Here is a 114832-nt window from a genome sequence, read left to right as displayed (position 1 = left end):
ACGTCAGCCGGCGCGCTTCAGAAGCGCTTGCAGGGGCTTCTTGCAATATGCAACCCAATGAGCTGGGTTGACGGTGGCGATCAGACAGCCGGCCAGCGGGGCAGCACGAACAATCCCGCACGGCGACTGCACCAACGCGATATCCGGCGCCATGGTTTTTGTCGGGACATATATTTCTTGGGCCATATAGCGGCGCAGTCACCGCGTTGGGCGGCCGGGTAGCCGGTCGCCGAGCGGTCTGCGGCGGTACAACGCCTGCCGTCTTTCGCGGGCCCGGATAGCCAGGCCCGTCGCGTGCGGCACTTGCATCTGCGTGGATCTGCATGGATCTGCGTGATCGCCTCGGCTCGTGGAAGGAGCAGGCGTGGCCGCGGACGACAGGACCGAGCCCGCGCAGATCATCGCCCGAGTGGGCAATTCGCGGAGTGCGAGCGTGCCATCGAGGTGTGGATGTACCTCGCCGACAAGGCTGGATGGCAGGTGAGCGCGTTCAGGACGGCTCGCTGGACACGCATGCCAGAAATTGCGGCGTCGTCGAGGTGGAAGGCTTGCGCTACCGGATCCGTCTCACGCCGCGAGTGCGGACGACGCTCGTCGACGACGCGGGAGGTTGGGTGTCGAAGCGCCCTGCCTTCTCGCACGCCGCGTGGGCCGAGCCCGTGCTGGAACCAGACGGCTTCGTCCCTTACCTCGGTGGCTGAGGCGTTGCCACCCGGGAAGGAGGGAGCGGCCGGCGGCCCGCTTGAGTGAGGACCCGTCAGCTGGTGGACTCCACCAGTTGCGCGTACTCCTTGCCGAGCTGCGACATGGCGTGCTCGAACTCCTTCTGAGAGACGGCCTCTTGCAGTGTTGTGAGGACCGCCCGGACGCCGCGGGCGGCTTCAGACTCGGACAGGCCGGTGCGCTCGCGAACTCTGCGGATCGACTCATTCGGCCCGAAGATCTCCATCTCTCCCCGCCCCCGGTTGAGCGAGTCACGCAGGGGCTCGGGAACCTCGAGGGCCAGATCGCGGGCTTCGCCGTCGCTCAGACGAAGTGCGAGCGTCTCGAGAGTGGCGCGGGTCAGATCGGCCGCTTCCTGCCGCGAGAGTCTCGAGCGATTCGCCACTGCCTGGAAGAACTCCTTCTCGTCCATGCGGGCCTCCTCATCGGAATTGAGGGATGGGCGAGGGAGGCTGACCTCACCCACCACCTTGCCACGCACACATCCGGCATGCGCGGCGCCACAGGCCGCTCCCCCCGGCACCGGGATCACTGGCTGAGGCGCTACGGCATAGCGCAGACGCCGATCGGCGCGCACCCGGAGGACATGCCGGCCCGACCGCGGGGACGGGAACGGCCCTCCCGCCCCCGCCCCGCCGTCGGCCACCCGCTGTACGTACGCGACCACCGGCTGCACCGGCTGCGGTCTGTTGACGACCTCCAGGCGCACACCGGGATTCCAGCACTGCCAGGTGTCCTTCGGTGGCCACGCCGACCAACCGAGACAGCCCCTGGACGCGCGGCGGCAGCGGATGGCCGAGGGCGTCATGCCGCCAGGGGGCGTTCCTTGGGGACGATGGGAGCCGGTAGCACGGTGGAGCCGGTCAGGTAGCGGTCCGTAGCCGCCGCGGCGGACCGTCCCTCCGCGATGGCCCACACCACAAGGGACTGGCCGCGCCCCGCGTCGCCCGCGACGAAGACCCCGTCCGTCCTGGTGCGAACTGTCGGCACGGCCTGCTCCGCCGTTTCGGCCGCGAAGGCGTCGTCCCGGGCGAAGTTTCCCCGGGCGTCCAGCGTGAGCCCGAGCTGGGTCATCAGACCGGTACCCCTTTCGGGGCCGGAGAAGCCAAGGGCGAGCAGGACCAGCTCAGCCGGGATCACCCGCTCGGTGTCCGGTCGCGGCTTTCTGGCCCGGGGCTCGACTTCCGTCAGGTGCAGCGCGCGCACATGGCCCGCCCAGTCCCCCTCGAATCGGAGGGTGGCGGAGGAGAAGACCCTCGGATCCGTGCCCTCCCGCCCCCGGGCCTCTTCATGGGCATGGGAGATCCGGTAGACCTTCGGATGGGTGATGGGCCAGGGCTCGGCCTCCGACCGGGCGTCGCCCGGTTCCGGGTTGATATCGAGCTGCACCACGCGGGCCGCGCCCTGACGCAGGGCGGTGCCCAGACAGTCCGAGGCGGTGTCCCCGCCGCCGATGATCACCACGTGCTTGCCCTCGGCGGTCACGGGGGATGCGGCGTAGTCGCCCTCCCTGACCCGGTTGGCGAGGGTCAGGTAGTCCATGGCCTGATGGATGCCGTACAGGTCGCGGCCGGGGACGGGGAGCTCCCGCCGTTCCATGGCTCCGACGGCGACGACCACCGCGTCATGACGCCTCCTGAGCTCGCCGGCGTCGAGATCGCTGCCGACGGCCGCACCCGTGCGGAACTTGGTGCCCTCTGCCCTCATCTGCTCGATGCGGCGGTCCAGGTGCCGCTTCTCCATCTTGAACTCCGGGATGCCGTAGCGCAGCAGCCCGCCGATTCGGTCGGCGCGCTCGTAGACGGCGACGGTGTGGCCGATACGGGTGAGCTGTTGCGCCGCTGCCAGTCCCGCGGGCCCGGAGCCGATGACGGCGACGGTCTTCCCGCTGAGGCGTTCCGGCGGTTTCGGCGACGCGTATCCGCGCTCCCAGATCTGGTCGGCGATGGCCTGCTCGACATTCTTGATCGTCACCGGATCGGCATTGATGGCCAGCACACAGGCGTCCTCGCACGGCGCCGGGCACAGTCGCCCGGTGAACTCGGGGAAGTTGTTGGTCGCGTGCAGCCGCTCGGCCGCCGCCCGCCAGTCGCCCCGGAACGCGTACGCATTCCACTCGGGGATGAGATTTCCGAGCGGGCAGCCGCTGTGGCAGAACGGTATGCCGCAGTCCATGCAGCGCCCCGCCTGTTCGGACACGAGTGGAAGCAGCGCCTGTCCGGCGTAGACCTCGTGCCAGTCGTTCAGCCGCTCCTCGACGGGGCGCGCAGGGACGGGCCGGCGGGGGGTCTTGAGGAAGCCGCGAGGGTCGGTCATTGCGCCGCCTCCAGCACTCGCTCGCGGTGCAATACGACGTCCCGGCCAGGGTACGCCCGCTTTGTTCCGATTTCATCGGTCGGTCGACCCAATCCGGCAGTCTGCGGTGCGGCGCAACCACGAGCGGCGAACGGTCCGCTCGCCACGCCGGACAGCCCCGCCGCGGTGCGTACCGCGCCGGTGGCTCTTGAGCGAAATCTGTGCCGCAGACGCGCTGGTTCCCCGCCCGCTCCCCCGCCGCTGGTCATCGCCGCTGCGGGGCCGGCACAGCGGATGCAGGACTGCACGACGGTGGTGACGAGCATGACGGCGCGCCGTACAGACGGGCGATTTGCTCGTACGGGTGCCGCCGGTTTTGGTTGTACAACTTCGGCCGGTGTGCTGGGGGCATGGAGCGCCCGGTGTCTTGGGTGGCCCCGCCTCGACGCCGAGCCAGACCTGGCCGTCGCGCACGAAGTAGGGGCTGTCGGGGTTGGCGGGGAGCGCGGCGTTGGCACCGCCGACGAGGACGTGTTCATCGTCGCTCGGTCACGCGCTGCCCGGTCGCCGTAGGGGAGGGAACCTCCATCCGGACCCCGTGCAGGGCGAGTTCAGCGCGTCACGATCCTGCACATCCACCGCCCTCGCCAGGCGGCACTGTGGTCAACGCCCCCGCCGCGGGCCAGCGTCGGTCGATGGCTTGCCGGTGATCCCGCCAACCTCACGCACGACCTACGGAGCGAGAACGGACGCGCCCCGACGACGTTCCCCGCGACCCGCCGGCCGGAGAGTCCTTACGCGTGCGCGTTCAGGTGGTCCGCGCGCCGGACAGCGCCTGGGCGAGCAGCACAGGTAGTCCCGCGCAGCTGTCGCGACGCGGGACTACGGGGGGACGCGGGACTACCGGGGGAGACCAACTGGCTTTGCCAGGCTGGTTCGCCGTCAACCTTCAAGCCTCAGCGGCGGTCGAAGCCGCGATCGAAGCCGCGGTCAAAGCCGCGGTCAAAGCCCCGATCGAAGCCCCGGTCGAAGCCGCGGTGGTGGTCGAAGAAGCAGACGTAGCCTATGCCCCAGTAGTAGTCGCAATAGTAGGGCGCAGACGAGTTGGACGAGTGGGACGTGCTGGTGGCACTGGCGACGCCAGCTCCGCCAAAGGCCAGGGCCACAACAGCGCACAGGCTGGCGAACAGCTGGAAAAACCTGGATGTCGTTACCCGCATGGTGCTTCCCTTTCCGGAGGCGTAGACGGGTCCGAGCCCTGCACGACGCGATGACACCAACACCAGTGAGACACTGATGCGTTCGCGAAAGGGTCCGGTACATCGGCCTTGAATATGGCAGGAATTGCCGTTCTCATGGCGGGACTATCACCATGACGGGAATCGCCATCGCCGACTCACACGCTGAATGCGCGGCATCGGGCCCACCGGGACTGCTGAGTGCAGCAAACCCCGCGGCGGGGCATCCGTCCGTCGGACAACCAACGACCAAGTGGTCGTCGATCGCGATGTTGAGATTTGTTCGTCTTCTTGTCGAGAATGAAGACGAATACTTCTTCTAATCCAAATCTAAAGTAGACATAAGCACACATGGAAGTCAAACGGGACACATCAATGCCAGGCCCGCAGGAGCCGACACGGCACCATGCGCAACTCTCGTTCGCCATTGCGCGATTGGCTCCTGCCCGGGCTCAGGTGTGTCGCGACGGGGCGCGCGGTGAGCAGTAGAATGCGCCTTCGGCTTTCGTCGCCACTATTACGAGAAGACAGCCGCCGACAGACGTCCCATACGGCCGCAAGAACGCCAGGGCCACCTCCGCAAACGCCCCCGGCTCGGCGCTGTGGATCAGGTGCCCGGCCGGAATGCTGACGACGCGCCCGCGAGGAACACGACGGGCCGGCTCAGCGACGCCCTCCTGTGACCCGTGACTGCGTGGACCGCCAGCCACAATGAGGGTCTCGGCAGTGATCTTGCTGAGGTGGTCCAACTGTTGTCCGCGGTGGTGCGCTGTCCGGCGTCGAGGTTGCGCACCGCCAGGGTGACCTCGGCGTTCGCGCCGGCAAGCGCGCGGGCGGTCTCGGTGCCTATACGGAGGCCGCGCCGGTCACGATGGCTCGGCGGCCGGTGAGGTCGACGCCGGCCACGACCCCGACGGCCGTCGATTGGGCGTCGAACGGGGTGCTGACGGGCGTTGACTCAGTCATGGGACTACCTCTCTCTTCCGCGCCTTGGCCCGCGGGCCAAGGGCGGATGCCCAGGCAGGGACTCCTTCAGCCAACCACCGGCAGCGCCTCCTCGGACCCGGTAAAGCGGCCCGCCCGCACCCGGGGTCGGGTCGGCCGGCGGCCTGGCGGTGCCCCTCACAGATGGTGCCCGCCACTCGGAAGCCGAGCTGGCCCCGCAGCCGGGCCAGCGCCGGGTGCCGGGACCGCGCCGGGAGGAGGTCGCCCAGCTCGCCGGGTGAGTGTCGACTACTACGTACGCCTGGAGCGCGGCCGCGCCGTGAACGCCTCCGAGGCCGTACTGGACGCCCTCGCCCGCGCCCTGCGTCTCAACGACACCGAGCGCGGCCTCCTCGCCGTGGCCGGGCCCACCCGGGGCGGGCGCCGCGCGATGCCTCCGCAGCGGGTCCGGCCCGGGCTGTACCGGGTACCGGAGAGGCTCACCGAGACCCGGCGATGGTCATTAGCCTCGGGCTTTCACGAGGCTAGTTGTCCGGTGGTGGGCCGTAAACGCGAGGACTGTCTCTGACCTGGGACGATAAACTTGTTTGGGACCCTGAAACGTCGTTTGGGGAGAAGCACTTCTCAGGTGAAGAAGCGTATCGGGTTGTACCCGTCTGCCCGTGCCGTGAGCGGGGATGAGCCGTGATCCTGACGCCGAGAGCGTCAGCGCCTACGTGCTGGTCAACGTGGCCGGGAACCGCGATGGAGAGCGCGTTGAAGCGCTCTCAGCTCGGCCGGAAGGTCAAGAGCGCGGGAGCTAGCGCGGGGGCTGTTCCACCATCAGCTTGCCGTTCGCGGTGATGGCTATGTCTGCTGCCCGGGCGGCGGTCCGGCGACCGCCGGGTCCAGATACGAGGGACCGGGAAGACCTTTGCGACGCATGGCGATCCCGGTCAGCGCCTCGAAGATGGCCCGCCGGGCGTTCATTGTGGTGGTGTAGCCGGGATCGAGGTGGGGTGCGACCTCGACGATATCCATGCCCACGACTGGCGTCTCGTGACAGATCCGGCGGATGGCAGGCAGCAGTTCGCGGTTGGTTAGGCCGGGTGGCTCGGGTGTGCCGGTCCCGGGCGCGAAGGCCGGGTCCAGCACGTCAATGTCCAGGGATACGAACAGATACTCCGGTCCGTCCAGCGCCTCGTCGATAGCTTGTTGGAGGACAACGTCGAAGCCGCGTCGGTCGATTTCGGCCACGAAGTGCGCCCGCAGTCCGTGCTCGCGCATCCAGTCGAACAGTTCATCGTCGGGCGCGATCGCGCTGCGCAGGCCGATCTGGATGAAGTTGCGTCCGGGGACATGTTCGTCCTCGATCAGGCGGCGGATCGGTGTGGCGTGCGAGGCGGGATGGCCGAGCAGGTCGTGGGAGCAGTCCGGATGGGCGTCGAAGTGGATCACGCCGATCTTGCCCGCCCCGTACACGTCGGCCACGGCCGCGGCGTCCGGCCACAGGATTGAGTGGTCCCCACCGAGCACGATCGGGATCGCGCCCGTTCCGGCGATCTCGCGAACCAGAGCGCGGATCGGTTCCATGGAGTTGTCGATACTGAAAGGGTCCACCGCGGCATCGCCGTAGTCGACTACCGTCAACTCCTCGAACGGCTTGATACGGGTGCTGGGATTGACCAGCATCTGCGGAGTGTGGGGCAAAATCCGCTCGTCTGCCCGGATCGCACGCGGCCCGTAGGCCGCCCCCCGGTGGCCGGCGGACATGTCCACCGGCGCTCCCAGTACGGCCACATCGACGTGGCCAGCACGCAGGTCGTCCGGATTGAGGCACAGCGGCAACCCGAACAGCGTGGCGATCCCGGCGTAAGCCGGTACGAACGCATACCGCTGCAGGTTGATCGGCCCGGGCTCGCGCCTCGGGTCGGACGTACGGTCGACTTCCCATTTCCAGGCATCCGGCGGTACACCTTCCATGAGCGGCTCCTTTCGATCTCGTCCGGACAGCCGCCTGGTACGGATGGCGCCGGGCCGGCCACACAGCCGCCACTCAACCCGACCTGTGGTGATTCGCCGCGCACCTTGGCGAGACAGACCGCAACAGTCAGTCGTTCGGACTGGTGATCAGGAGGTTGGCAGGTCACGACAGGGCATCCGGGGTTGCGCATGGGCTCCCGGCGATACTCTCCACACCCTCACTCCGGTGCGAGAGATTCAGGCGGACGACAGCTGGCGGCATGCATAGAGGTGGGAAAGGGCTGCGCTGTATGGGCTTGTTCTCCCTCTCCCGGCCCGACGAGCCCAGGAAAGCATCTGCCGTCGGACAGCTCCCGTTCTTACTCGCCTCGCGCGTTCGCGTGGCCGGGCGTCCGATGGGTGATCAGAAACGCGAAGAGTGCTCCTGACCTGCAACGATGAGACTTGTCTAGGGTCCAGGTCGTCGCATGAAAGAAACACTCCTCAGGTGAAGGAGAGTATCGGGTCCTACCCGCGTGTCCGTGTCGAGGGCGGTGGTCGCGGTGTGGTCTCGCAGGCCGGTGGTGTGCTGCTGGTCGAGACGGTCCGCAAGACCGGCCTGGACGGAGCGATATCTGCGGCGCTCGCGCCGTGGCGGCGTCCTCGGGCGGTGCACGATCCGGGGAAGATCCTGCTGGATATGGCGCTCGCGGTCGCGCTGGGCGGGGACTGCCTGGCCGACGTAGGCATGCTGCGGTCCGAGCCGGCTGTGTTCGGGCCGGTGGCCTCCGACCCGACCGTCTCCCGGCTCATCGACACCCTCGCCGCAGCCGGCCCGAAGACTCTGACCGCGATCCGGGCCGCTCGGGCCGAAGTACGCGAGCACGTCTGGAAGCTGGCCGGGAAGGCGGCGCCCGACGCCGCAGGTCAGGTGATTGTGGACCTGGACGGCGTGCTGGTCCTGGCCCACTCCGACAAGCAGGACGCGGCCGCGACCTGGAAGAAGACTTACGGACATCATCCACTGATGGGCTTCGTCGACCATGGACGCAGCGGCACCGGAGAGCCGGTGGCCGCGCTGTTGCGGCCCGGGAACGCGGGGAGCAACACCGCCGCCGATCACATCACCGCCACCCAACTGGCCCTGGCCCAGCTTCCCAAGCGATATCGACGAGGTCGCTCCACCTTGATCCGCACCGACTCCGGGGGCGGCACCCACGAGTTCGTGGCCTGGCTCGCGAAACGCGGGAGGTGGCTGTCGTACTCGGTCGGGATGACCATCACCGAAGCCATCCACCAGGCCGTCCTGAAGGTTCCCGCCTCCGCCTGGACGCCCGCCGTCGAACCGGGTGGCGAGATCCGCGAAGGCGCCTGGACCGCCGAACTCGACGGTGACGTCCTGAAGGGCTGGCCGAGGGGGATGCGGCTGATCGTCCGCAAGGAACGTCCCCACCCAGGCGCCCAGTTGCGTTTCACCGACGCCGACGGACTGCGGCTGACCTGCTTCGCCACCAACACCACCGACGCCCCGATCGCCGTACTCGAACTACGGCACCGCCAGCGAGCCCGGGCCGAGGACCGTATCCGCAATGCGCGCGCCACCGGCCTGCGCAACCTGCCCCTTCACGACGCCGCGCAGAACCGGATCTGGCTGGAGATCGTCCAGCTCGCCCTCGACCTGCTGGCCTGGCTGCCGATGCTCGCACTGACCGGCCAACCCCGGCTCTGGGAGCCCCGCCGCCTGCGGCTACGACTGTTCTCCGCCGCCGCCCAGCTCGTCACCACCGCCCGCCGCCGGCACCTGAGATTCGCCCGTCACTGGCCCTGGACCGACGTGATCACCAGCGCGATCCAGCGGCTCGAAGCCCTACCGAACCCCGGCTGACCAGTACAACGACCCATCTCGACGAACTTGAACCATCCCACCGGAACCGTGGAACCCGGCGCCCACCCCGATGCGACAGCCGGGCCACCGGCCTGCCCGTCACCGGCCCGACAAGCCGAAACGGCCCGCCGGAGAAACCGACGGACCGTCACGAAAGATCGAGGTTAGGCAGCCGTACGGACGTCCTGGCCGCCAACCCTCCGCCCCGGGCTCTGTTCACCGACTCCGACGCGGGGAACCCACCCCGGCGCAGACGGGGGCATCCCGCTGCTCGCAGTCGCCCGTAGCGGCTGCACCGCCGACGGAATCCTCGGCCTCGCCCCCGAGCACCCGCAGTCCGCGGAGGGCTTCGCCGCGCCCCGGATCCGCGACAGGGGTTGCGGTGGATCACCGCCGGCTCGTCCTCGATCGCCTCAAACGCGCGTCGTTGCCGGGCGCGCTCCGGCCGCGCAGCACCTGTCTGCTATCCGTGCATTTCTTCACGGGTGGTTCATGACAAACGCGACTGTCGCAGGCGCCGACGCCGTGAAAACGTCTCAACGACACCGGCCGAAGGAGTGCGATGAACAAGGGGTACGCCGTCTTCTGCGACGCGAACCGGCAGTTCTACGACGCTCCGCACCGGTCGCACGAGGAAGGCAGCGGTTCCGCCGCTCTCTACGAGGCCGTGCGGCGCGAGCTTCCGGACGGCTGGCAGCGCCACCGGTCGGGCGACTGGCTGGCGTTCCGACCGCTCGACAGTGCACTCCCCAGCCAGGGATGGAAGATCCACATCTCCGCCTGCCTGGACAACGCGGAGAAGGTGCTCGCACAGGTCTGGGACTACTGCGTCCCTCGATCCATCGCCTTCAAGTGCATGCCGAGCCGGTACCTGCTGCACACCCGCAACGCCAAATACGCCGACCGCGCCGCAAGCGGAAAGTTCCTCACCGTCTACCCCGCCGACGACGACCAGTGCCGCACCATCGCGGAAGACCTGGACCGTCTGCTCGCGGGCGAGCCCGGTCCGTACATACTCAGCGACTTACGCTGGGGCGCGGGGCCGGTCCATGTGCGCTACGGCAGCTTCACGGAGCGGCACTGCTATGACGACCAGGGTGAGCTGCGCCCCGCGGTCGAGGACGACAAGGGACGGCTTGTTCCCGACCGGAGGGAGCCGACGTTCCACCCCCCGGACTGGGTCACTCTCCCCGAGTTTCTGGAACCGCACCTGACCGCCCGCTCCGCCACCACGCTGACCGGCATCCCGTACCGGTTCGAGCGCGCGCTCCATTTCTCCAACGGCGGCGGCGTGTTCGTCGGCCGGGACCTGCGTACCGATGAGCAAGTGGTGTTGAAGGAGGCCCGGCCACACGCCGGCCTGGCCGCGGACGAGGCCGACGCGGTGACCCGGCTGGAGCGCGAGAGGGATGCGCTGCGGCGGCTTTCCGGCCTGCGCTGCACTCCCGAGGTGCGCGACTGGTTCACCCTGGGCGACCACTCCTTCCTCGTCATGGAGTTCATCGAGGGCCGCCCGCTCAACAGCATCTTCGCGCACCGGCACCCGCTGATCGAAGCGGACCCCAGCCCGGAGCGGCTCGCCGAGTACACCCAGTGGGCCATGCGGGTGCACCGCCTGGTGGAGGACGCCGTATCGGCGATCCACGCGCGGGGCGTAGCTTTCAACGATCTGCACCTTTTCAACATCATGCTGTCCGAGGACGAAAGCTCCGTGGTGCTGCTGGACTTCGAGGCGTCCGCGGTCGACGACGTGAACCGGCGTCAGGTGATTGCCAATCCGGGGTTCGTCGCACCTGCCGACCGCAGGGGCTTCGACGTCGACCGGTACGCCCTGGCGTGCCTGCGCATAGCCCTGTTCCTGCCCCTCACCAGTCTGTTCGCCGTAGACCGGGCGAAAGCCGCGCATCTGGCGGAGATCGCCGCCCAGCAGTTCCCGGTACCCCGCGACTTTCTCCAGGAAGCGGTCGACGAGATCCTGCGCGGCCATCGCTCCACGCGGATACCGGAGGGTCCGCCCCGAGGCGGGACGGACCCCTACCTACCCGTGGAGCTCGCCGACTGGCCGCGGAGCCGCGATTCGATGGTCCGGGCCATCCTGGCCTCCGCCTCTCCGGAGCGGGAGGACCGTCTCTTCCCCGGAGACATAGCCCAATTCGCTACGGCCGGCGGCGGCGCGAATTTCGCCTACGGAGCGGCCGGTGTCCTTTACGCCCTGGCCGAGACCGGCGCCGAACCGGCTCCGGAAGCAGAAGAATGGCTGTTGAGAGCCGCGAAGACCCCCGCTTCCGGCAGCCCACTCGGTTTCTACGACGGTCTGTCCGGCATCGCCTGGGTCCTCGACCGGCTCGGGCACCGCCAACGCGCCCTGGACCTCATCGACACGATCACCTCCCAGAACTGGCAGGACATAGCCCCCGATCTGCACAGTGGACTGGCCGGACTCGGCCTGGCCCTCGACTCCCTGGCCACCTCCACGGGCGAGAGCGCCCTGCGCGACAAAGCGCTCCAGTGCGCCGGGCTGGCAGCCGACAAGGCCGGCGCTCCCTCGTCCGGGACGGCCGGCGCCGGGGATCCACGGGCCGGACTCCTCCACGGAGCCACCGGAACGGCGCTGCTCCACCTGCGCCTGTACGAGGCGACCGGTGACCACGCCTTGCTGGACCTGGCCGCTGAGGCGCTGCGCCGCGACCTGGCCCGTTGTCTACGAGGCGTGGGCGGAGCCCTTCAGGTCGACGAGGGCTGGCGGACGATGCCCTACCTCGGCGCCGGCAGCGTCGGCATCGGCATGGTGCTCGACGACTACCTCGTCCACCGCGCCGACGAAGAGTTCGAGAAGGCCAGGGGCGAGATCGTGCAGGCGGCGCAGGCCAAGTTCTATGCCCAGCCCGGCCTGTTCCGCGGCGCCGCGGGCATGGTGCTGCACTTGAGCCGCACCACCACCGGAGGCCCGGGCACGCACGCCGCCGATCTGCGCCGTCAGATCGACTCACTCTCGTGGGGCGCGATCCCCTACCAGGGGCATCTCGCCTTCGCCGGCGAGCAGATGATGCGCCTGTCCATGGACCTCAGCACCGGCACAGCCGGCTGCCTGCTCGCGCTGGGCAGCGCGCTGCACGACAAGCCCGTGCACCTGCCCTTCCTCCCGCCGCCACGGCGGCCCTGAAACCGGTCCCCCCGTTCGGGGGGACCTGAGCAAGAAAATCCGTCCCCATGAAGGAGAGGAACAACACCATGACACTTCTCGACCTGCAGACGATGGAAACCCCCAAGACCGAGGCCACCGGCGAGCTCGCGACGGGCGGCAGCCGCGCCAGCCTGCTGCTCTGCGGCGACAGCAGCCTGAGCGTCACCACCTGTAACTGACCCGGGTTGCCACAGGACTTCGGCCCTGTGGTGACATCGGCGCCGCGGTCCCGAGCGACGACATCGCCCGGGACCGCGGTGCGCCTGCCCCGCATCTCTCCGACGGAGGCGAGGACTGCACCCGTATGGCCCCGACGCCCCGCCCCGGAACACTCCACAACGCCACGGAATTCGTACCCCTCGCCGGAGCTTCAGGCATCCTGGCCGGTGCGGTACGGCACAGTGCGGGCCACACATTCGCCGTCTTCCTGTTCAGCGCGGCATCTGCCGCCGCGGCCGTCGCCCTGCCTGCCGCGCTCGGGCACACGCTCGACCTGCTGCTGGAAGAAGCCGCGGGGGTGCGGCGAGCCGTCGTTCTGTGCGCTGCGCTGGTCGCCGCCGAGGTCCTTTTCGACGCCTTGGAGGCGCTGGCCGGCGGCGCGAACAGCGCCCGCAGCACCGCCTGGCTGCGCCGCCGCGGAGCCGACCACCTCCTCTCCCTCGCGCCGCACCGTGCCGCCGACCGCTTCAGCCCGGGTGACCTGGTGACCCGGCTGACCGGCAACGCCGCGGAGGCGGGCACCGCGCCCAGCACGGCGGCCATCGGTCTGGCCTCGCTCCTCGTCCCGGTCGGCGCTCTGGTCTACCTGGCCCTCATCGACCTCTGGCTGGCCCTTGTCTTCCTCGCGGGGATCCCCCTGCTGGCCCTGTTGTTGCGGGCCTTCGCCCAGGGCTCCTCCGACAGCATCTCCCAGTACCAACGCGTGCAGGCGAACATCGCCGGCCGCCTCCTCGAGGCCCTCGGTGGCGCACGTACCGTCGCCGCCGCGGGGAGCGCCGAGCGTGAACTCGCCCGCGTGCTGGCGCCGCTTCCCGAACTGGGTGCGCAGGGGCGGCGCATGTGGCAGGTCTACGGGCGCGCGTCGGTCGGCAGCGGGATTCTGGTGCCCCTGCTGACCACCGTCGTCCTCGCCGTCGGCGGGGTGCGGCTGGTCGGTGGAAGCCTGTCCGTGGGCGACCTGCTGGCAGCCGCCCGCTATGCCGCCCTCGCCGCCGGCCTGGGCGCGGTGGTCGGACAGCTCAACTCCCTGCTGCGCAGCCGCGCCGCGGCCCGCCGCATCGCCGAACTGCTCGGCCTTCCCGCCGTACGCCACGGGACGCGTCCTCTGCCCGCCGACGGTCCCGGGCGCGTCGAACTGCGGGCGGTCACCGTCAGCCGCGGCGGCGCTTCCGTGCTGCGCGGGGTCGATCTGGTCGTGCCCGGGGGCACGACGCTGGCCGTCGTCGGGCGCTCCGGCGCGGGCAAGTCCACTCTCGCCGCCGTCGCCGGACGGCTGGCCGACCCCGACGAGGGGGTGGTGCTGCTGGACGGCGTACCGCTGACCGAGGCCGATCCCTCGGAGCTGCGCCGGGAGGTCGGTTACGCCTTCGAACGGCCGGTGCTGTTCGGCGAAACGGTCGGCGCGGCCATCGCATTCGGACCGTACGAGCCCTCCGTCCGCGAGATCGCGGCCGCGGCCCGGGCGGCGGGGGCCGACACCTTCGTCCGGCTCCTGCCCGGCGGATACGAGGCGCCGCTGGCCGGTGCCCCCCTGTCGGGTGGAGAACTGCAACGCCTCGGACTGGCAAGGGCCTTCGCCCACGCCGGCCGATTGCTGGTCCTCGACGACGCCACCTCCAGCCTCGACAGCGTCACCGAACTCGACGTCGGCCGGGCACTCGTACACGACGTCCGGACGGGCACCCGGCTGCTGATCGCTCACCGTGTCTCCTCGGCGGCTCGTGCCGACCTGGTCGCATGGGTCGAGGACGGCCTCGTACGCGCGGTGGGCCCGCACGAACGCCTGTGGGAGGAGCCCGACTACCGGGCCGTGTTCGCGGACACCGGTCAGGACACCGGCGGGAGTTGATGACGATCACGGGCTCACCGCTCCTGCCGCAGGCCTTGCGCTTCCTCGGCCGCCGCAAACGCGTGCTGCTGAAGCTCAGTGGCTGGTCCCTGCTGGAATCGGCCCATACCTTCCTCGGCGGCTACGGCGTGGCGATGGCGCTGGACCGGGGCTTCCTCGTCGGCCGTACCGGCGCCGGCCTGGCGTGGCTGGCAGTGGCCGCGCTGGCCATCGTCATCGGCGGTCTGGCCACCGGCGGTGTCTTCCGAGGACTCGCCGACCTCGTGGAACCGCTGCGGGACGGCCTGGTACGCCGGGTGGTGACACGGTCGCTGGACCAGGCGCTGGCCGAACCGGCGCACGCCGCTGACAGCGCGGTGGTCTCCCGGCTGACCAACCAGACGGAGATCGCACGGGACAGCTTCGCGGGGCTGGTGCTCGTGGCCCGTTCCTTCGTCTTCACCTCGGTCGGGGCACTTTTCGGGCTTGCCGCGCTCGCTCCCGCACTGCTGGTCGTCGTGGCGCCACCGCTGCTGACGGGGCTGCTGCTCTTTCTGGCCACGCTGGCGCCGATGGCCGCCCGGCAACGCGACTTCCTCTGTGCCGACGAGGCCCTGTCGGCGCAGTTCGGCTCGATGGCCCAGGGTCTGCGCGACGTGGTGGCCTGCGGTGCGGGGACACCCGTCGCGGCGCAAGCGCACGCGCTGATCGAGCAGGAGGCCAAGTCGGCACGGTCCCTGGCCCGGTGGGCGAGTGCCCGCTCCCTGTCACTCGGCGTCGCCGGGCACCTCCCGGTGGTCCTGCTCCTGATCGGCGCACCCTGGCTGCTGCGCCAGGGCGTCACGGCGGGCGCCCTGCTCGGCGCGTTGACGTATCTGACCCAGGCCCTGCTGCCCGCTCTGCACAACCTGATGAACGCGCTGGGCGCGGCCGGCACCAGGCTGCTCGTGGTCCTCGGCCGGCTGTCCCCCGGACCCGACCCCAGCCCGACCGTCCCGGTGCCCGCGGGCACCCGCGAGCGGCCGGCGACGGCGGCGGGACACCCCGGGGCGCCGCGGGTCGAACTGCGTGCGGTGACGTTCGCCTACGGTCCGGCGGCGCAACCCGTGCTGCGCGGCCTCAACCTGACGATCGAGCCGGGTGAGCACCTCACGGTGGTGGGGCCCAGCGGAATCGGCAAGTCGACGCTGACCTGTCTGCTGGCCGGCCTGCTCGAACCGGACATGGGCGAGGTACGGCTCGACGACCGGCCGGCGCTCCTGCACGCCAATGACGACCCCTCCCGACTGCGCGTGCTCATCCCGCAGCAGGCCTATGTCTTCACCGGCAGTCTGTACGAGAACCTGCTCTACCTGTGCCCGGACGGAGCGTCGCGGTCGGCGGTGAACGCCTCGTCGGAAGCGGTCGGTCTCGGACCCCTGGTGGGCAGGCTCGGCGGGTTCGACGCGCAGGTCGATCCCGCGGCCCTGTCGCAGGGCGAAAGGCAGCTCATCGCGCTGGGCCGGGCGCATCTCTCCCCCGCGCCGCTCGTCATCCTGGACGAGGCGACCTGCCACCTCGATCCGGCGGCCGAGGCCCGGGCCGAACGGGCCTTCGCCCTGCGGCCCGGGACACTGATCGTGGTTGCCCACCGGATCAGTTCGGCTCGGCGCGCCGACCGGATCCTGGTGCTCGACGGCCTCAACGCCACCTGCGGGAATCATCAGGAACTGCTCGACCAGTCGCCGCTCTACCGTGACCTGGTGGGACAGTGGCACGCCGAGAGGATCTGAGACGGCCCGTCTACACCCAACCCGCCCCCTGCGAAATACGGATTGCGTCAGTCCAGTTACGGGCGTTGGTCTTGCGGATGATTGCGGACATGTAGTTCCGCACGGTCCCCTTGCTCAGTTGCAGAGTGCCGGCGGTCTCAGGGACGGTAGCGCCGTCCGAAGCGAGCGCCAGCACGCTCAATTCACGGGGAGTCAGTGACATGTCGGCCGCCTGGACAAGGTCCGGGGCGAGAGAGGCGTCGACGTATCGTTTCCCCGCTGCCACCAGCCTGATCGCGTTCAGCAACTGGGCGGGCGAAGCGTCCTTGTTCACGAAGCCCAGAGCCTTGGCCTGGGCGGCACGTCGCAGAACGCCGGGTCTGCACGAGGTGGCCAGGACGAGCAGCTCGCACTGCCCGGTGGGGTGGTCCGGTAATCGCGAGGACCCCGGACAGTCCGCGTCCACAACGCAAAGGTCGGGCAGTAGCGAGCGGGCCTGGGTCGGTGCCTTCTCCCAACACGCGGATGACGCCTCGATGTCGTCCGCAGGTTCCAACAGTGCAGTAAGGGCCGATCGCATCAGCCATATGTCGTGCACCAACAGCACCCGTATCACGTATGCCTCACTTCCTGAGAAGTACCGAAACTTGCGTCTCGCACGCCCCCGTCTACCCGGCTCGGACGGAGCGATGGCTCGGCTTTCGGCCAGCTGTGGGTTGCCCCGTACCCGAGCACCGGACCGGCCTCCCTGGGACGAGGTCGACTTCCCCTCCTGCCTGGGGCTTCCATCTCGTGGCCGGACTCGACTGACGGCTCACAGTGCAGGGCACCGCGTCCGGTCTCCGGCTGGTCCTCCCTGCGGCCGTCGACGGATCCAGGTGCTGCCACCAGCGATGACGTGTTCGGTGCCGAGCCGTACGTGAAGCAGCCGTCCGGTCGGTCGCCGTGGCCGATCCCCACCGGTGGACACCGCCCGAGCCGACGCGGTCATGCGCCGACGACGCACCCATCGCCGGAGACGGTCAGCGTGGCCGTCGAAGCCCGAACCCGACGGGCAGCGTGGCCAGTTGCGACCTCGATGCGACCCCGCCGACAGAGACCTCCGCAGCGAAACAGGCCGCTCGCTTGCCGCCGGACATCGAACACCTCGTCTGCGGCCGATGCGGGCCGTGCGCTCGTCCGCGGGGAGCCTGGAGGAGCAGGCGGCCCGTGGAGACTGCAGCAGGTGGCCACCGTGCATGACCCCGGTGCGGCGGTCAGCTCCCCGCTTCGTGGAGACGCAGGCCCGGAATCGTCAGATCACCGCCGGACTGACCTGCCTGGGAAACGGTCACCTCCTGGAAAGTGAGTGTCCGCATCGATGAGATCGGTGCTGCCGCGACCGGGTCGAAAAGCCACGGCGGGAGGCTGTCCGGTGTGAGCATGACGCTGCGGTCGCTCGGGAGGGGGCTGCCCTCCAGGCCCGTGATGATGCCGGTCAGCCTCTCCGTGTACATCGTCACCGTTTCGCCGGCAATGGTGGAGGTGGTGCCGGGCTCGGCCTGCAGATGCGAGGTCCCACTGCCCTGGTTCACCCTCACGTCGAGGTCATCGATGTCCACGGACCGGGCGGTGAACTTCAGCACCCGCTTGGGCCCGGCCACCGTCTCCACGGTCACCACCCCGCGGAAGACGCTGTTGCGCAGGACGAGCCTGCTGGAGTGCAGAGTCCAGGGGACGCCGGGCATCCGAGCCGCCGCCTCGTCCATCGGCGAGTGGAGACCGACGGGTCTGGCGAGGCCGCCGGCGCCCGGCGACGTGGTGGGAGCGCGGCGCTGGGGGGCCGTGCCTGTCACCACGGCAGCGGCTGACGGTGCCGAACTGCACGCAGCGGCTGGCGGGGTCCCGTTCGCGGGGTCGCAGGAAGCTTCCCAGCGCTCGCCGACGGAAATGGCCGGGGCTGCGAGGGTGACATATAGGGCCGCGCGATCGGCGGCCGACACCAATGCCGGAGAGACCGCCGCGGTCATGAGCAGCGCCGGCGGTAGGGCGGCCAGCGCCAGCACGCCGCCGACCGCCCGATACGACCGGTCGCGTATGCCTGCCTTCAGCAAGGAGTACGGGGTGCAGCCCGGGCGGATCGACTTCACGGTCGGCGTGCGCTCGGCTTGGCCCGTCCGGGTGTCGTCATTCGTCACTTCGTACGCCTTGCGGGAACCGCACTCTGTGCTGCCGCTTCCGGCACCGCAATCCCGTCGTCGGGGTCGGCCGCAACCGTCCGGGGCTCCGCAATGGCGCTCGGTGGAGCCCACGCGCAGGCCAGTGAGCCACCGATCAGCCCAGGCAGCAGACCGAGAAGGAAGCCACCGAAGTTGGCGACGGGGAGAGAGACCAGGGTGAGCAGGATCGCCGCGACCCCAGCGAAGATCCGCACCTGGTGCTGGAGCCAGAGCGTGACGCCCAGCACGATGAGCAGGGTCCCGATGAGCAGTGACCCTGCGCCGGCGGTGGTGGACAGCGCCAGGGTGAAGCCGCCGAAGCTGAGGTGGGTGTAGGGGAAGTAGATGATGGGGAGGCCGGCGGAGAGGGTCAGCAGACCGGCCCAGAAAGGGCGGGTGCCGCGCCAGGCCCGGAATCTCCTTCTCGCCGGGGCGATCGCGTCGCGTAGCCCGGACCGTGCGTACATGGTCGCGTTCACGTGGCAGCTCCCTGAGGGGTGAGCAGGTGGTGGAAGTCGATGGAGAGGATGGGCGCCCCCCGCCGGCGCGTGCCGGGCCGTCAGCGCCGGGCCGACGCCTGCGCTGTCGGCCGTTGCGGATCTGTGCGGCGTTCAGGAACCGAAGGGCGGATCAGAAGCACTCGTCCTTGCCCTTGTCGAGCGACAATTTCAGGCCGGGCACGTCGAAGGTGCCGGCCGAGGTCGCGACCGCGGTTAGCCGCAGGTCGGTCAGGGTGGCCGACCTGGCCTGCTGCGCGAAGCCGTTCGGGTCGAAGAACCGTGAGTCCCGGTCACCAGGGCTGACCTCGCCCACTGTGAGCGACCCGGCGGCGATCCCGATATCGATACGCCGGAAGTTCGCCTGGTCGGCCTCCAGCGTGGCCATGTCGATGAAGAGGTTTTTCGCGGTGGTCGGCCGGCGACCACCGGTGACGGTCAACGTGTAGGGACCAAGTACCGGGACCGGGACGACAACGGACTGACAGAGCCCTTGGATCGTTGCGGACTTGAACCCTGCTACCACGACCGGCACAGGGGTGCGTTTCCGCGTCACGTCCACCGTGCCGTACAGGCTGAATCCCTCTCCGGTCAGCGAGTCGGCGGAGATCTTGAACTCCTTCCCGGAGATAAAGAAGGACGCGGCGAGTGCTCCTTGGGCCAAGCCGATGGCCGTGGCCGCGGCGGCCGCGATGCTCGGCACCAGAAAGAAGGCGAATCGCTTCCAGCGGGTCCGACCGAATTGTTGGGACATGCCGATTCTCATTTCCTGGATGTACCGGCGACCCTTCGGCCTCGCCCGCGCAGGCCCGGCCGGGCAGGAGAGAGGGCAGCTACGTCTTCGAGACGCCTCAGCTGACACCCGAGTCGTCGATCCGCTTTCGGACAAACAAGTTGAGCAGGTCCCGGTGACTGCTCCCGTCGTCGGCAACTGCCTGCGATGGGTGTGCCGCCACCGAGGAATCATGCACCGGGATGCTGGACCCCGCTGCCCTCGAAGTGCCGGCACCGACCCGGCGCGAGGATTCCGCCTACCGACTTCCGACCGGCTGCCGGAGATCGGCAACCGACCGATTACGATCGATAATGCTGCGCACAGATGAACTTCGCAGACTTTCTGTCACCCATGTTGCTTCACGTCACTCAATCGGCCTACGCGGTCAGTTCAAGGGCAAACCAAATTCCCGGCTGATCCCACCCAGCCGCATTCGGACAGCAAGAGCGCCGCCGCTGCCGGACATGCGTCACCCTTCACCGTTTTCCCGCAAGAGGGTCTACGCCTCACGAACGGACTGGCCACTCCGCGCCCGGCGTGCCCCCACGACCTCCGGCACCGTCTCCGGTGAGAACGGTCCAGCGGTCGGTCGCCGCCGAACCGGCACGACCGCGAGCCATCCGACAGGCATAGCCACCGAGCAGTTCCCGGCCCATCAACCCCGCCCAGGACCAGAGCCGTTGATGTCCTCAGCTGACCTTCCCCCATCCGTTCGCGGAACGGCTGCGCGCCCTCATATCCCGGCCCTCAGGCCGTTGCGGAACTGCGGTGCTACTTCGGCATCGATCTGCCGCCAGGGGCCGTGTCTTTCACAGGTAGTCGTTCGAGCATCGTCGTCCGCTGCGCCGTCGGCCGACCGCCGTCGTTTTGACTCGCCCTGCACGCAACGCCGCGCGCCGACGACGACCCCCTCCACCGCGAGCCGGTGGCACTGCGGCAGGCCGCCGGGCTCCCCGAAACGGTCAGCGTGCTGCGGGTCTGTGACGTGGTGGCGTGGAAGCGGCATCGCACTGATCACCGGGGAACGGGCTGCGTCCGGCCGTGACCTTTGCCGAGGCGCTCCCGCCAGGGATGAGGGTGAGGGACTTTACCAACCGTTCTGTGTACGCAATGTTCGCGAGAACCAGGCTGCGGTCCGGGTCACGGCCCTGCTCATCGCCCACCCCAGCGCCGATCCGTGGCGGGATGCGACCGTCCGCGAACAGGCACGTGGCCTCCTTACGGAAATACCGTCGGGTGGACAACGCGGGCAGGATTCGTCAGCCCCGTCAGTCACTGCTCAGTTCGTCCGCCACCTGCCCCACCGCGTCCAGCGAACATGTGACTGCCTCCCGCGACGCGGCTCGGGCCTGCCGCAATCTCGCCCGCCCGTACGCTGCGAACGCCACCGCACCGACACCGTACGCAGCCGCCAATGCCCCCACCACGCGCTGCGCCGGCCACACGCGCTCCAGCGCGCGTACCGCCGACTCCTGTGCCGCCAGCAGCGCCAGCAACCCCAGCGCTCCGCCCGCGCCCAACGCTGCCGACCCCCGTCTGCCCTCGGTCACAGCAGCCACCAGCTCCGCCTTGACCTGGTCAACGTCCTCGCTTATCAACGCGATCACATCCTGTGAGAGTGCCTGCATGCTTCTCCGGTACCCCTGACGCGGCCGGGCACGCGCCGGACCTCGCTGGGAGGGGGCCCTGGGCCCGGCGAAGGTCCACCCCTCCGGCGCCTTTCCGGTGATCCCCCCGGCCCCGCCAACCACACCGAAACGGAACTTCGCGAGGGCTCCACGCCCATGCCGGATCCGGCTCGGGTACCGAGGGCGTGCTGCCGCACCGCCACCGGCTGCACCACCGCGACAGCTACAACTCCGATGCGGGCAACACGGTTTGACTTCTCCATTGGGAAGCCTCTGAGTATCCCAGTACTCCATAGCTCCCGGCATGGTCCGGTAAGCCCTGCCGAGGCCGGCGAACGACGCTCCCCAGCCCCTGCTGCCAGTCGCCCAGGGCCGCCCGGGTGACCTGCCGGGCACCACGGCAAGAGGAGCACAGGGGCCTGGCCCCCCGCTCCTATCGTGAAAGACACACCATCGGCGGGGTCGAGGCGGGAAAGACGTGACGGAACCGGAGATCGACTACGCGGCGGTGTTCCAGGCCTTTGCCGGGGCGGTGGCGCTGCTGACGCCGCAGCTGGTCTACGCGGACGCCAGGAGTTCTTGCGCATTCGGGGCAGCACCCGTGAGCAAGTCGTCGGCCACTACCTGCCCGACGACGTTCCCGACCCCAGTGCCCCCACCGCGGCCGCCCTGCGCAACATTCAGACGTCTCTACGCCGGGTAGCGGAAACCGGTGAGCCCGCCATGGCCCTGGAGCGCTACGACGTGGAGGAGTTCGCCCGACCAGAGGTATGGGACGAACGGTACTTGAGTCTGATCAACGTCCCCGTCTTCGGTTCGGACGGGCGGGTGGCGCTGCTGCTGCACCGGGTGGAGGATGTCACCGAACTCATCCGCGCCCGCGAAGTCGCGCTGAGCCTGCAAGAGGCGATGCTGCCCGCTCCTCGCCCGGTCGGGCGCCACGGGACGGCCGTACGCTACCGGCCCGCCGTCGACGCGCTGGAAGTGGGCGGTGACTGGTACGACCTGGTCGACCTGGGCGGTGACCGCATCGCGGTCGCCGTCGCCGTCGGCGACGTTGTCGGCCCCGGCCTGTCTGCGGCCGGCGTCATGGGACAACTGCGCAGCGCGCTCAGCGCCGCCTCCCGCGTCGTCGGCGGCCCCGCGGGGGCCTGGAAGTCCTCGAGCTGTACGCCCGCTCCATCGCCGGCGCTGAGAACACCACAGTGGCCAAGGCGTTCATCGACTGGGACACCCACACCATCACCTACAGCAGCGCCGGCCAACCGCCACCGGCCCTCCTGCAGATGGACGGCACCGTCGACTTCCTGGACCGGGCCACCGACCCCCCGCTCGGCGCCCGCCCTGAACACGCCCCCCGGCTCCAGGCCTCCGAGCCCTTCACCGAGGGCGCCGTCCTTGTGCTGTACACCGACGGCCTGATCGAACGCCGCCGCGAAGACATCGACACCGGCCTCGCGCGACTCGCCGGTTCTCTGGCCCGCCACCAGGCAGCCGACCTTGAAACCCAGGCCGACGCCCTGCTGGCCGACCTGCTCCCGCCCGGCGGTGCCACCGACGACACCGCCCTGGTCATCGTGCGCCTATGACCCTGCCCGCCACAGCAACCACCGAGAAGATTCTCGCCAAGTTCGACTGGGCCGGCCCAGTTTCAAGAATTGGGTGGCAGAGGCGCGAACTGACGGAACTGGAAAGCAAGGCGCTAGGCTCCGGCCATGGCGACGCGCACCCGGCTGTATCACAACGGCATCCTCGCCCTGGAGGACTTTCCCGCCGGTGACATCTCCGAGCACCTCGCCGACCCGGCGTCAGTGGTGTGGCTGGACCTGTGCCGACCTGGATCCGCTGAACTCGCCATGGTTGGCGAAGAATTCGACATCCACGACCTGGCTCTGGAGAATGCCGCACAGCATGGACAGCGGCCGAGTCTCGATCACTACCGCACCCACGAATTCCTCACCGCCTACGCCGTCACCGTCGGCCCGGACGGCGCGGAACTGTCCACCAGCGAGATCGCCGTATTCCTCACCGGCCAGGCAATGATCACCGTCCGCAAGGATGACGGATTCGACATTGAGGACGTCGTCACCCGCTGGGACGAGAGCCCGGACCTGGCCGGCCACGGCGTTGCATTCCTGCTGCACGGCTTGCTCGACCATCTCATCGACGGGCACTTCGCCGCGGTGCAGCAACTCGACGACAGCATCGAGGAATTGGAGGATCTGCTCTTCGCAGCAGGACGTCGCGAGATCGAAACCGTGCAACGCCGGGCGTTCGCACTACGCAAATCCCTCGTCCGGCTGCGCCGCGTCGTACTCCCGATGCGCGAGGTGGTCAACTCGCTCATGCGGCCCGGCCCGCCCGTGATCACCAACTCTCTTGTCCCCTATTACCAGGACGTCTACGACAACGTTCTCCGCGTCACCGAATGGACCGAATCGCTGCGAGACATGATGGCCTCGGTCATGGAGACGAATCTGTCGGTCCAGGCCAACCGCATGAATCTGATCATGAAGAAGGTGACGAGCTGGGCCGCGATCATCGCCGTTCCCACTGCGATCACCGGCTACTTCGGCCAGAATCTCCCCTATCCCGGCTTCGGCCACCAGTCTGGAAACATCGCCTCCACCGCCCTCATCGTGGTCGTGTCCGCTCTGCTCTATCTGATTTTCAAGCGCAGAGACTGGCTCTGACGAGCCGCTGCATCAGATGCCCGCGAGCCGAGGTCATCGTCACCGGAACGGACGGTGCCCGCCACCGACGCTCCGGCTATCTCGGGGCCGCCGGCAAGGTGCTGACGGCAGTTCACGTCGTGGTCGGCGCAGAGTGCGTCCAGGTCTGGTTTGACGCGCGCGAGGACCGGGACATCAGTTGTGGCGCGCGCGAACACGCCCCGCCCATAGAGGATCCGCTCGTCGGGCCGATGGTGGCGCAGGACCCAGCCGATGCGGCCGACCGGGCACGCGAGGTACGCCCGGGTCCGCGAGCACAACGCCGTTCTGCGCTCCAGCGCCATGGGCTTCCCCGCCTCCAATACGGCCGGACCGGAGCGGCGGCCCGCAGGCGGTCTACGACGACGGCCGCCTCAGGTAGTCGACGGCGGCGAGGTCGTCGTTGTCGTGGCCGGCTGCGACGGTTGCTTCCAGGCGGTCTCGGACAACCTGGAGCAGAGGGCTGGGGGCGGCGGCTGCCTCGGCCAGTTCGATGTCCTTCAGGGCGAGTTGCACCGCGAATCCGGGCGCGTAGGAGGAGTCGTCCATGAGGCCTACCTTCTGCAGCTCGTACGGCATGGCGAGCGGGCCCGCCTCAAGCACCCGGACGAACGTCGCGTGCTCGACGCCGAGAGCGTCGCACAGCGCGAGTACGTCGCTCATGGCGACCGTCGAGGCGGCCATCCAGGCGTTGACCGCAAGCTTGACGGCGCTGCCCTCGACCCCCGTCCCGACGTGGAGCACGGACGAGCCGAGATCGTCGAGCAGGGGACGCGCCCGCGCAATGACGTCCTCGGGGCCGGCAACCAGCCAGACAAGCTTGCCCTGCAGAGCGGGAGCGGTGCTTCCCGAGACCGGTGCGTCGAGGTACGCGACACCATGATCACGAGCCAGAGCGGCCAGGGCGCCGGCGCTCTGTGGCCCTACCGTGCTCGCCTGCACCCAGACGGCATCGTTGTCGAGCCGATCGATGGCATCCGACATGACGTCCGCGACCGCATCGCCGTCACGGAGCACAGTGAGGACGACGGACGCGCCGGAGACCGCATCGCCCACCTCCCCCACTGCCATGACCCCGGCAGCGTGCTCCGCCACCGCCCGGGCCCTCTCCTCCGTACGGTTCCACAGCCGTACCTCATGGCCGGTATCTCCGAGCCGCGTCGCCATCGCGGCGCCGAGTGCGCCTGCTCCGAGAACAGCGACGGTGGAAGCGTGAGACATGGAAAACCTCATTTCTGTTCCCCCGTGCCCATGCTCCACCGACAACCCGAGTCTTTCCTGGCAAAGGAACGCAGCGCCCCTCACGAGTAGCAAGTCGACGTCGGGGATGGGCAGTCGTCGGACCGACCCGGTACAGCTTCGAGCAGTCCCCCGCGGGACCTGTACACACCCGAGACACACCCGAGCTCGCGGTGCTCCCCCAAAATCGAACAGAGGTACTATTCTGTCGTGGCTGAAACGTACGACTTCCCCGACGACCTCCGTGCCGCGCAGCTCGACCTGCACCGGACGCGTGCCGAGTACGCGGCGCTGTGTCGGGCCCTGCCGTGGTCGGCGACCCCGGAGCCCGGCTGGGCGAGTGAGAAGCATGTACTGGGCGACCGGGTGGTGTCCTTTCCCGACAGTGCGGGCTACACCGCGGAGCAAGTAGCGGAGGTGGAGCGGCTGCGCCGACGGCTGCTCGACCTGTCGGTCACAGTGAGCACGCATCCGTACTGGGCGACCTTGACGGCGGACGTGGTCGACGCGCGGATGGCGCTCAAGCGCACCCATGGGCAGGACGAGGGCAAGGCGGCGTAGACCAGCGGCGTCGATATGCGCTTCAGCCACCACGCACCACAGCGCGCATGGGAATCACGCACCCTGAGCCGAAGTCAGCGCGGAACCCGGGTTTCAGCGACGGCACTGCGCCAGCCAGTCGGCGGGGGCGATAGCAGCCGCCTGCCGGATGGTTGAAACTGGCAGCTTCCCCGAGCCTGGAGCATATGAGGCGTGACGCATCACCCCCCGCGCCGCCCGAGGCAGGGTCCTCAGCCAGGACCGCCCACCCGCCTTTTACGTCGTCGGCAGGGCGGCTGATCGGTCTCGACCTGGCCCGCGGCCTGGCGATCTTGGGGATGTATGCCGCGCATGTCGGCCCCGAGCCGTCGGTGGGCGGCCCGCTCGGCTGGGCAATGGAGGCGGCCCGTGGGCGATCGGCCACCCTGTTCGCGCTGCTGGCCGGGTTCACCCTCGTCATTCTCACCGGCCGACCGGAGCCGCGAACCGGGCGCGCGGGGCGACAGGCCGTGGGCAGGGTACTGATCCGCTCCGCCATCCTGATCGCCCTGGGATACCTCCTCACCGCCCTGGACACCAGTGTCGATGTGATCCTCTCCGTCTACGGACTGCTCTTCATCCTCGCGCTTCCGCTGTACCGGCTGCGCGCGCCCACCCTGGCCGCCATCGCCGCATCTGCCGCGCTGGTCATGCCCCTGGTCTGGTACCTGCTCCTGGCCGCGGTCGAGCACGGAAGCTGGGCCGATGCCGTCATCGCCCACGATCCGCTCGCCCGGATCACCGACTCGGAGGGGCTCGTCGAGCTGTTCATCACCGGCGAGTACCCGGTCCTGACCTGGCTGCCCTTCATCATCGCCGGAATGGCGGTGGCCAAGCTCGACCTCAAGCGGCCCGGAGTACCCGCCAAGATCGCCCTGTCCGGCGGCGCGCTGGTCGTACTCGGATACGGAGGCTCATGGCTGGCGCTGCACCTCGTTCCCGGAGCACAAGCCGCGGTGAGTGCGGCCACAGATGGAGGGCCGGCCGCATCGGCCTGGTGGTCCGACGCCGTCAGCGAGGACCCCACCGTCGGCGTTCCGGCTTGGCTGCTGGTGGCCGCGCCTCACAGTCAGACGACATGGTCCATCCTGGGCAGCACCGGCGTCGCCCTGGTGGTCCTGGCCGCCTGCCTCATCGCCACTGCCCGGTCGGCGCGCCTGCGGTGGCTTGCCGCGCCCGTCATCGCGGTCGGCTCGATCGCCCTCACCGCTTACGTCGGCCACATCATCGCCATCAAGGCCCTGGGCGTCGACGAGTTGCCGGACTCCGCCGCCCTGCCGGTTCTCATCTGCTTCGCCGTGGCTGCCATGCTGCTGGCCCTCGCCTGGACCCGGGCCTTCCAGCGTGGGCCACTGGAGTACATGATGCATGCCGCCACCACGCCCGCCCTCCTGATCAAATGATCGGGCGGCGCACAACGAACCCTGCGCCCGGTGGTCGTGACGCCAGTGCTGGGCTACGGCCACTCCGGCGGGCTGACGCGGTCGTTCTTCGTCGAGCCGGCGCGCACCGCCGGTGCCGTGCCCCTCGCCGAGGCGTTCGCCCCGGCCCTGAACGCCCCGGCCGGTTCCGACTACGCCGGTCTCAGCGGCCGGCAGCTCCCGCTTGCGGACATCACCCGCACCCTCAGTCACGGCTGCCGGGTGCCCGGGCAGGATCGACTCGCTGACCCTCGATGAGGCTGTGCGGCGGATGGGCCCGATCGCCGAGGCGTTCGCCGCCCTCGACCAGCAGCTCACCGGCGCCCGGGCCCGCCGGGACCTCGGCCGGACACCCACCCGTCCCGACGCCCTGGCCGAACTCGCCCAGGGCTGAACCACCCGCCATCGGGAGGGCACGGCCAGGCAGGTGCGGCCCCGTGCGGGCCCCGTACAGCACTCCCTCGCCGCCCCCACCACGCCGCGCGTTCACACCCGGACGGACGCACGCACCGGACAACCGGACAGTGCCCGTTCAGCCAGTGCCCGTTCGGTTGGCGAACGTCCGGCGGGGCGCGGCAGGCTGACGAAGAGGAGCGCCTCGAGCCGGAAGGCGGTGCCGAATGTACGGCCTGGAAGTCACCGTAGTGATCCTCGCGGCAGTGGTGGCGATGACATGGCTGGCTCGCCGCCTGCGCTGGAACGAGCCGGTCCTGCTGGTGGCGGGCGGCTGCCTGATCGGCCTCACACTCGACTTCCGAACCCTTGTCCTGCCTCCCGAAGTTGTCCTGCTGCTGTTCCTGCCTCCCCTGCTCTACTGGGAGTCGCTGACCACCTCGCTCCGCGAGATCCGCACGAACGTGCGCGGCATCATGCTGCTCGGCACCGGCCTGGTGCTGGCCACCGCCGCCGCCGTGGCCGCTGTGGGGCACGCGCTGGGCCTCTCCTGGCCGCTCGCCTTCATCCTGGGCGCCGTCGTCGCCCCCACCGACGCCATCGCCGTGGCGGCGGTCGCCCGGGGCCTGCCCCGCCGGATCCGGACCATTCTCCGGGCGGAGAGCCTGATCAACGACGGCACCGCGCTCGCCCTCTACGCGGTGGTGGTCGCGGTCGTCGTGGAGGGGCAGGTCTTCAGCTGGTGGGGCACCGTCGCGCGCTTCCTGCTGGCCTACGCGGGCGGTGTCGCGATCGGCGCCGCCTGCGCCGCCGTCGTGGTGGCCCTGCGCCGGCGATTGAACGACCTCGCGGTGGAGAGCGCCCTGGGCGTGCTCACCCCATTCGCCACCTATCTGCCCGCCGAGGCCGTGGGCGTCTCCGGTGTCCTGGCGGTGGTCACCTGCGGTCTTGTCCTCAGCCAGGCGGGCCCCAAGGTGATCAACGCGGGCGCGAGAGTACAGATCACCGCCTTTTGGGAGGTGAGCACCTTCATCCTCAACAGCGCGCTGTTCGTCCTGGTCGGCATCCAGACACCCGCCATCGTGAGCGCGATCAGCTCCGTCTCCTTGTGGCACGCCGTGGTCACCGCCTTGCTGGTCAGCGGCGTGGTGATCGCCACGCGCCTGCTGTGGCTGTACTCGGTGCCCTACCTCATCCGCGCCGTCGACCATCGCCAGGTCCAGCGCAGGCTGCGCTCCGGCGCCCGGCAAAGGTTCCCCATCGCCTGGAGCGGGGTTCGCGGGGCCGTGTCGCTGGCAGCTGCCCTCGCCGTCCCGGCCACCACGGCCGCAGGCCTGCCGCTCGAGGGACACGGCCTGCTGGTCTTCACCGCCGTGACCGTCATCCTGGTCACGCTGGTCCTCCAAGGGACGACTCTGCCCGCGGTGATCCGCTGGGCCGGACTGCGCGGCGATCCCGACGAGACCGCCGAGGAACGCCGGGCCCATCGCCAGATCGCCGCCGCGGCACTGGAGGCCCTTGCCGACCACGCCGACCGCCTGGAAACACCGCCGGAGACCGCCGACGCCATCCTGAGCGAACTGCGCCAGTACGCCGCCGAAAACGCGGGGGCGCCCGACACCACCGGTCCCGGTATGCGGGCGGAGCTCGAACTGCGCCTCGCCCTGATCGGCGTCAAACGCAGCGCCCTCATCCGCCTGCGGGACGAGCGCAGCATCGACGACATCGTCCTTCGGCGACTGCAGACGGTCCTGGACAGCGAGGAAATCAGGATCGAGCTGGCCCTGCGCGCCATCACCGACCAGTCGCCTCCACCACCGGCCGACGGCACCACCGAACCTCGCGGCCGGGCCCCCGGTGAGTGAGCCACCGCGTCCGGGGAGGGACGGGGTGTCTCCCGGCCGGCCGGGAGACACGCGGCCATTCCCCTGGAAGAGGGACGGACCGCGTACGAAGTGATTCGCGCCCGGATTGACGGAATGATCAAAGTGTTGACTCTGAGGCAAGCCCTGGGTTGCGCCACGACACCCGAGAGAAGGCCCCCGTGCACCGCCAAGCTCTGGCCATCTACCTGAACGACCACCTCGCCGGCGCCACATCAGGAGTGGAGCTTTCCCGGCGGATCGCACGGGCGCACCGCTCGTCGGCCCGCGCCGGAGAGATGCAGCGCCTGGCCGAGGACATCGCCCAGGACCGCCAGGCCCTCCTCGAAGTGATGGATTCGCTCGAGATCCCCCCACGTCGATACAAGATCTACGCGGGCTGGACCGCGGAGAAAGTCGCACGACTCAAGCCCAACGGCCGCGTAGTCCGCCGCTCGGGACTGAGTTCACTCATCGAACTGGAAACCCTACGGTTGGGCATCCAGGGCAAACACCAACTGTGGCAGGCACTGACGCAGGTGGCGCGGGAATCGAACCGCCTCGACACATCACGGCTCCAAGACCTCATGGACCGGGCCACGAACCAGATGGCAACCGTGGACAGCCTGCACGACGCCGCGGCCAGAGCGGTCCTGAGCGGAGGCAACGGCTGACGCCCGCCGATCCTTCGGCCGCGACGCTTGGTGCGCACTCCCCCACCTCGGCCGCCTCGGAGCCGTCATCGACCGGATCTGCGCGACCCGCTCTCGTCCGACGAACCCGCGGCGACGGAAATCCGGGGGCGCCCCGAATCGGGGGAAGTCTGCCCGCTCGGCATCTGCCCCTCCGGCGCGGGAGGTGTGACGCGGTCGGCACTCCCCGCGCTGTTATGAAGAGACCCGACGCACAAGGTCGGGTGGTGCCCGCTCCCCCGTGCGGGCATCCACGCAAGGGGCAGGCAAGGGCCCCCGCCGCCTGCCTCTACGTGCGGTGTGGGCAGGGGCACGGGGCCGGCCACGCCGCCGGAAGCTCCCCTGTCGCATTGGGTGGCTGCGCCTGACCGGCGTCGCCGTGATCAGAGGGTGGGTGTGCGGGTGCTGGTGGCAGAGCGATATCGGCTGAACGAGCCGGTGGGACGCGGTGCCATGGGCGAGGTATGGCGCGCCACCGACCAGACGCTGGGCCGACCGGTGGCCGTGAAGCTGCTACGGGCCGACGATGGCGGGGCGGAGGCATCCGAGCAGTTCGGGATGGAGGCGCAGACCGCGGCCCGCCTCAACCACCCGCACGTGGTCAGTATGTACGATTTCGGCTGCCACGACGGTCAGTTCTACCTGGTGATGGAGCTGGTCGACGGCTGGAGCCTGGCCCAGGAACTGGCCGCGCACGGGCCCCTGGATCCGCAGGAGGCCGCCGCGATCGGCACGCAGATGGCGGCCGGCCTGTCCGCAGCGCACCTTCAAGGCGTGATCCACCGCGACATCAAGCCCGGCAACATCATGCTCACCGCCGACCGTATCGTGAAGATCACCGACTTCGGGATCGCGCGCTTCACCGATGACGCTTCACACACCCTCGCCGCCACCGGCAAGATCCTGGGCACCGGTGCCTATCTGGCACCCGAACGCGCCGTGGGGCGCCCCGCCATTCCCGCCTCAGATGTCTACGCACTGGGCTGCGTGCTGTACGAACTACTCACCGGGCGCCCCCCGTTCCTCGGCGAGAACACACCAGCCGTCGTCCTGCAGCACGTCAACGCCGCCCCCATCCCGCCCGACCAGTTGCGCCCGGAGATACCGGGGGCACTGTCCGACCATCTCCTGCTCCTGCTTGCCAAGGACCCGGCGCAACGCCCGACCGCCGAACAGGCAGCGGGTTGGCTTGCCACCGTGGAAGGGCACTTGGACCAGGCGCCGCCGACTGACACGGTCTCCCCGGCAGCCTGGCCGGTCCCCCCAGCCTCGGCACATCCGCCGCTGTCAATGCGTTCCCGCCGCGCCGCCGGCAGGCCGTCCCGAGCCGTGATCGGTATCGCCGGAGCCGTCGCGTTCGCCGTGGCGGCCGTCATTGGCGCCGCTGCGATTGCCGGTGATGACGATCCCTCCGCTCCCGGCAACACAGCACCTTCCACGTCTACGCCCCCCAGTGAGCCTCCCCTCTCGGACGCCCCGTCGGCCATGCCGTCTCCCGAGCTGTCGTCATCCGCCTCTGATGACGACGAGGACGAAGAAGATGAGCCCGGGAAGCAGCGGAAGAAGGGCAGAGGGAAGCGCGGGGACGACTGAGGCACACGGGTCGAGGGAACCACCAGCGATCTACTGCGTGTTCCTATGTACCTCCGGAAATGCGCATGGGCGGTCCAGGTCCTGGAGCGGATGAAGTTCTAGTCGGGCAACCGCCTTGCCGTCAACTGATTTCCCATTCAGGGCAGTTCACCGAAATGGCGACCAACGTTGCGTCTCACTGACCGATTTATCCTCCCAGGTGCGCGGAGTCCATGCGGCGGTGTATAACCACCCCGCCGTCGACTGGAATTCGACGCCAACCACCGCATGAAACCGAAGCGGAAATCCTTGCCGCCGCGGCAGGCGTCGTCGCTGGTACAACGAGCCACTGCCTCGGGTCCGTTCGGCCGGGCCGCCCGCACATGCGAATTGCCGTCTGCTGCCCAGTTCACGCTCGCTGATCAACCGCACACGAGGGATGGGGACATGAGTCCGAGAAAAGCACGCACGCGTACGCCGCTGCACCGCAGACGCACCACCTGGCTGGCGGCCGCGGCAGTCGCGCTCAGCGGCACCGGGGTGACAGCCATCGCGGTCACAGGGGGCGCCGAGGGGACCGACCGCGTCGACGGGGCGCGCCCGGCGAAGGCGCACACCCTGGCGCTGGACGGCAAGGACCCGAAGAAGCGCACGCTTCCGCGCACCGAGACGCAGTCGTTCTCGCTGGTCGGGGTGTCCTGGGAGGACGAGGCGGACGGCTTCGAGGGCACCGCCCAGATACGGACCCGTGATGCCAGTAGCGGCAACTGGGCCGATTGGCGGGACCTCGACTTCGACGTACGGGCACCGGAGTCCACCGAGGGCGACGCGACCGGCGTACGCGGCGCCTCCGAGCCACTGTGGGTCGGCACCTCCGACGCGGTCGAGGCGCGAGTGGTGGCCGACGGCGCGGAGACCGCGGTCCCCGAGGCACTGCGCCTCGACATGATCGACCCGGGCGAAACCAAGGCGAGAGGCAACGGCAAATCCTCGCCGAAGCCCAGGAGCACTGGCACCTCCGGCGAGACAGCCCCCTCCCCATCAGCCTCGACGAGTGACCCGGCACCGACGCAGGAGCCTACGCAGGACCCGACGGCGCCCCCGCCCCCGGTGCCGTCCGCGCCCCCGTCGCCGTCGCCGGACGTGTCGGACGTGCCCACGGCCGCCCCGAGCGGCCCCGCCCCGAGCGGCCCGGCCGCGAGCGAGGCCCCGGCTGAAGACCCCACCACCGGCCCCACGGATGAGCCGGCTCCCAGCGGGGACCCGGTCCCGGACCCCACCGTGGACCCCTCGGACGAGCCCACGGCCACCCCCAGTGACCCGGCTCCCAGCCAGGACCCGACAGAAGGCCCCACCACCGACCCGACCGCCGAGCCCACAGACGGGCCGACCCAGGCTCCGGACCCGACACAGCCCCCGGCTCCCACCGCGCCCGAGATCGTAAGCCGCGCCGACTGGGGCGCCGACGAGTCACTCGTACTGGACCCGCCCACGTATCTGAACAAGGTCGACGCGGTCTTCGTCCACCACACCGCCGGGACGAACGACTACGCCTGCGCCGACTCGCCCGCCATCATCCGCGCGATCCTCACCTACCACGTGAAGACGAACGGCTGGAACGACATCGGCTACAACTTCTTCGTCGACAAGTGCGGCACGGTCTTCGAAGGCCGCGCGGGCGGCGTCGACCGGCCCGTACTGGGTGCCCACACCTATGGCTTCAACAGCTACTCCTCGGGCGTCTCCGTCCTCGGTGACTACGAGAACGGCGGCACCCCGACGGCCGAGGCCAAGAAGGCCGTCGCCGAGATCACGGCCTGGAAGCTCGGCCTGCACGGCGTGAATCCGCAGGCAAAGGTCACGCTGACGGCCGCCGCCGACACCGGAGTCTGGAAGAAGGGCGACGCGGCCACGCTGAACACCATCTCCGGCCACCGCGACGGTTACGCCACCCTGTGCCCGGGAGCGAGCCTCTACTCCGTGCTCCCGGAGATCCGGACGGCCGCCGGCAGCTCGGTCTACGCCACGCACTGACAGTCGCCCGGCCGGGGCTCTCCCCTGTGAGAGGCCCCGGTCGTGGCGTACGGCTGTCGCAGCCCTGTCGCGCCGGATGCATCTGGCGGGGCAGGGCCGCGACAGCCGTACGGCTGTCGCCGAGATTCTGGGGTTTTGAGAGTGCCTCTCTCAGAAAGCGTTGACGCAATCTTCATCTCGCTGTGATCTGCGCCGTCTAGCGTCCGCCGCATGTCCAGAATTCGCCGCCTGCTGCCTTCGGCCGTGGCCATCCTCGCCCTCACCGGCACTGTCTCGTGCCAGGTGACGGGCGTGGAAGCCGCCGCGGCCGAGGATTCCGGCACGCCGCCTCAAGCCTCGACTTTCAGCCAGGCCGAGCCCGCTGCGGCCCAGTCGTCGCCGTCTGCCGCGCCCTCACCGATGGGCACCGATGAAACAGTGAACACGGCCTTGGACGCGTTGCCCGGCGGCTCCGGCAGTTACACGATCGCCGTCGAGGATCTTGATGGCCGGGACTCGGTCGTATACGGAGCGGACGCGGGCGACTACGACACCGCGAGCATCGTCAAAGTCGACATCCTTGCGGCCCTCCTGCTTCGGGCCCAGGATCGCGGAACGTCGCTCACCGCGCAGCAGAAGCGGCTGGCCTCCGCGATGATCCGCAGCAGCGACAACGCGGCCACGGACGCACTCTGGCAGACAATCGGGGGCGCCCAGGGCCTCGACGCCGCGAACGAACGCCTCGGCCTGACGGCGACCGTCGCAGGTAAGGCCGGACGGTGGGGCCTGACCCAGACCACCGCCACCGACCAGCTGCTCCTCCTGGAGGCGGTCTTCGGCGACAAGTACCCGCTGACCCCCGCCTCGCGCGCCTACGTGCAATCGCTGATGAGCGATGTCGTGGCGGGCCAGCGGTGGGGGATATCCGCCGCCGCCGGGGCCGGGAGCACCGTGGCCCTCAAGAACGGCTGGCTGCCGCGTACAGCGACGGGACTGTGGGACGTGAACAGCATCGGGCGTATCCACTACAAGGGCCACAGCCTGCTCGTCGCGGTCCTGTCCGACGGGCAGTCGTCTCAGGGGGCCGGCATCAACCTGGTGGAGCAGGTCGCGACCACCGCTGTGAAGGCCCTCGTCAACAGGGCCTAACACAATGCCGTTGCGTCAGATCCGGGCTTACGCTGCTGGCGGGTGGGGGTGCGGGTCATCGCCTACCGCCTGGACGGGGTCCCTGGCGCCGGTCGGGACCGTTATCGCCTGGTTGCCGACCTCCAGGCCACGGAAACCGGCCAGGTAGCCCCCGGGCCGGAAGCCGCTTCCGCCGCCCCCAACTCCTCGGCGGCCTCATCAGCGAATACCAACAGGCAGCCTGAACCTGCCCATGGAAACGATCTGGTCATCGGCCCGAACTGGGGTTTTCACGCGGGACACCACGAGCAGGTCCGGTCGAAAGCCGTAACGCAAACGGCATTGGGCCTACGCATGGGGACGGCCAGGAATGCGCTGCCGGACGCGGAATGCCCGTACCACCGCCAGGACCATCACTGCGAGCGCCACCGGCACCAGCAGGGCCAGCGGGAGCAGACCGAAGCCGAGCGTCATCTCGAGCGCCGGCGGCTTGTTGCTGCCGTCCACCGCCCACAGGGCGGAACGCAGCCACCCGGCGGACACCAGCACGGTGAGTGAGAGCAGCAGCCAGTAGGCGGCCGACGCGCCCGCCCATCTGCGTACCGCCGCCGTTGACCTGGCATGCAGCCGGCGGCGCAGTACGTGCAGGGTGATCGCGGTGATGAAAAGCGGCGTGATGAGGGAGAAGTGCCAGGTGGTGTCGAGGGCCCATTGATAGGACTCCCAGCCGGGGCTGGCCGGGGTCAGATCCGGGTCGGGACGGCGCAGCTGGGCGTCGACGGCATCACGGCCCATCGCCATCACGAGAAGTGGCATGAGCGCGACGAGACCGAGGAGCGGTTTGCCCAGCGGCCCGTGCGTCGCCCAGGCAGTGCCGGTGAGCGGCGGGGCGGGCCGGTGGCTCTGCGGGGAGAGCTGGTACGGCACCGGGGACCACTGGCCTTGGGGTATCGGCTGCCCGGCGTGCTGCCCCCCACGCTGCCGGCCGGCCGCGGCGGCCTGTCCGCCACCGCCCGGCGCGGGCACCCGGCCGTACGAGACGGGCGCCTCGCCGTGCCGCGTCGGCCGTGCTCCGAAGGGCGTCGGCGGCGGGCCGAACTCCTGGCGCGACTCCAGGCCCAGCACCCACGCGGTCTGGCGCGCCACCGACGCCGTCAGTGGCGCCGGCAGCCAGTCGGGTCCTGCGGCCGCGTGCGCCCCGGCCCGCGCGACGAGCTCCGCGAGAGACGGCCGCTGCGCCGGGTCCTTCGCGAAGCAATCGCCTATCGCCTCAGCAAAAGCCGTCGGCACAGCGGTCAGATCGGGCTCGTGGTGTACGACGCGGTAACCGAGTTCGGGCCCCGCGGCGGAGCCGAAGGGGTTACGCCCCGTGGCCGCGTACGCGAGGAGGACGCCGAGCGCGAAGACATCACTGCGCTCGTCCACCTCCTTGCCCTCGACCTGCTCGGGCGACATGAAGCCGGGCGAGCCGACGACCAGGCCCGTGCCGGTGAGACCGACGTCGTCGGCCGCGCGCGCAATGCCGAAGTCGATGAGACGGGGGCCGTCGAGCGCGAGCAGGACATTGGACGGCTTGAGGTCCCGGTGTACGAGACCCGCGCGGTGCACGTCGGTCAGCGCCTCGCCCAGGCCGCCGAGCAGCCGCCACAGCGTGGGCACGTCCAGCGGTCCGTGCTCGTGGACGGCTTCGGCGAGCGAGGGGCCCGGCACATACGCGGTGGCCAGCCACGGCACAGCGGCCTGCGGCTCGGCCGCCACCACAGGGGCGGTGCCTCGGCCGGACACCGACTGACAGGCGCGCACTTCACGAGCGAAACGCGCCCGGAACCCCGCGGCGCCCGCCATGCCCGCGCGCACCGTTTTCAGCGCCACTGTGCGACCGCCCGGCGACCTGGCCAGATACACGCGGCCCATACCGCCCTCGCCCAGCACGAACAACAGACGGAAGGCGCCCACCTCCCGCGGATCCTCAGGTGACAGGGGCTGCACTGCGACCCTCCAACGGCAGTTCGAGCGGCCACATCCTCGCATGCCGTCTCACCCGGCATGACACATCGGGGTGGCGGGCGCCTCTGTTGCGCCGGCGCGCGAGCTCTCTTCCGCTCCAGGGGTCGGATCGCAGTCATGTCCCCCTGCCGGGCCCGTGCAAGGGGACGGGGCAGGGGGCTTCGAGTTTCGTGAAGGACGTGTTACTAATCCGGTTTCAATGTCTGCGCCGCATGGTTGCTGATTCTTCACAGACTTGAAGGGCGGATGCATTCGGTCGGGCAAATCCGGTCAGAGGCGGCGTACCCGGGTGGCTATACCGTGTCCGATCAGCAGGTAGATCACGGCGGGCAAGCCGTAATTAAGGAGGACGCGGAGGCCATCCGTGTCCATTGTGAAAATGTCCTGTGACCACCAAGCCAGCCAGTCCGCCACGCCTTCCACGAACTCGACGAAAACGTTCGCCTGGTTTGCTTCGAGCAGGAAGAGCAGGATCCACAGGCCCAGGAACACTGCGGCGACGTCCGCGATCGTGTGGATGATCAGGGCTGCCCGACGTGCGGAGGAGCCGTCCCCGCCGCGTGAGTAGCGGTGGTCGCCGCCCGGGTTGGGGCCGTATTGATGGTTTTCCGGCAGGGGTTCGGTGTTACTCACTGGAGTCCCAATCTGACGCGTACGCCGCCTCGACGGTACGGAAGAGCGACCACTGCACGGCGTTACCTCCCCCACAGGAGTAATCCTGGCCGTGGCCACATTTACGGGGCGCTGCCCGCGCCCCTACGTGGAACTGCGTCGCAAGCGGATTACGCGTTACACAGCCACCGCGATACGTCCGATATCGACGGCTACGGGAATTCCTTACAGCACCGTCAACTCAGTACTCCGGCTGGTGCTCCGGTCAGTACACCGGTGGGAAAGTTTCCACGATGGGCTGGGTCCGCTCATGGCGTCGCACCCACTCAGCGCACCGGGATGATGTCGGGGGCGCCGAGCCGTACCGCGTCGGCGGTCTGGTCGTCCGGCTGCTGCTGGGCCTCGCGTTCTGCCGCCACCCGCTTCAGGTAGTGGTCGACTTCGCGGTCCTGTCGCGCTCGGTCCCACCCCAGTGGAGGTGCCATTAGTTCGGCGACGGTATGCGCCGCGTCCGCACCGCGGTCCCAGGACTCGATGGAGATGCGGGTACGCCGGGCGAGCACATCCTCCAGATGGCGGGCTCCCTCATGGGTCACCGCGTAGACGGCTTCGACGCGCAAATAGTCGTCGGAGCTCGGCAGCGGTTCGCCGAGCGAGGGGTCGGCCGTGACCATCTCGAGCAGTTCGTGCACCAGCGAGCCGTAGCGGTTCAGCAGGTGCTCGATACGGGCGACATGCAGCCCGGAGCGCCGGGCGAGTCTGTGCCGGGAGTTCCACAGCGCCGGATAGCCGTCGGCGCCGAGCAGTGGAACGCGGTGGGTGACGCACTCGGCCACCTTCTCGTCCAGACCGCGGGCCGCCTCGTCGACCGCGTCCTTGGCCATCACCCGGTAGGTGGTGTACTTGCCGCCGGCCACGACGACGAGCCCAGGGAGCGGATGCGCGACCAGGTGTTCCCGGGAGAGCTTGCTGGTCTCCGCGGCCTCGCCGGACAGGAGCGGGCGCAGACCGGCGTAGACGCCCTCGACGTCCTCCGCGGCCAGCGGCGTGACCAGCACGCGGTTGACGTGTTCCAGTAGGTAGCTGACGTCCCTGGAACTCAGCGCGGGATGGGCCTTGTCCAGCGTCCAGTCGGTGTCGGTCGTCCCGATGATCCAGTGCCGTCCCCAGGGGATGACGAACAGGACGCTCTTCTCGGTGCGCAGGATCAGCCCGGTGTGGGAGATGATCCGGTCACGCGGGACCAGCAGATGCACGCCCTTGGAGGCCCGCACGTGGAACTGGCCGCGGGTGCCGGCCATGGTCTGGGTGTCGTCGGTCCAGACGCCGGTCGCGTTGATGACCTGCTTGGCGAGCACCTCGGTCTCGTTGCCGGTCTCGAGGTCCGTGACCACGGCTCCCACTACGCGCTCGCCCTGGCGCAGGAAGCGGCTGACGCGGGTGCGATTGGCGGCCAGTGCCCCGTAGGCGGCTGCCGTGCGGGCGAGGAACATGGTGTGCCGGGCATCGTCGACCTGGGCGTCCCAGTACTGGATCGCGCCGACCAGGGCGTCGGAACGCAGCGCCGGCGCAGCGCGTAGCGCATGGCGCTTGAGCAGGTGGCGGTGGCGGGGCAGGCCGCTGGAGGTGCGGGAGGCCGAGGCCATGACGTCGTAGAGCGCTACGCCGGCACCGACGTACGGGCGCTCCCAGACCCGGTGTTGCAGGGGGTAGAGGAAGGGCACGGGTCGCACCAGATGCGGGGCCAGGACCTGGAGCAGAAGTCCCCTCTCCTTGAGGGCTTCGGCGACGAGCCGGAAGTCCAGCATCTCGAGGTAGCGCAGTCCGCCGTGAATCAGTTTGCTGGAGCGGCTGGAAGTGCCCGAGGCCCAGTCGCGGGCTTCGACCAGGCCCACTCGCAGGCCCCGGGAGGTTGCGTCCAGGGCTGCCCCGCAGCCCACGACACCGCCACCGACGACGAGGACGTCCAGCTCACCTGCACCCATCCGGGCGAGGGCCTTCGCGCGTGCCTCGGGCGAGAGAGCCACCGGATTCGCCATCGGTCTCTCCTCCTCGTGCTGTGGTCGTGCGCCGCCGCGGTCGTGCGCGGCGCACGTGGCCGGGGGCGCACGTGGGCGCCCCCGGCGTGGGCCTATTCGACCTTGGCCCAGTCGAGCGTGCGCTCCACCGCCTTCTTCCAGCCCGCATATCCTTCCGCGCGCTGCTCCTCGGACCACTCGGGTTCCCAGCGCTTGGACTCCTGCCAGTGGGTGCGCAGTTCGTCGGTGTCCTGCCAGAAGCCGGTGGCAAGACCGGCCGCGTAGGCGGCACCGAGCGCGGTGGTCTCGGCGACGACCGGGCGGCTGACCGGTACGCCGAGGACATCGGCCTGGATCTGCATGCACAGGTCGTTGGCCGTCACGCCGCCGTCGACCTTGAGCACGTCCAGGTGGACCCCCGAGTCCTGTTCCATGGCCTCCACCACGTCCCGGCTCTGGTAGCAGATGGCTTCCAGGGCGGCCCGTGCCAGGTGGCCGTTGTCGTTGTACCGGGCGAGGCCGACGATCGCGCCGCGGGCGTCGGAGCGCCAGTACGGGGCGAACAGGCCCGAGAAGGCGGGGACGAAGTAGATGCCTCCGTTGTCCTCGACCGTGCGGGCCAGGGTCTCGCTGTCGGCCGCGGTCTTGATGATCTTCAGCTGGTCACGCAGCCACTGCACCGCGGACCCGGTGACCGCGATGGAACCCTCCAGGGCATAGATCGCCGGACTGTCGCCGAACTGGTAGGCCACGGTGGTGAGAAGGCCGTGCTGCGAACGGACCAGTTCGGTGCCGGTGTTGAGCACCAGGAAGTTGCCGGTGCCGTAGGTGTTCTTGGCTTCGCCGGGCGCGTAGCAGACCTGTCCGACGGTTGCCGCCTGCTGGTCGCCGAGCACTCCGGTGATGGGGATGGCGGCGCGCAGTGGCCGGGACGTACGGGTTTCGCCGTACGCCTCCCGGTGGGAGGACGGTTTGATGGTGGGCAGCATCGACCGGGGGATGTCGAAGAAGCCCAGCAACTCGTCGTCCCAGTCGAGGGTTTCCAGGTTCATCAGCATGGTGCGGCTGGCGTTGGTCACGTCGGTGGCATGGATTCCGCCGTCGGGGCCGCCGGTGAGGTTCCACAGCACCCACGCGTCCGTGTTGCCGAAGATGGCATGGCCCTGGTCCGCCGCCTCGCGGACGCCGTCGACGTTCTCCAGAATCCACTTGATCTTGCCGCCGGAGAAGTAGGTGGCGGGCGGCAGGCCGGCCTTGCGACGGATGACGTCGCCCTGGCCCGAGCGTTCCAGGGCGGCCGCGATGGAGTCGGTGCGGGTGTCCTGCCAGACGATGGCGTTGTAGTAGGGACGGCCATTGCGGGGGTCCCAGACGACGGTCGTCTCGCGCTGGTTGGTGATGCCGATCGCCGCCAGGTCGGACGGGGACATGTCTCCGTGCCGGAGGGCGTTTTGGATCACCGAGTTGGTGCGTTCCCAGATCTCCACCGGGTCGTGCTCGACCCACCCCGAGCGCGGGAGGATCTGGGCGTGCTCCAGTTGGTACTTCGACACCTCGTTGCCGTCGTGGTCGAAGATCATGAAACGGGTGCTGGTGGTTCCCTGGTCCACCGCGCCGACGAAGTCCGGCATGGCTGCCGCCTCTCCTGTGGGATGAGCTGGGTTGCGGCCTCACGCAGGGCCGATCAGTCCTTGGGGGGCGGGACACGTCCGGGCGGCTCGGGCTCCGCGGTCGGCAGGAACCGGCCGACGAAGAACTTGTAGAGGAACGCTCCGACCACGCCGCCGATCAGCGGACCGATGATCGGCACCCAGAAGTAGAAGTTCCCGTACTGATCTCGCCACGCTCCGCCGTATCCGGTGATGAAGCTGGCCAGCCGGGGACCGAAGTCACGCGCGGGGTTGATCGCGTAACCCGCGTCGGTGCCCCACGCCATGCCGATTCCCACGACGACGAGTCCGATGATGAACGGGGCCATGTTGGCACCGGGGGGCGTGTTGAGGAGGTCCGTGATCGCCATGATCATCAGCAGCAGGATCGCGGTGCCGATGATCTGGTCTCGCAGCGCGCCCCATTCGGTGACCGGCAGATTCGGGTTGCCGTTGGCGGGCAGCGTGGAGAAGACGGTTTGCGTCTTGATGGTGTGACCGGGGTCCGCCTTCGCCAGCGCCTCGGTGTAGTTCCAGCGCACCAGCAGGGCTGCCACGAAGGCGCCGGCCGTCTGGGCAAGCGCGTAGGGCGCCACCTTGCTCCAGGGGAAGCCCCTGAATGTCGCCAGGGCCAAGGTCACCGCGGGATTGAGGTGGGCACCACTCAGTCTCGCTGCCACATAGACGCCGAGGGTGACGCCGAGACCCCATGCCCAGGCGATGCTGTCGTGGTCTCCGAGGCCGCCCGGTGGGTCCGTGAGGGCTCCACCGGCGACCACTTGGGCCACCACACCGCAACCGAAGAGGATGAGGATCATGGTGCCGGCGAATTCTGCTGAAAGCTCGCCAACCAGCCCTGATCGTTTAAGCCGCTCAGCCATGGGAGCTCGCTTCCCGCCGGCTTCAGGACCGGCCGTCCACCTGCCCGAGTCCCCCGAAAAGCATCATAGAACGATCAAGAGCCAGCCGCATGCGCGGTCAGCAGCCCTGCCAGGTGGCAGGCGGCACGCCGCCGCGCGGGCCGGTGCATCTCGGGCACGTACGCCAACCAGCGGCCCCCTTGGCATGCGTCATACAGACCGTTGGCGTGCGTCATACAGCACGAAGTGTTCTCCGGATACAGCACGAAGTTTCTCCCGGTCCGCATGCGCGGCCGAGGAGCCAGTCGCGGCGTGCATGCCTTCGTGGAGAGTGACCGGCTCATGCTGCGTCCGCGCTCCGATCCGGCGCCGACCCCTGTGCGTAGGTCGTATTGCGCCGGGTACTCGGCAGTTGCCGCCGGCGTGCGGCCTGTCCGCGAAGGACGGGCCCGGGCGGCCGCGGTTTCGGGCAGCGAGTGGCGTCGACGGGCAGGAGTTCAACAATCCACGCGACACGTTGGCTGAAGTGGGAACTGAGCGCCGTAGGCCGGACGATAGGTTCTGCGATGCGGCAGCCGGGTCCGGAACGTGACAGGGTGGCGCAGTCCCTCAAAGCTGCCGCAGCGGCGATCGCCGCTTGGGCGCTGACCGGGTGGTGGCTCCAGGCTCCGTTGGCTCTGATGGCGCCGTGGACTGCGATCGCGCTCGTCGAGAGCACCGTCTACCGGTCGTTGCGGGCAGGGTTTCAGCAGCTCGCGATCATCGTTGTGGGTACCTTGTGGGCGTCAGCCTCAATGACTGTCACCGCCAACAGCACCCTGTTCTCAATGCTCGTCACGCTGCCGTTCATGCTGCTGATCGGTAACTACCGCAGGCTCGGAAGCCAGGGCATCTACGGCGCCACCACGGCCCTGTTGATCATCACCTACGGCTCCTCGACTCTCCCCGACGTAGGTCACCGGCTCCTGGAAACGCTGATCGGCGCCGCGGTCGGCATCGCAGTCAACGCTTTCATTCTGCCGCCGGTGCACCTGCGCAGCGTGCGAGACAACCTTGAGCGTCTGGCCCGCGGCAGCGGCGCACTACTGGCCGACATTGCGGAGGGACTACGCGAGGAAGAGGCGCTGACCACCGCGGATGAGTGGCACGACCGCGCCTCGCGGCTCACCCAGAAAGTACGTGCTCTGGCTGATGCCCGGCAGTGGGCAAGAGAGAGCTACCGCTTCAACCCGGGCCGGCACCTGCGCCGCGCCGGACCACCACCGCCCTCCACTGACGAGGACGCGGTGTGGGAGCGTATAAGCAGCCGCCTCGTGGCAGTCACCCACACCCTGGCGGCTGCCGCAGACAGCAAGACGCAGCTGACCACCCCGTCCCCCGCCTACCTCCGCCGATATGCCGCAGTGCTGGAGCAGGTCGCGATCGCGTGTATCGCCAATGCCGAACTGTTCCAAGGCCTCGACCAGCCAGGGCCGGTGCGCGACCGGCGCGAGAAGGCTCTGAAAAGCGTGTGGGGCACCCTTGACAGCCTCACCAGGGATTTCGAGCAGGAGAGGGGCACAGCGGCAGCGGTGGGAGGGGAGCTTCTGGTCGAAGCTCAGCAGCTCCTGAGTGAGCTGGCACCCGAGACGGCGGCGGCCCGAACTGCGTAACTCGTGGCCAACGCCTGGCTCGCCGCAGAGGGTTTCGACGTGCCTGGTGAACCACACCGTGCTGCCGGAGTGGAGGGCTGGAGGTCGCCGGGGCGGCGTGAAGACAGGGACCACCGACAGGTGCCCCTCCCCGCGGCGAACGCCTCAGGCCGACGCAGCCAACGACACCAGCTGCTCCAGCTTGTCGAAGCTCTGGGTCCAGCCTTCCTCGTGCAGAGCTCGGCGCCGCTCAGTGGCGAAGTCGCCCTGGGTGAAAACCAGCTCGGTCGATGTACCGCCGGCATCGCGAAGGGACAGCGTCACCACGGTTTCCCGATCCTCGGGATCGGGATCCTCCCACCGGAACGTGTAGGACAGGCGTCCCGGAGGGTCGACCTCATGGAATTCCCCCACCAGGTAGAACAGATCGCCTTCCGGAGGCTGCATCGCGATCCGGTAACCACCTCCTGGCCGAAGGTCGCTTTCCACACTCGGGGTGGTAAACCCGTCAGGGCCCCACCACTTGGCCAGTTCCTGCGGTTCGGTCAACGCTCGGAATACGACCGGGCGCGGCGCGCGGAGGACACGCTGCATATGTAGTCTCAGCCCGCCATCGTGCGTCACCACGAACCTCCTCCAACCGAAGGCGTCGAGATTGACCACCACACTCATCCTATGTATCCCCGCCGTAGACCGCGATCTCGCAGGTCAGCAGCAGTGCGAGGACAGATTCGGCCACCGTTGACCACCATTCGGCATTCACTGGCGCACGGGAATTCCCACGGAAAGCTCTTGCGTTCTTGGTGACCGATCGACAACTTCTCCCGGGCCGCCGTAACTACTCGTTGCCGATTATTTGATGAGGCCGAAAATCATTACCCGGGTTCGCCGAATGGAATGGGCCGGCCCAGGTGATTCAGCGGGCAGGCCGACCCTGCCTGAAGAGCCCGTCCGGAACTCGCGCCGGGTCCGGATCCGGCCCAACCTGGAAGCAGCCCCTCGATGTACGAGGTCTCGTGTACGAAGGAGCTGACGGCCATGACGACGTCTCCGGCGACGTACGACCCGGTGAGAGTGGATGCAGCGCTGGAAGCGCCGCTGTCGCGCTGGTTGTGGCTGGTGAAATGGCTGCTCCTGATCCCCCACTACATTGTGCTGATCTTCCTGTGGATCGCCTTCCTACTGGTCAGCGTGGTCGCGTTCTTCGCCATTCTGATCACGGAGCGCTATCCCCGGCCGCTGTTCGACTTCAACGTCGGGGTACTGCGCTGGACCTGGCGGGTCTCCTTCTACGGGTACGGGGCGCTGGCCACCGACCGCTACCCGCCGTTCAGTCTCGGCGCCGAGCCCGACTACCCGGCCCGGCTGGACATCGCTTACCCGGAGCGGCTCTCCCGCGGCCTTGTCCTGGTGAAATGGTGGCTGCTCGCCATTCCGCACTACATCGTGATCGGCTTCCTCGTCGGCGGGTTCCGCGCCGACTGGTGCGGCGGCGGGCTTGTCCACGTGCTGGCCATCATCGCCGCCGTCATCCTCGCCTTCACGGAGAAGTACCCGTGGGACCTGTTCGACCTCGTCGTCGGGCTCAACCGCTGGGTGCTGCGGGTCGCTGCCTACGCGAGCTTGATGACCGACGCGTATCCGCCGTTCAGGCTGGACATGGGCGGTTCTGAGCCGGCTGCCCGGCTATGACGGCGGCACTGGTGGGCAAGTTTCCCGAGGACACGGTGGGCGCGCTGCCGGCCGAGGGCGCCCCGGCTTCGCCCTGGTGACCGCGGTCCGCGGCCGCGGCCGCGGCGACATCGCAGGTCCCTTGCTCGGGCACCTGTTCGGAGGGGTGTTCGCGGGTGTATGAAGGTGCCACTCCTTCCCAGTGCTCTCATTCGCAGTGCTCCCATACAGGGGCTTCAGCCCAACCACCCCAGTCTCGGCCCGTCCGAGAATGGGGACGTACGCACCCCGACGCCGCTGTCACCAGCCCACATCGGCTCCGTCGGTCGACTTGAAGGGGCGTCGGCCATGCCCGCGAAAACGAAGAAGAGATCAGCAACAGCCGCCTTCGCGATGCTGATAGCGGCATTCGCCCTCGCCATACCGGGGTGCCAGGGCGGCGAAGGTACGCAGCCGCCCGATCAGCACACCCCGTCCACCGGCGAATCCGCGCCCGGCTCCCACATCCTCGCGGTCAAAATCGACAATGTTGCGCCGGCCCGGCCCCAGACAGGGCTCGACAAGGCGGACATCGTCTACGTCGAGCAAGTCGAGGCGGGGCTCAGCCGAATACTGGCCGTCTACTCCACCAATCTGCCGCCCGTCGTCGGCCCGGTGCGCAGCGCCCGTGAAAGCGACCTGGAGCTGCTTCGGCAGTTCGACCGGCCCACCCTCGCCTTCTCAGGGGCACAGACCAAGCTCTTGCCAGTCATCGAGGCAGCCCCTGTGAACGCGATCCCGCCGGAGAAGGCACCGGACGCGTACTTCCGCAGCCGGGACCGAGCCGCCCCCCACAACCTCTATCTGCGGCCCCAGCGCGCCAATCACGACACACCTCGCATGAACGCCGCCGAGTACGCCGGCTTCGACTTCGGTCCCCCGCCGCCGGGCGGAAGACCGGTGACCGAGCGCAGCGTCCGATACCCAGCCGCACGCTTCGGCTTCACCTGGTCGCCAACCCGACAGCAGTGGCTCGTAGCCATGGACGGGACCCGTTCCCGCACACCGGCAGGGCAGCAGCTGGGTGCGGCCACCGTCGTCGTGCAGTACGTGACGGTGCGCCCGTCGCGCTTCCACGACCGAGGGGGAAACACATCTCCGTACACCGAGACCGTGGGCTCCGGCACCGCGCTCGTCCTGCGCAACGGCAAAGCACACGAGGCCAAGTGGGAGCGGGACACCGCCGCGTCCGGGACGGCCTTCACGACAGCTGACGGCAGGCCCATGGCGTTCGCCCCGGGACAGATCTGGATCGTTTACGCGCCTCGTTGACCCGGGTCCCGGTGGGAGGACCGGGCCGGTGTTCCGATCGCGCCCTCTGCGATGACCGGCAGGCCGGGGACGGACCTCCCGCCGACACTTGCCATCCTGTACACCCACAACCGGGGCGTGGCGCAGGGCGCCGAAAGGGCGGGAGGGGCAGATGGGCGGTGACATTGACCGGGGACGCGTGTTGGTGGTGGATGACGACCCGGCGATCCGGCGTTCGCTGGCGCGGGGACTGCGGTTGGCCGGATTCGCGGTGGCCCTGGCCGAGGGAGGGCAGCTCGCCCTCATCCACGCGCGCCGGGAGCCGACGGATGTCGTCGTGCTGGACATCTCCATGCCCGGCCTCAGCGGAATTCAGGTGTGCCGGGCGCTGCGCGACGACGGTAACGACGTACCTGTGCTGATGCTTTCGGCACTGGATGAGACGACGGACCGCATCGCCGGGCTGCAGGCCGGTGGCGACGACTATCTGGTCAAGCCGTTCGCATTGCAGGAGTTGGTGCTGCGGCTGGAAGCACTGTTGCGGCGGCGGCCGCCGAGGGCCACGGACGTGGTGCGTATCGGCCATCTGGTGCTGGATCCCGCCGCGCGCGAGGCGCGGCTGGGCGATGAGTTGCTGACGCTGACCCGGCGGGAGTTCGAGTTGTTGGAGGTCCTGGCACGCAATGCCGGGATCGTACTCACCCGGAGCCAGTTGCTGGAGCGGGTCTGGGGATACGACTTCGACGTACGCACGGATGCCGTCGACACCTTCGTCAGCTACTTGCGACGCAAGCTGGAGAGCGGCGGCAGGGCACGCTTGATCCATACAGTGCGGGGAGTCGGCTTCGTGCTGCGCTCTGACAGTGATCGCTCGGACAACGATTGTCCGCACAACGGCCGTCCGGACAACGGTCGCCCGGAAACGGGTCGTCCGGAAACGGGTCGTCCGGAAACGAGTCGTCCGGAGAGCGATCGCTCGAACAACGGGAGCCCGAGCACGTGAAGCTGTCCACCCGAATCGCTCTCGCCGTTGGCGTCACCGTGCCCGTCCTGGTGCTGGCAGCCGGATGGCTGCTGCTCCAGCTGGTCGCCCGTGATCTGCATGCCGAGCAGGACGCGCATCTGCGCGAGCGCGCGGTAGTCGTGGCCAAGGACGCCCGGCGGCTGCTGCGGGCCGCCGCCGCCGACCGTCCTACGGCGGTCGAGCAGGCGCGTGAGCGGCAGTTGTACGCCTCGGGCCTGGATGTCGGCATCCGGCTGACCGGACCGCAGGGCACCGTCTCGGGCGGACCGCAGCCCGGTGCTTCCGTGCCCCTCCCGGACAGCGCGCGCGGGCCGGTCACCGTCGAGGACGGGGCCAGAAGCTGGCGGGTGCTACTGGTCCGCGTACAGGGATCGCGCCCTGGTGTCGATGGCACGCTGTGGCTGTTCTCCCCCGATACCGCGAGCGATGACCAGTTGGCTCTCGTACGTCGGCGCGTGGTGACGGTGGCGCTGCTGGCCGCTCCGATTTCCGGCCTGCTGGCTCTGGCTGTCGCCTCACGGGCGAGCCGCCCGCTGCGCCGGCTGCAGCAACGCACGAACGGCCTTGACCCGAGGGCGGATACGACGCGGCTCGACCACGCACGGACCGGAGTGACCGAGGTCGACGATCTCGCCCGTACGCTGCAGACGGTGCTCGCACGCTATGACGAACAGGCCGACCGGACCACGGGCGCCCTGGCCACCGCCCGCTCGTTCGCGGCCGCCGCGGCGCATGAACTGCGCACCCCGCTGATGAGCATGCAGACCAACCTGGAGATCCTCACCGAGCACCCCGATCTCGGACCGGCGGACCGGACGGAGGTACTCGACGATCTCCGGGCCGAGCACTCCCGGCTCCTGGGCCTGCTGGTGATGCTGAGGCAACTCGGGCGGGGTGACCTGGTCGAGGCCGACGCGTTCGGCTCGGTGGACCTCGCGGAGGTGATCGAGGTGTCGGTCGCCGACGCCCGGCGCAGGCATCCCGCCTTGGAGATCACTGTGCCGGTCATGCCACGCCTGAGCGTGCATGGTTGGGAGCCGGGAGTGCGGACGATCGTCGACAACCTTCTGGCCAACGCGGTGGTTCACGGGCGAGGGACCGACGGACGGGCCCGGGTAGAGCTGGGCCTGCGAGCGGGCGGGCATCCCGCGGGCTCGGTCGCGGTGCTGACGGTGGACGACCGCGGGCCCGGCATTGCGCCGTCACGCCGTGATGCGGTGTTCCATCGCTTCGAGCGCAGGCCGGACAGCCCCGGCTCCGGGCTCGGCCTCACCCTCGTAGCGCAGCAGACCGCCCTGCACGCGGGCCGCGTGCAGGTCCAGGACCGGCCTGGCGGCTGTGGCACGCGGATCGAGGTCCGGCTCCCCGTGCGGGAGAGCAGGCAGACCGAGGTCCTCTTGCCGGCCCAGCGGGACTGGCTGATCGGAACCGCGGAGCACCCACAAGGTTTCCACAAGGACGGCTCCTAACTTCTGGGCACGCGCAGGCAATCGCGCCTCGCCCCGTTCGTTCCCGTTCCCGCTCCCGGAGGAGACACGGTCATGAAGATCGCAAGGACCGCAGCCCTGGCTCTGGCCAGCGCCACAGCACTGCTCACCACCGCGGCAGGCACAGCCACCGCCGGCGGTGGCACACCGTCGCCGCACAGCGCGCCCACCGGTGACGGCGCGCAGGCGCTGTGCAAGCGGGTACCAAAGATCGAGAAGCGCCTCGAGCGGGCATTGGACCGCCTCCAGGGGAATGCGACGCAGCACGGCTCCATCGCCCGGCTGGCGAAGCGGGCCGAGAACGCCAAGGCGGCCGGTCACACCGAGATCGAGACGTTCCTCAACGACAAGCTCACCTTCCGCCGCTCCCTCGTCCCCACCCTGGAGAAGCGCCAGAAGGACCTGATCGCCGTCAAGACCTGGTGCAAGGCGAACAAGAAGGGGAGCGAGAAGTGATGCCCCGCCGACGTACCGCTACAGCCGTCACGACCGCCCTTCTGCTCCTGACCGCCCTCACCGGCTGTGGCCAGGACAGCGCCGGGAAGGGCAGCGGAACGACGACCGACAGCACCGTGACCACAGGACCGTCGGACGTCACCGAGATGGAGAGCCTCGTGGACGCCGCCGAATCGGCCGCCGCCGCTGCGGAATCCGCGGCGACAGACGACGAGCAGAACTGACCCGGCGGGTGGTACGGGGCACGGCCCCGGTTTGCCGAACCGGCAACATTTCTCGCGACCGCCATGGCACACGCCGATGATCGTGGTGGAGGGCGCGGCGCAGGTCCCACCGGCCGGCGCGGCCACTCCGCCGCTCGCACGACGTCACCCAGGAGGTCCCATGTCGCAGCCCGCCCCTTCGGCTTCTGCCCCGGTGCCGGACGCAAAGCACCGATCGGTGGAGGTCCCCGGTGGTCGTATCCATCTGGTGGAGCAGGGCAGTGGCCCTCTGGTCCTCCTGGTCCATGGCTTTCCCGAGTCGTGGTACTCGTGGCGCAAACAGCTCCCGGCGCTCGCCGCGGCCGGCTTCCACGCGGTCGCCATCGACGTCCGCGGTTACGGCCGCTCATCGAAGCCTCACGAGGTGGACGCGTACCGGATGCTGGCCCATGTCGCCGACAACGTCGGAGTCGTGGGCGCGCTCGGCGCGGAGATGGCGGTGGTCGTGGGCCACGACTGGGGTTCACCGATCGCCGCCAACTCGGCGCTGCTAAGGCCCGACATCTTCACCGCCGTAGGGCTGCTGAGTGTTCCGTACGCACCGCGCGGCGGGGTCCGGCCCACCGATGCGTTCGCCCGGATCGGCGGAAGCGAAGAGTTCTACGTCAGCTACTTCCAGGAGCCCGGACGGGCCGAGGCGGAGATCGAGCCCAATGTCCGTGCCTGGCTGGCGGGGTTCTACGCCGGGCTCTCCGCCGACACGATGCCGCCGGCCGGCGAAGACCCCCTCTTCTTCGTCCCCGAAGGCGCGAAGCTCTCCGACCGCTTCGTCGGCGACACCCTCCCCTCCTGGCTCACAGAGGCTGATCTCGACTTCTACGCAGCCGAGTTCGAGCGGACCGGACTGACCGGGCCGCTCAACCGGTACCGCAACGTCGACCGGGACTGGGAGGATCTCGCCGTATGGGGCGGGTCACCGATCACCCAGCCCTCGCTGTTCATCGGCGGGGACCTCGACCCCTCAACCACCTGGATGGCCGACGCGATCAAGGCGTACCCCACGACCCTCCCCCGTCTGGTCTCCTCGCACACTCTTGAAGGCTGCGGACACTGGGTACAGCAGGAACGCAGCGATGAAGTCAACCGGCTACTGGTCGACTGGCTCCAGTCCCTGCCCGCCCACGCATCGTCCTGAGCCACCCAAGTCGCCGCCGCCGAAACGGGCGTCGGCAAGGTCGTACGGGCCCGGTCACGCGAGAGCGCGCGACCGGGCCCGTGACCTCACTCCACCCTGACGAACGGGATATCAGGGGGCGTTGATCAGCTCATGAGGAGGGACGGTCACCTTGCGGGCGCCCGCCGTGCCGCTCAGGACGACCTTACGGAGCGCGACGTTGTTGTTCAGGTTGCTCTCGTAGAGCCGCTTTTCGGGGTTGGCGATCACCTGGATGTAGTACGTGCCGTTCGGCAGATCGGTGACATCGAAGGACTGGCCGGGACGGTACTGCGTGTACGTGTCGCCGGAGCCGACGTCGAGCACTTCCCGCACGGAAAGCGAGCTCTGCAGGCCGCAGGCGGTGGACAAGTCGGTGTTGCCCGGGTGCCAGTTGGCGTTCTTCACCGTGTAGTCGATGGCGTCGGTGTTGGCGAGGCAGAAGGCTTCCTTGCCGCTGCGCACGATCTCCTTCTGGTCGGCGCCGAGGAGGCGGTAGCTGGCGAAGTCGGTGAAGTGCCAGTGCTCGTGGCCCACTCGCGGGTCCCACTCCATGGTGCCTGTGGGCGAGTAGCCGACCTGCTTCCCTGCGGCGTCGTAGAAGTACTGATAGGCGTCCATCAGGTCCTTGCCCGGGCTGCGGAAGCCGTCCACGACCAGCGGCGCGGGGCCCGCGTTCCACACATTGGCGCTGAAGACCATGTAGTCCTTGCCCGGGACGTCCCCATCCTCTCCGTCAGAGATGCCGATGTCCCAGGCGGGCAGCGAGCGGAGGTCGGGCTTGGGTACGTTCGGCACGCTCGCCCGGCCGGTGGGGCGCTTCGCGTTCGCCGACAGCGCGGGCGCGATCCGGGAGCCGTCGGTGTGCCCGGGCCCGTCGCCCGGATGCGCCATCGTGCGGCCGGCCTTGAGCGCGTACGGCAGTGCGGGCGGCGCGGGAGCGTCGGCACCGCGGCCCTCGTGGTAGGCGTGACCGGTCCCCCTCGCCGCCTGCCCGGGCGACCCTGCTCCGTGGCCGGAGTGTCCTGAGTGTCCGGACGTCATGGAATCGTGCGAGCCCGCCGCCGGTGCGCGCACGCCTCCGCCCTCGGGCTTGCGTTCGCGTACGGACACCTTGAGCGTCTTGGGCTCGTCCGGCAGATTGAACAGGTCCCGGTAGCGCTTCGTCACGGACACCTTGGCGGTGTACTCCCCGGTCGGCACGTCCACCGGGCTGGAGTAGTAGCCCGCATAGGTGTTGGACGCCCAGCCGTTCTCCACGCCCCACACCGAGCCCAGCGTGAACGGGTTGATGGGACAGCTTTCGGGATACTTCGAGTTGGCCGGGGCGTCGGGGCGGATCCGTCCGGACGCGTTGTTGGGACAGAAGGTCTCCGTCCGCTTCACCACTTCCTTGCCGCTCGCGTCGGTGAGGGTGACCTGGATGAAGTCCCGCAGGCCGGAGAAGTCCTTCACCAGACCCGCCGGAAGCGTCCTGGTCCGGGTCTTCTTCCCCTCGCGGATGACCTGCTTGGCGACGACGGGGTCCTTGTAGGACTTACGCGTCACGTTGAACTCAAGGGGACCGCCGTCGGCGGTGATGTACGTACCGAGGTCCAGGTACACCCCCGATTCGCCTTCCCACTTGTCGAGGGTCACCGAGGTGGACGCGGCGATCAGACGCAGCTTGGGTGCGGACTGTGCCGTTCCGCCGACGGGCGCGGCGCCTGTCACGCCGGCGACTACGGTGAATGCTGCGGAGGCCGCGAGCGCCGAACGCCATAAACGATTGCGGTGCTGTCTGGTAGTCATCAGTTCCTCGCTTGCGAGTGCCACTGGGACATGAGGCTGAACAGGCGGCGCACGGGCAGACCTTGGGCCGGGGAACGGTCCGACGGTTCTGAGGGGAATCGTGGGCCGGCCTGTGAGATCGGGTGAGACCTCTACGGGTTGCCTGCCGAGTCGCAAGTTCCTGATCGTTGTCCGGAAACGGATCGCGGATCGCGGATCAGGTCGTCCCGGCGCCATTTCCGCCCCGTGGAACCATGGTTGTGGTAGAGCACGGCCGCGTGTGAGGTGGTGGGAAACGACGGAAGGGACCCCGGTGACGTAGTGCTGCTGACCGTCCGCACCGGTTTCAGGTCTTGGCGGCCGGGCTCGATGTTGCGTCGGAATCCGCGTTGATGTCCTGGCTCTGGATCGTCGCAGCCGCACGCTGCAGTTCGGTCAGCACCGTGCGTACGGCCCTTCGCGCGGCGCGTTCGGGGCGATGGAGCACATCGATGTGACGTCGGGCGTGTACGCCGCTGAGTGGTTTGAGGACCAGCGCGGGATGCCGACGCGTGGTCCAGCGGGGCATCAGGGCCAAGCCTCCCCCGGCGGCGACCGCTTCGGCGACCACCGCGAATTCGTTGATGCGATGGACGATTTCGAGCCGTCGGTTCGCGGCGGTCGCGATGGCGTCGATGGTGGCCATCAACGGGAAGCCGTCGTGAACGGTGATCCACGGCTGATCCGCGACGTCTCGCGGGGTGAGGCGTCGTTTGGCGGCCAATGGGTGGTCGGCCGGCATGGCGATGTCGAGCGGTTCGCGCAGCAGCGTGGTGACGGTGACAGCGCGCGGCCACTGAGGCGCCTGGTTCAGATGGTGGGCGAGTACGAGGTCGTAGTCGCGGGTCAGCCGCGGGAAATGCGCGACGTCCTCGTCGAGCGAGAGCCGGGGGCGCCCGGGGCCGGCACGGCCACGCAGCAGAAGCGGGAAGAATGCCACGCCCGCGCTGTGGAAGGCCGCCACCGACACGCTTCCGTCCGGCTGGTCGACGAACTCGTCGATGGTGTGCCGCGCCCTGGCCAGCGCCGTCTCCACCTCGATCGCCGCGCCGGCCCGCTCGCTGGCCATCTCCGGCGCCGACTACGCCAGGCTCGCCCGGCCACGAGTCGAACCCATTGCCGGTCGGGGCTCGAACTGACTCGTCGCCGGCTATTTCACCGCGGTCAGCGTCGCGTAGACCACGATGTTGCCCCGGTAGCCGGTGCGCTTGGTGTAACCACCGCCGCAGGTGATCACCCGCAGTTCGGGCAGGTCGGAGCTGCCATAGACCTTATCGTCCGGGAATTCCTTCTTGTCGTAGACCTCCACGGCGTCGACGGCGAACACGGCCACGCGCCGGTCCTCCCGGCGGATCTCGATGGTCTCGCCCTTGGCCAGGGCACCGAGGCCGTGGAGGACACCGAGGCCGGTGGGTGTGTCCACGTGCCCTGTGGTGATCGCTGTGCCTACCGAGCCGGGGGCCGTGCCGTCGCCGTACCAGCCGGCAAGGCCGGGCTTGTCGGCGGGCGGGGGCCGTAGCTTCCCTCTCGCGTCGAGGTCCAGTCTTGTCATGGGGGCGTCCACGCCGATGGCCGGGATCCGAAGCCAGACCGGATCCGACGGGGGCAGCGGCCGGACGGCACGGCGCGCGGCTGCGGCGGTTCCGCTGTGAGCGGGGCGTGCGGAGGTGGAGAAGGCCTGGGCAGCCGAAGGCTGCGGTGGCTGCTCGTCGCGTGCCGCGCTCATCACCAGCACGACGCCGGCCATCAGTGCGCAGGTCAGAAACTTGGCTGAAGGGGTGGTCGACTGTGGAGAAGCGCTGGTCTTGCGCCCTGTTCCCATCGCGGTTGAGCCTCTGCTTCTCAGCGGGGTGGCGTGGGGCCCTCCCCGCCCCCGGACCCATGCGGGTCCGGGGGCCGGTGTGGTGGGAGTCGCGGTCAGTTTCGGATGCCGCTCAGGCGGCGGCGTCTCCTGACCACGCCCCCGGCGGCGGCTCCGGCGAGCAGTACACCGCCCAGGGCGAACTGCGCACCTCGGTCGGTGGCCGGCCCGAAGCCGGCATCGACCGCGCCGTTCGGCTCGTGGCCGTTGACCTCGTACGTATCGGTGACCTTGGTCCGCGGTGGGCACTTCAAGGTGACTGTGTCACTGCCGGGCTCGGTCCCTTCCGGGATCTCGAACTCGCCGGTGAGCTCACCTTCACGGTCGCCTTCGAACAGGTGGAACGCCCCTCCCGCCTTCGACTCGCCCTTGCCATAGGTCACGTCCGGGCCGCAGGCCGTCGTACTGACGGTGACCCTGGATCCCGGGGACGCGTCCCCCGGGTGGATGTCGATGTCCGAGCCCCCGGCGGCGACAGCGGCCGAGGCCGACAGACCAAGGGCACCGAGAGCCAGGCCGATACCTACACCAACACGTGTGTTACGCATGAGGATCCTCCAACGGAGCAGTGTCCGGCCTGTCTGCGCGGCACCTCTGCTGTGCTCCGCTCACGAGGCAACCGACAGTCCGTCAGCTCCGCAACATGACGCATCGACATATGTGTCACCCAGGCAGGCGTAATGGGCGCTCCTGTTTGATCGTTTACGCAGGTCACCGGAGCGGAGACCGTCACGGTGGATGAAAGACCCGCAGGACGGCGAACGGGCTATGAGCGTTCATTCGGATCACCGTGCAGCCGGGACGCGACCGCCGGCGAGACAGAGTCCAAGGACGTGGACCGTCACTGGCTTCTCGTAGCGTGTGGCGATGCCGCGCCATTGACTGAGGGTGGTTGACGCGCCGTTAGATGCTGAGGCGCTGTTGCAAGCGCTCGCGGTCGCAGATGGGCTGCCGCATCGGGCACATCACCGCTCGCCGTGTGTGTCCGCCCCCTTTTCCGCGCTTCGAGCCCGCCGGTCGCGCCGCCTTCCGGGTGGCGTGCAAATCGTCCGGAGTGTCGCTGCCGCCTCGACGGCGGAAGGCATTGCAGTCTTGGGGGGTGTGCGGGCAGGCCGCTTCGCGCTGGTCTGGCGTGCGCGGGGCCGGTGTCAGGCACGCGGACGACCTTGCCGGCGTTGAAGTTGACGCTCCCTCGGCGGCGTGCCGGTACACCACCCGCCGGGCGCCCAGCCCGGCAAGGGGAGAGCCTCCGAAGAACCGCGAGTGCGCCGATTTGTGCGTGAGGCTAGCCCGTGGCGAGGCCAGCCCTGTGCTTGGTCAAGGTGTCGGCGTCGGCCTTGACGACGTACACCTCCCAGGGTTCCCGGCCCGGGCCGTGGACCCAGACCTTGTCCTGGAGTGCGTAGCAACAGTTGGTGTCGTTCTCCTCGGCGGTGGCCAGTCCCGCGTCGCTCAGGCGGGTGGTGGCGGCGTGCACGGCCTCGGTGGTCTCGACCTCGACGCCGAGATGGTCCAGACGGGTGTCCTCGCCCGCGTTGCCTTCGACGAGGACGAGCTTGAGCGGGGGCTCTGCGATGGCGAAGTTGGCGTAGCCGTCGCGGAGTTTGGCGGGCCCGGTGCCGAAGAGCTTGGTGTAGAAGGCCACGGACGCGGCAAGGTCGGGGACGCGGAGGGCCAGCTGTACGCGGGACATGACGAGCCTCCTGCTGGGTTGGTGGGGTGAGGAGTCAGCAGCCGCCGGACGTGGCCGGGGCGCGGACGCCGATCTGAAGCGTGCTGGGTGCGGCGCAGCAGCCGCCGCCTGCGCCCTCCGTCTTGGTGGCGTCGGGTTCGTCGAACAGGCCCGCGCCGCCGCAGACTCCGGTATCCGGCAGGGTCAACTCGACGCGTTCCGCCGCCTCTTGGTCTCCGGCGAGGGCTGCGGCGACGGAGCGGACCTGCTCGTAGCCGGTCATGGCGAGGAAGGTGGGGGCGCGGCCGTAGCTCTTCATGCCGACGAGGTAGATGTCCTTCTCGGGGTGAGAGAGCTGGTTGACGCCGTGCGGGTAGACCGTGCCGCAGGAGTGGACGTTGGGATCGATCAGCGGGGCCAGTTCGACCGGAGCCTGGAGGCGCTCGTCGAGGCCGAGACGGAGCTCCGCGAGGAAGGACAGATCGGGTCTGAAGCCGGTGAGGACGATGGCCTCGTCGACGGGAGCGAGTCGGCGTCCGTCTTCGGCCACGAGCACCAGTTGGTGGCCGCTCTGCTCGACCGTTGTCGTGCGGAAACCGGTGACGGCATCGGCGTATCCGTCGTCCACGGCTGCCTTGGCCGCGAGGCCCAGTGCCCCGCGGGCGGGGAGCTGGTCGGCTTCACCGCCGCCGAAGGTGGAGCCGCCGATCCCGCGCCGCAGGACCCAGACGACGTGGGTGTTCGGGGAGTCCTTCGCCAGGTCGGCCAGGTGGGCGAGGGCGGTGAAGGCGGAGGCGCCGGAGCCGATGACGGCGGTGCGCTTGCTCTCGTAACGGGCGCGGACGGCAGGGTCCTTGAGGTCGGGGACGCGGTAGGAGATGCGGTCGGAAGCGGTGCGCTCGCCGAGGGCCGGGAGGCCGTCGCCGCCGATCGGGCTGGGCGTTGACCAGGTGCCGGATGCGTCGATGACGGCGCGGGCGGTGAGCCGTTCCTCGATGCCGTCGGCGTTCGTGACGTGCACGGTGAAGGGCTGGTCCTCGCGGCCGGCGTCCACGACCCGGTCGCGACCGAGGCGGGAGACGCCGGTGACGCGGGCGCCGAAGCGGACCTTGTCGCCCAGCGCGTCGGCGAGCGGCTGGAGGTACCTGGCGGCCCAGTCGCCACCCGTGGGGTACGTCGCTCCGTCCGGCGTGATCCAGCCGGTGGGGGCCAGCAGCTTCTCGGCGGCCGGGTCGACGAGCTCGGCCCAGGTGGAGAAAAGGCGTACGTGGCTCCACTCGCGCACGGCGCTGCCCGCACCCTCCCCGGCCTCCAGAACCAGCGGCTCGATGCCGCGCTCGACCAGGTGGGCGGCGGCGGCCAGGCCGATCGGTCCGGCTCCGATCACCACGGTGGGCAGGTCGGTGGTGGGCACCTCGGTAGTCGGCACAGTCACGATGACTCCCCAGTTATTTCGACATTCGTCGATGGCTCGTGCCGTCAGGATGACACTTGCTTCGATGGACGTCAACATAGACATACATCTAAACAGACCATAAATCTGGTGGACATCTCGATGCCGCGGTGATCAGCGGCGAACAGTCCGGCCGTGCCGCCGCACACGCCCTGCGGCAGGGCAGCAGAGGCCGAGGCTGGTAGCGCTTGAGTCTCGGAGCGGTCGGCCGACCCTTGGCGCCACAGCTGGCCGGCTCTTGATGGCACCACTACGACAGCCTCACAGCGTCCCCGGCCCGGTGCAGCCTTCAGCGGGGTCCGGAGCGGCACCCGCATCGCGATGAGATATCTCCCACGCCGCCCGCCCCGGCCCGGGCGTCGAGGATGACGAAGTCCAGGCCGCGGGCGGCGTCACTCACCCCGCCGGCTGCGCGGAACCGGCCCGCCCCTGCATGAAGATGAGCGCCACCAGGGCCAACCCCACCACTCCCCCGGCCAGTTGGGCAACGATGAAGCCCGGAACCGAGCCCGGCGCGATGCCGGCGAACGTGTCGGTGAAAGCGCGGCCGATCGTCACAGCCGGGTTGGCGAACGAGGTGGACGACGTGAACCAGTAGGCGGCGCCGATGTACGAGGCGACAGCGACCGGCGCGAAGCGCAGGCTGTCGGTACGCGCCAGGCCGAAGATCAGCAGAATCAGCCCGGCCGTAGCCACGACCTCCCCCAGCAGTAGGTGACCGGCCGAGCGGTCATGTGTGGACCACTTGACCAGCGGCTCACCGAACATCGCGTCGGCCAGCACCGCGCCCGCGATCGCCCCTGCGATTTGGGCGGGGACGTACACGGCCGCCTCGCCGGCAGTGACACCGGCACCCCCGCGGCGGGCGGTCCACCACTCGGCCAGCGTGACCGCCGGATTGAAGTGCGCGCCGGAGACCGGACCCAGCAGAACGATGAGAACACCCAGTCCGAAGACGGTGGCGATGGAGTTGGCGAGCAGTTGGAGGCCGACGTCCTGGGTCAGTTCGGTGGCCTGAATACCGGACCCGACCACCACCGCGACCAGCGCGGCGGTGCCGACCAATTCGGCGGCGGCCCGGGCGACCAGCGGCCTGCGGGGCGGCATGGCGCCCGGCGCGGGCCGGGGCTCGACGGCTATGACCGCTTCCGCCGTGGTCTCGGTTCCGGCGGCCCGGGTGGCGCTCAACAGGACTCCTTCGTACGGAAGTTAGGGGACAGCGTGATCACGAGCAGGAGCGCTTGAGGTTCGCCTCGGCTGTGGCGCGCGCGGTGTCGGCCAGGTCGGAGAACTGTCCGGCAAGCTGAACGATGACCTCGGGCCGCAGCTTGTAGTAGGTGAACCGGCCGCATGGCTCGGTCTCCACGACCCCCGCCTCGCGCAGCACCTTCAGGTGGTTGGAGAGGTTGGTCTGCCTGGCGCCGGTCTCCTCGACCAGGTGCGTGGTGCAGAGCGTCTCGCGGGCGAGCAGGGTCACGATCTGGAGCCTGAGCGGGTCGGCCAGCACTCGCATCAGGTCAGTGTCGACTGACGTCATCATGGACTGATACTCTCACATCATCTGAAGCTGACACCAGTCCGGACTGAGCTGTGGGCCCGCCGAAGGGGGTTCCCCTTGTCCGCCTCACCACTCCCCGCCCTGCCCGATGAGCGTCCGGCCGCCGACGCGTCCCGCGTCACGGCCCGTCCGTGGAGACCGTGCAGCAACTGCTCGCCGACTCGTACCGCCTGTTGGACCCCTTCACAAAGGAAGAACCTATGTCCTCAACCAATCTCCCGTCCGTGCTGTTCGTCTGCGTGCACAACGCCGGACGCTCGCAGATGGCCGCCGCCTGGCTGACCCACCTGGCTGGGGACCGCGTCGAGGTCCGCTCCGCGGGATCCAACCCCGGCAACGCCGTGAACCCGGCCGCGGTCGAGGCGATGAAGGAGGTCGGCATCGACATCTCCGCCGAGACACCCAAGATCCTCACGGTCGATGCGGTCCGCGAGTCCGACGTCTGCATCACGATGGGCTGCGGCGACACCTGCCCGGTCTTCCCGGGCAAGCGCTACCTGGACTGGAAGCTGGACGACCCCGCCGGGCAGGGCGTCGAGGCCGTACGCCCCATCCGCGACGAGATCAGGAAGCTCGTCGAAGGCCTGATCGAGGAGATCGCGCCGCAAGCCACCAGGTGACCGCGGGCAGCGAGCTGCGCGAGGCCATTCGTCACAGGATCCGGACCCGCCGGATTCACGGCTGCTCCGCACCCGGGCCGCGCCGAACACAAGTCCCCGGCCTTCGCCGGCGCTGTCTTCGTCGGCGGCTCGCTCACCACGACCACCAAGGTCGACGCCGGCTCGTGGCGAGCGAAGACGCCGGGCGCGCCGTAGATTGATCAGTGGCGGTCGGTGGGCTCGGAAGGACTGGCAGGGAGCCTGTGGCATCACCGGAGATCAACTACGCGGCCCTGTTCGCCGCGACCCCGAGCCCGTACCTGGTACTGGGCCCGGATCTGGTGATCGTGGACGTAAACGAGGCCTACCTTCAGGCGACCGAGAGGACCCGTAGCGAGCTGCTCGGGCAGTACATCTTCGACGCCTTCCCGGACAACCCCGCAGACCCTGACGCCGACGGCGTGCGGAATCTGAACGCCTCATTGCGCCGGGTGCTGGCCACGCGGAAACCCGACACGATGGCGTTGCAGAAATACGACATCCCCATCGTGCGCCGGGAAGGCGAGTTCGAGGAACGATGGTGGTCCCCGATCAACACCCCCGTCCTCGCACCCGACGGGACTGCGGCATGGATCATCCACCGGGTGGAGGACGTGACCGCATTCGTTCACGCCCGGCGCGCCCACCACCGCCATGGCGGCGCGGAGCTGAGCGAGCGGGAAGCGGGGATGGAAGCCGAGCTGTACGCGCGGGCGCGGGAGCTGCAGCGGCTGAACGACGAACTGCGCCAGGCCCACGCCCGCGAACGCCAGGTCGCCCTCACGCTGCAGGAAGCCATGCTCCACTCCCCCGACCTGGCCCGTCACCGCCGAGACGTCACCGTGCGCTACCTGCCCGCCATCGGCTCGCTGAACGTGTGCGGCGACTGGAACGACGTCGTCGACCTGGCCGACGGCCGCTTCGCCGTGGCAGTCGGCGATGTCGTCGGCCACGGCCTGGATGCCGCCACCGTCATGGGCATGCTCCGCAGCGCGCTGAGCGCCGCCACCCGGACTGTCGACGGGCCCGCCAAAGCCCTGGAGGTGCTCGGCCTGTACTCGCGCTCGGTCGAAGGGGCGCTGGCCACCACCGCAGTCGAGGCACTGATCGACGTCACCAAACGCCAGATCGACTACAGCAGCGCCGGCCACCCACCGCCAATCCTGCTGCACTTCGACGGCACCAGTGAACTGCTGGACAAGGCCACCGATCCCCCTCTGGGCGCACGTCCCGAACACGTCCCCCGCCCCCAGGCCAGCGTCTCGTACACGCCCGGCGACACCCTGGTGCTGTACACGGACGGGCTTATCGAACGCCGCGACGAGGACATCGACGTCGGCCTGGCCCGGCTGACCGATGCGCTGACCCGCTCCAGTCGGCTCGGTCCCGAGCGTCTGGCCGATTACCTGCTGAACCGCCTCGGCGTCAGCGGCGGCGCACGGGACGACATCGCCCTCGTCGTCGTCCGCCTCTGACGCACTCGCCGGTCGGCGCAGAGGAACCAGCGGAACCGGCATCGGCGGCTTCAAGCACTGCTCGGGCAGACTGCATGTCACGGCCACCGAAGAGCGACGCTGACCAGTGCACCCCGGCAGGCACATTGACCGCCTCCGGGCGCAGCAGGCGCAACACCGCCTTGGACGTGCCCTGTTGAGCAAGCGCAGGACGGTATCGAGCTCCGAGCGGCCGACCGGGATCCAGGGACCGGCCACAGACTCTTGGTGGATACCTCACGGGCCACCGAATTCTGCCCGCTACTCAGCGGTAGCAAGCCAACACTGGCTACGCTTCCCCCTCCACGCGCTGTCTGCCCGGCTGCGCCAGTATGGAGGAAAGCAGTCCGGCCTCTGGCGGTGGGCACGGATGAGCCATATTTTCGTCCGGGGCGGGCACGCGGGAGATACGGAACTCGGCAGGGGTACGGCCTCGGCCACGACACAAGCGGCGCGGATCGGGAGCTGCGGGCGTCGCCCGGAGCGGAGTCGGCACTGGGCAAGCATGGCGGCATGCGGAAGGAGGGACCGGGATGTCTGCGATCGAGTCCTTCCCGGTCGACCCCGCCCGGCCGGGGGGAAGCACATCCGAGCCGAGCGGCCTGTTGGACGTACTGAACGTCGCCGCCGTGGTGCTGGATGCGGACGGCCGGATAGTGCTGTGGAGCCCGCAGGCCGCGGAGTTGTTCGGGTACACCACCGACGAGGCACTGGGCCAGTACGCAGGCCGCCTGCTGGTGCACGAGCGCCACCTGGAACTGGTGCGCCACCTGTTCGCGGAGGTCATGGCAGGCGACGGGGGCTGGACAGGCGTCTTTCCCGTGCGGCACAAGGACGGCAGCCCGCTGCTGGTGGAGTTCCGCAACATGCGGTTGGAGAACTACCGGAAAGACCTCTACGCCCTGGGCCTGGCCACCGAGCAGACGACGTTGCGAACGGTGGAGCGCGACCTGGCGCTGTCCACCCGGCTGATCTCTCAGTCCCCGATCGGGCTGGCAGTCGTGGACACCGATCTGCGGTACGTCATGGTCAACCCGGCGCTCGAGCGCATCAACGGCCTGCCCGCCGCCGAGCATATTGGCCGGCATGTCCGTGACGCTGTGCCATTCTTGGACACCGAGGCCATCGAGGCCGCGATGTGCGAGGTCCTCGCCACCGGCACTCCGATCCTCGACCGGGAGTCCGTCGCGCGCATCCCTGCCGACCCCGACCGGGAGCACGCCTGGTCAGTCTCGTTCTACCGGCTGGAGTCCTCCAACGGGAAAGTACTTGGGCTGGCCACCTCCGTCGTAGACGTCACCGAGCGGCATATCGCCACATCCGAGGCCGCCCAGGCTCGCCAGCGCCTCTCGCTCGTCGCCGACGCGTCCATGCGCATCGGCACCACGCTCGACCTTGACCAGACTGCCCGTGAGCTCGCCGAGGTGTCGGTACCCGAGCTGGCAGACGTAGCCGCGGTAGATGTGCTCGACAGCGTCCTCAACGGCCGCTCGGCCGTCGTGAAAAACGAAGGCCACGCGGTTTTCCGCGCTCTCGCCGTGGCGGCGTCGTACCCCACTGATGCCGTACGCGCAGCTGATCAGCCCGGTGAGATTGCCCAGTACGACGCCGACCGGCTGGTCACCCACTGCGTGAATACCGCAAGCCCGGTCCGCGTGGCCCGGGTGCAGCGCGAGGACCTGTCGCGGATCGCTCGCAGTCCCGAAGCCGCCGAGATGCTGGCCGCCGCGGGCGTGCACTCGTACCTGGCTGTGCCGCTGATCGCTCGCGGTGAGGTCCTTGGAGCGCTTGACCTGAAGCGCACCCGCAACCCGGAGCCGTTCAACGCTGACGATGAGGTCCTGGCGGGCGAGCTCGCCGCCCGGGCGGCCGTGTGCATCGACAACGCCCGCTGGTACCGGCAGGTGCGCAACACTGCCCTCACCCTCCAGCGCAGCCTTCTGCCACAGCAGCCACCGGACCAGCCCGGCCTGGAGATTGCCTACCGCTACCAGCCCGCCGAGGCCGCCAGCGAGGTCGGCGGCGACTGGTTCGACGTCATCCCGCTGACGGGCGGCAAGACCGCACTCGTTGTCGGCGACGTCATGGGCAGCGGCATCAGCGCGGCCGCCACGATGGGCCAACTCCGCACCGCGACCCGCACCCTGGCCGAACTCGATCTCGACCCCGCCCAGGTGCAGCGCCACCTCGACCGCCTCACCGACCGCATGGGGCAGACCATCACCACCTGCATCTACGCCGTCTACGACCCCAGCAAGGGCCACTGCCTCATCTCCAGCGCCGGACACCTCCCGCCCGTCCTGGTACGCCCGGGCAAGCCCCCCGAACTACTCGATCTGCCGACCGGCGCCCCGCTCGGCGTCGGAGAGGTCGCCTTCCACACCACCAAAGTCGCTATGCACCCCGGCGACGAACTCGTCCTCTACACCGATGGCCTCGTCGAGACGCGCGTCCAAGCCATCGACGAACGCCTGGACGCTCTCCTCGCCCTCCTCGCGAAGCCGCAGCGGTCGCTGGAGGAGACCTGCGACGTGCTTCTGCACGCGTTGCGCCAACCGGGAGACCACGACGACGTGGCCCTGCTCATCGCCCGGGCCCGACCCTTGACCGATACCGGAGCGACGACGCCGACCTGACGCCGCCGAACACGCGGCCTCAGCCCGCCTGGTGGCTGTCCGAAGGCAGAGGAGTTGACCTCCCGTCGGGCTGGTGTCCCTGATCGTGAGCGACCGTGACTGACAATCGGATCTCTCCGCAGCCGGCCACCGCGCGCGACAGCCGTCGCACCGGGCACTCGCCGGACGGACCAACGGCGCCACCGTGCGCGCACGGACTCGAACCGCCGGTCGGCTCCTGGCTCGGAGCAGATCCACAGCCTGAAACCCGGGACGCCGAAACTCACTTGATCCCCTGGCCTATGGTGCAGGCATGACGACCACATGCCGCCTGGAGAAGATCTCCCCAGCCAATTTCGACGTGGCGACCGGCCTCAGGGTTCGTCCGGACCAGGAGCACCTGGTCGCGCCGGTTGTGAAGTCCCTCGCCGAGGCGTACGTCCACCCCGGCACAGCCTGGCCCCGTCTCATCCTTGACGGCGACCGGCCTGTCGGATTCCTCATGGCCTACTTCGACATCGACTTCGCCGGCAACGGCAAGGGCACCGACATTCGCTCCGGCCTCTGGCGCCTCAACATCGCAGCCGGAGAACAGGGACGGGGATACGGCCGCTTCGCGGTCGAGTGCGTAGCCGCCGAAATCCGCCGCCGCCGCGGCGGTACCCGCCTCACCACCACCTGGCACCCCGGCGAGGGCGGCCCAGAAGGCTTTTACCTGGGGCTCGGGTTCCTGTCGACGGGAGAGACGAGCGGGGATCAGACGGTGGGGGAACTGAAGCTGCTTTAGATGTGACCCGCCGAACGGGCCTTACGGCCTCCCGCCTCGGTGCCGACAGGGGCTCGGAAAGCGTCTCGGGAACGGCGCCGAAGCGCACCGCCCGGAACACCTTCGGAATGAACAGCGCTGTGAGCGGTGAGATCAGGGTCAACATGGAGCGTAAAGCCCGGCCTGCGACGGGTACGACAGATCCAGCCGTCGGCTCAGCCGTATCGGTCACAGAGCCTTTGGAGGTACTCCTCCAGTCTGCTGGTGAGCAGGTCCGGGGTGAGATCGTCACGTCCGAGTTCACGCCACGGGACCGCAACCTTCTCGGCATCCGGAGCGAAGGCGAGAGCGTCCAGCATGCGCCAGTACAGGTGGGCGGCGGGATCCTCGGCCAGTACGCCACCTTCGGCGAGGTAGCAGTCGGCGAACCGCATGCCCATGCTGGGGCCGTGCAAGAGAGCCAAGGCTGTCGAGCAGTGGGCCACGTCCAGATCCGCCGGGCCCCATGAAGTCTCCACCCAGTCGACGACACCAGTGATCCGCAGCCCGTTGCCATGACCGGCAAAGAGCACGTTGCCGGGGTGAAAGTCGCGGTGCAGGAAGCAGGGCCGGAACGCTGGGGGTTCCTGGCGAATGATCTCCACGGCGCGCTGCCACAGCTCGGGCCGGCCGGTGACTTCGGGCATCCGCACCCGGTCAGCTGCGGTCCATGCCTGATAGTTGCGAGGACGCTGCTCTGGAGGCACGCTCACCTGGTGGATACGAACCAACTGACGAGCCAGGAGTTCCGCCCGTTGCGTGGCTGACCGCCCGTCCAGTCGCACGCTGCCCGGGAGCAGTGACATCAGCAGAGACGGGTGGTCGCAGTTCGTGGCCTTCGCATCGACACTGTGGACAACGGCTGTCGGCACTTGTGTATCCCCTAGGAGGGACAGGATGTCCGCTTCTCGGGTGAGCAGCCCCTCCGCGTGCATGACGAAGAACGGCTTGACGAAGGACCGTAGGACCAACCAGCGGGAACCACTGGGCCCGGTGACACGCAGCCGCCGCATCTCCGATGTCCAGCCGCCACGCAATCGCTCGACTGCATCGATGCGATCTCCTTCGGGAAGTCCCTTCTCCACCCACGCGCGGGTCCTGGCCCAGCCGCCGCGATCGCTGCCAACAACATCCGGATTCTCTCCCCCAGCCATGCGAGCAGCCTATGGGCCTGCTCGCCCGCGACTGGCCGGAGGGCCCGGCCGTTCGGTTTGGTCACCGGGCGAGTCAGCAAACTCTGGAGGGGGACCGGGACCGAAGCCCGGACCGCATCGTGGTCCGGGCTCTGTCATGCGCGCTAGCGGGAGGCGCGCCGCCCGATGAACCTGCGCCACCAGGGCCCGCGGGTCGCGGTGCCGGCGGCCGCCCACGAGGGCACTGCCGTCGGCTCGGCCGCCGGCAGCGGCTGACCCAGCGAAGCCGTACGCGGGGCGGTGAGGGTCACGGCAGCGGTGGCTTCGCCGCCCTTCCCCGGGCGCCGGGGGCTGAACCGCGCGGGCAGGCTGTCCAGGCGACCGGAGACCAGGGAAGCGGTTACGTGCAACTCGGTCTCGGACACGGCGAGTTGCACATCGGGCAGACGCATCAGCAGCGTGTCGATACCGGTGTCCGCGATGGCTCGTCCGATGTCCTGGCCGGGGCACTCGTGCGGTCCGGCGCCGAAGGCGAGGTGTGAACGGTTGCCGTGCACCGGCGCGTTCAGATCCGGCCGGATCTCGGGGTCGACATTGCCGGCAGCGAGCCCCAGCATCACCATGTCGCCGGCCCTGATCTGCTGTCCGCCCAGGACCATGTCCCCCGTCGCCCAACGGGTGGGCACCACCCCGAGGGGCGGCGCGTCCCAGAACACCTGGTCGAGCCCGTCCGGCAGCGTCATCTGGCCGCCGGACAGACTCCCGCGGAAGCGGCGGTCGGTCAGCACCATCCGTAGCGTGTTGGCGATCAGGTTGACCGTGTTCTCAACCGCGGCGACGATCGCGTGCCGTAGATGCTCCATCACTTCGGTGTCGCTGAGATCCGAATCGTGGCGGAGCAGCGAGCTGGCGAAATCCTCGCCGGGCTTTTCCTGCTTGCGCTTGACCAGCTCCCACATGGTGTCCACGACGAACTGGTTGCTCTGGAGGGCGGTTTGGGTGCCCTTGACCATGTCACGCACGGCCTCGCCCAGCGCAAGCGCATCCTTCTCGGGTATGCCGAACTGCACCGCGAGGACCAGAACCGGAAGCTTCTCGGCGAAGCCGCCCACAAGGTCCGCCTGCCCTGTTGCGGCGAAGTCGTCGATCAGTTGGTTCGCGTACCGGACGACGTAACGGCGGATTCCGTGGCGGTTGAAGCGGTCCAGGCTGTCGGTGATCGCCCTCCGCAGCCGGGCGTGCTCCTCGCCGTCGGTGAAAGCCACGAGCGGCTGCCACGCGGTGATCGGGAGCAGCGGGGAGTCGGCCTGCAGTTTGACGTTCCAGTTGTGGGAGTCGCAGGAGAACAGGGAGGGGGCACGCATCACCTCGAGGTTTTCGCGGTGCCCAAGGACCAGCCAGGCCGGCACATCACCGGGGAGCAGCACCGGCGCCACCGGGCCGTGCTCCTGGCGCAGCTTCTCGTACAGCGCCTGCGGCGAGCCCTGCGCCTCCGGCCCGTACAGCCGCCGAAGCCCACTGGGCCCTTGAGCATGCGCAGGGCAGCCGGGAGGTGGGACGGGAGCGGACGAGGTGCCGGTCGGGTCTGAGTACGGGGTGGTCACGAGGCCTCCGAGAAGCAACGCTTAGACGGTACGGCGATGGAGTTCAACCCGCTGCCCCAGTTCGACTTCGTGATCAGCAACAACGCCTGTGTGTCAGGGGCCGAGGTGCGGCGACGCTGGCTGCCGCGCGCCTTGGGGCCTTTTTATGGGGCGCATCATGAAGGACCGGGATACGGCAGGTGCTTCCTCGCACAGGGAGTGAAACTGCAGGAGCGCCCGCAGCATATCCCTCGTTCCAATCCCTCTGAGCAGCGAGTCCGGGTGAACTCGTCTGTGCGGCTGCATATTTGGCGCTCCTTCAGATCCGTTACGGGAGTGGGCTCGGCTGAAGGGCGCGCGGCTCCCGGCCCGGGGGGTCCGCCCTCGCGCTGCCGGACGGCAGGTGATGAGATCTCCTCCAGCACGAGGTCGCAGGTCGCGCGGCTCACCGGACGGTGTGCCGCACCGCGCAGAGCAAAGGATTACTTGGTGTCAGTTGTGTTGCAGTCGGCCGGATTGCAATCGGTTCCGCGCGCTCCCGGCGCGGTGCCACTTCTCGGGCACGTCCCGAAGCTGTTGCGTGACCCCTTCAGGTTTCTGAAGTCGCTGCGGGAACACGGGGATCTGGTCCGTGTCGACTTCGGCACGATGCCCGTGTACGTCACAACCTCGGCCGAACTGGTCCACGAGGTGACGGTGAAACAGGCGCGCAGCTTCGAGAAGGGGCGGTTCTTCGACCGGCTGCGGCCGCTCGCGGGCAACGGCCTGGCGAATGCCGACGGTGAGGTGCATCGCCGGCACCGGCGCATGGTCCAGCCGATGTTCTCCAAGGAGCGCATCGCGTTCTACTCCGACACCATGAGCCACCACGCGCGCGTCCTGGCCGACTCCTGGACTGCGGGCCAGGAGATCCAGATGGAGAAGGCTATGGCCGAGTACTCCATCGAGACGCTCGCGTCGACGATGTTCTCCACCGATATCGGGCTGCCGGCAGTGGAAGCCGTACGCGAGAACCTGCCCGTACTGCTGAAGAACCTCCTGATACGCGCGGCGTCCCCCAAGCTCCTGGACCGGCTGCCGATCCGCGCCAACCGTGACTTCGACGCCGCGGCGACGAGCTTGCGCAAGGTCATCGACGAGGTCGTGATGACCGCACGCCGCTCCGGACACACCGACCGGAACGATCTCCTGTCGTTGCTGCTCGCCGCTCAGGACACCGACACCGGGGAGTCGCTGTCCGACCGTGAGGTCAGGGACGAACTCAGCACCATTCTCTTCGCCGGCGCCGAGACCACGGCTTCCATGCTCGCCTGGACGCTCCACGAGCTGGCCAACCATTCCGACGTGCAGGAGCAGTTGGTCGCGGAGATCGAGGAAGTCGTCGGCGACCGGCCGGTGACCATTGAGGACGTGCCCCGGCTGGCGGGGATCCGGCGGGTGCTCGACGAGGTGATCCGGCTGCATGGCGTCACGTTCCTGATGCGCCGCACCACGGCACCGGTGGATCTGGGCGGCATCACGATCCCTGCCGGGACCGAGGTCGGGTTCAGTCTCTACGCCCTGCACCGGGACCCGAGTCTGTACAAGGATCCCGATCGCTTCGACCCCGACCGGTGGCTGCCGGAACGCCGGGAGGAGATCCGGCGTGAGGCTTACATCCCGTTCGGGGCAGGCAACCGGAAGTGCATCGGGGACACGTTCGTGTGGACGGAGGCGACGATCGCGCTGGCAACGTGGCTCGCGCGATGGCAGCTGGTCCCGGTGCCCGGCCACACGCCCAAAGAGGTGGCGTCGGCGGTGGCGCACGCTGACCGTATCCCCATGACGGTCGAGTCGCGTCACCCGTGAGTGTCCTGATGGGTGTGGTCTGTCAGCGCGTCATCGTCCTTATGGAGACGACACGCCGGCGAGATCAATGGCCCGAGAGGAGTTTCACGGCCACGACCCCCAATCCGATCGCCGTGTCCAAAAGACCCGAGACGAGTGCGCTCAACGGCCCGTTGCCCATCTTCAGGCCGGTCCGCCAGCCCCAAAGGAACAGGCTCGCCACTGCCATTCCGGAGCTGATCAGCAGCGCGGTGCCCAGCTCCACCGCGCCCAGCGCCGACAATCCGATCAGCGCCAGGGGCCCCATGGCGCTCAGCAGCAATGGACTGGAGACGTGCAACGCCATCCGGACCTCCGCCCGGTTCGCGCCGCGCCCAGTCGCAGAACGATGCGACTGCTCGTCGGCGACGAGCGTGGCCAGCCAGATCCCGAGCGCAGTAACAGCCACAGTGAGCGCTGCTTCGACATGGTCGGTCGCTTCCGTCTCGGAGAGGGACACCAGGACGGCGGCCAGCGTGATGTTCGCGTAGATCCGTTCCTTGAGTCGCGCGGCCGCGGCCTGGCCACGGGCGGCGGTCGCGATCTGCTCGGAGGCGACCGGTCGCGGTTCCAGATCCGGGTCCGGAGTAGTCATGCCGACACGGGTTCGGCCACGCCGACCACAGCGTCGGCCAGGATCGGCGTCATGCGTGCACCCTTCCGCCGTGAAGCCATGCGCCCGAAACGCACATTTCAGGACCAAAAGGTAGCCGACCGGGCAGAGTACGGACACGTATCCACGACGGCGCGGGTGTCGGCCCAGGCACAGAGAAGGGGAGTCACCGAGATCTGGGCGACTCCCCCTCTGCCGGATCGAACAACAGGCAGCCGTGTGCCGCCCGTTCGCCGTCGGCGGCTGTCACTGCTCGCGCATGCCCCAGGGTGAGCCGTACTCGGTCAGCAGGTCCAGGAAAGGCCGGGCGGGAAGCGCCTCGGGGCCGAGAACGCCGCTGCCGGACCAGGTACCGGCGGCGATCAGTTCCAGTGCGACGACGGGGTTGATGGCGGTCTGCCACACGACCGCCTGGCAGCCGTACTCACGCATGGACCACTGGTTGTCGACCACGTGGTACAGGTAGACCTCGCGCGGGCGGCCGTCCTTGGTGCCCTTGACCCAGGTGCCCGCACAGGTCTTGCCGTGCATGCGCTCCCCGAGGGCCGCCGGGTCCGGCAGGCAGGCGGCGACCACGTCCCGCGGCGAGACGTGGACCGTGCCCGATCCGTCCGCCGCGGGCACCGGCACCGGATCGGTGCGGTCCAGCCCCAGCAGGTGCAGCGTCTGCAGCGTACGGATGAAGTCCTCACCGAGGCCGTACTTGAAGGTGACGCGTCCCGCGTCCACCCAGCGCGGCACCAGCAGGACCTCCTCGTGCTCCACGTTGACGCACTCGACGGGTCCGATCCCCTCGGGGAAGTCGAAGACCTCGGGCTCGCTGAAGGGGGCGGTGGTGAACCAGCCGCGGCCGGCTTCGTAGACGACGGGCGCGTTGAGGCATTCCTCGATGGTGGTCCAGATGCTGAACGAGGGCGCGAAGTCGTAACCGTCGACCGTGAGGTTCGCCCCGTCGCGGATGCCGATCTCCTCGATCTCGTCGAAGAGTTCCTCGGCGGCATGCCGGGCGAAGACGTCGGACAGCCCCGGCTCGACGCCCATGCCGACAAGGGCGAGGGAACCGGCTTTCTCCCAGTCCGCGGCGCGCTCGAACTGCGTGTCGCCGAGCTTGACGCCGCAGAGCTCGTTGGGACGCTCCGGGTGTGGGCGCGACAGGGACATCGCCATGTCGAGGTAGTGCGCCCCGGCGGCCAGGGCCGCCTGGAACAGCGGCATCACGAAGCGGGGGTCGGTGGCGTTGAGCAGAACGTCGCAGCGACGGCTGTGCAGCAGGGAGGTGACGGCGGCCTCATCGCTCGCGTCGATCCGTTCGGCGCTGAAGCGGCCGTCCGGCTCCAGGGCCGCGACGGCGGCTTCGGCGCGGGAGAGGTCATAGTCGGCAACGACCACGTGGTCGAAGAAGGACCGGCGGGCCGCGATCCGGGTGATGGCGGTACCGACGCCGCCGGCCCCCACGAGAAGAACGCGCATGGCCAAACTCCATTTCCCAGACACAGCGTGCAGGGCGCTGCTGAAGGGCGCGGTGCCTGTGGGACCCGATCCAACGCGCGGACCACTGTTAACGTCAATCATGTTGGCATAAGGTCGCTGGGGTCATGGCGATGGTCGTAGAGGGAGCGTGACGTGCCCAAGCCTGTGGTATCCGAGGAAGCCCGGAGGCGTCGTCGCCCCACGAAGAACGGCGCGGTGCTCTCTGAGCAGCTGATTGTGGAGACCGCGCTGCGCATGCTGCGGGAACACGGGAGCACGGGCCTGACCGTCCGCCGCCTCGGCACTGCCCTGGGGGCGGACCCGAGCACGCTGTACCGGTACTTCAGCGGCATCGACGACCTGACGCTCGCCATCGGGAACGTGCTCGTGGGACGCGCCCTGTCGGGGTGGGCAGGCTCCGGTGACTGGCGCGCCGATCTGCGGGAGCTGGGGTTGCGCATCCACACCGCGTACCTCGGGCATCCCCACGCGGCTGTGCTGACCGCCAGCCGGGTGAGTGGCAAAGGCTGGGAATTGGCGGCTGACGAGACGATCCTGGGGCTGCTGCGCACAGCCGGCTTCGCGGACGTCGACGCAGTGCGGATCTATCACGCGTTCATCGACCAGAGCCTGGCATTCGCCGCGCTGGACGCAGCCTCACTGGCGCTGCCGGCGGGGGCACGCGCGGCGGACGAGGAGGTCTGGCAGGCCACCTACGCCCGGCTGCCCGCCGCGACCCATCCGCACATCGCGGCGACCGCGCACCTGCTGGTCGCCCGGATGAACGAGAGCGCCTATCCCACCGCGCTGGAGATGCTGCTGGACAGTGCATCGGCCCAGCTCAGCAAGGCACAACGCGGGAACGGGGGCGTGAGCGGGAACGCGAACGGCTGAGCCTGCGCGCAGCCCCGCGGCAACGCCACATGCCCCCGACCACGTCGCGCGTTGCGGCCACTGCCGGGTCAGCCGGGCCAGGTTCCCGTCAGGCGGTGCACAGCGGTGGCTCCGCCGCGGTCGACCGCAGCCTTGACCACGGCAAAGATCGCGCCTTGCAGCATGGCGGCGATCAGAACTTCCCGCCAGCTGCGGTCCTGGTCGGTGGCGTCCGGGGCATCATCGTCATGGCCGATGACCTTCCACACCTGCTTGAAGGCAGCGCCGGCGACGGCACCGCTCACGGCGCCCAGCGCAAAGCCGACGGGCTTATAGGCAACCTTGGACGCTTGCATCAGCACCTCCTGCTGCGTCGCATGAAGATGAACACGCCGAGCGCGGCCACACCGCCGGTGATGAGCAGAACCTGGTTACCGTGCCCCCGTCCGACCGCATGGCCCGCCCTTCGTACCGGCTCGGGGGTCTTGTCCTGGGCGACCTGCAGTGCGTGGGCGGCCTTGTCCTGCACCTGGCTCTTCACCTTCGCCGCCTTCTGCTGTGCCTGGGCTTTGACATCCGCCTTGCCGGCCAGCGCTTCGACCGTCTGCCCCAGCTTGTCTCGGGTGACCTCCACCTGCTCACGCAGTTGCTCAGGGGTGGGCGTGGAGTGACTGTGGGACTTGTCCGTCATCGGTGTGCCCTCTCCTTGATCTCGGCCACGTCGGCCTTCACACTGTCGATCGCCTGCTCGGGCGCGGGCGGGGCGGCCTGGCGGACCTGCTTCTTCCCCGCGGCGGCGAGTACGGCAGCCACCGCAAGCAGGACGACGGCCACGGCAAGCGCCGAGCCCCAGAGCGGCCAGACCAGATCCAGCGCCACGATCGCGGTGGCCGCCAGCGCCTGCAGGGCGATGAAGCCCACCACTCCGGCTCCGCCGAACAGCCCTCCGCCCATCCCGAACCGCTTGCCTTTTTGCTTCATCTCCGCCTGCGCAAGCCTCAGCTCCTGCCGCATCAGCTGAGACATCTGCTCGGATGCCTGCTTGACCAGCTCGCTCACCGAAGCCTCGGTGTCCTGCCGCGGCGGATGGTCCAGTGACCTGCTCATGCTCGTGACCTGCCTTTCGTAACTCAGCCGTTGGAAGAGCGGGTCTGTCCGGCGGGAGCGGCCGACTGTGACCGGCGTCGGGGCGGGGCCGTTCCCGCCGTGCACGGATTGGCCTCTGGACGCCTACCCCCGCCCGGTTTGCCCATCCGGCCGCATCCCGGCTCAGTCGCTGCCCATCTCCTTGCGGTCCTCCTCACTCCACTTGCGGGTGTCGCGGGGCTCGACGTACGGCTCCTCGTCCTTGGGGTGGCCGCCGACGATCGCGCGCTCCCGGGTCAACTCCGCGTCGAATTCCAGGCCCAGCAGGATTGCCAGATTCGTGATCCACAGCCAGACCAGGAAAACGATCACCCCGGCCAGGGTGCCGTAGGTCTTGTTGTAGGAGGCGAAGTTCGCCACGTACAGCGCGAAGCCGGCCGACGCGATCATCCAGATCACCAGGGCCAGGAAGCTGCCCGGGGTGACCCACCTGAAGCCGCGGCCCCTCGCGTTCGGCGACGCCCAGTAAAGGATCGCGATCATGATGGTGACCAGCAGGACCAGGACCGGCCACTTGGCGATCGACCACACCGTCAGCGCCGTGTCGCCCATCCCCAGCGCTTTGCCCACCTGCCTGGCAATACCGCCCGTGAACACCACGATCAGCGCACTCACGCACGCCATGATCATCAGCACCAGCGTCAGGGCCAGGCGCAAAGGGGTGACCTTCCACACCGGCCGCCCCTCGGGGATGTCATAGACGGCGTTGGAGGATCGGATGAACGCGGCCACATACCCGGACGCCGACCACAGCGCGACCAGCAGAGCGACGATCGCCAGGATGGATCCGGTGTCGCGGCTGGCCTGCAGCTGCTCGACCGCGCCGGTGATGATGTTGCGGGCCGAACCGGGGGTGAGCTGCTTGAGGTTGTCCAGGATGGTCTTCGTCGCCGATTCGCCCGCGATTCCCAGCAGCGAGACCAGCACCAGCAGCGCGGGGAAGAGTGCAAGCACCCCGTAGTAGGTCAGCGCCGCCGCCCGGTCGGCCAGCTCATCGTCCTTGAACTCCGCCACCGTCCGCCGCAGCACCGCTCCCCACGACTTCCTCGGCATATCGGTCGGTGCTTCCGGCTCATTCCGCTCCACCTGCGGAGCGGGCCCCACGTCGCCCTCCGCCGGGGCATCCTCTCCCCCGCGTCCGGGCTCGTGCCGGCCGTCGGGTTGCTGCGCATCCCCGCGCCTACGTCGCTGAATCCCTGCCATGACGTTGCGGGTAGCCACAAGTCCGCATCATGAAACGCCATGTAAAGCAGCAAATCCGCACTCATCGTGGCCGACCGGCTGTGGCCCGGTGATACGACGGTCCACCGGCGTCACGGCCGTGCCGAGCGCGTGCCCGAATTCCAGGCATTCAATGGCCTTGCGTGAGATGACCGCCTGCCGCCCCTGGCTGCAGGCCGAACCTCGCACAGTCGGCCCGGACGTGATCGTCGCGCCGGCTGCGACGGCCGGCAAGTCCCTGCTGGGAACGGCGTTGCGGGTGACCAAGGAAGGGGGCGCGCTGATCCCGCCGTCCGGCGAGGAGTCGGAGACGTACGTCGTGGCGACCCTTCATCCCTCGGCTGTCCTGCGCTCGGACGACCGTGAATCCGCGTACGCCGGGCTCGTCTGCGACCTGCGCGTGACCGCCGAAGCACTCCACCGGCCGCCGCGATGCCCTAGGGGCACGATCCACGTGTCCGTCGAGCACTGACGGGTGATATCCGCTCGGTAGTGGGTACCGCTAGGAGTCGCCGGTGGCTCGCGCGGCAGACACGCTGCCCCGCGCAGCCGGTGAAGAGGAGACGCTGTAAATGAGCACAGTGAAGGAAACGGTCGAGGTCGAAGTGCCCGTCCGCATCGCCTACAACCAGTGGACGCAGTTCGAGGAGTTCCCGAACTTCATGGAGGGGGTCGAGGAGGTCAGGCAGCTGGACGACCTGCACAATCACTGGACCACCAAGATCGGGGGCGTACGGCGGGAGTTCGACACCGAGATCGTCGACCAGCTCCCTGACGAGCGCATCACCTGGCGCACCATCAGCGGCGACACCCAGCAGAAGGGCGTCGTCAGCTTCCAGCGCCTGGACGACACGCGCACCCGCGTGCACCTCGTCATGGACGTCGAACCGAGCGGGGCGGCGGAGAAGACGGCGGACATGGCCGGAGTGATCGACCGGCGCGTCAAGGGCGATATGCACCGTTTCAAGGAGTACATCGAGCAGCGGGGCGGCGAGACCGGTGCATGGCGCGGCCGCATCAAGCCCGTATGACCTCTGCCGCGCGTACACCCCGCCGCCTGCTTTGACGCTCTGCGCGCTCTTCGCAGGCGAGCGGGTGCGGCGGAACGATTCCGGCCACGCGCGCGAACCCGGCTCGGCGGCGGCGGCGTCTCGGCGGTCGGGGCGTCCGCCGCCGGCCGGGCCGCGCAGCCGCCCGGCCCACGTGGTGCAGTCAGCCACCGCATCGCTGACCGGCGACCCGGTGCTGCTCGGCCGCCCCGGGGCCCCGGGGCGGCCGAGCAGCACTTCGACGTCCCCCCGCTGTCGGTCACGGCACAGCGGGCTCGAGCACGATTGGCAGCTCCGCGAGACCACGGAAGGCGGGGAACGGAACCTCCATCCAGCGCGGCTCGCTCGCGGGGTCGGCCAGAGCCAACTTCGGGAAACGGCTGAACAGACCGGTGAGAGCGAGTTGCATCTCCAGTCTGGCCAGCGGCGCTCCCATGCAGTAGTGAATGCCGTGTCCGAACCCCAGATGGGCGCTCTGCTCGGTCTGCGGCCGCATCACGTCGAACTGGTCCGGGGACTCGAACTTCAGCGGGTCGCGGTTGGCCGCAGTGAGTGCGATCTGTACCAGGGCGCCCTTCGGAATCCGTGTCCCGGCGATCTCAACGTCCTCGGTCGCGAAACGGAACGTGGCGGTCTCCACCGAGCCGTCGTAGCGCACCAGTTCCTCCACCGCCCGGCCGACCAGCTCCGGGTTCTCCCGCACGGCGCGTAGCTGCGCGGGATTGGCGAGGAGATGGTAGACGGCGTTGCCGATGAGGAAGGCGGTCGTCTTGTGACCGGCGAACATCAGCAGAAACGCTGTGGAGATCAGCTCGTTCTCGGTGAGCCCGCCGTCCTTGTCCCGGGTTGCGGTCAGCGCGCTGAGCAGGTCATCACCCGGACGGCTGCGCTTACGCGCGAGGAGATCCGCGAAGTACGCGTGCATGCTCTCCTCCGCCTTGGCTTGCGCCTGCTTGAATTCCTCGCCGAACCCGGTGTTCGCCACCGTGGTGGACCACCCCTGCACCTGCGACCGCTCGTCCCGCGGCACGCCGAGCAGTTCGCAGATCACGGTGATCGGCAGCGGGAACGCGAACGCGGGCAGCAGGTCGACCGGTTCCCGCGTCTCGCATCCGTCCAGCAGCGTCTCGACGACGTCCTGGATCCGCGGACGCAGCGACTCCACCCGGCGCGGGGTGAACTCGGAGTTGACCAGCTTGCGCAGCCGGGTGTGCTTGGGCGGGTCGGAGTTGAGCATGTTGTCGTCCAGAGCCAGGGACGAGTCACCGAAGATCCTTCGGTAGGCGTCCATCGCCCCGTACATGTCCTTGCTCAGTCGCGGATCCGACAGGGCGGCCCGCGCGTCCTCGTACCGCGTGATCAGGTACGTGTCGATGCCGTGCGGCGGCCGCATCGGGCAGACGGGCGCCTCATCCCTGAGGTGCGCGTAGACGGGGTGCGGGTTCCGTCTGAACTCGGGGGTGCACCGCGCGGCTGCGGCGACAGGGTCTTCCACGGTGGTCACGGACGGCTCCTGAGGTCGAAGAGGGCCTCGGCGTTGCCACCGAGGATGAGCTGCTGGGAGGCCTTGTCGATGGGCAGCTTCTCGATTATGTGCAGGAGCTCCTCCAGCGGCGCGGACATCGGCGGTGAGTCGGTGCCGAACAGCATCCGCTCCGGTCCCAGCACCTCCGCGTTGAGGCCGAGGTGCGCCGGGCTCAGCGGGCTGGTGTCGACATACATGCGCTGCAGCGCCGCGGCCGGGTCGGCCGCCGGCGGGGCGGAGGTCGGCGCCGGCGGCGCCTCCCCGCCCCAGTGCCGGGGACGCGCCGCCGTCTGCAGGCGTTCCGACAGCAGCGCCAGCGCGCCGCCGCCGGTGGCACCGATCAGTCGCAGGCCGGGGTACTTGTCCAGCCACCCCGCGAACGCGATCATGGCCATGCCCATGGTGATGTCGCCGAACCGGCCGATCTGCTCGACGAAGCCGATGTCGTCCACCCGCTCCGTGCCGATCGGTTCGGCCGGGGGGTGCACCAGGACCGGCACTCCCATCTCGGCGGCCAGCGCGAAGAAGGAGTCGGCTCGCGCAGAGCCGAGCAGTTCACCGTGGACACTCGAGTTGGTGATCAGGCCGACGAAGGCGGGGTCCGCCAGCGTCTCCCGGACCCCTTCCAGGTGATCGTCGTCGCCGAACGGGTTGGCGTACACGTATCCGCGCAACTGGTCCGGGAAGGAGGCGATCAGGCCCGACATCCAGGCGTGGAAGCCCCGCAGCCGGTCTCGTGGCTGGGCGTAGTTGTCGACGCCCGGGACTCGCGCCATCGCGCCGGCGCCGACAGGACTGCCGATGATGGTGAGGTCGATCCCGGCCTGCGCGCGGGCGGCGAGCATTCCGTCGACGTCGGTCAGGCTGGGGGGCATGGGGAAGCGTCGGGCCGCCTCCGGCGGAGACAGATGCCCGTGGATGTCGATGATCATGTGTGACTTCCCGGGTTCGGTGTGAGTGCGTGGGCGACCGCGACACAGTCTTCGTCGCCGAATCCCTGCTCCGTAGCGCGGATGTGGGTCTCCGCGGCCGCGGCGGCGAGCGGAAGGCGCAGTCCGGCCTCCGCCGCCTGGTCCGCGGCGAGCATGAGGTCCTTGGCCATCAGGCGCAGCCGGAAGTCGGGCTTGTCGAAGCGCCCGGCCGCCAGGCGCTTCGACTTGAACGCCATGACCGGCGAGGCGAAGCCGCTGCCCGCGATCGTGCTCAGGACGAGCTTCCGGTCGAGTCCGGTGGCGGCCGCCAACTCGACGGCCTCGGCCAGAGCCTGCACCTCGATCCCCATCAGTAGGTTGAGGAGCAGCTTCATCCGCATGCCGGAACCGAGTTCGCCGAGGTGGACGACCTCCTTGCCCAGCAGGTCGAGCAGCGGCCGTCCCGCGGTGAAGACCCGCTGCTCACCGCCGACGAACAGCCGCAGCTCACCGGTGCGGGCGTGCTCGCGGTTGCCGAGCATGCCGACGTCCAGTACGGACTGCATGTTCCCGGCGAGGCTGACGACCTCTTCGGGGGCGACCGTGCTGGCGCAGACCAGCGCGCCGGGGTACGGGCCCCCGGTCAGGATCCCGTCCGGTCCCCGCAGTACGGCGCCCAGGGCTTCGCCGTCCGCCACGGTGCAGATGGCAGCGCTCGTACCCTCGACCGCGTCAGCAGGATGGGCGGCTGCGAAGGCTCCGGCCCTGGCGAGCGGACCAGTCCGCTCCGCGGTGCGGTTCCAGACCCGCACCTGAACGCCTTGGTCGAGAAGGCGGGTGGCCAGGCCGGAACCCATCGTGCCCAGACCGAGGACGGCGACGGGGCCGCTGAGGCGCGTCATGCCTTGCCCCCGACGGTCTCCTGAATGACCCGGAACCGCAGCGACTGGGTCTGGTCGACCCACTCGCGCAGCGGAGCCACCAGTGCCTGGTGGTCCTCGCCCTGCTGCCAGGCGAAGAAGTGCTCGGGCGTCTCCCACTCACTGGTGATTACCCACTGCCGGGAGTCGTCGAGGGGTTCTCCCAGCCGGTCGATGAGGTGTCCGGGTACCTGGGCGACGGACTTGCGTATTCGCTCGTACACGTCCCGAAACCCTTGCTCGCCGCCCTCGATGACGTGGACCGCGTACACGACGGACAGCCTCTCGGCCGATTGGCCCTTCTGCGCTGTGCTCATGTCTCCTCCTGATGGTGAGATCTGGCAGAACACGATTCCCACCGACTCATGGCTCCCGGGGCGACGCAACTCCGACTGGGGGACAGCCCAATGGAGAGAAGGGCTCCGCCGCGTTTGCTAGCCCGTACGGGTGAGAACTGAAGGGCCCCTTTCGGGGGCTTTTCGGGGGTGGTTCAGGACGCCTCACGCGACATCAAAAGGGACCCGCTTACTCCTTGACGCGCCTTCGCTCGGTCGCGCCACGCTCACCCTGACGCGCCGTCGCCCGGTCGATCCACGCCCGCCATCAGCGCAGCAAAAGCCTCCGTCGCCCCGCGGGACGACGGAGGCGGCTTCCTCCGGGCTGCGGACACCCCGGGCTACGGGCAGTTCTCCTCGAGCTTCACCGTCCCGAAGTCGATCTCGGTACCGACGGGGATTACCTTGCCGGCTTTGTAGTTCTGGGTGCAGACCTTCCAATTGCGGTCAAGGACCTGGAGCCTGTCGGCACCGGTGCTGTCGTGGGACTTGAGGAGGTAGAAGCCTTTGGCTTGTGCCGTGTCCTGGGCCGCTTGAAGTCCCATTCCGAGGAAGTCGGGCACGGCCGCACCATCACTGTCGTCGGCAGTCTCCGCCGTTGGCTTCGCCCTGACCGTCTTGGTGACGGTAGGTCCCGGCTTGGCCTTCTCCGCCGTCTGGGGCACCGCGGCCTTCGCTGTGACGGTAGTTGTGACGGTCGGCGCCGCTTTGGCGTCGCTGGTCGTCTGCGTGCCGCCACTGCCGGATGCGCCGACACCGACGCCGGTGAAGAAGAGGACGACGGCGGCGGGAACGACGATGCGCTTCCGCGCCCACCCGGGCCGGGGCGACGGCGGCTTGGCGGCCGGTCCCCATTGCGGTGTGTGCGGCTGCTGCGGCAGCTGATTCGAGGTCATTGCATCCCCCCAAGGGTGGTTCGTGGAGGCTTGACCGTAGCGGTGCCGGTTCGCCGCATATGAAGGATCCGTTCCGCTGGTGACCAAGCTGTAACTGAACAGCGGATGATGCGTGACCTCCACAGGTGATTCGTCAGCGCCGCGACCGCAACCACGGGACGCCGCACACCCATAGGCCCTCATCGACGGTGAGCCCTTGTCGATGCCCCCCGATTGACGCTCAACGGGCCCCGCCCGAAGGCCCGTTCACGGCACGGGGCAATAGCGGTGTGACGTAGGTCATGGGCGAGGATGTGAAGAGTCTGCGCGGTCGGCGTGGTCGCGTGGGATCGTCAGGGCCAGTTGTTACTCGCTGGTATTTCGCGAGTTCTTCCTGTTGCGCGTACCCCCCACCACACGCTCTGAGGATTCCCACGTGCGTAAGCTGTCTGTCAGACATGCCCTGTTGGCGGTTCTGGCCACCGTTTCCCTGCTCACCACCGGGTGTTCGGCCGAGACCGGGGCGTCCCCGGCTGCGGCCGGCGCCGATGCGCCGCGTTCCACCAGCGTCGCCGACCCCGCCCCCGACCCCACGCGGCAACTCGCCGTCGCCGGGACGCCCAAGGGGGAGCCGACCGGCGTCGCCCGTGCCGGCGAGGGCGGGAAGGCGAAGAAGTCGCCGCTCAAGGTCGCCTCCTACGACAGCAGTAGCCGACGGGCCGTCATATCCCTTAAGAAACAGGCTCCATCGGCGACCGCCTCCCCCGATGACGTCCCCGCCGTCGGGGACGTCATCGCCAGCGGGCCCGCGCCCGGGGCTCCCGACGGGCTGCTCGCCAAGGTCACCGGCGTTGCCGGGAAGACCCAGAAGGGCACCGAGGTCAAGACCGAACCGGCGACGCTCGGTGCGCTGCTCGGCGACGACAAAGCCGACGGGACCGTACCGGTCGATCCGGCGACCGTCGATGTCGAGCCGCTGGTCCAGGGCGTGAAGGTCTCCTGGGCCAAGACCGGGAACATTCATGTGGGCCCCCAGGGTGCGAAGTTGCCCCTGGGCAGCCTGCGGATCGATGTCGGAGGGTCGGTTCCGCTCCCTGTCACCGAGGGCGCTCCCGTGGCGGGGGCGGCGACGGTCGCGGGCTATGTGCAGCTCGCCCCCGAGGTCGAGTTCTCGTACGACGGGTCCTCCGCCCTCACCCCGGACTCCGCGTTCCTGGGCCTCACCGGTGACTGGACGTCACAGTGGCAGCTGAAGGGCAGGGCCGCGGCGGGCGGCAAGCCGGTGCGGATTCCCTTCGTCAAGCTTCACGCGGATCCCGTGATCCAGGTCGGGCCGGTGCCGGTCGTGGTGAACCTGGACCTCACGGCGTACGTCCAGGTGGCCGCGAACGGCACCGTCAGCGTCGACGTAAAGCAAGATCTCAAGGGCGGCTTCCGAATCGGCGGCAGCTACTCGAAGGCTGGTGGCTGGAAGCCCGTCAGCACCTCCGACATGACCAGTACCCCGGTGCAGGCGAAGGTCGCGGCGGCCGGCACGGTGAAGGCCGCCCTCGGCGCCGAGGCCACCGTCGGGCTGTACGGCGCGGTCGGCCTCACCGCGGATCTCGCCCCGTACGTACGAGGCGAAGCCACTGCCGCGGCCACGCCCGAGTCCCTCGCCGGTGGTTGGAAGATATACGGCGGGCTGGATCTGACGGGGTGGCTTCAGCTGCAGCTGTCCATCTTCGGCACGCCGGTCTTCGAGCACCGCATCCCCCTGGGCGCCCTGCACCGGGAATGGCTGCTGGCACAGGGCAAGGGCATCGTCGCCTGACGCCCCGGACCGGCAACGAAGAGCCCTGCCGGGGAATCCGGCAGGGCTCCTCACGGCTCGGGCTCCTGTGCTTGCGCAGGGGCGCAGTCCGGAAGGAGAACACCTGCACCCCTGGGCCCTTTACGCCGGCACCGCAGGCGCGTCGGCAGGACGCCACCACCACACGGCCACCGTGGATCACTCGGCTGTAAAACTCAGCCAGCCGGCCACCGCTTCGGCTATCGGCAGGCCCGTCTCCAACTCCACAAAGCCGAACTGACCTCCCTGGTTGCACTCCAGGAACCACCACGTCCCTTCCGAGTCCTCCGCGAAGTCGAAGGCGCCGTACGCCAGATTGGCGAGGTCCTTGTAGGCGGCAACGGCCCGCGTGATGCGAGCGGGCACCTCGACGGGTTCCCAGACGTGTCCCGTGTCTCCGTACCGTCCGTCCACCTGCCCCGGCTCCGAGACCTTCCGCGCGGCGAACTGCTCGTCACCGACACTGGTCAGCCGGACGTCGGCGCGCTTGGCGATATAGCGCTGCAGCAAGGTAGGACCGGCAGCGACACCGGCGAAGTCCGCATCCGGTGGCACCAATGTGGTGGGCAGCGCCATCGGCGGATCGCTGGGCGGCTTGCCCGACACGGTCTTCACCACAACGTGCCGGTACTGCTCCGCGAACTGGCGCGCGACCTGCGGATAGGTGGTGATGATCGTGGCCGGCACCGGGAAACCGCTCCGGTGCGCGAGACGAAGCTGCCATGGCTTTTGACGTGCCTTCGTCGCCGCGCCGGGATCGTTCATCCAGCGCGCATTCGTACAGTCCAGCATCCCGTACAACGCCTGCCCGCTTTCCGCGGACAGCCATGCGGACGGCTCGGCGGCGTGCGCCGCCGGCTCGTTGGGCCTGCGCATCCATATGGAACGCAGGCCACTCATACTCACGACACGCCCGCCCGCCGACAGATAGCCGCGGAACTCGCCCCGAACATACTCGGCCGACAGCGCGCCCTCACCGGGAAGGTCCCCCGGATCGAACCGCACCAGCGGAACGCCTCGTTCGTGCAACTGCGCCACCACCATGTCGGCGGTCACATCCTGCTCGGAAGTCAGGATCAGCACCGTCATCGCGTACGGTCGCTCAGTCGTCGAAGTGGGTCGCGGAACCGGCCTTCGATGTGGTGGTGCCGACTGCCGCCAGCAACGCCCTGTCCATGATGGCCGGACGCCCGTCGGTCAGAACGTTCAGCTGAAGGATAGGGTCGTACGAATACTGATCGATCACCGGTGACAGCTCAGCCGGACGCGCATAGTTCCACACAAAAGGTCTCATGCTTCTCTCCCTCCCCTACAGGGCTCCGCCCACAGCCCCACTCCATGCCACGTAAGTAACAGTACGTATCAGCGACGTAATGGTTTCATCACATACCGTCATAATTCGGAAGGCTGTGGGCGCCGGCCCGTGGCCAGATCCGGACAACTACGCGGCCAACCGCGCGAACACACCAGCTCGCGCGACTCGTTGACGTCTTTCTGACGTCTCCCTGACACTGAGTGAGACGCCAGAACGAGCCATCGGGTGCATTGGAAGACCGGGTGACCTGTGTCACCGCTCGGCGAGGTACACGTAAGCCCGTGTCCCGCGCTCACGCCTTCCGAAACGCCTGTCAAGCACGGCAGTTGTCCAGTCGGCCCGAGGGCTGTCAGACCAGCACAGCCGCTGCCGCGTCGAAGAGGATGTTCAACGCGGCGACGGCGTCCGGGTGACCGAGCCCCTCCGGGCGCCAGGACTCCTCGGCCAGCGAGTCCATGACGGCGAACGCGGTGGCGAACTCCACGCCCCGGTGCAGAGCCACGGCCGCCAGCGAGGCGGCCTCCATCTCCACGGTGAGCACGCCCTCGGCGCGGTAGTGAAGCACCTCTTCGCGGGTCTCACGGTAGGGAGCGTCGGTGGTCCAGGTTCCTCCGGCCACAACACCGTCGGCACGCTGCTCGACGGCTTCCAGCAGCCGTGCGGTCAATGCCGCGTCCGGGCGGACATATCGCTCGTCCGGCGGCAGGTAGTGGTAGGAGACGCCCTCGTCCCGTACAGCTCGATCGCAGACCACGAGGTCGCCGATGGCCTGGGCAGGATGCAGTCCGCCCGCTCCGCCGATGCTGACGATCCGTCGCGCACCGGCTCCCACCATCTCCTCCATGGCGGTAGCGGCTGCCGGCCCTCCGATGCCGAATCCACCCGCGAGGGCCACCCTGCCACCGGGCACCTTGACGTCATGGACGTTCAAGTAGCCAGGACCGACGTGGCGTTCACTCGCCTCGTGGCGTTCCAGGATCTGCCGCATCAGCTTGACGCTGTAGACCAGCACGGCTCCCTCGGACATGGAGGTTCCGTCCGGAGACTTCGCTTCTCGCAACCGGCCCAGAAAGTCGGCCGGCTGGAACAAGGCGGTCAACTCGTGCTTTCCGGGAAAGTTCGGCATCGGCATCCGCCCGAGTCTGCTGATCTGCCGACGGGCCGTCAATACCGTGAGAAGCGTCAGCGGGACCGCTCGCATTGCCCGTCCTGGGCCGGTTCGCATGAGCAGGCCGGGAGCGCGTTCCGAGGAGGGCGGCGTCCGGGAGAGGTACCGCGGCGTGGCGCACGCCGCAAAAGTGCCGATCACGCCCCCGGATGGGGCAGCATCCTTGGCCTCGGGCCCCCCACGATCGAGCGTTGCCCGGCACCCACCCCCCTGGAGTCCTGATGGAGCTGCAACTGGCAGGCAAGGCGGCCGTCGTCACCGGCGCGAGCAAGGGAATCGGCCTGGCGATCACGCAGGCGCTCGCGGCCGAAGGCGTCAGCGTGGCCGCGGGCGCCCGCACTCTCACCGACCCCCTGGCCGAACTCACGGCCGACTCCGAGGTCCGCCCCGTACTCGTGGACCTCACCACTCCCGACGGCCCCGCCCAGCTCGTCGACGAGGCAGTCTCCCTCTTCGGTGGGCTGGACATCCTCGTCAACAACGTCGGCGCCGTACGCCCGCGTCTCGGCGGCTCCCTGTCCGTCAGCGACGACGACTGGTCCTGGAGCCTGACGATCAATTTCCTCGCAGCTGTCCGCACCACCCGAGCGGCCCTGCCCCATCTGACCGACCGTGGGACCGGCGCCATCGTGACCGTCAGCTCGGTCAACGCCTTCCTGCCGGAGCCGTCCATCATCGACTACTCCGCGAGCAAGGCGGCCCTGACCAACTACTGCAAAGCCCTGTCCAAGGAGTTCGGACCGCGCGGAGTGCGGGTCAACACCGTCAGCCCGGGACCAGTCGAAACAGCCATGTGGCTCGGCGACGAGGGCGTCGCCGCCACAGTCGCGCAGCACAGCGGCAGCACGCCCGAAGCCGTCACGCAGCAAGCGGCGACCCAGTCGGTCACCGGCCGGTTCACCCGCCCGCAGGAAGTAGCCGACCTCGTCCTGCTGCTGGCCAGCGACCGCGCGGGGAACATCACCGGCTCGGACTTCGTCATCGACGGCGGCCTCATCACCACCCTCTGAACCACCCTCCGAAACCGCGCTTCCGGCTCATCCGCCTCTGTTCTCGTGATGGGTGAGGTTCACACCGGTGCGTGGGTCGAAAACGTGGATCCTCGATGTGTCCACCCACAGCTCGGCCCGGCTTCCCTCGCGGATCCGCGTTGCGGTATTGAGCCGGACGACGACCTGGTGGCCGCTGGCGCCCGTCTCGCTGAGGCCGGAGTCGGCGGCCAGCTCCTCCAGTTCCGAGGTGGCGGTCGGCTGCCAGTCCTCCTCGGTGAAGTAGGCGTATACGTCCGAACCCAGAGACTCCACTACGTCTACGGTGGTGGAGAAGGTGTTGCCCGGCCGACCCGGATCGACCAGTGCGGGGTCCTCGAAGGCTTCGGGCCGCAGGCCCACGATGAGGTCCCGTGGGGCGTTCTGCCGCTCCAGGCTCTGGCGTACGTCGGCGGCCAGGGGGATGTCGCCGACGATGGTGCGCAGCGTGTTCTCCTCCAGGGTGGCGTGGAGGAAGTTCATGGCGGGTGAGCCGATGAACCCGGCGACGAACAGGTTGCGTGGCTCGTCGTAGAGGTACTGCGGGGTGCCGACCTGTTGAACGACACCGCTGCGCATGACGACAACGCGGTCCCCGAGCGTCATCGCTTCGGTCTGGTCATGGGTGACGTAGACAGTGGTGGTGCCCAGCCGCTGCTGGAGGCGGGAGATCTGGGTGCGCATCTGTACCCGGAGCTTGGCATCCAGGTTGGACAGCGGCTCGTCCATCAAGAACGCCTTGGGATCGCGGACAATGGCGCGGCCCATGGCGACGCGCTGGCGCTGGCCACCGGAGAGGTTCGCGGGCTTACGGTCCAGATGAACCGTCAGATCGAGGATGCGGGCGGCCTCCTCCACCTTGCTCCTGATGGTGGTCTTGTCCACCTTGGCCAGGCGCAGTGCGAAGCCCATGTTCTCCCGCACTGTCATGTGCGGATAGAGGGCGTAACTCTGGAAGACCATGGCGATGTCGCGGTCCTTGGGGGCCTTGTCGTTGACGACCTGGTCGTCGATGCGCAGGGTGCCGTCGGTGATGTCCTCGAGCCCGGCGATCATGTTGAGCGTGGTGGACTTGCCGCAACCGGAGGGCCCGACGAGGATGACGAACTCCCCGTCGCCGACTGTGAGGTCGACGTCCCGCACGGCCAGGGCGCCGTCGGGAAACCTTTTGGTGATGCCCTCGAGAACGATCTCGGCCACGGTCGGTGCTCCTTGTCCTGACGATCGGCTGCTGCCGGTCAGCCCTTGACGGCCCCGGACGTCAGTCCGGCGACGATGCGCCGCTGGAACAGCAGCACGAAGACGATGATCGGAATGGTGATCACCACCGCGGCGGCGGCGATCGAACCGGTGGGCTGCTGGAACTGACTGCTCCCGGTGAAGAAGGCGATCGCCGCCGGCACTGTGCGGGCCCGCGTTGTCGAGGTCAGGGAGATCGCGAACAGGAAGTCGTTCCAGCAGAAGATGAAGACGAGGATCGCGGTGGTGAACACGCCCGGCGCGGCCAGCGGCGCGATCACCAGCCGGAAGGCCTGGGCGGGCGTGGCCCCGTCGACCTTGGCCGCCTTCTCCAGATCCCACGGGATTTCCCGGAAGAACGCCGAGAGGGTGTAGATCGCGAGCGGGAGCGAGAAGGTCATGTACGGGATGATCAGCCCCGGCCAGGTGTCGAAGATCCCAAGGATCCGCTCGATGTTGAACAGCGGGGACACCAGGGAGATCGGCGGGAACATCGCGATCAGCAGGGACATGCCGATCAGCACTTTCTTGCCGGGGAAGCGCAGCCTCGCCACGGCGTAGGCGGCCATGGTGCCCAGCACGACGGCGATCACTGTGGCGATCAGGGCGATACCGATCGAGTTGATCAGGGCACGGGTGAACTCCGAGGTCTCGAAGATGCCGCGGTAGTTCTCCAGCGTCCATTTCTCCGGCACGAAGTTTCCGTCGGTCAGGGTGCTGGGGTCCTTGAAAGACAGGGCCGCGATCCACCAGACCGGGAACAGGGCGTAGGCGATCACGACAGTGTTGGTGAGGGCCCAGCCGGTGAGGTGTCGCTCGCCTGCGCCGGCCATCAGCGTCCCGCCTCCTGTGAGCCGGGGGCGGCAGCCCCGAAGAGTTTGATGAAGGCGAAGGCGATCAGCCCGACGCAAAGGAAGATGAGCACGGAGATCGCCGATCCGATGCCGAGGTTGAGCGCGGTGAACAGGTTGTCGTAGCCGAGGATCGACACCGAGCCGGTGCCATGAGCGCCCGAGGTCAGCACATAGATGTTGTCGAAGACCCGGAAGGCGTCCAGGGTGCGGAACAGCAGGGCAACGAGGATGGCCGGCTTCATCAGCGGCACCGTGACCAGCCTGAAACGCTGCCAGGCGGACGCACCGTCGACCATGGCGGCGCGCAGTGTCTCCTCGGGCACCAGAGCCAGCCCGGCCAGCAGGAGAAGTGCCATGAAGGGGGTGGTCTTCCAGACCTCGGCGAGGATGATCAGCCCGATGGCCGGCCACTGCTCGGTCAGCGGGGCTTCCCCGGACGGCAGGAGTGCGGCGAGGTAGCCGGTGTCCGGCGTCCAGGCGTACTGCCAGGAATAGGCGGCGACCACGGTCACGATGCCGTAGGGAACCAGGATCGCGGTACGCACGCTCCCCCGGCCGAAGATGGCGCGGTGCATGACCAGGGCGAGCGCGAAGCCGAGGACGAGTTCCACGGCCACGGAGACGACGGTGATCAGCAGGGTGACCCAGAACGCCTCCCACCAGAACTCGGAGGAGAGCACGGCCGCGTAGTTGCTCAGGCCAACGAAGCTCGCCTGGTTCGGGAAGCGCAGGTCGTAGCGTTGCAGGGACAGATAGATCGCGTAGCCGATGGGGTAGGCCGTGACGGCGAGCATGACGACCACCGCGGGCGCGCACAGCAGCAGACCCAGCCGCCGCTCCTGTCGTGCTCCCTCGGACAGTGCCGCGGTCCTGCCGGGCGCCACGCCTGGTGCCGTCGACGTAGCGGGGGTCGGAGTGTTCACGGGATCAGCCCCTTGGACTGGAGGGCGTCCTCGATCTGGCTGCCGATGTTCTCGATGTCGCTGCGGGGCTTGATCGCCGAGGGCGGGGAGAGCGTGTGCGAGATCGCGATGGACACATTCTGGTAGGCGGGTGTCTGGGGGCGGACGCTGGCGTTCTCCAGGGCCGAGAGCACTTCGGAGGCGAACGGGTAGTTCTTGACGAATGTCTTGTCGGTGTAGAGCGCGCGCAGAGTGGGCGGCAGTCCGCCCTTGAGCGCCGCGGTCATCTGGTTCTGGCGATTGCGCAGGCACAGCGCGGCCTCGAACGCGAGGTCGGGGTGGCGCGAGTAGGCGCCGACGGCGAGGTCGATGCCGCCGATCGTGGGCTTCGAGAGCCGGCCCGGATCCACGCCGGGGTACGGCGCCCAGCGGAAACTCTTGAACAACTCGGGCCTGTTCGCCTTCATCGACGGATAGACGAACGGGTAGTTGAGCTCGAAAGCGGCAGTGCCCGACTCCATGGCCAGCCGGTTCTGGTCCTCCATCTGGTTGGACAGGGAGGGGTCCGCGGCGGGTGAGGTGGCCAAGTCGCGCATGATCGTGGCCGCTTGGACCGCGGGCGGGCCGAGCGAGGGTGCTGTGGCCGCGGCGTTGAGGATGGAGCCGCCCGCGCTCTCCACGAGCGTGTTGAACCAGACCGTCAGCCCCTCGTACTGGGCGCCCTGAATCTCGACATAGTGGGGCTTGCCCGCCTTGGCGAGGTCGCGTGCCATGTCCAGCATCTCGGCCCATGTCTTGGGGGGCTTGGGCACGAGGTCGCCGCGGTACCACAGCAACTGGGTATTGGTGTTGTACGGGACGGCGTACAGCTTGCCCTTCCACGTCGCCGTTCGCAGTGGCACCTCGAGGGTGCCCTCGGTGGCGCTGCGCCGGTTGCCGCCTGTCCAGGGCAGGATCCATTTGGCCTCGGCGAACTCCGCGGCCCAGGTGACGTCGAGACCCAGGATGTCGAGGGCGGGGTCGTGCGCGGCGAGCCGGCGGACGAGTTGCTGACGCTGGCCGTCCGCGCCGCGCGGAAGTTTGTTGTACGCGATGCGGTAGCGCCCGTCCGAGGCGCGGGTGCAGCTGCTCGCCGCGTCGGCCAGGGCGCCCGAGTCGTCGGGGAAGTTGTACCAGTTCAGGCTGACCGGGCCGCCGGCGGATTCGCTGGAGCCGCAGGACAGCAGCCCGGCCAGCAGAGGCAGCACGGTGAGGCAGCGCAGCCGCCGCGGGGCGCCACGACCGGCGGGTCGTGGCGGCGCTTCGCCGCGGGCCCGTGCCGGGCGGGCCTGTCGGTTCGTGTGCCCCACCGTTCACCTCCCGGACCGGCGCTCACCGGGTGGCTGGTCACCGCGCGCTGCGCCTCCGTCCCGGGGAACGTAACCGCTCCCCTGCCGCTGTCGGCGCAACGCCTCGTGTAGGAGACGGGTGATCCCCCGGATGGCTTGCCCCACCGAGAGCCGGCCACGGCGGCCGGACGCGCCAGGCACTCGGGCACTCGGGCACTCGGGCAGTCAGGCCTGGGCGATGTCCAGCTCATCGTCCGCGTACCGCTTGCGGAGCGCCCGCTTGTCGAACTTCCCCACGCTCGTCTTCGGCACAGATGTGACGAACGCCCAGCGCTCCGGCAGTTGCCACCTCGCGACCGACTCTCCCAGGAACGCCTTGAGCGACCCGCCGTCCACGGTCGAGCCCTCCTTCAGGACCACAATCGCGAGAGGCCGCTCGTCCCACCTCTCGTCCGGTACGGCAATGACCGCGGCCTCCACCACCTCCGGGTGCCCCATCAGCGCGTTCTCCAGTTCGACGGACGAGATCCACTCACCGCCGGACTTGATGACGTCCTTCGCCCGGTCGGTCAGCGTCAAAAAGCCGTCCGGGCTGATGACTCCGACGTCCCCGGTCTTCAGCCAGCCGTCGTCGCTGAACTTGTCCGCGGGCCTGGAGTGCTCGCTCACCGCGCCGCCGTAGTACGCGCCGGCGATCCACGGCCCGCGTACCTCCAGCTCACCCTGGGAGGTCCCGTCCCAGGGCAGGATCCGGCCCGTGGGTCCGGCCAGGCGCGCCTCCACGCCGGCCGTGAAGCGGCCCTGGCTGATGCGGTACGGCCACTCCTGTTCTGCCGTGCAGCCCGCCGGCGGGTGGGCCATCGTGCCGAGCGGGGACGTCTCGGTCATGCCCCATGCCTGACAGAGGCGGACACCGAGCTTGTCGTAAGCCTCCATGAGGGAAGGCGGGCAGGCGGCGCCGCCTATCGTGACGGTCCTCAGGCAGGAGATGTCGCGTGGGTCGGAGGTGAGCTCGGCGAGCAGACCCTGCCAGATGGTGGGGACCGCGGCGGCGTGCGTGGGACGCTCCCGGTCGATCATCTCCACGAGGGGGCCCGGCTGGAGGAATCTGTCCGGCATCAGCATGCCGGCGCCTGTCATGAAGGCCGCGTGCGGCAGGCCCCAGGCGTTGACATGGAACTGCGGGACCACGACGAGGGCCGTGTCCCGGTCCGTCAGCCCCATCGACTCGCTCGCGTTGACCTGCATCGAGTGCAGATAGATGGAGCGGTGGGAGTAGACGACGCCCTTGGGGTCGCCGGTGGTGCCGGAGGTGTAGCAGAGGGCGGCGGCCATGTTCTCCTCCAGCTCAGGCCAGTCGTACGTGGTCGGCTGCCCGGCGAGCAACTCCTCGTACTCGTGCACCTGAGCCTGCGCGCCGGCCAGTGGCGTACGGTCGCCGGGGCCGGAGACCACGATGTGCTCGACCGTCGGCAGCTGCGGCAGCAGCGGGGCCAGCAACGGCAGCAGCGAACCGTTGACGATCACGACCCGGTCGGCGGCATGGTTGACGATCCAGACCAACTGGCCGGCGGGCAGCCGCAGGTTGAGCGTGTGGAGCACCGCGCCCATGGAGGGGATCGCGAAGTACGCCTCCACGTGCTCGGCGTTGTTCCACATCAGCGTGGCGACGCGCTGGCTATTGCCGACGCCGAGCTCGTCGCGCAGGGCGCCGGCCAGCCTGGCGGCGCGCCGGCCGATCTCGCGGAAGCTGCGGCGCAGCGGCTCCGCCTCGCCGGTCCAGGTCGTCACCGATGAGTTTGAGTGCACGGTCATCCCGTGCGTCAGGATGCGGGTCACGGTCAGTGGTACGTACTGCATCGTGCTGAGCACAGCGTCCTCCAGGAGGCGTTCGGCGTGGGGGAAGGGATGATCTGCCGGTCCGGTCAGGCCAGTTGGGCGGCGAGGCCGGCCGCCTCTTCGGCGCAGCCCCACGAGAGCGTGAAACCGGAGCCGCCGTGACCGTAGTTGTGGATGATCCGCGTGCCCGGGTCGTGGCGGAACTGCGGCAGACGGCTCGACTCCCGCATCTTGAACAGTTCGCGGGCGTCCTCGTGAACCGGCCGTCGGAAGTAGAAGACGGCTGGCCTGGTGCGGATTCCGGTGTTCGGGTCTTCGCTCAGCTCCGTGAACGTCCGATGGGAGACCATGCACCATTTCCTGGAACGGTCCAGGGACGTGCTGTCGTTGTGGCGTCCGCACCCGGCCGGCGGCCACTGCCACAGTGCGCCGGCACCGGCGCCGGCGGACGCGATGCCCGGCGCGTACCGCTCGGCGACGACGGTCACCGCGAAGCTCTCGCGGCGCAGGCACAGCGCGGTGGTCAGACCGCTGACCCCGGCGCCGATCACCAGGGCTCTGCCGGCCGCCCGTCCCGATGCGGGGCTCATCCTCATTGTCGGTCTCCACCGCGTGGGTCGGGGATTGGGGTCCGGCAAGGAAACCGCGATGTACGGCCGGTGCGGCTGGGCAGCCGCACAGGATCGGGCAGGCCCGCGTGTGCACCGCCCCACCCGTCGCACTGGTTCCTCACCGACGTCCCAACGCCCGCGCGGCGCGCGGTGGGCGAGGCGGCGGGGCCCGGGACGGCGGCCCCGGACCGACATGAGGGTCGGGGGCGAGGCAATGCCCGGGGCGCTGGTCGGCCGCACAGAGGTCACGGCATCGCAGGTGCCCGGGCCTGCCTGACGCCCTTCAGGAGCGCGCCGGGCCCGCTCCGTTCACCGGAGCCGGGCGGGCAACGGGCTGCGAACCGGGCAGCAGCGTCAGCGTCAGCAGTCCCAGATAGCTGGCGAGGAGAAAGCGGTGGTCCTCCAGGGACCACCCGCTGAGGTTCTCGATCCGGCGCAGCCGGTTGAGGATCGTGTTCCGGTGGCAGTAGAGGCGCTGCGCCGAGCGCGCGGCGGAGCGGCCACTGTCGTACCAGACGGCAAGGGTGCGCAGGAGCATGTCGCGCTCGTCGTCCGGGAGATCGAACAGCGGGCCGAGCGCGCGCTCGGCGAGCCGCGCGGCCAGAGCGGGGCTGGAGATGACCAGTGCCTCGGGAAGGCGTTCGGCGATCCACGCCACCTCGGTGCTGCCGCGGGCGATCGTCTGTACGGCGATCTCCGCCGAGCGGAAGGCCTCCGGAATCTCGTGCAGCGCGTCAAAGGGGTCGGACACCCCGATTCTGCCGACCGGGTTGCGGCGCAGGGCACTCATGAGGCGCGGCACGGTGGAGTTCCCCAGCGCCACCATGCCTATCTCGCAGTCCCCCCGAATCCGCCAGGCCGCCGTATACGAGTACGCCGCGCAGGCGTCCCGGGTGGCGCTCAGTGTGTGCTGGGCCGCGATGTCGAATGTGGCGACGACGATCGCGTACGGTCCGCGGGGAGGAAGGCCGAGCGTGGTGAGCGCCTCGTCCGCCAAGTCGGAGTCGGCCCCGCGGCCCTCCAGCAGGGCGTCGAAAGTGGCCTGCTGACGCTGGGCGTCGCGGCGCTGGAGCTCGGCCTCCGCGCGGCGGTAGCCGTCCACCACGCCCTCGGAGTGATGGTCCATCTCCTTCATCACGGCGGACGTCACTTCGAGGAATGCGGCGAGCTCCTCGTACGGCCTGCCCCGGACCTCGGCGAGCATCGCGCTCAGTACGAGCTCCGTGGCGAGCCGGTAGGCGCGCAGCACGGCTTCGAGCGGAACGCCCTGCTGGGCGCGGCGGCGGCCCGTCGTGCGCGCCACCGACAGCTCCTCGTCCTCGGGCCGTTCGACCCCGGCAAGCGATTCGAGGACCATCCGCACATTGGCCGCGACCGACTGCGTGAGCAACTCCAGCGGCACCGCGCCCCCGGCTTGGTACGTCGGTTCCTGAACCACGATCATCCGGACGATCTCCGAACTGAGACCCGGGAGTTGGTCCAGTACGCGCGTGGCGACGGCACGCAGCACGACGCTCGAATCGGCAGGCATATGGGGGGAGAGTAGCGAACCGTATCCAGCGCGTGAACGGCACGAGTCGATCTCATCACCGGAACGGAACACGCGCCGAACGGCAGGACAACAGCACCTGCACAATCGGGGAGCGCGTCACGCTCTGCGCCCGGCCAGAACCGGCCCGCGAACCCCGCAATTACGTTGAGCGCCTCAAGTCCATCCGACCAGAAGGCGAGTCATGCGGGACCACTCAACGCTGGGGACGCCAACGCTGCGCGCGGATCAGGCGCTGCCGCCGGAGCACGGCGAATCCGGTGCTGTGGTGGCTCGGCCCGATGCGCCGGTGCAGCCGCGCGCACGCCGGGCAGTCGGTACGCCGGCCCGGCACACTCGGATCGCGGCGGCAGGTGACCTGTCGTCGGCTCGCGACATCCTCGGTGACGCGGCAGCCGACGCCCAGCGCCAGGGAATGTGGACACTGGAGTCTCAACTGCTCTCGGACATCGCTCGGTTGGGTGATCCCGCAAGCGTCGCCAACCGGCTCACGGAGCTGGCCAAACTGTGCGACGGCCAGTTCGTGGCCGCGCGTGCCGAGCATGCGTCAGCACTGACCGAACACGACCCTGGGCGGCTGGCGGACGTGTCCGCCCGTCTGGAAGCTCTGGGCACGCCGCTGCTTGCGGCCGAGGCCGCCACCGCCGCGGCAGAGGCCTATCAGGGCCTGGGGGGAGTCCGTGCGGCCACCGCCATGTCCTTCCGGGCATCCAACCTGGCGGCGCAGTGCGAGGGGGCACGGACCCCCGGACTGGTCCGAGTGGACTCGGCGATTCCGCTGACCCGGCGCGAATTCGACGTTGCCCTGCTGGCCTCGCGGGGTATGGCGAGCAGGGAGATCGCGGAGCGACTGGTCCTTTCTCCCCGGACCGTGAACAACCACCTGCAGCGGGCCTACACCAAGCTCGGTGTGACGTCTCGCACCGAACTCGCCGAGGCCATGGGGCCCCCGGACGGTGACAGCCGGTGGAGGGGGCCGCCCTCTGACCGTTGTGGTGGCGCCTGCCGAGAGCGGCACCCGCGTAGCGGCGTCGACGACGCGCGACGGCCCAGCCGCACGGTCTGCGGTGCCGCCTGCCGCAACCACCGCCCTCCGGGACCCGCGGGGGGCGCGCGACGCATGGCTGAAAAGACATGGCGCGCTTCTGTTCCCCTCTTGCGTGGCCTATGCCATGGCACGCGCTCTCCCTAGCATGGTCGCTTCAACAACCTGATCTCGACAGACGCGGGTGAGGACTGGATGCAAGGCGAGTCGTTGCGCCCAAGCGCCATTGACACGAACGTGCCGAGCGTGGCACGCATGTATGACTACTTTCTGGGGGGCGACGACAACTACCAGTCAGATCGCGAGGCATGCGAGCAGTTGCTGAAGCAGGTGCCCAGCACCAAGGTGCTGGCGGTCAACAACCGCCGCTTCCTGCAGCGTGTGGTGCGACTGCTGGCCAGTGAGTACGGCGTGCGGCAGTTCATCGACCACGGCTCCGGCCTTCCCACCCAGGACAACGTCCACCAGGTCGCCCAGGCCATTGACCCCGCCTCGAAGGTGGTCTACGTCGACAGCGACCCCATCGTGCTGGCGCACGGTCGAGCGCTGCTGGACGAGAATGACCGCACGGCGGTCATACAGGCCGACATGCGGGACACCGATGGCATCTTCGGCCACGAGGAGACGACGAGACTGATTGATTTCAGTCAACCTGTCGCGGCTCTCTTCGTATCGGTACTGCACTGCATCCCCGACGAGGACGACCCGGCCGGCCTCGTCCGGCGCGTCGCGGAGCGCCTGGTGCCGGGCAGTTTCCTCGTCGTGTGCCAGCTCGTCAGCGACCGGCCGGAGATCCGGAAGTTCGTCACCGACTTCATGGCCGAGGCCACCGGCGGCAACTGGGGCAGAGTGCGCGAGGAGCGCGAAGTCGCCGAATACTTCACCGGTCTGGAGATTCTCGAACCCGGCCTGGTGGAGGTTTCGACCTGGCGACCGGACAGCGATCTGGCCCCGACCCAGCTGACCGACGAATGGATCGAGTGGGGCGGCCTCGCCCGGATCGGCTGACGCCGAACGCTCGCCTTCGGCCAGGTGCGGCCCGGGTACAGCGCCCTCGCGGCGCCGTACCCGGGCCGCCGCCGTTTCGCGTCAGCAGGCGAGAAGACGCTTGCGCAGCACCGCGAGTGATTCCGCGGGCGTGAGCGCACATGCTCCCAGGCGGTCCAGCATGTTCCGGTACTCCTCGACGACCTGCGGCTTCTGAGTGAACGTCGAGTCGGTCAGATGCTCGATGTATACGGCATCCTTGAGATCGCTCAATGCGAAGCGCAGACAGGTCACGCCGGTGCCGACTCCGACCGCGGCTGTCACATCCAGCGGGGCGATCTGCAGAGTGACCCGGGGGCGCTCCATCATCTTGACGAGGTGCTCGAGCTGCGCGCGCATCACGTCCCGGCCGCCGACCGCCCGCAGCAGGACGGACTCGTCGATCACCGCCCACAGTCGCGGCGCGTCCGGCTGGTCGAGCTGCCGCTGCCGTTCCTGTCGCAGATCGACGCGTCGCATCACATCGTGCGCGAGGAGCTGGCCGGGTCCGGCCTGGACCACGGCGCGGGTGTACGCGGGGGTCTGCAGCAGCCCGGGCACGTAGAACGGCTCGTACGTGCGGATGCGTTCGGCCGCTCCTTCCAGAGCGACCAGCGGGGTCAGGAAGTCGGACAGGACGTCACTGAAGGAGTGCCACCAGTCGGTCCGGCGGGACTGGTCCACCAGGTGGAGGAACTCAGCGATGCACTCTTCGCCGTCCACCCCGTAGAGCCTCAGAAGAGCCAGGGCATCGGCGGACTTGCAGCCGTGCCGTCCCAGCTCGATTCGGCTGGTCTTCGACCGCGAGAACCCAAGGCGGCTGTCGACGTCCACGGGGTCGAGCCCGGCGGCAAGGCGCAGCTCGCGCAATTTGGCGCCGAGGATCAGCTTCAGCGCGGTCGGGTTCTTCTCCACCGCCCCCAGCGGTCGTACGAACAACGACACATTCGGGTCGGCTGCAGCCATCGGGCGCTCCTGCGGACACTTGGGAGACGCCAGTATCCACCACTGCCACTTCGTAGGTGTGGAACTTGACGTTCCTACAACGTTTTTCAGCCGATGACAGAGTCGAAGTCGCCATTCCTGGCGCCCGCCACGAACGCCGCAATCTCATCCCGCGTATAGATCAGCGCCGGCCCCTGCGGGTCACGGGAGTTACGAATCGCCACATGCCCACCAGGCAGCTCCGCCATCTCCACACAGTTCCCTGTCGCGTTGCTATGACTGCTCTTGGTCCACTTCGCCGAGCTCAGCGCACTCGCCTGCATGCCGTTGAAGAAACATTCCACTGCAACAGCCCCTCATCGTTCGCACGTTCGTTCGCCTCAGCACCTCAACGAATGCAATCCCAGGTGCAATTGCATTCTCGGGCAGTGCTAGACCATACTCGTTTCACGACGGCTGCCACAGCGTCGAAGTCCCAAGCCCCCAGGGGGACATGACCAGTGACCACCCACCTGTCAGCCTCGCTGAGCACGAGCACCGGGCGCGGAGGCCGGTTCTGCGGTGCAGAGCCTGGCGCGGAACCGTTGCCCGGATTACCCCGTTCAGGCGAGCCGGAATGGGGACTGGTCCAGGGCAACAGCCCGGTCGGATTCGCCGCTTGCGGCCTGGACGGACAGCTCCGAAACGCTCCCCAGGCACGCCACTTCGTCGCAGCGACCCTCAGCGGGTGGGCGCTGGAGAGTCTCGTTCCTGACGCCGCGGTGGTCGTGAGCGAACTTGTCACCAACGCCGTCCAGCACGCGCTGGACCCCGCATCGCCGGACGACGGGGACTACCCCGTCTGGCTCGGCATCTTCCTGCACCCGGGCGACCTTGTCTGCGCGGTCACCGACCCCAGCTCCGATCCCCCGCGTCCGCGCGACGCCGACGCCTCCGCAGTCGGCGGCCGGGGCCTCAAACTCATCAGTGCACTGAGCGGGACCTGGTCGTGGTCACTGACACTGCCACGGGGCAAGACGGTCTGGGCGACGCTCCCCCTTTGCCCGCGGGCCACCTGACGCGGACCCAGCCCGGCCGAAGGCCGTCCGCTTCCTGGACGCCGCCGCCCCGCCGGGGAGGGAGCGGCAGGTAGCCACGGCATCCGGCCCAGGTGCCTTCGGGCGAATATCGCGCCGGCTGCGTGGCACGAAGGGCCCCCGGTGGTACGAGCTTGTGGATGTCCATGCCTTCGGATCCGCGACCCAGGGACCCGGGTCCCGGCGCGCCCTCCGCCGGGCGCCGGCAGCGGATCCGCACGGCGTCGCGTCAGGCGCTGCGCAGCATCACCCGCCCTCCGGCCGGGAAACCGGGCCCCCGGCACCCGCCGGGCCACCCCCGCCCCGGCGGCGAACTGCGGGTGTTGCCCGCTCTGCAGACGGCTGCCGCCTACGCCTGGCGAATCCTCGTGGTGGGCGCCCTCGTGTACACCGTCTTCTCGGTGCTGGGGCGGCTCCACGACCTCGCCGTGGCGGTCTTCCTCGGCATGGTCATCACCGCGATGCTCCGGCCGGTGACCGACCTCCTGGGGCGCGTCCTGCCCCGACCGCTCGCCGTCGCCATGTCCCTGCTCGGCAGCATCTTCCTCATCTTGGGCATCCTGGCTCTGGTCGGCGGCGTGGTGGCGGGAGAGTGGGCCGGGCTGGAACTGGAGTTCAAAGCAGGCGTCGGCAGGATCCAGCGCTGGCTCGCGGAGCCGCCGTTCCGGCTCCACCCCGAGGCTCTCACCGACATCCAGTCCCGGGTCGGGCAGTTCCTGTCCAGCCACCGGACCACCCTCATCAGTAAGGCGCTCAGCGGGGCCGGCCGGCTGGTGGAAGTCCTGACCGTGCTCGCCCTGGCCCTGTTCTGCTCGGTCTTCTTCATCCACTCCGGCGACCGGCAGTGGGGCTGGTTCCTGGCCCAGCTTCCGCCGGCCGCCCGGGTTCGGGTGTCGACCGCGGGCAGCGCGGCCTGGCGGACCTTCACCGGCTACACCCACGGCATCGTCCTTGTGGCCGCGACCAACGCGTTCCTGGTCGGCGTGGCCCTCTTCGCTCTCGGCGTGCCGCTCGCCGTCCCACTGGCATTGCTGGAGTTCTTCGCCGCCTTCATTCCGCTGATCGGCTCACCCATTGCCCTGGCGGTCGCCGCCGTTGTGGCCCTTGCCGCCAAGGGCCCGCTGATCGCGGCCCTGGTCGTCGCGCTCATCGTGGTCATCGGACAGATCGAAGGCCATGTGCTGCACCCGATCGTGATGAGCTGGGCCGTCCGGCTGCACCCGGTGGTGGTCGCGCTCTCGGTCATCGGCGGGGCCATCACGGCCGGAGTGCTGGGCGCGGTGGTAGCCGTACCGCTGGTGTCCGTCCTCTGGTCGGCCTATCAGGCGCTGCGCCGGGCACGCGAACCGGTTCCGCTGCAGACCCCGGTCGCCGACCGAGGGACGGGCTGGTAGTCCCCTGACGAACCGTCGCCGCCGGCGCGCGCGGTCACAGCATTACGTGCTTGACCTGGGGGTGGTCAAGCAAGCCCCTGCATGCCAGGGCGGCCGTCGCCAAGCTGACGGCGAGCAATGCGGCCGACCGGGTCATCGACCGGTGCGTCCCGATCGTCGGCGGACACGGCTACGACCGCTCCTACCCGTCGAACGCTTCTACCGAGAACTGCGCGTCGACCGCATCTGGAAAGGCACTTCAGAAATCCGGTGCTTCATCGTCGCGGGCGAACTGTCAAGCGGGCACGGGCGTTGTGCGGATCCCCTCAGCCTGAAGGCCGGCAGGCCCGGCTCCGGCCGACCACGGGGGGCGGGCCGGGGCCGGGCCTCGGTCGCGTCGGTCGCCTCGGTCAACGGGTAGGCCCCCGCGGGGATCGGGCCGTGGTCAGGTGGTCGCCAGGCGCAGCGTGAGCGCGGCGATGGCGAGGACGAGGGGGATGGCCGCGTTCGTGGCGGGGTCCCGGACGCGCAGGTGGGAGCCGACCGCGCCGATGAAGTAGAGGATGACGCCGATGGCGGCAGCGACACCGAGCGGCCACCAGAACAGGCCTATGAGGAGGCCGACGGCGCCCGCGATCTCGGCGGTTGCCAGGAGCCAGAGTTTGTCGACCGGGAACCCGACGGTCTGCATGACCTTGAGCTGGGCGGGGTCGTTGCGGAGTTTGCCGACGGCCGAGAACACCAGGAGCGCGGCGAGCAGGGCGGAGACGACGATGGTGGCGATGAACATGGAGGTCCTTGAGAACTGGTCGGGGGCGGTGTTGGTGTTGAAGCTGGGCAACAGGGGGCGTCACCCGAGTGGGCAGGCCGTCAACCGGCTCGCGGCCGGCATGGTGAGTGTTTCTCCAGGTCAGTACGGTGCCGCCCCGGGACGGTCCCGGTGGCATGTCGGCGCTGTCGCCGCACGGAAAGCATAAGCGGACTTTACCCCGGTTGTATTCCCCCCGGTTAGAGTGAGTCCTGTGGACCAACCCGTCTTGCCCCTGGGAGCGCCGCGCGGCGAGCGCGCCGACGCCGTACGCAACCGGCTGCATCTGCTGGCCACGGCCCGCGAGATGCTCGCCGAGCAGGGCGCGGACAGACTGACCATGGACGGACTGGCCGAACGGGCGGGCCTGGGCAAGGGGACGGTGTTCCGCCGCTTCGGCAGCCGCGCGGGGATCTTCCAGGCGCTGCTGGACGACGACGAGCGGGCCTTCCAGGAGCGGGTACTGTCCGGGCCGCCGCCGCTGGGCCCGGGCGCCGCGCCGCTGGAGCGTCTGATCGCCTACGGCCGGGCGCGCGTCGGGTTCCTCGTCGCCCACCGCGAGATCGCCCGCGCCGCCCTGGACGGCACTCAGCCCGTACCGGCCGGACCAGAGACACCCCTCTCCCGGATGCACATACGCATGCTGCTGGGGCAGATGGGCCTCGGCGCCGCCGACCTCGACGTCCTGACCGTCCAGCTCACCGCCGCCCTGGACGGCCCCCTCCTGCTCTACCTGTCCGCATCCGACCTCACCCAAGCCGCCGACCAGGCCGATGAGCGGCTCGCCCACGGCTGGCAGGACCTCGTGCAGCGCGTCTGCCGACCCTGACCAACATTCCGTACCGACTGGACAAAGATTCCACCGTTGACTCATCGGGTGCGTTCACCATCGGACACTGGAAAGCTCTCAGCCGTGGACTGGGGCAATCCGCAGGTCCGGAATGGAGGCCGAGATGGCACGAGTTCTTTACACGGCGGAGGCAAACGTGAAAGGCGGTCGCGTAAGCGGCCACGGGCGCACCAATGACGGTGCCTTGGACGTCCAACTGCGTGTGCCGAAAGAGATGGGCGGCGAAGGGGGTGGCACGAACCCCGAACAGCTCTTCGCAGTGGGTTATGCGGCCTGCTTCGAGGGTGCACTGGGCGTGGTGGGTCGTCGCGAACGCGTCGAGGCGGGCGACGCTTCGATCGACAGTCGGGTCAGCCTCCTTCCCACCGCGGACCGTGGTTTCCAGCTTGCGGTGGAGCTCCATGTGACCCTGCCGGAGATTCAGGATCCTGAGCAGGCAGCGCGGATCGTCGCTGCCGCGTATCAGGTATGTCCTTACTCGAATGCCACGCGGGGCAACGTCGACCTCACGCTGACCGCCAACGGTCACGACGTCGGCACGCCCGGGGCCGGGTAAGCCGACGTCGCAGACGGACGGTCACCCCTTGACCGCCGCCGGGTCCGCGATCGCCCTTGGCCGATCACGGCCGGCCGGAGCCGACTGCGTACGAGCCCCGGCTCGGCAGCGGCAGCGGGGAGCCGCCGCCCGCGGTGGTCCGGGCGGCCGTGGAGTGGCACGCTGAGGGAGTGGTGTCCGCCGAGGAGACTCGGGAGGGTCGATGGGACGAGATGTCCCGGCACTGGTCTTCACCCGTGATGACCGTCGCCAGTACCGGAACAAGATGCAGAATTGCCTCGACGCGTTCGCGCAGATGCTTCGTGAGGAACGTTTCGAAGTGGAGCGGCCCCAGGTAGGTCTGGAACTCGAGCTGAACCTGGTGGACGCGGCCGGCGAGCCCACGATGCGGAGCACCGACGTACTCGAGGCGATCGCCGATCCCGCCTGGTCGAGTGAGCTGGGCCGGTTCAATCTGGAGATCAACATCCCACCCCGAAAGCTGACGGCCGGTGGTCCCGATGCGTGGGAGCAGGAGATCAGGGACGCGCTCAACCATGCCGAGGGGCGGGCCGCGGCAGCGGGGGCGCATCTGATCATGATCGGGATCCTGCCGACGCTGCGGCAGGGGGATGCGGGTGAGGCGGCACTGTCGGAAGACCCTCGGTACCGGCTGCTGAACGAGCAGATATTCGCGGCCCGTGGTGAGGATCTGCGGATCTCGGTGGACGGGGTGGACAGGCTGCGGACCTACGCCGACACCATCACTCCCGAGGCGGCGTGCACCAGCACCCAGTTCCATCTCCAGGTCTCGCCGGACGAGTTCGCGAACTACTGGAACGCCGCGCAGGCGATCGCAGGCGTGCAAGTGGCCCTGGCGGCGAACTCGCCCTTCCTGTTCGGCAAGGAGCTCTGGCGCGAGACGCGTATCCCCCTCTTCGAGCAGGCCACCGACACCCGCCCGGAGGAGATCAAGGTGCAGGGGGTGCGGCCCCGGGTGTGGTTCGGCGAGCGGTGGATCACGAGCGTTTTCGACCTCTTCGAAGAGAACGTGCGCTATTTTCCCGCGCTGCTGCCGCTGTGCGACGAAGAGGATCCGCAGGAGACGATCGACGGCGGCGACGCTCCCGAACTGGGCGAACTCACCCTGCACAACGGCACCATCTACAGGTGGAACCGTCCGATCTACGCCGTCGCCCACGGCAAACCGCACCTGCGGGTGGAGAACCGGGTGCTGCCCGCCGGCCCGACCGTTGCCGATGTCCTCGCCAATGGCGCCTTCTACTACGGACTGACGCGCGCCCTGGTCGAGGAGGAACGGACGGTCTGGTCGCGGATGTCGTTCTCGGCCGCCGAGGACAATCTGCACGCCGGGGCACGGCACGGAATCGACGCGCGACTGTACTGGCCCGGGATGGGCGAGGTGCCGGTCGCCGAACTCGTACTGCGGCGCCTGCTGCCCATGGCTCACCGGGGCCTGGAGCTGTCGGGCATGGACGCGGCATGGCGGGAGCCGCTGCTGGGCATCATCGAGCAGCGGTGCGTCACCGGGCGCAACGGCGCGCTGTGGCAGGCAGAGATGTTCCACCACATCGATCAGGCCGACCACGTCGACAGCCATGAAGCGCTGCGGCGGATGACACGGCAGTACATGGAGTACATGCACCTCAACGCCCCGGCACACACCTGGCCCGTCGACTGAACCTGCGAGGGAACACGCCGCCCGGCTGCCGGCCCCCTACGAGCACGCCTCCAAGTGGCCCTCGGTGACCGCCAGCGCGGCAGCCATGATGCTCAGCTGCGGATTGACCTCGGGGCAGCCCGGCAGCACCGACGCATCCGCGATCAGCACTCCCTGCACTCCACGCAGCCGCCCGCAGGGGCCGGCCGGGAAGCGCTGCGCGTCAGCGCCGGCGGACACCGTGCCCGTGGGGTGGTACGCGGACAGGTGCAGCCGGCTCGGGCCCACGTGCGCGAGGATCTCGTCCAGTTCGGACAGCGTGCGGGCACGGGGCGCGGTGGGGATGCCGGTGAGGACCTCCTCCGCACCGGCCGCGAAGAGGACTTCGCCCATGGCGCGTACGGCGCGCATCAACCGGCCCCCGTCGCGCCGGTCCAGGTCGTAGCGGAGCAGGGTCCGTTCCCGGCCCAGTACACGGCCCGAGGGGCGGTCGGCGATCATCGCTCCGAGCGTGGCAAGCCGGTCGGCGCTCTCCAGTTCGCGCCGCAGCTCCCGCCCGAGGCCCGGCAGTACGAAGGAGCCCATTCCCGGCGGGGTCGCGGTGGCCTCGATCAGCACACCGCCGTCGTGGAGTTCTTCGACGCCGACACTCTGCAGCACTCCCTCCCAGGCGGTGACCGGCTCGGCGAAGCGGCCGGCGACGCTGGTCGCCGGATGGACGCTGAGATTACGGCCGAGTCGCGGGTGGCCGCCGAGGCCCGAGCGGCGCAGCAGAGGCGGCGACTGCAGTGCTCCGGCGGCGATGACGACCAGTGGTGCGAGGATCTCGAATTCGCTGCCGTCCTGCCTCTGTACGAGGACGCCCGAGGCGCGCGAACCGCCCGGACGGTCGGCGTCGACCAGGACACGCCGGACCTTGGCGCCCGTGACGATGCGGGCTCCGGCTGCGCAGGCGTCGGGCAGCACCGACAGCTGCACGCTCTGTTTGGCGCCGGTCGGGCAGCCCACCACGCACTGGCAGGACCCCTTGCAGCCGGTCGCGTTGCGGCGCAGGGGCGCGGCCCGCCAGCCGAGGCGCTCGGCCCCGGCGAGCGCGAGCCTGCCGTTGTTCCCGAGGACGTCCATCGGCTGCGTGGCCACCCGCAGCGTCCGTTCGACCTCGTCGAGGTAGGGGCCGAAGCGCTCGGCCGGCGAGAATCCGAAGTCGCCGGCCCAGCGAGCCAGCACATGGTCCGGAGTGCGGTAGCAGGTGCCGGCGTTGACGACCGTGGTGCCGCCGACAGCCCGGCCCACCGGAAGCAGCAGCGGCGGACTGCCCACGGCGACAGTGGCCCCGCCGTCCCGGTAGAGCTCGACGAACCGGTCGAGCGGGGTGCGCCGCCCGAACGACTCCGTGGAGTGGTGCTGCCCTTCCTCCAGTACGACAACGCGGAGACCGCCCCGGGCCAGGGTCCGCGCGGCCATGGCGCCCCCCGCGCCGGAGCCGATGACCACTGCGTCCGCTGTGGAGCGCGCCCGCCACTCGCGGGCGGGCGTGCAGTCGAGCGGAGGATCCTTGCGCGTCAACTCATGTGTGCGCATGCCCTGTTCGAGCATGCGCTCGGTTCCGGCGGCAAGCAGGACGGGCACTTTGAGTACGTCGAGGAGCGGCAGGAGCGCGAGGCGCGCACCGAGGGAGGCGAGCACGGCCTCTCGCCTCTCGGCGCTGAGAGCGGCGAGCCTGCGCCCGGTCCTGGCCACGGCGTACGCGTCGATGGCGCCCGCCGCCGCCCGCACCCCGGCACGCGCGTGGGACGGCATCGAGCCGATGACCCTCTCCAGCCTGCCGGGGACCCGCGCGGGCCAGTCAGCGGTGCCGTCGTCGGCGATGAGGGCGGCCACCAGACCGGTGAGACTCATCGGGTGCCCACCTCCGCGTGTGCGGTGCCGGCCAGGGTCCACTCCGCTTCCGTGCGCCAGCCGCCCCACCACCGTTCCAGCAGGACACGCGCATCGGCACTTTCGCTGTTGCGGCAGGTCGCGTGGCTGCCGTCCGGGTCGGTGTAGTCGAGCGCCAGCGTGCGCTCCTCGGGCTGGGTGACCTCGACGCGGATACGGCGCAGGCCCGCGCGCCCGGTCACCGTCCAGGTGGGCAGCCCGATGGCGGCGCGGAACCGGCCGAATCCGGCCCAGCCGACCGCCGTGCGCTCTGCCCTTCGCGGCCAGGTGCGGCCGCCTCGGCGAAGCCGCAGGAAGACCAGTGGCGGCAACCGGCGCAGCCCCGGCCTGGTGGAGACCGCGGCGACGAGTTCCAGCACGTCGCCCGCGCCGAGATCGGCGTGCAGCCAGGCCCAGCGGCGCGCGTTGCCGTGACCGTAGATCCTGGCGGTGGCGCCGGGCGCGCCGGTCGGCGTGAGGGTCGTGTCGTCGTACGCGAATGTCCCGGCGTACGTGGCCCGTGCGGCAGGCAGCATCTGCGCCGCGGGCAGCAGAGGGCGGCGCCAGGACCAGCGGGGGAAGGTGAACAGCGGTGCCCCCTCGGCCCGTTCCGCCAGGTCCCAGCTCAGTACGCCCGCCGAGCCGGACAGCCGGCCGGGTCCGGCATGGACGCCTTCGGCGGTGAAGCCGTCCCCGCCCCCGGTCCACTTCGCGGGGCCGAAGCGGGCGTGCCGTACCGGACCGTCCTTGGGGAACACCGCGGCCCAGCCGTGAGCGAACGGTTCGGCCCCGTCGGCCGGCGCGGTGAGTTCGTGGTGCAGCCACAGTCCGGTGCCGGTCGCCGGGTCGGTGACCGTCGTGTACCAGACTTCGGTGCGGCCCGGCTCGCCGTTCCAGCGCGGCGCCATGTGGGAGTCCGCGTCCTCCTGCCGGGGGAAACGGAAGCTCGCGAGGAAGGGCACGAGCCCTGTCGTCACCGGGAAGCGCAGCGTGCCCTCGCCGGCCGGCACTCCCTCGTCGTACAGCGTGAACGGCAGCACCGTCATCGACTTCAACGGTCGGCGCGGCGTCACTGACTTCCAGCCGTCGAGGGTGAGGCGGCGATCGCCGGCCATGAACGACATCCGGTAGCGGATACGGCGCCCGGCCAGCGGAGATATCTCCAACTCGCCCTCGGCACATGGGTCGTCGGCCCATCCGGCGATGCGTATCCGACCGGTGATCCGCGCGTCGGTCGTGCCACGAAGGCGCAGCACGCGATCCGCCGCGGCGCTCAGGTCGAGGCGGATGGGGCGGGGCCGGTCCTCGCCCTCGAGCCGGACCGTGCCGAGCATGGTCTCCCGGAAAGCGGTGCCCCGGGTGCCCCCGGCTTCCTCAGGTGTACGTGTACTCATGCGAGGCCCTCCAGCATGATCCGCTCCGTCGCCGTCAGATACGCCTCGGCGGCCCGTCCGGCGCCTGCCCGGTCGCCCGCCGTCACCGCTTCGACCACCGGTTCCAGCCTGGCGTGTGCCGCGTCCGGGCTGTTGAACGGGCCTACGAGGGCGGCCCGCACCGGCAGGTAGGCGTTGAAGAGTGTGTTGGTCAGCAGTACGTAGACACGGTTGCCGGTGGCGCGGGCCAGCGCCCGGTGCACCTCGATGTCGGCCAGCTGCACTGCGTCCCCACCCTCCGCGACCAGCACCGCCGCCAGCAGGGCACGCAGCTCGGCCCGCTGCTCCTCGGTGGCGCGGGCCGCTGCGCGCTCGGCGATCAACGCGCCGACGCTGCGTCGTACTTCGAAGATCTCGACCATCCAGTCCGGACTGTGCCTCACCAGCATGGGCAGCAGATCGGCCCCTCCGAGCCGCGCGTAGTCGCGCACCCGGGTGCCCACTCCGTGCCGCGTCTCCAGCAGTCCGGCCTGGACGAGGCGGCCGAACGCGTGCTTGAGGGTGGTGCGGGTGACGCCGTATCCGTCGGCGAGTCGGCGCTCCGGCGGCAGATAGCTGCCCGCCGGATGCCGCCCGGCAAGGATGTCCTCGCGCAGCCGGGTCTCCAGGACATCGACGATGGTCTCGCGGGGCAGCGCCTCCATGCCGTCCCTCCTTCGCTGATTCAGTGGCTCAGTGGATGAGCCACTGAATCAGGGCCGAAGCGTGAAGTCAATGAATCGGCCCTCGATCGCGGGAACAACACCCGGCCCCGTAACCGGTGTTGGCCTTCTCAGCAGCCGGTATGCGGACGGGGAGGCAGCCCCGGAGGCACAACCCAGACCGCGGGGGAACGTTTTCCCTCCGGGGGTGCCCGACGCGCCTTGGCATCAGCCGAGCGCAGCTGCGCACACCACACGCAACTGTCGTCCTCATGCTTCGGAGAGGCGAGCCAGTACGCGCCCACCAGCCGGGCGTCGGGAAGCGGAATCGGGTCGCTGCCGGAAACATTCATACCCGCCCAACGCCGCAACCCGGCGGAGGGGAACGCAGTCTCACAACCATGCAACCGAACCGTCACCACCGAACCGTCCCAACTGAACCGTGACCCAGGCGCCGGTGCCAGGGCGGTCGGCGTCGTCGTTGCCTCTCGTCACCCCTCCTACGGGAACGCCTGTTCCGTCCAGATGGTCTTCCCGGACTGCGTGTAGCGGGTTCCCCATCTATGAACGATTTGCGCGACGATGAACAGTCCGCGCCCGTCTTCGTCGTCGTCCGCGGCGTGGCGGAGGTGTGGTGAGGTGTGGCCCGTGTCCGCGACCTCGCACAGGAGCGTGCGATCACGGATGAGACGCAGGTGCAGCGGCCCCTCTGCGTGCCTGAGAGCGTTGGTGACCAGCTCGCTGACGACGAGTTCGGTCGAGAACGTCAGCTCTTCCAGGCCCCATGCTTGAAGCTGGCCGGTAGCCAGCTGCCGGGCATGGCCCACCGCGACCGGCTCTGCGGGCAGCTCCCATCCGGCGACCTGCGCGGCGTCGAGTTCACGGGTACGCACGAGCAGCAGTGCCGTGTCGTCGACTGTCGGGCCGTCCGGCAGGAGTTCCGAAAGAGCCTGGTCGCAGAGGTCTTCCAGGGAACCGCGGCGCTCGCTCAGCACCCGGCCCAGGATGTCCATCCCCTGATCGATGTCGCGGTCGCGGGCTTCGACCAGGCCGTCGGTGAAGAGGGCCACCAGGCTGCCCACCGGCAGCTCGAGTTCCATGGACTCGAACGGCAGACCGCCGAGACCCAGCGGCGGTCCGGCCGGCAGCTCCGGGAAGGACAGGCGGCCCTCGGGGTCCACGATCGCCGGCGGCAGATGCCCCGCCCGGGCCATGGTGCATCGTCGCGAGACCGGATCGTAGACCGCGTAGAGGCAGGTCGCCCCGGTGGCGTCGTCCGCGGGCAGGTCGGCGGACGGGCCGACGGCTTCCGACTGTTCCTCCGCCGCCTGGCCCACCAGGTCGTCGAGTCGCGTGAGCAACTCGTCGGGGGGCAAGTCCATTCCGGCCAGCGCGCGTACGGTCGTACGCAGCCGTCCCATGGTGGCCGCTGCCTGCAGGCCGTGGCCGACCACGTCCCCGACGACGAGTCCGACCCGGGTTCCGGAGAGCGGGATGACGTCGAACCAGTCACCGCCGACCCCCGTCACGTCGTCCGTGGGCTGGTAGCGATGGGCCGCGTCGACCGCCGATTGCCGCGGCAGGTGCTGCGGCAGCAGTTGGCGCTGCAGGGCCAGTGAGGCTTTGCGTTCACGGGTGAAGCGCCGGGCGTTGTCGATGGACACCGCCGCGCGGGTGGTTAGCTCGTCGGCGAGCGCGACCTCGCCGCTGTCGAAGGTGGCTGACGGGGTGCCCCGATGGAAGGTGACGAGTCCCAGCACGCCGCCCCCGGCCCGCAACGGCACGACCAAGGTGTCCTCCACGAGCACGAGCCCGCCCGAGGAGAGACTGCGGTACTGGGGTGAACCTGGCGGGTACTCGACAGGAGAAGGCTTACGCGACCGGTCCGGATCGCCCGCCCCGTTCACCTGGGCCGACCGGGAGGCGACCCGCACGAGAGCCGTCGGTCCCGGGGCTCCGGCGCCCAACACCTCGCCTTCCAGGACCTCCTTCGCGAGGTCGACCGTGACGGTGCTCGCGAGGTCCGGCACCGCCACATCCGTGACCTCCTCGGCGGTGACGATCACGTCCAGGGCGGTGCCGATCGCGCGGCCGGCCTCGACGAGCAGGGCCAGCCGCCGCTGCGCCTCGTAGCGATCGGTGATGTCGAACGCGTCCTCGCACACTCCGAACACATGCCCGTCGGCGTCCTGGAGCCGGTAGTAGGAGCATGACCAGAGGTGGTCCGTGCCGGGTTCGCTGGGTGGCTGGCCCAGGAAATGCAGGTCGAGGATCGCTTCGCCGGTGTCGAGCACGTAGTGCATCACTTCATCGAGGGTGCGCGGGTACGCCTCGGTCAGAAACCTGCCCTCTGAGTACAGCTCATCGGCCCGCATTCCGCGGAACTCGGAGAACGGCTGTCCGATCTCCCGTTCGTACGCGGCGTTGCACCACGTCAGGCGCAGGTTGGTGTCGTAGATGGCCAGACCGACGGGTGACTGGGTGGCCAGCCCGTTCACCAAAGCCAGCCGGGATTCCCACAGCCGCACTCGCTCCAGCTCGGCCGCGACGAGGACGCGAGCCGCCGTGCCACCGCCGAGCAGGGGGGACACCGCTGTTGCGAGCAGCAGCTCATGGCCGTCCCGGTGCCGGGCGACACGGATGTCGCCTCCGCTCAAACGGGCGCCCAAGGCCCGGTCGGCCGACTCAGCGGCGGTGAATCCGTTGCCTTCCTGGGGCGGAAGGAACGTCTCCAGGTGCTTCCCGATGATCTCGTACGCCGGATAGCCGAGGAGGGCCTCGGCCGCGGGTCCCCAGCCGATGACCGCGTCCTGGGCGTCGAGAACCACCGTGGCCGCCCTGGTGACGTCGAGCGGACCACGGAAGTCGGCTCTCTCCGCCGCGTTCCACGCGCTCATGGCGCCACACCAGCCCGATTCATTACCTACAGAATCGGCCCTGACCGGGACCGGCACAACCGCGATGACGGGTCAAGGCAAGAGTCGTCCGGGCGGCCGACGCGGACGGCTCTTGGGGGCGGCGGCCGTCACAGGGCCCGGCCGTCGCGGTCCTGCGGAACGAGCGGCCGGAAGCCGGGCCCGATGCTCGCCGTATTCAGTGATCGGCCCGGCGAGACGCGCCCCCTCAATGCGCCCCCAGCAAGCCCCTGAGTGCGGGGAGCCCGCCGCGGAGGCGGAAGCCGCGCCAGCGACCTACCGTGGTCCGGGGAGCGCCATATCCGAACCGACGTTCCACAGGAGGCCGCCATGGAGGACTACTTCGTCTGGGTGACGACGCGCCGCATCAAGCCGGGCACGCTGGAGGAGTTCGAGAGGGCATGGCGACCGGGCTCGACTCCGCACGGCATGCGCCGCGCCTACGCGTACTGGTCCGAGGACGGGCAGGAAATCACCGGGGTGTCGTTCTGGGACTCCCGGGAAGCGTGCGACTCCTGGCGGAACTCCGACGGGGAGAAGCGACGGCGGGAAGCCATGGCCCCGTACGTCGTCGAGGAGCAGGAAGGCTTCTACCGTGGCGGCGAACTCACCATCCCCGGTCGGTGATCGGCGCCCCCGAGCCGATCGGCATCCCTGAGCCGGGAGCCGAGCCGAGGGGTTGCCGCGGACGTCAACCGGCTCTTGACCGGCGGCGCTGTGGCCGACCCCGGACCGTACATCTCAGGCACGTCCGCCGCGCAGGCGCATGACCGCCGACAGGCACCCGATGCCCGCGGCCCCCGACCGGAACGGGCAGGAGCGCAGAACCTCACTCCGGATCCGGAGAATGAGCCGCTGAGGCCGAGCGCTCACCATCAGTTGATCGGGCGAGGACATGGCCTCCACGAGCCCGGCGGCCCCGGACCAACGCGCCGCCACCTGCCGACACGCCGGGATTCCCGCGTCGGCGTGTGCGAACCCACCTGTACCTCTACCGCCACCTCATGGGAGCACCCACGCACGGGATTCGAGATCAATCCGTGCGCCGGCCCTTCACAGATGGAGGATTCGAGATGCTGCTGCCGGACAAGACCCGTGTTCGCAGTCTCCTCATCCGGTTCAGGGAACTGGAGCGCCGCATGCTTGCCGACCCGATGCACCACGGCACCCGCGCTCGATTCGAGGACGTGGCGTACACCCTGTGCATCCTCATGGGCCAGCGAACGGCACGCGATGCCGTCGTCCACGCAGAGCGGTATCTCAAGGCCCCAGCAGCAAGACTCGTCCGTTTCACACTGAGGAAATAGGGCCGGACCGGCCCCCATTTGCGGCGGGAGGGTCGGAGACGCACTGTGGGTGGCGCCGCCCTCAGCCGTAGGGGCGGGCGGGGGACACGGATCCGGTACACGTCGGTGAGAGGAGCATCAGCGATGCCAAGGGGCTCGAATTCCAAACGAGAACGCCAATACGAACACATCAAGGAGAGCGCCGAGCAACGAGGCGCGAGCGAGGAGCGGGCCAAGGAGATCGCCGCGCGCACGGTGAACAAGGAACGTGCGCGCTCTGGTGAGTCCCGCACGGCCGGCAAGAGCTCCACGCAGGACATGGCGCCGTCGAAGCGTGGCGGGCAGCGCTCCCACAGCGGGTCCGAGGGCCCGACCTACGATCAGCTGTACGCGGAGGCTCAGCGCCGCAATATCCATGGGCGCTCGTCCATGAACAAGTCCGAACTCAAAAAGTCGCTCGGCCGCTGACCTCCGCTGCGGCGGAGAGCGGCCCTTCGCGGCGGGGGGTCATCGCCGGTGCTCGGCCTGCCGGTCCGCCGGTTCCGCTCCCCCCTCGCCTCCCTTGCCGGCACCGTGAACCTCCGCTGCTGATGTGGTGTTGAACCACTTGCCGAGTGCCTCCCGCAGCCGTCCGTTCCGCAGGTCGTCCTCATCGGAGTCCGATGTACGGCCTTTGGCCGCGGGCAGGCTCCTGTGCAGCAGCAGATACCGCTGGTCGTCATCGATCGGCCGGTGCTCCTGCTCGAAGCCGCCCTCGAGCGTCTGGAGCACGTCACCGGTCTCCACCCCGGAGGTCAGCCGCTCGAACTCGGCCTCTTGGAGTGCGAGACAGAATCGCTTGGTCACGAGAAACCCGACGATCGGCAGCAGGACGAGAGCGCCGCGCAATGCCCATGTCAGGTCGTTGAGTGAGATACGGAACGTAAAGGCCACCACATCGTTGCCGCCGGCCAGCAGCAGTACGCCGTAGAAGGCGATGCCCGCGACCCCGAGGCCGGTGCGCACCGGCCGGTCGCGCGGCCGGTCGCACAGGTGGTGCTCGTGCCGGTCGCCCGTCACCCACGCCTCGGCGAACGGATACGCGTACAGAACGGCGAACAGCACGCCGGGCAGGACCAGCGCGGGCAGCAGCACGTTCCACATCACCGTGTGCCCGGCCACCACCGTCTCCCACGGCGGCACCAGTCGCAGCGCACCTTCCAGGAAGCCGACGTACCAGTCCGGCTGCGCGCCCGTCGACACCACGTCGGTCCGGTAAGGCCCGTACACCCAGACCGGGTTGATCTGTGCCAGCCCACCGAGGGCCGCGGTCACCCCGAGGACGGTGCAGAACAGTCCGCCCGAAGCGGCCATGAAGTGGGGGAAGAACGGCTTGCCGACCGCGTTGCGATTGGTGCGGCCCCGGCCCGCCCACTGGGTGTGCTTCAGATAGAACACCAGGATCAGATGGACCGTGACCAGGGCGAGGAGCAGCCCCGGCAGGAGCAGGATGTGCAGCCCGTACAGTCGGCTGATCAGGTCTTCCCCCGGAAACTCCCCACCGAACGCGAACATGCTGACGTAGGTCCCGGCCACCGGAATCGACAGCATGATGCCCTGGGCGATCCGCAGCCCGGTGCCAGAGAGCAGGTCGTCCGGGAGCGAGTAGCCGGCGAAGCCTTCCGCCAGCGCCAGCACGAAGAGCGTGACACCGATCATCCAGTTCGCTTCACGGGGCTTGCGGAACGCCCCGGTGAAGAACACCCGCAGCAGATGCACACCGATCGCGGCGACAAAGATGACCGACGCCCAATGGTGCATCTGCCGGATGAGCAGCCCCCCGCGCACATCGAAGCTGATGCTCAGCGTGGAGTCGAACGCCTGCGACATCCGGACACCGTCGAGCGGCGCGTATGAGCCGTCGTACACGACCTCACTCATCTCGGGCTTGAAGAACAGCGTGAGGTAGACACCGGTCAGCACCAGCACGATCAGGCTGTAGAGCGCCAACTCGCCCAGCAGGAAGGACCAATGGTTGGGGAATGCCTTGCGCAGCAGGCCGCCGCCCTCGCTGACCGGCAGCCGCGCGTCCAGCTCTCCAGCAGTCCTTCCCGCGGCCTGCCGGGTACGGCTTTTCGCGGCGCGTGCCGCCAGTCGTGCCCGCCGGAAGAAGATCATGAGCTGCTCCTGCCCCCTGACGTGCTCCAGCGGATTCGGCGCGCTCGGTGTGACGGGGCGTCACAAGAGCCGCCCCGAGGAGCGTAATGGCGTCGCAGTCAGGGGCGTCGGAGGCCGGTATCGGTGTGTTCACGCGGTGGCCTTCGCCGGGTGGAGCCGGGCGCGATCCGGTGGATCGAGCCGCTCCCTCACCCATACGAGGGCAGTCTCCGACACGGGTGGGAACAGCCGGTGGCGGCGCTCAGTAATGCGGGAGAAACGGTCATAGCATGCAGCGCCCGTCGCGACCCGGGGACAGGCAGCCTGTCCCGCTCCTCACCGCCGGCGAACGGAGGATCCACGGATGGACCACGGCTCCCTAGTGACGCCGACGACTGTGGCCGGAAAACAGAGGACCACGGTCGGGAATCGGATCAGAGCCTGGTTGACGACCACGGACCACAAGGTCATCGGCAATCTCTACATGGTCACAGCGTTCGGGTTCTTCCTGCTGGCCGGTTTGATGGCCATGGTGATCCGGGCCGAACTGGCACGCCCCGGGCTGCAGATCGTCAGCAGCGATCAGTACAACCAGATGTTCACCATCCACGGCACGATCATGATGCTGCTCTTCGCGACTCCGATGTTCGCCGGATTCGCCAACGCGGTGATGCCCCTGCAGATCGGGGCACCCGATGTCGCTTTCCCCCGGCTCAATGCTCTCAGTTACTGGCTGTACCTCTTCGGTGGACTGGTCGTCGTCTCGGGTTTCCTCACTCCGGAGGGGGCAGCGGATTTCGGGTGGTTCGCCTACGCCCCACTGAACGGGCCGGTGTACTCCCCCGGCGAGGGAGGTGACCTGTGGGTCATGGGCCTGGTGCTGGCCGGAGTCAGCACGACCCTCGGCTCGGTCAATTTCATCGCCACCATCGTGTGCCTGCGGGCTCCGGGAATGACCATGTTCCGCATGCCGATTTTCACGTGGAATGTACTGTTCACCTCTATTCTCGTCCTGGTTTCTTTCCCAGTTCTGACCGCGGCATTGCTGGTGCTCGAAGCAGATCGCAAGTTCGGGGCCCATGTCTTCGACGCGGCCAACGGCGGCGCGCTCCTGTGGCAGCACCTTTTCTGGTTCTTCGGCCATCCGGAGGTCTATATCGTCGCACTGCCCTTCTTCGGAGTAGTGACCGAGATCATCCCGGTCTTCAGCCGTAAGCCGGTCTTCGGATACGTCGGAAT

At 69.1% G+C, this 114832-nt stretch carries 102 protein-coding genes and 4 pseudogenes (1 of these 106 cut by a window edge); 49 read left to right on the top strand and 57 right to left on the bottom strand.

Annotated elements, in window-relative coordinates; genetic code table 11:
- The first annotated feature begins 473 nt into the window (after positions 1-473).
- Positions 474-701: a hypothetical protein gene (locus tag J7E87_RS22205; RefSeq protein WP_215096237.1), complete on the top strand. Its 228-nt coding sequence runs from the start codon at positions 474-476 to the stop codon at positions 699-701.
- 56 nt (positions 702-757) lie between these two features.
- Here the strand turns inward: J7E87_RS22205 and J7E87_RS22200 are convergent, their stop codons facing one another.
- From J7E87_RS22200 to J7E87_RS22185, 4 genes and pseudogenes are all read right to left on the bottom strand, one after another.
- Positions 758-1135, bottom strand: coding sequence for a DUF2267 domain-containing protein (locus tag J7E87_RS22200; RefSeq protein ID WP_215096236.1), 378 nt, complete (start codon positions 1133-1135; stop codon positions 758-760).
- 392 nt (positions 1136-1527) lie between these two features.
- Complete coding sequence (locus J7E87_RS22195) at positions 1528-3039, bottom strand: glutamate synthase subunit beta (protein ID WP_215096235.1); 1512 nt, start codon at positions 3037-3039, stop codon at positions 1528-1530.
- 935 nt (positions 3040-3974) lie between these two features.
- Positions 3975-4238 (bottom strand): hypothetical protein, encoded by a 264-nt coding sequence (locus J7E87_RS22190; RefSeq protein ID WP_215096234.1) that lies wholly within the window; start codon positions 4236-4238, stop codon positions 3975-3977.
- A gap of 775 nt (positions 4239-5013) precedes the next feature.
- A pseudogene (locus J7E87_RS22185) lies at positions 5014-5222 on the bottom strand (oxidoreductase); the annotation flags it as partial.
- 256 nt (positions 5223-5478) lie between these two features.
- Here J7E87_RS22185 and J7E87_RS36540 point away from each other — a divergent pair.
- Positions 5479-5769, top strand: a complete 291-nt coding sequence (locus J7E87_RS36540) for a hypothetical protein (protein WP_374195210.1) — start codon at positions 5479-5481, stop codon at positions 5767-5769.
- A 278-nt stretch (positions 5770-6047) separates the two neighbouring features.
- Here the strand turns inward: J7E87_RS36540 and J7E87_RS22175 are convergent, their stop codons facing one another.
- Positions 6048-7163: an agmatinase family protein gene (locus tag J7E87_RS22175; RefSeq protein WP_215096233.1), complete on the bottom strand. Its 1116-nt coding sequence runs from the start codon at positions 7161-7163 to the stop codon at positions 6048-6050.
- Positions 7164-7650: 487 nt separating this feature from the next.
- Between J7E87_RS22175 and J7E87_RS22170 the strand changes: the two genes are divergently transcribed.
- From J7E87_RS22170 to J7E87_RS22150, 5 genes are all read left to right on the top strand, one after another.
- Positions 7651-9027, top strand: coding sequence for an IS1380 family transposase (locus J7E87_RS22170; protein WP_215096232.1), 1377 nt, complete (start codon positions 7651-7653; stop codon positions 9025-9027).
- A 562-nt stretch (positions 9028-9589) separates the two neighbouring features.
- Positions 9590-12190 (top strand): class III lanthionine synthetase LanKC, encoded by a 2601-nt coding sequence (lanKC, locus tag J7E87_RS22165; protein WP_215096231.1) that lies wholly within the window; start codon positions 9590-9592, stop codon positions 12188-12190.
- Between the two features lie 68 nt (positions 12191-12258).
- A complete protein-coding gene (locus J7E87_RS22160; protein ID WP_215096230.1) occupies positions 12259-12390 on the top strand; it encodes a SapB/AmfS family lanthipeptide in 132 nt (43 codons plus the stop codon).
- 125 nt (positions 12391-12515) lie between these two features.
- Positions 12516-14279 (top strand): ABC transporter ATP-binding protein, encoded by a 1764-nt coding sequence (locus J7E87_RS22155; RefSeq protein WP_215096229.1) that lies wholly within the window; start codon positions 12516-12518, stop codon positions 14277-14279.
- Entirely contained in the window at positions 14279-16030 is a 1752-nt protein-coding gene (locus J7E87_RS22150; RefSeq protein ID WP_215096228.1) for an ABC transporter ATP-binding protein, read from the top strand. The genes J7E87_RS22155 and J7E87_RS22150 overlap by 1 nt, the downstream gene beginning before the upstream one ends.
- Before the next feature lie 10 nt (positions 16031-16040).
- Here the strand turns inward: J7E87_RS22150 and J7E87_RS22145 are convergent, their stop codons facing one another.
- From J7E87_RS22145 to J7E87_RS22130, 4 genes are all read right to left on the bottom strand, one after another.
- A complete protein-coding gene (locus tag J7E87_RS22145; RefSeq protein WP_308313010.1) occupies positions 16041-16475 on the bottom strand; it encodes a response regulator transcription factor in 435 nt (144 codons plus the stop codon).
- Between the two features lie 790 nt (positions 16476-17265).
- Entirely contained in the window at positions 17266-18186 is a 921-nt protein-coding gene (locus J7E87_RS22140; protein ID WP_215096226.1) for a hypothetical protein, read from the bottom strand.
- On the bottom strand, positions 18183-18674 hold the full coding sequence (locus J7E87_RS22135; protein ID WP_251017849.1) for a DUF6114 domain-containing protein: 492 nt from the start codon (positions 18672-18674) through the stop codon (positions 18183-18185). Before J7E87_RS22135 ends, J7E87_RS22140 begins: the two co-directional genes overlap by 4 nt.
- A gap of 163 nt (positions 18675-18837) precedes the next feature.
- Positions 18838-19458 carry a DUF6230 family protein gene (locus J7E87_RS22130; protein ID WP_215096225.1) on the bottom strand — a complete coding sequence of 207 codons (621 nt, stop codon included), beginning with the start codon at positions 19456-19458 and terminating at the stop codon, positions 18838-18840.
- 898 nt (positions 19459-20356) lie between these two features.
- On the opposite strand from J7E87_RS22130, the gene J7E87_RS35265 reads away from it, so the two are divergent.
- Complete coding sequence (locus J7E87_RS35265; RefSeq protein ID WP_285427371.1) at positions 20357-20524, top strand: DUF6308 family protein; 168 nt, start codon at positions 20357-20359, stop codon at positions 20522-20524.
- 223 nt (positions 20525-20747) lie between these two features.
- On the opposite strand, the gene J7E87_RS22125 is transcribed toward J7E87_RS35265, so the two are convergent.
- On the bottom strand, positions 20748-21107 hold the full coding sequence (locus tag J7E87_RS22125; RefSeq protein ID WP_215096224.1) for a phage holin family protein: 360 nt from the start codon (positions 21105-21107) through the stop codon (positions 20748-20750).
- Positions 21108-21585: 478 nt separating this feature from the next.
- Here J7E87_RS22125 and J7E87_RS22120 point away from each other — a divergent pair.
- Together J7E87_RS22120 and J7E87_RS22115 are read left to right on the top strand one after the other, a co-directional pair.
- Positions 21586-22696: pseudogene (locus tag J7E87_RS22120) on the top strand (PP2C family protein-serine/threonine phosphatase).
- 126 nt (positions 22697-22822) lie between these two features.
- Positions 22823-23800 (top strand): magnesium transporter CorA family protein, encoded by a 978-nt coding sequence (locus J7E87_RS22115; protein WP_215096223.1) that lies wholly within the window; start codon positions 22823-22825, stop codon positions 23798-23800.
- Here the strand turns inward: J7E87_RS22115 and J7E87_RS22110 are convergent.
- Entirely contained in the window at positions 23767-24123 is a 357-nt protein-coding gene (locus J7E87_RS22110; RefSeq protein WP_215096222.1) for a hypothetical protein, read from the bottom strand. The two genes, J7E87_RS22115 and J7E87_RS22110, sit on opposite strands and share 34 nt — an antisense overlap.
- Before the next feature lie 52 nt (positions 24124-24175).
- Positions 24176-25039, bottom strand: coding sequence for an NAD(P)-dependent oxidoreductase (locus J7E87_RS22105; protein ID WP_215096221.1), 864 nt, complete (start codon positions 25037-25039; stop codon positions 24176-24178).
- A gap of 228 nt (positions 25040-25267) precedes the next feature.
- Between J7E87_RS22105 and J7E87_RS22100 the strand changes: the two genes are divergently transcribed.
- The 9 genes from J7E87_RS22100 to J7E87_RS22065 all read left to right on the top strand — a co-directional run bounded on the left by J7E87_RS22100 (position 25268) and on the right by J7E87_RS22065 (position 34738).
- Positions 25268-25618, top strand: a complete 351-nt coding sequence (locus tag J7E87_RS22100; protein WP_215096220.1) for a hypothetical protein — start codon at positions 25268-25270, stop codon at positions 25616-25618.
- Positions 25619-25803: 185 nt separating this feature from the next.
- Positions 25804-27039 (top strand): DUF418 domain-containing protein, encoded by a 1236-nt coding sequence (locus J7E87_RS22095; protein WP_215096219.1) that lies wholly within the window; start codon positions 25804-25806, stop codon positions 27037-27039.
- Positions 27040-27069: 30 nt separating this feature from the next.
- The gene (locus J7E87_RS22090; protein ID WP_215096218.1) at positions 27070-27315 is read left to right on the top strand and encodes a hypothetical protein; all 246 of its coding nucleotides are present in this window, start codon (positions 27070-27072) and stop codon (positions 27313-27315) included.
- Between the two features lie 13 nt (positions 27316-27328).
- Positions 27329-27451 (top strand): hypothetical protein, encoded by a 123-nt coding sequence (locus J7E87_RS35940; protein WP_285427361.1) that lies wholly within the window; start codon positions 27329-27331, stop codon positions 27449-27451.
- 226 nt (positions 27452-27677) lie between these two features.
- Positions 27678-29315 (top strand): Na+/H+ antiporter, encoded by a 1638-nt coding sequence (locus J7E87_RS22085; protein WP_215096217.1) that lies wholly within the window; start codon positions 27678-27680, stop codon positions 29313-29315.
- A 179-nt stretch (positions 29316-29494) separates the two neighbouring features.
- On the top strand, positions 29495-29986 hold the full coding sequence (locus J7E87_RS22080; protein WP_215096216.1) for a hypothetical protein: 492 nt from the start codon (positions 29495-29497) through the stop codon (positions 29984-29986).
- Between the two features lie 426 nt (positions 29987-30412).
- Positions 30413-31597, top strand: coding sequence for a serine/threonine-protein kinase (locus J7E87_RS22075; RefSeq protein WP_308313009.1), 1185 nt, complete (start codon positions 30413-30415; stop codon positions 31595-31597).
- 426 nt (positions 31598-32023) lie between these two features.
- Complete coding sequence (locus J7E87_RS22070) at positions 32024-33610, top strand: peptidoglycan recognition protein (protein ID WP_215096215.1); 1587 nt, start codon at positions 32024-32026, stop codon at positions 33608-33610.
- Positions 33611-33820: 210 nt separating this feature from the next.
- A complete protein-coding gene (locus tag J7E87_RS22065) occupies positions 33821-34738 on the top strand; it encodes a serine hydrolase (RefSeq protein ID WP_215096214.1) in 918 nt (305 codons plus the stop codon).
- Positions 34739-35065: 327 nt separating this feature from the next.
- Here J7E87_RS22065 and J7E87_RS22060 read toward each other — a convergent pair whose 3' ends face one another.
- From J7E87_RS22060 to J7E87_RS22040, 5 genes are all read right to left on the bottom strand, one after another.
- The gene (locus J7E87_RS22060; RefSeq protein WP_215096213.1) at positions 35066-36673 is read right to left on the bottom strand and encodes a serine/threonine-protein kinase; all 1608 of its coding nucleotides are present in this window, start codon (positions 36671-36673) and stop codon (positions 35066-35068) included.
- Positions 36674-36994: 321 nt separating this feature from the next.
- Entirely contained in the window at positions 36995-37357 is a 363-nt protein-coding gene (locus J7E87_RS22055) for a hypothetical protein (RefSeq protein WP_215096212.1), read from the bottom strand.
- Positions 37358-37662: 305 nt separating this feature from the next.
- Positions 37663-39375 (bottom strand): glycerol-3-phosphate dehydrogenase/oxidase, encoded by a 1713-nt coding sequence (locus J7E87_RS22050; RefSeq protein ID WP_215096211.1) that lies wholly within the window; start codon positions 39373-39375, stop codon positions 37663-37665.
- A gap of 92 nt (positions 39376-39467) precedes the next feature.
- The gene (gene glpK / locus J7E87_RS22045; protein ID WP_215096210.1) at positions 39468-40985 is read right to left on the bottom strand and encodes a glycerol kinase GlpK; all 1518 of its coding nucleotides are present in this window, start codon (positions 40983-40985) and stop codon (positions 39468-39470) included.
- 53 nt (positions 40986-41038) lie between these two features.
- A complete protein-coding gene (locus tag J7E87_RS22040; RefSeq protein WP_215096209.1) occupies positions 41039-41884 on the bottom strand; it encodes an MIP/aquaporin family protein in 846 nt (281 codons plus the stop codon).
- Positions 41885-42459: 575 nt separating this feature from the next.
- Between J7E87_RS22040 and J7E87_RS22035 the strand changes: the two genes are divergently transcribed.
- Positions 42460-43515 carry an aromatic acid exporter family protein gene (locus J7E87_RS22035; protein WP_215096208.1) on the top strand — a complete coding sequence of 352 codons (1056 nt, stop codon included), beginning with the start codon at positions 42460-42462 and terminating at the stop codon, positions 43513-43515.
- A 144-nt stretch (positions 43516-43659) separates the two neighbouring features.
- On the opposite strand, the gene J7E87_RS22030 is transcribed toward J7E87_RS22035, so the two are convergent.
- The gene (locus J7E87_RS22030) at positions 43660-44157 is read right to left on the bottom strand and encodes an SRPBCC domain-containing protein (RefSeq protein ID WP_308313008.1); all 498 of its coding nucleotides are present in this window, start codon (positions 44155-44157) and stop codon (positions 43660-43662) included.
- A gap of 375 nt (positions 44158-44532) precedes the next feature.
- Here J7E87_RS22030 and J7E87_RS22025 point away from each other — a divergent pair, with 375 nt between their 5' ends.
- The 7 genes and pseudogenes from J7E87_RS22025 to J7E87_RS21995 all read left to right on the top strand — a co-directional run bounded on the left by J7E87_RS22025 (position 44533) and on the right by J7E87_RS21995 (position 50820).
- Positions 44533-45186 (top strand): DUF4389 domain-containing protein, encoded by a 654-nt coding sequence (locus J7E87_RS22025; RefSeq protein WP_215096207.1) that lies wholly within the window; start codon positions 44533-44535, stop codon positions 45184-45186.
- Between the two features lie 327 nt (positions 45187-45513).
- A complete protein-coding gene (locus tag J7E87_RS22020) occupies positions 45514-46476 on the top strand; it encodes a DUF3048 domain-containing protein (RefSeq protein ID WP_215096206.1) in 963 nt (320 codons plus the stop codon).
- A 151-nt stretch (positions 46477-46627) separates the two neighbouring features.
- A pseudogene (locus tag J7E87_RS22015) lies at positions 46628-47320 on the top strand (response regulator transcription factor); the annotation flags it as partial.
- Positions 47321-47454: 134 nt separating this feature from the next.
- Positions 47455-48948, top strand: coding sequence for a HAMP domain-containing sensor histidine kinase (locus tag J7E87_RS22010; RefSeq protein WP_215096204.1), 1494 nt, complete (start codon positions 47455-47457; stop codon positions 48946-48948).
- Between the two features lie 72 nt (positions 48949-49020).
- Complete coding sequence (locus tag J7E87_RS22005; protein ID WP_215096203.1) at positions 49021-49422, top strand: hypothetical protein; 402 nt, start codon at positions 49021-49023, stop codon at positions 49420-49422.
- A complete protein-coding gene (locus J7E87_RS22000; protein WP_215096202.1) occupies positions 49422-49646 on the top strand; it encodes a hypothetical protein in 225 nt (74 codons plus the stop codon). The genes J7E87_RS22005 and J7E87_RS22000 overlap by 1 nt, the downstream gene beginning before the upstream one ends.
- Before the next feature lie 160 nt (positions 49647-49806).
- On the top strand, positions 49807-50820 hold the full coding sequence (locus J7E87_RS21995) for an alpha/beta fold hydrolase (protein ID WP_215096201.1): 1014 nt from the start codon (positions 49807-49809) through the stop codon (positions 50818-50820).
- 111 nt (positions 50821-50931) lie between these two features.
- Here J7E87_RS21995 and J7E87_RS21990 read toward each other — a convergent pair whose 3' ends face one another.
- The 8 genes from J7E87_RS21990 to J7E87_RS21955 form a co-directional block, all read right to left on the bottom strand.
- Positions 50932-52629, bottom strand: coding sequence for a lysyl oxidase family protein (locus J7E87_RS21990; protein ID WP_215096200.1), 1698 nt, complete (start codon positions 52627-52629; stop codon positions 50932-50934).
- Positions 52630-52954: 325 nt separating this feature from the next.
- Positions 52955-53716 (bottom strand): LysR substrate-binding domain-containing protein, encoded by a 762-nt coding sequence (locus J7E87_RS21985; protein ID WP_215096199.1) that lies wholly within the window; start codon positions 53714-53716, stop codon positions 52955-52957.
- Positions 53717-53797: 81 nt separating this feature from the next.
- Positions 53798-54394, bottom strand: coding sequence for a class F sortase (locus J7E87_RS21980; protein WP_251017808.1), 597 nt, complete (start codon positions 54392-54394; stop codon positions 53798-53800).
- A gap of 170 nt (positions 54395-54564) precedes the next feature.
- Positions 54565-55056, bottom strand: coding sequence for a sortase (locus J7E87_RS21975; RefSeq protein ID WP_215096197.1), 492 nt, complete (start codon positions 55054-55056; stop codon positions 54565-54567).
- Between the two features lie 737 nt (positions 55057-55793).
- Positions 55794-56201 (bottom strand): ArsI/CadI family heavy metal resistance metalloenzyme, encoded by a 408-nt coding sequence (locus J7E87_RS21970; protein WP_215096196.1) that lies wholly within the window; start codon positions 56199-56201, stop codon positions 55794-55796.
- A gap of 34 nt (positions 56202-56235) precedes the next feature.
- On the bottom strand, positions 56236-57594 hold the full coding sequence (locus J7E87_RS21965; RefSeq protein WP_308313032.1) for an NAD(P)-binding domain-containing protein: 1359 nt from the start codon (positions 57592-57594) through the stop codon (positions 56236-56238).
- 435 nt (positions 57595-58029) lie between these two features.
- The gene (locus J7E87_RS21960) at positions 58030-58821 is read right to left on the bottom strand and encodes an aquaporin (RefSeq protein WP_215096194.1); all 792 of its coding nucleotides are present in this window, start codon (positions 58819-58821) and stop codon (positions 58030-58032) included.
- 37 nt (positions 58822-58858) lie between these two features.
- Positions 58859-59173, bottom strand: coding sequence for a helix-turn-helix transcriptional regulator (locus J7E87_RS21955; protein ID WP_215096193.1), 315 nt, complete (start codon positions 59171-59173; stop codon positions 58859-58861).
- 218 nt (positions 59174-59391) lie between these two features.
- Between J7E87_RS21955 and J7E87_RS21950 the strand changes: the two genes are divergently transcribed.
- The 4 genes from J7E87_RS21950 (at position 59392) to J7E87_RS21935 (ending at position 64724) form a co-directional block, all read left to right on the top strand.
- The gene (locus J7E87_RS21950; protein ID WP_215096192.1) at positions 59392-59811 is read left to right on the top strand and encodes an arsenate reductase ArsC; all 420 of its coding nucleotides are present in this window, start codon (positions 59392-59394) and stop codon (positions 59809-59811) included.
- Positions 59812-60053: 242 nt separating this feature from the next.
- On the top strand, positions 60054-61304 hold the full coding sequence (locus J7E87_RS21945; protein WP_215096191.1) for a PP2C family protein-serine/threonine phosphatase: 1251 nt from the start codon (positions 60054-60056) through the stop codon (positions 61302-61304).
- Between the two features lie 551 nt (positions 61305-61855).
- Positions 61856-63958, top strand: a complete 2103-nt coding sequence (locus J7E87_RS21940) for a SpoIIE family protein phosphatase (RefSeq protein WP_215096190.1) — start codon at positions 61856-61858, stop codon at positions 63956-63958.
- Between the two features lie 292 nt (positions 63959-64250).
- Positions 64251-64724, top strand: coding sequence for a GNAT family N-acetyltransferase (locus tag J7E87_RS21935; RefSeq protein ID WP_215096189.1), 474 nt, complete (start codon positions 64251-64253; stop codon positions 64722-64724).
- 194 nt (positions 64725-64918) lie between these two features.
- Here the strand turns inward: J7E87_RS21935 and J7E87_RS21930 are convergent, their stop codons facing one another.
- Both J7E87_RS21930 and J7E87_RS21925 read right to left on the bottom strand, forming a co-directional pair.
- Positions 64919-65896: a phosphotransferase family protein gene (locus J7E87_RS21930; RefSeq protein WP_215096188.1), complete on the bottom strand. Its 978-nt coding sequence runs from the start codon at positions 65894-65896 to the stop codon at positions 64919-64921.
- 143 nt (positions 65897-66039) lie between these two features.
- Complete coding sequence (locus J7E87_RS21925; protein WP_215096187.1) at positions 66040-67479, bottom strand: cytochrome P450; 1440 nt, start codon at positions 67477-67479, stop codon at positions 66040-66042.
- Between the two features lie 468 nt (positions 67480-67947).
- Between J7E87_RS21925 and J7E87_RS21920 the strand changes: the two genes are divergently transcribed.
- The gene (locus tag J7E87_RS21920; protein ID WP_308313005.1) at positions 67948-69306 is read left to right on the top strand and encodes a cytochrome P450; all 1359 of its coding nucleotides are present in this window, start codon (positions 67948-67950) and stop codon (positions 69304-69306) included.
- A 64-nt stretch (positions 69307-69370) separates the two neighbouring features.
- On the opposite strand, the gene J7E87_RS21915 is transcribed toward J7E87_RS21920, so the two are convergent.
- Both J7E87_RS21915 and J7E87_RS21910 read right to left on the bottom strand, forming a co-directional pair.
- Positions 69371-69919 (bottom strand): hypothetical protein, encoded by a 549-nt coding sequence (locus J7E87_RS21915; protein ID WP_251017807.1) that lies wholly within the window; start codon positions 69917-69919, stop codon positions 69371-69373.
- Positions 69920-70183: 264 nt separating this feature from the next.
- The gene (locus tag J7E87_RS21910) at positions 70184-71407 is read right to left on the bottom strand and encodes a saccharopine dehydrogenase family protein (RefSeq protein ID WP_215096185.1); all 1224 of its coding nucleotides are present in this window, start codon (positions 71405-71407) and stop codon (positions 70184-70186) included.
- 153 nt (positions 71408-71560) lie between these two features.
- Between J7E87_RS21910 and J7E87_RS21905 the strand changes: the two genes are divergently transcribed.
- On the top strand, positions 71561-72301 hold the full coding sequence (locus J7E87_RS21905) for a TetR/AcrR family transcriptional regulator (RefSeq protein ID WP_215096184.1): 741 nt from the start codon (positions 71561-71563) through the stop codon (positions 72299-72301).
- Between the two features lie 68 nt (positions 72302-72369).
- Here the strand turns inward: J7E87_RS21905 and J7E87_RS21900 are convergent, their stop codons facing one another.
- The 4 genes from J7E87_RS21900 to J7E87_RS21885 all read right to left on the bottom strand — a co-directional run bounded on the left by J7E87_RS21900 (position 72370) and on the right by J7E87_RS21885 (position 74629).
- Positions 72370-72636, bottom strand: a complete 267-nt coding sequence (locus J7E87_RS21900; RefSeq protein WP_215096183.1) for a DUF4235 domain-containing protein — start codon at positions 72634-72636, stop codon at positions 72370-72372.
- Positions 72636-72971: a DUF3618 domain-containing protein gene (locus J7E87_RS21895; RefSeq protein WP_215096182.1), complete on the bottom strand. Its 336-nt coding sequence runs from the start codon at positions 72969-72971 to the stop codon at positions 72636-72638. The genes J7E87_RS21900 and J7E87_RS21895 overlap by 1 nt, the downstream gene beginning before the upstream one ends.
- Positions 72968-73387 carry a phage holin family protein gene (locus J7E87_RS21890; RefSeq protein WP_215096181.1) on the bottom strand — a complete coding sequence of 140 codons (420 nt, stop codon included), beginning with the start codon at positions 73385-73387 and terminating at the stop codon, positions 72968-72970. The genes J7E87_RS21895 and J7E87_RS21890 overlap by 4 nt, the downstream gene beginning before the upstream one ends.
- Positions 73388-73549: 162 nt before the next feature.
- Positions 73550-74629, bottom strand: coding sequence for a YihY/virulence factor BrkB family protein (locus J7E87_RS21885; RefSeq protein WP_215096180.1), 1080 nt, complete (start codon positions 74627-74629; stop codon positions 73550-73552).
- Here J7E87_RS21885 and J7E87_RS21880 point away from each other — a divergent pair.
- Both J7E87_RS21880 and J7E87_RS21875 read left to right on the top strand, forming a co-directional pair.
- Complete coding sequence (locus J7E87_RS21880; RefSeq protein ID WP_215096179.1) at positions 74628-75119, top strand: uracil-DNA glycosylase family protein; 492 nt, start codon at positions 74628-74630, stop codon at positions 75117-75119. The two genes, J7E87_RS21885 and J7E87_RS21880, sit on opposite strands and share 2 nt — an antisense overlap.
- Positions 75120-75219: 100 nt before the next feature.
- Positions 75220-75678 carry an SRPBCC family protein gene (locus J7E87_RS21875; protein WP_215096178.1) on the top strand — a complete coding sequence of 153 codons (459 nt, stop codon included), beginning with the start codon at positions 75220-75222 and terminating at the stop codon, positions 75676-75678.
- Positions 75679-75955: 277 nt separating this feature from the next.
- On the opposite strand, the gene J7E87_RS21870 is transcribed toward J7E87_RS21875, so the two are convergent.
- The 5 genes from J7E87_RS21870 to J7E87_RS21850 all read right to left on the bottom strand — a co-directional run bounded on the left by J7E87_RS21870 (position 75956) and on the right by J7E87_RS21850 (position 80283).
- Entirely contained in the window at positions 75956-77200 is a 1245-nt protein-coding gene (locus J7E87_RS21870) for a cytochrome P450 (RefSeq protein ID WP_215096177.1), read from the bottom strand.
- A complete protein-coding gene (locus J7E87_RS21865; RefSeq protein WP_215096176.1) occupies positions 77197-78153 on the bottom strand; it encodes an amidohydrolase family protein in 957 nt (318 codons plus the stop codon). Before J7E87_RS21865 ends, J7E87_RS21870 begins: the two co-directional genes overlap by 4 nt.
- Positions 78150-79034, bottom strand: a complete 885-nt coding sequence (locus tag J7E87_RS21860; protein WP_215096175.1) for an NAD(P)-dependent oxidoreductase — start codon at positions 79032-79034, stop codon at positions 78150-78152. The genes J7E87_RS21865 and J7E87_RS21860 overlap by 4 nt, the downstream gene beginning before the upstream one ends.
- Complete coding sequence (locus tag J7E87_RS21855; protein WP_215096174.1) at positions 79031-79369, bottom strand: antibiotic biosynthesis monooxygenase; 339 nt, start codon at positions 79367-79369, stop codon at positions 79031-79033. The genes J7E87_RS21860 and J7E87_RS21855 overlap by 4 nt, the downstream gene beginning before the upstream one ends.
- 359 nt (positions 79370-79728) lie before the next feature.
- Positions 79729-80283 (bottom strand): PASTA domain-containing protein, encoded by a 555-nt coding sequence (locus J7E87_RS21850; RefSeq protein WP_215096173.1) that lies wholly within the window; start codon positions 80281-80283, stop codon positions 79729-79731.
- A 415-nt stretch (positions 80284-80698) separates the two neighbouring features.
- Between J7E87_RS21850 and J7E87_RS21845 the strand changes: the two genes are divergently transcribed.
- Positions 80699-82075, top strand: a complete 1377-nt coding sequence (locus J7E87_RS21845) for a hypothetical protein (protein ID WP_215096172.1) — start codon at positions 80699-80701, stop codon at positions 82073-82075.
- Positions 82076-82252: 177 nt separating this feature from the next.
- Here J7E87_RS21845 and tgmB read toward each other — a convergent pair whose 3' ends face one another.
- The 3 genes from tgmB to J7E87_RS21830 form a co-directional block, all read right to left on the bottom strand.
- On the bottom strand, positions 82253-83182 hold the full coding sequence (gene tgmB / locus J7E87_RS21840; RefSeq protein ID WP_215096171.1) for an ATP-grasp ribosomal peptide maturase: 930 nt from the start codon (positions 83180-83182) through the stop codon (positions 82253-82255).
- A 13-nt stretch (positions 83183-83195) separates the two neighbouring features.
- Positions 83196-83387, bottom strand: a complete 192-nt coding sequence (gene tgmA, locus J7E87_RS21835; protein WP_215096170.1) for a putative ATP-grasp-modified RiPP — start codon at positions 83385-83387, stop codon at positions 83196-83198.
- Between the two features lie 370 nt (positions 83388-83757).
- Positions 83758-84540, bottom strand: coding sequence for a nucleoside phosphorylase (locus tag J7E87_RS21830; protein WP_215096169.1), 783 nt, complete (start codon positions 84538-84540; stop codon positions 83758-83760).
- 257 nt (positions 84541-84797) lie between these two features.
- Between J7E87_RS21830 and J7E87_RS21825 the strand changes: the two genes are divergently transcribed.
- Positions 84798-85586: an oxidoreductase gene (locus tag J7E87_RS21825; RefSeq protein ID WP_215096168.1), complete on the top strand. Its 789-nt coding sequence runs from the start codon at positions 84798-84800 to the stop codon at positions 85584-85586.
- A 27-nt stretch (positions 85587-85613) separates the two neighbouring features.
- Here the strand turns inward: J7E87_RS21825 and J7E87_RS21820 are convergent, their stop codons facing one another.
- The 7 genes from J7E87_RS21820 to J7E87_RS21790 form a co-directional block, all read right to left on the bottom strand.
- A complete protein-coding gene (locus tag J7E87_RS21820) occupies positions 85614-86804 on the bottom strand; it encodes an ABC transporter ATP-binding protein (protein ID WP_215096167.1) in 1191 nt (396 codons plus the stop codon).
- Positions 86805-86842: 38 nt separating this feature from the next.
- Complete coding sequence (locus J7E87_RS21815; RefSeq protein WP_215096166.1) at positions 86843-87676, bottom strand: carbohydrate ABC transporter permease; 834 nt, start codon at positions 87674-87676, stop codon at positions 86843-86845.
- Positions 87676-88620, bottom strand: a complete 945-nt coding sequence (locus J7E87_RS21810; RefSeq protein WP_374195209.1) for a carbohydrate ABC transporter permease — start codon at positions 88618-88620, stop codon at positions 87676-87678. Before J7E87_RS21810 ends, J7E87_RS21815 begins: the two co-directional genes overlap by 1 nt.
- Entirely contained in the window at positions 88617-89948 is a 1332-nt protein-coding gene (locus J7E87_RS21805; RefSeq protein ID WP_308313004.1) for an ABC transporter substrate-binding protein, read from the bottom strand. Before J7E87_RS21805 ends, J7E87_RS21810 begins: the two co-directional genes overlap by 4 nt.
- Before the next feature lie 204 nt (positions 89949-90152).
- On the bottom strand, positions 90153-91799 hold the full coding sequence (locus tag J7E87_RS21800) for a long-chain fatty acid--CoA ligase (RefSeq protein WP_215096165.1): 1647 nt from the start codon (positions 91797-91799) through the stop codon (positions 90153-90155).
- A gap of 53 nt (positions 91800-91852) precedes the next feature.
- Positions 91853-92356 (bottom strand): FAD-dependent oxidoreductase, encoded by a 504-nt coding sequence (locus J7E87_RS35255; protein ID WP_215096164.1) that lies wholly within the window; start codon positions 92354-92356, stop codon positions 91853-91855.
- 304 nt (positions 92357-92660) lie between these two features.
- Entirely contained in the window at positions 92661-93908 is a 1248-nt protein-coding gene (locus J7E87_RS21790; protein ID WP_215096163.1) for a CdaR family transcriptional regulator, read from the bottom strand.
- A gap of 202 nt (positions 93909-94110) precedes the next feature.
- Here J7E87_RS21790 and J7E87_RS21785 point away from each other — a divergent pair, with 202 nt between their 5' ends.
- The gene (locus tag J7E87_RS21785; protein ID WP_215096162.1) at positions 94111-95118 is read left to right on the top strand and encodes a helix-turn-helix transcriptional regulator; all 1008 of its coding nucleotides are present in this window, start codon (positions 94111-94113) and stop codon (positions 95116-95118) included.
- Between the two features lie 48 nt (positions 95119-95166).
- Positions 95167-95979 (top strand): SAM-dependent methyltransferase, encoded by an 813-nt coding sequence (locus tag J7E87_RS21780; protein ID WP_215096161.1) that lies wholly within the window; start codon positions 95167-95169, stop codon positions 95977-95979.
- A gap of 81 nt (positions 95980-96060) precedes the next feature.
- Here J7E87_RS21780 and J7E87_RS21775 read toward each other — a convergent pair whose 3' ends face one another.
- Together J7E87_RS21775 and J7E87_RS21770 are read right to left on the bottom strand one after the other, a co-directional pair.
- A complete protein-coding gene (locus J7E87_RS21775; protein ID WP_215096160.1) occupies positions 96061-96963 on the bottom strand; it encodes a helix-turn-helix transcriptional regulator in 903 nt (300 codons plus the stop codon).
- 86 nt (positions 96964-97049) lie between these two features.
- Positions 97050-97265 carry a DUF397 domain-containing protein gene (locus tag J7E87_RS21770; protein ID WP_251017830.1) on the bottom strand — a complete coding sequence of 72 codons (216 nt, stop codon included), beginning with the start codon at positions 97263-97265 and terminating at the stop codon, positions 97050-97052.
- A gap of 177 nt (positions 97266-97442) precedes the next feature.
- On the opposite strand from J7E87_RS21770, the gene J7E87_RS21765 reads away from it, so the two are divergent.
- From J7E87_RS21765 to J7E87_RS21755, 3 genes and pseudogenes are all read left to right on the top strand, one after another.
- Positions 97443-98000, top strand: a complete 558-nt coding sequence (locus J7E87_RS21765; RefSeq protein ID WP_215096158.1) for an ATP-binding protein — start codon at positions 97443-97445, stop codon at positions 97998-98000.
- A gap of 164 nt (positions 98001-98164) precedes the next feature.
- Positions 98165-99412, top strand: a complete 1248-nt coding sequence (locus J7E87_RS21760; protein ID WP_215096376.1) for an AI-2E family transporter — start codon at positions 98165-98167, stop codon at positions 99410-99412.
- Between the two features lie 50 nt (positions 99413-99462).
- Positions 99463-99812 (top strand): annotated as a pseudogene (locus J7E87_RS21755) (acyl-CoA dehydrogenase family protein).
- 24 nt (positions 99813-99836) lie between these two features.
- Here the strand turns inward: J7E87_RS21755 and J7E87_RS21750 are convergent.
- Positions 99837-100232, bottom strand: coding sequence for a DoxX family protein (locus J7E87_RS21750; RefSeq protein ID WP_251017803.1), 396 nt, complete (start codon positions 100230-100232; stop codon positions 99837-99839).
- A 181-nt stretch (positions 100233-100413) separates the two neighbouring features.
- Between J7E87_RS21750 and J7E87_RS21745 the strand changes: the two genes are divergently transcribed.
- From J7E87_RS21745 to J7E87_RS21735, 3 genes are all read left to right on the top strand, one after another.
- On the top strand, positions 100414-101028 hold the full coding sequence (locus J7E87_RS21745; protein ID WP_308313003.1) for a helix-turn-helix domain-containing protein: 615 nt from the start codon (positions 100414-100416) through the stop codon (positions 101026-101028).
- A gap of 124 nt (positions 101029-101152) precedes the next feature.
- Positions 101153-101605, top strand: coding sequence for an organic hydroperoxide resistance protein (locus J7E87_RS21740; protein ID WP_215096157.1), 453 nt, complete (start codon positions 101153-101155; stop codon positions 101603-101605).
- Positions 101606-101807: 202 nt separating this feature from the next.
- Positions 101808-103286 (top strand): glutamate-cysteine ligase family protein, encoded by a 1479-nt coding sequence (locus J7E87_RS21735; protein WP_215096156.1) that lies wholly within the window; start codon positions 101808-101810, stop codon positions 103284-103286.
- A 36-nt stretch (positions 103287-103322) separates the two neighbouring features.
- Here the strand turns inward: J7E87_RS21735 and J7E87_RS21730 are convergent, their stop codons facing one another.
- From J7E87_RS21730 to J7E87_RS21715, 4 genes are all read right to left on the bottom strand, one after another.
- On the bottom strand, positions 103323-105164 hold the full coding sequence (locus tag J7E87_RS21730) for a GMC family oxidoreductase (RefSeq protein ID WP_215096155.1): 1842 nt from the start codon (positions 105162-105164) through the stop codon (positions 103323-103325).
- Complete coding sequence (locus J7E87_RS21725; protein WP_215096154.1) at positions 105161-106576, bottom strand: hypothetical protein; 1416 nt, start codon at positions 106574-106576, stop codon at positions 105161-105163. The genes J7E87_RS21730 and J7E87_RS21725 overlap by 4 nt, the downstream gene beginning before the upstream one ends.
- A complete protein-coding gene (locus J7E87_RS21720) occupies positions 106573-107259 on the bottom strand; it encodes a FadR/GntR family transcriptional regulator (RefSeq protein ID WP_215096153.1) in 687 nt (228 codons plus the stop codon). The genes J7E87_RS21725 and J7E87_RS21720 overlap by 4 nt, the downstream gene beginning before the upstream one ends.
- 497 nt (positions 107260-107756) lie before the next feature.
- On the bottom strand, positions 107757-110153 hold the full coding sequence (locus J7E87_RS21715) for a SpoIIE family protein phosphatase (RefSeq protein WP_215096152.1): 2397 nt from the start codon (positions 110151-110153) through the stop codon (positions 107757-107759).
- Between the two features lie 348 nt (positions 110154-110501).
- Here J7E87_RS21715 and J7E87_RS21710 point away from each other — a divergent pair, with 348 nt between their 5' ends.
- From J7E87_RS21710 to J7E87_RS21700, 3 genes are all read left to right on the top strand, one after another.
- Positions 110502-110798, top strand: a complete 297-nt coding sequence (locus J7E87_RS21710; RefSeq protein WP_215096151.1) for an antibiotic biosynthesis monooxygenase — start codon at positions 110502-110504, stop codon at positions 110796-110798.
- 446 nt (positions 110799-111244) lie between these two features.
- On the top strand, positions 111245-111478 hold the full coding sequence (locus tag J7E87_RS21705) for a DUF5133 domain-containing protein (protein WP_215096150.1): 234 nt from the start codon (positions 111245-111247) through the stop codon (positions 111476-111478).
- Between the two features lie 123 nt (positions 111479-111601).
- Positions 111602-111925 carry a plasmid stabilization protein gene (locus tag J7E87_RS21700; RefSeq protein WP_215096149.1) on the top strand — a complete coding sequence of 108 codons (324 nt, stop codon included), beginning with the start codon at positions 111602-111604 and terminating at the stop codon, positions 111923-111925.
- A 39-nt stretch (positions 111926-111964) separates the two neighbouring features.
- Here J7E87_RS21700 and J7E87_RS21695 read toward each other — a convergent pair whose 3' ends face one another.
- On the bottom strand, positions 111965-113614 hold the full coding sequence (locus tag J7E87_RS21695) for a ubiquinol-cytochrome c reductase cytochrome b subunit (protein WP_215096148.1): 1650 nt from the start codon (positions 113612-113614) through the stop codon (positions 111965-111967).
- A 343-nt stretch (positions 113615-113957) separates the two neighbouring features.
- On the opposite strand from J7E87_RS21695, the gene ctaD reads away from it, so the two are divergent.
- Positions 113958-114832 carry the 5' portion of a cytochrome c oxidase subunit I gene (gene ctaD / locus J7E87_RS21690; RefSeq protein ID WP_215096147.1) on the top strand. The gene runs 835 nt beyond the window's last position, so only the first 875 of its 1710 coding nucleotides appear in the window; its start codon is at positions 113958-113960; the stop codon falls past the right edge of the window.

Source organism: Streptomyces sp. ISL-1, assembly GCF_018614585.1.
Taxonomy (GTDB): Bacteria; Actinomycetota; Actinomycetes; order Streptomycetales; family Streptomycetaceae; genus Streptomyces; species Streptomyces maoxianensis.
This window is presented reverse-complemented; position numbering and strand designations above follow the sequence as displayed.

Excerpts from the sequence above, each read along its gene's own strand:
- J7E87_RS22205 (WP_215096237.1), top strand. The coding sequence starts at position 474 with ATGGCAGGTGAGCGCGTTCAGGACGGCTCGCTGGACACGCATGCCAGA.
- J7E87_RS22200 (WP_215096236.1), bottom strand. The coding sequence starts at position 1,135 with ATGGACGAGAAGGAGTTCTTCCAGGCAGTGGCGAATCGCTCGAGACTC.
- J7E87_RS22195 (WP_215096235.1), bottom strand. The coding sequence starts at position 3,039 with ATGACCGACCCTCGCGGCTTCCTCAAGACCCCCCGCCGGCCCGTCCCT.
- J7E87_RS22190 (WP_215096234.1), bottom strand. The coding sequence starts at position 4,238 with ATGCGGGTAACGACATCCAGGTTTTTCCAGCTGTTCGCCAGCCTGTGC.
- J7E87_RS22175 (WP_215096233.1), bottom strand. The coding sequence starts at position 7,163 with ATGGAAGGTGTACCGCCGGATGCCTGGAAATGGGAAGTCGACCGTACG.
- lanKC (WP_215096231.1), top strand. The coding sequence starts at position 9,590 with ATGAACAAGGGGTACGCCGTCTTCTGCGACGCGAACCGGCAGTTCTAC.
- J7E87_RS22160 (WP_215096230.1), top strand. The coding sequence starts at position 12,259 with ATGACACTTCTCGACCTGCAGACGATGGAAACCCCCAAGACCGAGGCC.
- J7E87_RS22155 (WP_215096229.1), top strand. The coding sequence starts at position 12,516 with ATGGCCCCGACGCCCCGCCCCGGAACACTCCACAACGCCACGGAATTC.
- J7E87_RS22150 (WP_215096228.1), top strand. The coding sequence starts at position 14,279 with ATGACGATCACGGGCTCACCGCTCCTGCCGCAGGCCTTGCGCTTCCTC.
- J7E87_RS22135 (WP_251017849.1), bottom strand. The coding sequence starts at position 18,674 with ATGTACGCACGGTCCGGGCTACGCGACGCGATCGCCCCGGCGAGAAGG.
- J7E87_RS22130 (WP_215096225.1), bottom strand. The coding sequence starts at position 19,458 with ATGTCCCAACAATTCGGTCGGACCCGCTGGAAGCGATTCGCCTTCTTT.
- J7E87_RS22125 (WP_215096224.1), bottom strand. The coding sequence starts at position 21,107 with ATGCAGGCACTCTCACAGGATGTGATCGCGTTGATAAGCGAGGACGTT.
- J7E87_RS22115 (WP_215096223.1), top strand. The coding sequence starts at position 22,823 with ATGGCGACGCGCACCCGGCTGTATCACAACGGCATCCTCGCCCTGGAG.
- J7E87_RS22110 (WP_215096222.1), bottom strand. The coding sequence starts at position 24,123 with ATGGCGCTGGAGCGCAGAACGGCGTTGTGCTCGCGGACCCGGGCGTAC.
- J7E87_RS22105 (WP_215096221.1), bottom strand. The coding sequence starts at position 25,039 with ATGTCTCACGCTTCCACCGTCGCTGTTCTCGGAGCAGGCGCACTCGGC.
- J7E87_RS22095 (WP_215096219.1), top strand. The coding sequence starts at position 25,804 with ATGAGGCGTGACGCATCACCCCCCGCGCCGCCCGAGGCAGGGTCCTCA.
- J7E87_RS35940 (WP_285427361.1), top strand. The coding sequence starts at position 27,329 with ATGGGCCCGATCGCCGAGGCGTTCGCCGCCCTCGACCAGCAGCTCACC.
- J7E87_RS22085 (WP_215096217.1), top strand. The coding sequence starts at position 27,678 with ATGTACGGCCTGGAAGTCACCGTAGTGATCCTCGCGGCAGTGGTGGCG.
- J7E87_RS22070 (WP_215096215.1), top strand. The coding sequence starts at position 32,024 with ATGAGTCCGAGAAAAGCACGCACGCGTACGCCGCTGCACCGCAGACGC.
- J7E87_RS22065 (WP_215096214.1), top strand. The coding sequence starts at position 33,821 with ATGTCCAGAATTCGCCGCCTGCTGCCTTCGGCCGTGGCCATCCTCGCC.
- J7E87_RS22050 (WP_215096211.1), bottom strand. The coding sequence starts at position 39,375 with ATGGCGAATCCGGTGGCTCTCTCGCCCGAGGCACGCGCGAAGGCCCTC.
- glpK (WP_215096210.1), bottom strand. The coding sequence starts at position 40,985 with ATGCCGGACTTCGTCGGCGCGGTGGACCAGGGAACCACCAGCACCCGT.
- J7E87_RS22040 (WP_215096209.1), bottom strand. The coding sequence starts at position 41,884 with ATGGCTGAGCGGCTTAAACGATCAGGGCTGGTTGGCGAGCTTTCAGCA.
- J7E87_RS22025 (WP_215096207.1), top strand. The coding sequence starts at position 44,533 with ATGACGACGTCTCCGGCGACGTACGACCCGGTGAGAGTGGATGCAGCG.
- J7E87_RS22020 (WP_215096206.1), top strand. The coding sequence starts at position 45,514 with ATGCCCGCGAAAACGAAGAAGAGATCAGCAACAGCCGCCTTCGCGATG.
- J7E87_RS22005 (WP_215096203.1), top strand. The coding sequence starts at position 49,021 with ATGAAGATCGCAAGGACCGCAGCCCTGGCTCTGGCCAGCGCCACAGCA.
- J7E87_RS22000 (WP_215096202.1), top strand. The coding sequence starts at position 49,422 with ATGCCCCGCCGACGTACCGCTACAGCCGTCACGACCGCCCTTCTGCTC.
- J7E87_RS21995 (WP_215096201.1), top strand. The coding sequence starts at position 49,807 with ATGTCGCAGCCCGCCCCTTCGGCTTCTGCCCCGGTGCCGGACGCAAAG.
- J7E87_RS21990 (WP_215096200.1), bottom strand. The coding sequence starts at position 52,629 with ATGACTACCAGACAGCACCGCAATCGTTTATGGCGTTCGGCGCTCGCG.
- J7E87_RS21985 (WP_215096199.1), bottom strand. The coding sequence starts at position 53,716 with ATGGCCAGCGAGCGGGCCGGCGCGGCGATCGAGGTGGAGACGGCGCTG.
- J7E87_RS21980 (WP_251017808.1), bottom strand. The coding sequence starts at position 54,394 with ATGGCCGGCGTCGTGCTGGTGATGAGCGCGGCACGCGACGAGCAGCCA.
- J7E87_RS21975 (WP_215096197.1), bottom strand. The coding sequence starts at position 55,056 with ATGCGTAACACACGTGTTGGTGTAGGTATCGGCCTGGCTCTCGGTGCC.
- J7E87_RS21970 (WP_215096196.1), bottom strand. The coding sequence starts at position 56,201 with ATGTCCCGCGTACAGCTGGCCCTCCGCGTCCCCGACCTTGCCGCGTCC.
- J7E87_RS21955 (WP_215096193.1), bottom strand. The coding sequence starts at position 59,173 with ATGATGACGTCAGTCGACACTGACCTGATGCGAGTGCTGGCCGACCCG.
- J7E87_RS21950 (WP_215096192.1), top strand. The coding sequence starts at position 59,392 with ATGTCCTCAACCAATCTCCCGTCCGTGCTGTTCGTCTGCGTGCACAAC.
- J7E87_RS21940 (WP_215096190.1), top strand. The coding sequence starts at position 61,856 with ATGTCTGCGATCGAGTCCTTCCCGGTCGACCCCGCCCGGCCGGGGGGA.
- J7E87_RS21935 (WP_215096189.1), top strand. The coding sequence starts at position 64,251 with ATGACGACCACATGCCGCCTGGAGAAGATCTCCCCAGCCAATTTCGAC.
- J7E87_RS21930 (WP_215096188.1), bottom strand. The coding sequence starts at position 65,896 with ATGGCTGGGGGAGAGAATCCGGATGTTGTTGGCAGCGATCGCGGCGGC.
- J7E87_RS21915 (WP_251017807.1), bottom strand. The coding sequence starts at position 69,919 with ATGACTACTCCGGACCCGGATCTGGAACCGCGACCGGTCGCCTCCGAG.
- J7E87_RS21910 (WP_215096185.1), bottom strand. The coding sequence starts at position 71,407 with ATGCGCGTTCTTCTCGTGGGGGCCGGCGGCGTCGGTACCGCCATCACC.
- J7E87_RS21900 (WP_215096183.1), bottom strand. The coding sequence starts at position 72,636 with ATGCAAGCGTCCAAGGTTGCCTATAAGCCCGTCGGCTTTGCGCTGGGC.
- J7E87_RS21895 (WP_215096182.1), bottom strand. The coding sequence starts at position 72,971 with ATGACGGACAAGTCCCACAGTCACTCCACGCCCACCCCTGAGCAACTG.
- J7E87_RS21890 (WP_215096181.1), bottom strand. The coding sequence starts at position 73,387 with ATGAGCAGGTCACTGGACCATCCGCCGCGGCAGGACACCGAGGCTTCG.
- J7E87_RS21880 (WP_215096179.1), top strand. The coding sequence starts at position 74,628 with ATGACGTTGCGGGTAGCCACAAGTCCGCATCATGAAACGCCATGTAAA.
- J7E87_RS21885 (WP_215096180.1), bottom strand. The coding sequence starts at position 74,629 with ATGGCAGGGATTCAGCGACGTAGGCGCGGGGATGCGCAGCAACCCGAC.
- J7E87_RS21875 (WP_215096178.1), top strand. The coding sequence starts at position 75,220 with ATGAGCACAGTGAAGGAAACGGTCGAGGTCGAAGTGCCCGTCCGCATC.
- J7E87_RS21865 (WP_215096176.1), bottom strand. The coding sequence starts at position 78,153 with ATGATCATCGACATCCACGGGCATCTGTCTCCGCCGGAGGCGGCCCGA.
- J7E87_RS21860 (WP_215096175.1), bottom strand. The coding sequence starts at position 79,034 with ATGACGCGCCTCAGCGGCCCCGTCGCCGTCCTCGGTCTGGGCACGATG.
- J7E87_RS21855 (WP_215096174.1), bottom strand. The coding sequence starts at position 79,369 with ATGAGCACAGCGCAGAAGGGCCAATCGGCCGAGAGGCTGTCCGTCGTG.
- J7E87_RS21850 (WP_215096173.1), bottom strand. The coding sequence starts at position 80,283 with ATGACCTCGAATCAGCTGCCGCAGCAGCCGCACACACCGCAATGGGGA.
- tgmB (WP_215096171.1), bottom strand. The coding sequence starts at position 83,182 with ATGACGGTGCTGATCCTGACTTCCGAGCAGGATGTGACCGCCGACATG.
- tgmA (WP_215096170.1), bottom strand. The coding sequence starts at position 83,387 with ATGAGACCTTTTGTGTGGAACTATGCGCGTCCGGCTGAGCTGTCACCG.
- J7E87_RS21830 (WP_215096169.1), bottom strand. The coding sequence starts at position 84,540 with ATGCCGATGCCGAACTTTCCCGGAAAGCACGAGTTGACCGCCTTGTTC.
- J7E87_RS21825 (WP_215096168.1), top strand. The coding sequence starts at position 84,798 with ATGGAGCTGCAACTGGCAGGCAAGGCGGCCGTCGTCACCGGCGCGAGC.
- J7E87_RS21815 (WP_215096166.1), bottom strand. The coding sequence starts at position 87,676 with ATGGCCGGCGCAGGCGAGCGACACCTCACCGGCTGGGCCCTCACCAAC.
- J7E87_RS35255 (WP_215096164.1), bottom strand. The coding sequence starts at position 92,356 with ATGAGCCCCGCATCGGGACGGGCGGCCGGCAGAGCCCTGGTGATCGGC.
- J7E87_RS21790 (WP_215096163.1), bottom strand. The coding sequence starts at position 93,908 with ATGCCTGCCGATTCGAGCGTCGTGCTGCGTGCCGTCGCCACGCGCGTA.
- J7E87_RS21785 (WP_215096162.1), top strand. The coding sequence starts at position 94,111 with ATGCGGGACCACTCAACGCTGGGGACGCCAACGCTGCGCGCGGATCAG.
- J7E87_RS21780 (WP_215096161.1), top strand. The coding sequence starts at position 95,167 with ATGCAAGGCGAGTCGTTGCGCCCAAGCGCCATTGACACGAACGTGCCG.
- J7E87_RS21775 (WP_215096160.1), bottom strand. The coding sequence starts at position 96,963 with ATGGCTGCAGCCGACCCGAATGTGTCGTTGTTCGTACGACCGCTGGGG.
- J7E87_RS21770 (WP_251017830.1), bottom strand. The coding sequence starts at position 97,265 with ATGCAGGCGAGTGCGCTGAGCTCGGCGAAGTGGACCAAGAGCAGTCAT.
- J7E87_RS21760 (WP_215096376.1), top strand. The coding sequence starts at position 98,165 with ATGCCTTCGGATCCGCGACCCAGGGACCCGGGTCCCGGCGCGCCCTCC.
- J7E87_RS21740 (WP_215096157.1), top strand. The coding sequence starts at position 101,153 with ATGGCACGAGTTCTTTACACGGCGGAGGCAAACGTGAAAGGCGGTCGC.
- J7E87_RS21735 (WP_215096156.1), top strand. The coding sequence starts at position 101,808 with ATGGGACGAGATGTCCCGGCACTGGTCTTCACCCGTGATGACCGTCGC.
- J7E87_RS21730 (WP_215096155.1), bottom strand. The coding sequence starts at position 105,164 with ATGAGTCTCACCGGTCTGGTGGCCGCCCTCATCGCCGACGACGGCACC.
- J7E87_RS21725 (WP_215096154.1), bottom strand. The coding sequence starts at position 106,576 with ATGAGTACACGTACACCTGAGGAAGCCGGGGGCACCCGGGGCACCGCT.
- J7E87_RS21720 (WP_215096153.1), bottom strand. The coding sequence starts at position 107,259 with ATGGAGGCGCTGCCCCGCGAGACCATCGTCGATGTCCTGGAGACCCGG.
- J7E87_RS21715 (WP_215096152.1), bottom strand. The coding sequence starts at position 110,153 with ATGAGCGCGTGGAACGCGGCGGAGAGAGCCGACTTCCGTGGTCCGCTC.
- J7E87_RS21710 (WP_215096151.1), top strand. The coding sequence starts at position 110,502 with ATGGAGGACTACTTCGTCTGGGTGACGACGCGCCGCATCAAGCCGGGC.
- J7E87_RS21705 (WP_215096150.1), top strand. The coding sequence starts at position 111,245 with ATGCTGCTGCCGGACAAGACCCGTGTTCGCAGTCTCCTCATCCGGTTC.
- J7E87_RS21700 (WP_215096149.1), top strand. The coding sequence starts at position 111,602 with ATGCCAAGGGGCTCGAATTCCAAACGAGAACGCCAATACGAACACATC.
- J7E87_RS21695 (WP_215096148.1), bottom strand. The coding sequence starts at position 113,614 with ATGATCTTCTTCCGGCGGGCACGACTGGCGGCACGCGCCGCGAAAAGC.